Raw genomic sequence first — 115,343 nt, 5'->3', positions numbered from 1 at the left:
GGTGCTGCTCGCGTCGGCGGATCCGCCGGTCGCCGCGGCGTCCTGGACAGGCAGCGCCTCGACGGTCTCACCCAGCGAGGTCCGGTAGCTGAAGAGCAGGACGAGCCCGCTGACGGTGGCGAGGATGCCGAAGAAGATCTTCCTCATGGTGACTCCTGATGGTCGATGCCCGGTCCGGGCTAGACGGTGAATGCTTCTCGATGGATCTGCGACGGCCGAAGCCCGGCGGCGCGGAGATCGTGTCCGACCGCATCCATCCACGGCACGGGCCCGCACAGGAAGACGTCGTACTCCTCCAGATCGGGCGCGACGTAGCGCAGCAGATCGGCGCCGCGCCACGCGGCGTGGGACGCCGGCAGCCAGCTCGACCCGGACGACGAGCGCGGCCCGTCGAGCGTGAGGTGACGGACGCCGCGGCTCGCGACCAGCCGCGCGATCGAGTCGGCGAGGAGGGCGTCGGCTTCGCTGCGGTCGCGCGTGACGAGCGTCGCTCCGCCCGGGGGGTACTGCTCGGACTCGAGCAGCGCCACGAGCGGGGCCACGCCGGCGCCCGCTCCGATCATCAGCAGCTTCGTCGCCTCCCGTGCCTCGCCGGTGAGATGTCCGTACGGTCCCTCGATGAGCACCCGCGTGCCCGGGCGAAGAGTCGTGAGTCGGCTCGAGCCGTCGCCGACGATCCGTGCGGCGATGGTCAGCCCGTCCGCCGTGGGCGCAGCCGCCAGGGAGAAGGGGTGGCCCCTGCTCCAGCCGGCGCCGTCGAGGAACCGCCACACCAGGAACTGCCCCGGCCGGGCGCCGAGCCGATCGAGCCTGCGTCCGCGCATGTGCACCGCGACTCCCCGGCTGCCCTCGGGATGCACGGAGACCACGCGGACGCCGTGGCGTGCCGACCGCCACAGCGGCAACAGCACGCGGAACACGAGAACGGATGCCGCGGCCACCGACCACAGCGACCACCAGTACGCCGTGGCGAGCAGCGAGCCGCTGAAGTCCGCCCCCGTCCAGAGCATGTGCGGGACGGCGAGACCCACACCGACGTAGGCGTACAGGTGCAGCAGATGCCACGACTCGTAGCGAAGCCGGCGTCGCGCTCTGCGAATCGACGTGACCACGACCATCGTCAGCAGCCCGGTCCCGGCTGTGGCGAGCAGCATGCCCGGGTACTCCCACACGAAGCTCCAGAGCTGGACGAACGGGTTGACCGCCGCCGTCGTGGCGTAGCCGAGCACCTGGAGCACGATGTGCGCCAGGAGGAGCCAGAACGACCAGAAGCCGACGAACCGATGCATCCGCGTGATGCTGTCCCGTCCGAACCCGCGCTCGAAGACCGGGACCCTCGCCATGAGCAGCACCTGGTACAGCAGGAGATTGGCCGACACCAGACCGGCGAGCCGGCCCACGGCGTTGAGCGCGTCGGCACCTCCTCCGACGACGGCCGTGACCCCGCCACCGCTCACCCACAGCGCCGTCACGATCAGGCTCGTCGACCAGATCACCGCTGTCGCGCCGAGACGCCATGCCGCGCCGGAGCGCCGCCGGCCACTCGGAACGGGCGTGTCCGCGGGGAGCGGGATCCGCCTGCCGGGAGTCGTCGAAGTGAGGCTTGCCATGGCCACAGAGTCCGCCGCGGGCTTTGAGACTGCGCCAAGAATGGCGCGCTCAAAGGAACTCCACAGCCAGATCATCGGATCGTCTCAGCGCGGATCACGACGACGTGACGATTCTTGGAGCCGCATTGGAGTCGTGTCGGCACACTCGGCGAATGGCAGATCAAGAACCTCTCACCAACGGCGCCGACGAGACTCCCGCGAGCGCCTCGAACCGCGGCGCGCAAGACTCGATCCCCACCTCACCGGTTCCCCCGCCGACCTCGCAGCAGGGCGACTCGTCGACGGCCACCGGAGCGCCCGGACCGAGCCCGGCAGCGGTCACGACGACCAGGGACCGGAGCTTTTTGGAGCGGACGTGGGTGCGCGTGACGGCAGCAGCCGTCGCCGCGATCATCCTGCTCGGCGGGGGCATCGGCATCGGCGCGGCGCTCGCGCAGGACGCCGATGACGCGGAGCACGGGTCCGTGAGCCACGACGAGTCCGACGGGCTGACCGGCGAGCATCCCGACCAGGACGACCAGGACGACCACGGCGACCGGAGAGGCGACTCCGACCGCCGCGGCGGCGATGAGCAAGGCGGGCGCGGCGACCGGGACGACTCGGACTCGACCGACGAGCCCGCACCGGCACCCACGCCCACGCCCTGACACCGCGAGTGCGCTCCCGCGGGTAGGGCGGGGCGCAGCGGACGCGGCGACGCCCCCGGCTCCCGTGCCGGGGGCGTCGCGCACGACGCGGGTCAGCGATCGTCGGTCAGAGCGTCCTTCACGTCGTCGCCGGCCTGCTTGAGGTTCGCCTTGGCCTGGTCGACCTGCCCCTCGGTCTTGAGGGACTCGTTGCCGGTCATGTCGCCGACGCCCTCCTTGACCTTGCCCTTCGCCTCTTCGGCGCCGTGCTTGATGTCGTCTCCCATACCCATGGGGTCTCCTTCCTCTCTGCGGTCCTGTGGTCCTGTGGCCCAGTCAGTACGAGCGGTTGCGGTCCGCACGCGCGGCGGGCCGGTCGTCGACCCCCAGCCGATCGACCCTGCGGTGGTAGCGCATGCCGAGGATCCCTCCGACGATCGCGCCGCCCAGGCTGATCGCCGCGGCGACGATCGCCGTCACGATGCCGGTGGTCGTGGCGGTCATCGGCATCCGCGGCAGGCTCTCGACCCCGGCGAGGATGTCCCACCGGGCGCCGGCGACCATGGCGAGGATCGCGATCACCAGCGCGATCACGATGCCCCAGAGCCACACGGCGAATCCCTGCAGGGCGCCGCTGAACCGCGCCATGCGGCCCGCGACATAGCCGCCGGCGAGGTACGCCACGAACAGCACGACGGCGATCGAGACGGCGCCGACGACGCCCAGGGTGTCGGGATCCTCGGATGCCGCGCCCGCGGCCTCCTCGACGGTCGTGCCGGTCTCGATCCCGACGGCCGCGCCGATCGCGCCGACCGCGGCGGTCAGGAGCACGACCGCGCCGACGGCGCTGAGCCAGCCGAAGAACGCCGAGCCGAACTTCACTCCGCCGAACCGCTGCTTCTCGGCCACGAGCGCATCGCCGTGCGGAATGTCGGCCGGGGCGACAGCCGGGGCGTACGCGGCGTCGGTCGTGCCGCGAACAGGTCGACCCGCGGAGTCGCGGGGGATGTCGTCAGAAGTCATGCGGCGACGCTAGGCGGAGACCTCGCCTCAGCACTCCCCCGTTGCCACGGCGCCGCCCAGCGCCTATGCTTCCCCGCTGCGACTCAGGCGAGCGGGTGGTCGTGGACCGCCGACGTCAGACTCACGCCGTTGATGTCGAGGTACACCTGATGCTCGGTCACCGACAGCGTCATGCTGTTCCGCCGCTCGACCGCCGCGGCAGCGGCATCGACGAAGCCGGGGTCGAAGCTGTGGAGCACGATGTCCTCGGCGCGGTGGATGCGCTTGCCCTCCCACGGCGCCATCACCTTGGCAGGGTCGCGCTGGGTGTAGACCACGGTGCGGTCTGCCAGCTTGCTCGCGTAGTGGAGCCGATCGGCATCCGGGGCGCCGATCTCGATCCACACGGTCAGGCGACCGGTGAGGTCGCGGACGAGCACGGCGGGCTCGTCGGTCGACGAGATCCCCTCGCTGAACCGGATCCCCTCCTCGAACTCGAGGCAGTACGCGAGCACGCGCGTCATCATGTAGACGTCCGTCTCGGAGGGATGCCGCGCCACGCGAAGCATGAGTTCGTCATAGACGCCGCGGTCGACGTCGGCCAACTGCACGTCGAAGGTGTGAATCGTCGCGCCGAGTGCCATAGCGCACGAGCCTACGCCCTGACGGTGGAGTCGCCGTCCCCCTCTGGCGCCTCGTCGGTCGCGCGGCGAGTCCGCGGGGCGGGTGGAGGTGGGACCTCCTTCGCCGCGATGATGTCGGCGACGGCGATCCGCTCGATGCCCCGCTTGCCGTCGACGACCACGGTCGAGGCATCCGCGCTCAGCAGCTCGCCCAGCGCATCGGTGGCCTGACCCGACGGGAGCAGGTAGCGCACGACCACGCGACGGCCGGGCGCCGGAAGGTTCACCATGCGCCGGGAGCGTAGTCCTTGAGGAACACGCCGAACAGATCTTCGCCGGCCTCGCCGCGCACGATCGGGTCGTAGACGCGTGCGGCGCCGTCGACGAGGTCGAGCGGGGCGTGGAACCCCTCCTCGGCGAGGCGCACCTTCGTCGGGTGCGGGCGCTCGTCGGTGATCCAGCCGGTGTCGACGCTGGTCATGAGGATGCGGTCGGTCTCGAACATCTCGCGCGCGCTGGTGCGGGTGAGCATGTTGACGGCCGCCTTGGCCATGTTGGTGTGCGGATGCCCCGGCCCCTTGTATCCGCGGCCGAACACGCCCTCCATGGCACTCACGTTCACGATGTAGGTGCGACGCGCCCCGCTCGCGGCGAGCGACGCGCGAAGCTTCGAGATGAGCAGGAACGGCGCGGTCGTGTTGGCCAGCTGCACCTCGAGCATCTCGAGGGGGTCGACATCCTCGACGCGCTGCGTCCACGAGTTCACATCGTGCAGGTCGGGGATGAGTCCGCCCGCGTCGATCGCCGTGCCGGCGGCGAGGCGCTCGAGCGAGCTGGAGCCCGCCGCCATCGCCTGCTCGGTGAGCTCGTCGGCGCGCGCGGCGGCTGCGGCGAGGATCGGGTGCGCCGTGACGGACCGCTCCAGCGCCTGCGGATGCTGGTCGTTCGTGTGGCCGAACGTGACGAGCTCGGGGAGGGGGCCGTCCGGCAGCGGGGCGAGTTCGGCGTCGACCAGCGGCTGGTACGCGCCCGGCGAGCGCCGCACGGTCTGGGTGGCGTTGTTGATGAGGATGTCGAGGCTTCCGGCCGACGCGACGTCTTCGGCGAGCCCGATGACCTGGGCCGGATCGCGCAGGTCGATCCCGACGACCTTGAGCCGGTCGATCCACTCCGGCGCGTCGGGAAGGCTGCTGAACCGGCGGACGGCGTCGCGGGGGAACCTCGTCGTGATCGTCGTGTGCGCGCCGTCGCGCAGCAGCCGCAGGGCGATGTACATGCCGATCTTCGCCCGTCCGCCGGTGAGCAGGGCGCGCTTGCCGGTGAGGTCGGTGCGGGCGTCGCGCTTCGCATGGCTCATCGCCGCGCACGTCGGGCACAGCTGGTGGTAGAACGCGTCGACGAGCGTGTACGGCTGCTTGCAGATGTAGCAGCCGCGCGCCTTGATCAGGGTTCCTGCGGTCGGCGCGGACGTGAGGGTGCTGATCGGGATGCCGCGCGTCTCGTCGTCGATCCGATCGGCCGCTCCCGTGGCGGTCGCGGCCACGACGGCACGGTCCGCCTGAGCGATCGCGTCGCGGATCTCGCGGCGCCGCACCTTCTTGACCGCCTTGAACATCGCCGCCGTCGCCCGGCGCACGGCGACGAAATCGGGGTGCGTCTCGTCGAGCCCCGCCATCCCGCCCAGGACCCGGAGGGTGACCTCGAGGTCTGCCGGGTCGATGCCGCTCGGCGGCAGGTCGGAAGCAGGAGAAGTCTCGGGAGGCACACGCGATTCTACGTCGACCCACATGGGCATGACCTGTTACCGTGCGACGGTGACCTCCGAGACCGCCGATCAGACCGGCCCCCGGCGGATCCACGTATCGGCGGCCGTCATCCTCGACGAGGACGACCGGTTGCTCCTGGTCCGAAAGCAGGGAACGACGGCGTTCATGCAGCCCGGTGGCAAACCCGAGCCGGGCGAGACGCCCGACGAGACCCTGAGCCGCGAGCTGGCGGAGGAACTCGGCATCCGGATCGCCCCGCGCGATCTGCGCTCTCTCGGGTCGTTCACCGCCGCGGCGGCGAACGAGCCGGGGTTCCTGGTGGTGGCCGATGTGTTCGCCGCCGAGATCGGATCGCAGGAGCCGATGGTCGGCGCCGAGATCGCCGAGCTGCGGTGGGTGACGCGCGCCGACGCCGACCACCTCGAGATCGCCCCGCTCGCCCGGGAGAACTTCCTCCCGTCGTGACCGCGGCCGCGGACGACCCGGCGGCGCGGGCGGTGAGGACGCGGCGGACGAGCGACCGCAGGGGTGTCGCCGATTCCGCGCGATAGCGTTCTCGGATGCAGGTGACCCGGCTCCGCGTCTATCCCGTCAAGTCCTTCGCCGGAGCGGACGTGGACTCGGCGCGAGTGCTCCCCTGGGGTCTCGAGGCCGATCGCCGCTGGGCGGTCGTCGATCCCGAGGGCGAGCCGGTCACCGCTCGCGAAGCGAAGGCCCTGCTCGGGCTCACCGCCGAGGTGCTGCCCGACGGGCTGCTGCTGGGCGACCGCGACGGAGGGGCCGAGCCGCTGCGGGTCGCCGTGCCGGGGGATGCCGCGCCCATCGCGGTAGGACACTCCCGCCAGGGCACCGCACTGCCGGCAGGCCCCGACGCCGACGCGTGGCTGAGCGCCCGGATCGGTCGCGAGGTGCGCCTGGTCTGGCAGCCCGATCCGCGGGTTCGCGCCGTGAATCCGGCGCACGGCGGCGAGCCCGGCGATCACGTGTCGCTGGCCGACGTGGGGCCGCTGCTGCTCGCGAGCGAATCCTCGCTCGCTCAGCTCGACCTGTGGACCGATGACGAGACGCCCGCGCTCGACATCCTCCGCTTCCGTCCGAACGTGATCGTCGACGGCGAGCCGGACGACCCGTTCGCCGAGGACTCCTGGCCCGCCGTGCAGCTGGGCGACGTGCGCTTCCGCGTGAGCGGCGTCTGCGACCGGTGTGTCATGACGACCATCGACCCGGTCTCGCTGGTGCGCGGCAAGGAGCCGATCCGCACCCTCGCGAAGCACCGACGCCGGGACGGGAAGACCTGGTTCGGCGTCTGGCTCGTGCCCGACCTGGCAGCGTCGCCCGACGACGCGGTCATCGCGGTGGGCGACGCCGTCTTTCCGGGCTGACGCGCGTCGGTGCGGTTGCCACCGAGCCATGCGGACGGATAGGAAAGGGGAATGCTCACAGGCACCAAGGTCGCGCTCCGGGCGCGGCACGAGGACGACATCCCGGTCCTTCGCACCGAGCTCTACGACGACGTCGCCGGCTCGTCCCGGGCCGAGGCCCAGCCGTGGCGGCCCATCACGCCCGACTCGAAGGACCCCCGGCTCGTGGTCGACGACAAGGCACAGGGGCTCGTCCAGTTCTCGGTCGTCGAGCTCGTCGGCGGCGCGCTCGTCGGCACGGCGACGCTGTGGGGCATCGACACCCACCACCGGTCCGCGCACATCGGGCTCGGCCTGCTCCCCGCCGCACGCGGCAAGGGCTACGGAACCGACGTGGTCGCCGTGCTCTGCCACTACGGCTTCACCGTGCGCGGGCTGCACCGGCTGCAGATCGAGACGCTGTCCGACAACGCCGCGATGCTCCGCGCCGCCGAGAGCAACGGATTCGTCCGGGAGGGCGTGCTGCGCTCGTCGGCGTGGGTGATGGGCGAGTTCCTGGACGAGGTGCTGCTCGGCCTCCTCGCCCGGGACTGGAAGCCGAAGCCGTAACCCCGCACGCGTCCTGGTGCGATCGCCGGCGCCGACCATGTCCCCGGTGCGTGCGACGATCCGCAGGACGGATGATCGGCGGGAGGCGGAATGCGGGGCGAGGCGACCGTGCTGCACGCCGATCTCGACGCGTTCTACGCCTCGGTCGAGCAGCGCGATGCGCCGGCACTTCGCGGGCGCCCCGTCATCGTCGGCGGGGGCGTGGTGCTGGCCGCGAGCTACGAGGCGAAGGCCCGCGGGGTGCGCACCGCGATGGGTGGCCGACAAGCGCGCGACCTGTGCCCGGATGCCGTGGTGGTCCCGCCTCGCATGGAGGCGTACTCGGCGGCCAGTCGAGACGTGTTCGCGATCTTCCGCGACACGACTCCGCTCGTGGAGGGACTCTCCATCGACGAGGCGTTCCTCGAGGTCGGCGGCCTCCGACGGATCGCGGGCTCACCCGAGCAGGTGGCGGTGCGACTTCGCGAGCGGGTTCGTGCGGAGGTCGGCCTGGCCATCTCCGTGGGGGTCGCGCGGACCAAGTTCCTCGCCAAGGTCGCGAGCGCGGTCAGCAAGCCGGACGGACTGCTCGTGGTCGAACCCGAGCGGGAGCAGGCCTTCCTGCTCCCGCTCCCCGTCGAACGTCTCTGGGGCGTCGGTGCCGTGACCGCCGAGAAACTGCATCGGCTCGGCATCCACACCGTCGGACAATTGGCCGAACTCGAGGCCGCGACCGCCGAGAGACTCCTGGGCAGGGCGACCGGCGCACACCTGCACGCGCTCGCCCGGCTGCGGGATCCGCGGCCCGTCGACACCACGCGACGACGCGGCTCCATCGGCTCCCAGCGCGCACTCGGCAGCCGGCCGCGCACGGCCGAAGAGCTCGACCTCATCCTCACCCAGATCGTCGACCGGCTCGCGCGGCGGCTGCGCGACCGCGATCGGGTGTGCCGCACGGTCGTGCTGCGCCTTCGCTTCGGCGACTTCGCGAAGGCCACCCGATCGCGTACAGTCCGCCTGCCGACCGAACGCACGGCCGTGCTGCTCGCCGTCGCTCGGGCTCTGCTCGCCGCCGCGCTGCCGGAGATCGAGGCGCGGGGCATCACCCTCATCGGGGTCTCGCTGTCACAGCTGGGGCGTGCCGACAGCATCCAGCCGGAACTTCCGATCGATTGGGGCGACGAAGCGCGGCTCGACACGGTGCTCGACGCGGTCCGCGATCGCTTCGGCTCGGCGTCGGTCGCCCGGGCAGCGCAGCTCGGGCGCGACCCGGGCTGGTCGGCGCCGATGCTGCCGGAGCACGAATGACCGGATCTCAACGACGTGACCCCCGCACGGGCGGGCTGCATCGCGCCGTGCGCCCCGAGTACCGTGGAGTCCGCGCGGGTCCCGGTCGTCGACGGGGTCGACGCCGAGTCTGTGCGAAGGAGTGACATGGGCGAGTCCACGAGCGAACCGGAGTGGATCTCCGCGGCCGCATTCCACCGAGCATCGCGCGGGTCCGGCTGGCATGTCACGGGCACGGGCCCGCAGGCTGTCTACACCGCGACCTCGCTCCCGCACGCGGCGGGTCTCATCGCACCGATCCTCGCCGCCTCCGAGCGGTACGGCATCCTCCCCGACATCGACGTGCGGCCCGAGGGGGTCGTCGTGCGCGTCCCCTACCGGCCGGAGGGCATCCCCGCGGCCGCCGGCGACTTTGCGGCGGCCGTGTCACAGGCAGCCGCCGAGCTGCAGCTGACCGCCGATCCATCGCTCGCGCAGTCGGTGGGCATCTACGTCGCCCAGCACTCTCAGGCCGATGTTCGCCCGTTCTTCATCGCAGCACTCGGCTATGAGGCGTTCGGCGACACCGACGCGATCGACCCGCTGCGGTGCGGACCGCAGCTCGCGTTCAACCCGATCACCGGCGACTCGCCGGCGAGGGGCCGGACCCACTTCGACGTCTTCGTGCCCGCCGAAAGGGCACAGGCGCGAGTGGATGCCGCGCTCGCCGCCGGAGGGAGACTCGTCGATGATTCGCACGCTCCGGCCTGGTGGTCGCTCGCGTCGCCCGACAACCACGGTGTCGATATCGCGTCCTGGACCGACACGTACGACTGACTCCCACTCCGCCAGGCGCGTCGGACTCCCCGGACGGGGCGGCAATCACAGGAGATCTGCCGACCGGCGTTCGTCGCGGATGACACGGCAGTCCGGATCGCAACGGAGTCTTGAAACCCGGAAGGATACGATATAGGATCTCGCACTGAGGGACCCCAGCCCTCAGTCGTGCGTCCCCAGCGCACGACACCGTCCGCCTCTCCGGGGGGAGTGGCAGACCGCAGCCCCGCCCGCGGCCTCCAAAGCGCCACCGGGCGGGGCTCCCTCGTTCGCCGGGGTCGCGTCAGCGCCCTCAATGCGACGCGCCGCCGAACGCACCTACGACGCGGACGCCGTGTGTGCCGTCATCTGGCGGATGCCTCGGGCGCATGCAGCGCGGTCGGTTCTGCTCGTCCGGCGCTGATGAGCAGCGGAAACAGCCAGTCGTCGATCTCGTCGAGCGCGGCGCCCTCGAGGCGGTGAAGCATCCGACTGCCGTCTCGCACGCCGTGCACGAGGCCCGCTTCGCGCAGGATGCCGAGATGCCGAGACGCGGCGAATCGGGACAGTTCGGTCTTCGCGGCGAGTTCGGAGATGGTCTGCCCGCCGCCGAGGTGGCCGTTGCGCGGCGTCGGTCGGCTGAGCTCTCGGAGTAGCGAGAGCCGGGAGGCGTTCGCAAGCGCTGCGAAGGCGATCACGAGTCGCTCTACGTCCGACATCTCACACCTCCTGGGTAACTATAGGATATCGGATAAGATCGAGAATGCAGGACCCTCTCCTCGGCGGACTGCCGCGCGGAGCTCGCCCCCCGCGGGCATCCCCCGCGGCACCCACTCCGCTTAGTGTTGCGCCATGACCCAGCCGATCGCCGGAGAGGAGTTCTTCGCCTCCGATGAGAAGGCCGTCTCCATCTACCGCGCGCTCGCCCGGCCGCTCGTGGGGCGCGACGGCGTCGAGGTGGTGGTGTCGAAGAGCCAGGTGGCCTTCCGCGCCGGGCGAGGATTCGCATACGCGTGGGCGCCCGGGCAGTACGTGAACAGTGATGTGCCGGTCGTGGTCTCCATCGCGCTGAGGGAGGAGCTGCACTCCTCTCGATTCAAGGCCGTCGCCCACCCGTCCCCGTCGACGTGGATGCATCACCTCGAGCTTCGCCTCGTACAAGACGTCGACCGCGAGCTGCTCGATTGGATCGATCGCGCGTACGAGGAGGCGCGCCGGCCCGGACCGGGCTGACGTCATCGAAGGCGAGATCGGTCACCGGAAGACCCGTCCGTACCGGCGAGGCGCGGGACCTTTGGCCCTGCGGATGCCCTCCCACCCCCGCACAGTGAACCCGTGGCCATTCTGCCGCGTGTCGATTCGATAGGGGCATCCTGATGAGCGTTCAGCCGCGCATTCGCCGTTCTCTGGCCGTGTTCCTCGCGGCTGTCATCCTGACGTTCGGCACCGGGGCGGCGGCATTCGGCGTCACGCCCGCGCCGTCTCTCGATGCCGCTTCGGCCGCGGACGATCGCGAGGGTCCGCAGTTCTACACCGGTGCTCTCGTCGACGTGACGGGCGTGGTCGACGGCGACGTGTACGCCGCCGGCCAGAGCGTCACGATCAGCGGCGATGTCACGGGTGACGTCATCGCCGCAGCCCAGACCATCACGATCACCGGCACGGTCGACGGCGACGTGCGCCTCAGCGGACAGGACGTCTCGATCACGGGCGAGGTCTCGCGCAGCGGCACCGTCTTCGCGGCGAGCTTGACGGTCGGCGACTCGGGAGTCGTCGGCGACGATCTGGTCGCGGCTGCGGGCAGCGTCAGCATCGGCGGCGAAATCGGACGCGACGTCATCGTCAGCGTGGGACGCCTCACCATCGACGGCTCCGTCGGCGGCAGCCTGACGTACGTGAGCGACGACGACGCACGCATCGCGGAGGGCGCAGTGGACGGCACCGTCGAGCGAATCGAGCCTCCGCAGACGCCCCGGGTCGAAGTCTCACCGTGGGCGGTGCTCATCGGCTGGTTCCTCGGGCTGTTCTACGCGCTCGTCGCTCTCAGCCTCATCACCCTGCTCACCGGACTCCTCTTCCCGCGCTGGCTGCACCGCGTGACCGACCACCTCGTGCCGTCGCCGTGGAAGGCGCTGCTCGTCGGATTCGTCGGAGCCATCGCCGTTCCGGTCGCTCTGCTGTTCCTCGCGGTCACGATCGTCGGCGCCCCTCTCGCGCTCGCGGGTCTGCTCGTGTGGACGCTGATGGTCCTCGCGACGTTCGTGTACTCCGCGTACTACATCGGACGGCTCCTGTTCCGCGGCAACCAGCATCCGGTGGTCAGGTCGCTCGTCGGCGGTGTGATCCTCATCGTCGCGCTGCAGATCCCCTGGCTAAACATCCTGGTCTGGCTCGCGATGGTGTTCTTCGGCCTCGGCGCGCAGCTGCTCGAGATCCACCGCCAGCGGCCCTGGCGGCTCACGCCGGCGCCGACCACCGCATCGCCGCTGTCCGTCAGCGCAACCACACCGCCGCAGCCGTCCGCCGGGGTGGCACCGGCGTCACCGGCACCGGCACCGGCACCGACACCGCCGCAAGGTCCCGCGCTCCCGTAGGGCTCGCGCGGCGAGCAGGTATCGCGCATCGAGCCGGCGCTTGGGCGCCCACGACTGGTCTAGATGAACAGTGTCGTGCCCGACTTGTCGGCTTCGCCGAGGAACGTCGCGACTCCGCCGAGCTCGATTCCGTCGATGAGGTCGGATTCGGCGATGCCGAGCAGATCCATCGTCATGGTGCATCCGATGAGTCGGGCACCGCCCTCGCGCGCCGCCTGCATGAGTTCCGGCACGCTCTGCACGGAGTGCTGCTTCATGACGTGCTTGATCATCGCCGGCCCCATGCCGAGCATGTTCATCTGCGACAGGGGGAGCTTCTCGGGCCCCGAGGGCATCATCATGCCGAACATGCGGTCGAGCGTCCTGCGCTTCTGCTTGGGCGGGTTCTCTCGGCGCAGGGCGTTGAGACCCCAGAAGGTGAAGAACATGGAGACCTTCTGGCCCATCGCGATCGCGCCGTTCGCGATGATGAATGCCGCGAGCAGCTTGTCCATGTCGCCGGAGAACACGACGAACGACACCTGATCGAGCTTCGCGGCAGTGCGGGCGTCGGCGGGCCGAGCACCGCCCTTGCGGATGGTCGCGACGTAACCCGGGCCCTCGGGCTCGAGCGCGAGGAGCTCGTGCCCCTTGCTCCCGGCCCAGGCGGGCGCGTCCTGTGCAAAGCCGGGATCCGACACGTGCACGACGATGTCGTCGCCGGGCTCGAGCTCGTCCATCCTCTGGGCCAGCCTCATGATCGGTCCCGGACAGGCCAGGCCCGTGCAGTCGAGATCGACGACCTCCCCGGTGCCGCGAGCCGCGCCGACCAGGTCGAGCGCTTCCGCGTAGTGGATCTCCGCGGGCCGGGACTCGAACCCGACCGGCTCGAGGTCATGCCAGAAGCGGAATGTCGTCGATCCACCGGAGAGGGTTGCGACGTCCGAGAATCCGAGCTGTACGAGGATGCGGTAGGCGAGGTAGCTGCGGAAGCCGACGGCGCAGTAGAGCCGCACGGGGCGCGACGCGTCCCACGAAGGGCACTGCGCGCGCAGCGTACCGAGCGGCACGTTCTCGGCGCCCGGGATGTGCCAGATGCCGTACTCCTCGGGGGTTCGCACATCGATGATCCGTGCGCCCTCCACGGCCGCGGGGAAGTCCTGGGCGTACCAGAGGACGAGGTCGCCCTTCAGGACGTTCGTCGCGACGAAGCCCGCCATGTTGACCGGATCCTTCGCCGATCCGAACGGCGGGGCATACGCGAGCTCGAGCGACTCGAGGTCGTGCACCGTCGCACCCAGGCGGATGCACGTCGCAAGCACGTCGAGGCGCTTGTCCACCCCGTCGAAGCCGGCGATCTGCGCGCCGAGGATGGCGCCCGTTTCCGGATCGAACAGGACCTTCATGTGCATCGCCGCGGTGCCGGGGTAGTACCCCGCGTGACCGGACGGGTGAAGGTGGACCGCGCGGTATTCGACGCCGAGCTTCTCGAGCTGACGCTCGGTCGCGCCCGTGCCGCCCGCTGCCATCTCGAATGCCTTGACGATCGATGTGCCCTGGGTGGAGAGGTACTCCGTGTCGCGGCCGCAGATGTTCTCCGCGGCGACCCGGGCTTCGCGGTTCGCCGGGCCGGCGAGCGGCGTGAGCCAGCTGCCGGGGAGCACCGTGTGCGGCGTCTCGACGGCGTCGCCGGCCGCCCAGATCGCAGCATCGGATGTGCGCATGTGCGTGTCGACGGCGATCCCGCCACGGGGGCCGAGCTCGAGTCCTGCGTCGCGGGCGAGTGAGACGTTGGGCCGGACGCCCGCCGAGAGCAGGACGAGGTCGGCGTCCAGCGTGGCGCCGTTGTTCAGCTCGACGCGGAGCCCGCCCCCAGGCGCCCTGGCGAACGCGGCCGCCGCCGTGCCCAGATGCAGATCGACGCCCCGACCGCGGATGTGCTGCTCGACCGGCAGCGAGACGTCCTTGTCGAGCGGCGGCAGGATCTGGTCGGCGAGCTCGACGACCGCGACCTCGGCACCACGGTGGCGAAGGTTCTCGGCCATCTCGATGCCGATGTATCCCGCGCCGATGACGACCGCCCGCGTCGGACGGCCGAGGGATCCCGCTGCCACGAGCGCCGCTTCTAGGCTCGCCTTGATCTCGTCCATGTCGTGGATGTTGCGCAGGACATGGATGCCGGGGAGGTCGGCCCCCGGCAGCGGCAGCTGGAGCGGATCGGCGCCCTGGCACAGCGCGAGCGCGTCGTACGTCTCGACGTACTCCCGCCCGGTGTCGACCTCGCGCACCGTGACCGTCTTCGCGGTCGCGTCCAGCGCGACGACTTCTGTGGCGATCCGCACGTCGATGTCGAGCGAGTCGCGCAGGCTCTCGGGCGTCTGCAGCAGGAGCCGGCTGCGATCGGAGATGACGCCGCCGATGTGGTACGGGAGACCGCAATTCGCGAACGAGACGTACCCGCCGCGCTCGAACACGATGATCTCGGCCGACTCATTCAGGCGGCGTGCGCGCGCGGCGACCGACGCGCCTCCTGCCACGCCCCCGACGATGACGATCTTCAACGGACCCACCTCTCCGAGGCCCGGGAAGACCTCCCCGGCGCCACGCGCGCCGGGTTCACGCCCTTGATGCTTCCCTGGTCCGCGGAGCACGTGCGGGCCGAAGGTCCCGAGTGCCGCTCTCAGGCGTCCGCGATGGCGCCACGTCGTGCGGTGTCATACCCGGGAGGGTATCGTGTAGGGTGCGGGAAGCAACGACGAACGAGGGAAGCCCCATGAACAGCATCACTGCGTCCACGGCCGAGGTCGACCGCGCCGCGGATCTCGTCGCACAGCAGCGGAAGATCGTCAATCGGCTGCGCCGCGCGGAGGGTCAACTGGCGGCGGTGATCCGGGCCGTCGAGTCGGGGGCCGAGTGTCGCGACATCGTCATTCAGCTGTCGGCGGTCTCGAAGGCGCTCGATCGGGCGGGTTACGCGATCGTCGCGTCGGCGATGCGCACGTGCATCGCCGACCCGGAGGACACCTCGATCACTCCAGAGGAACTCGAGAAGCTGTTCCTGACTCTGGCCTGACCGCGGCACCCGGCAGGCCAGCTCCGGTCACTGGCCGAACAGCCGGGCGAAGAACCCGCTGGACGGCTCGTGTGCGTGACCTTCGCAGCGCTGAGATCGGGGAACCCCGCGCATGACCTGGTCGACGTGCTGACCGCATCCGGACCAGGTGGTCTTTCCGCACTTCTTGCATGTGACGGCGTAGCACATGGGTGGTCTCCTTCTGGAAGATTGTTCAGGCGAGCATGAGGAAGAGCTTCTCCAGCTCTTCGGTGGACAGGTCCGTGTCGCCGCGCTCGGCGTCGGGGACGGCGAGGCATTCCTGCAGCGCGGCCGAGACGATGGCGAAGCCCGCGCGGTCGAGAGCACCGGAGACGGCGGCGAGCTGGGTGACGATGTCTCGGCACGGGGCGTCAGCTTCGACGGCGGCGATCACCGCGTCGAGTTGTCCTCGCGCTCGGCGCAGCCGATTCGAGACCCGCTTCTGTGCGTCAGGCACGTTGCAGCGCGCCTTCGGCTTCGAGGATGTCGACGCCCCGGGCCCCGAGCACGGCGCGCAGGGTGAGGATGCCGCCGGACAGCGATGCGGAGTCCACGCCGGCCTGGGTCAGGACGCGGTGGGCGATCGCGGATCGGACGCCGGACGCGCACATGACCCGCACCGGGCGGCCGTCCGCGAGGCCGTGCACCTCGTCGATGCGCTCCCTGAGTTCGGTGTGCGGGATGTGCAGCGCGCCGGGCAGGTGCCCGGTGGCCCATTCATCGTCGCGGCGCACGTCCAGCACCAGGGCCGTGCCCATGACGTCGTCGAAGTCGTCGGCGTACCAGAGGTCCAGCGTCCCGTTCAGGACGTTCTCGCCGACCATGCCGGTGAGGTTCACGGCATCCTTCGCCTGCCCGTACGGGGGCGAGTAGGCGAGGTCGAGATCGATGAGGTCCTCGGCGGTCATGCCGGCACGGATGGCAGTGGCCAGCACATCGATGCGCTTGTCGACGCCCTCGGCTCCCACCGCCTGCGCGCCGAGCAGCCGGCCCGACTCCGCGTCCAGGTGCACGACGAGGTGAATCTGGCTGGCGCCGGGGAAGTAGCCGGCGTGCTGGTTCGCGTGCAGGTGCAGCGTGCGGTAGCGGGTGCCGGCAGCATCGAGGACGGTCCGGTTCGCGCCGGTCAGCGCGGCGGTCAGCGATCCGACCCGGACGATGGCGGTGCCGACGGGCTGCGGGATCTCGCGGGCGATCTCGGGGCGGAGGATGTCGTCGGCGACGAGCCGGCCGGCACGGTTGGCGGGACCGGCCAGGGCGACGGGGCGTCGCGCGCCCGTGATCGGGTCGACGCTGAGCGTCGCGTCGCCGACGGCCCAGATGTTCGGGATGCTGGTGCGGCCGTGGCTGTCGACGATCATCGCGCCGCGTTCGCAGGCCACGCCTGCCTCTTCGAAGATCGCCGTGTCGGGCCGCACGCCGACGGACATGACGACGAGGTCGGCTGCGAGCTGCGTGCCGTCGGCGAGCACGACCGTGTCGGCATCCGCGCCGTGCTGGATGGAGATCGCCGCGACCCCGACGTGCAGGTCGATTCCCAGAGCACGCAGCTCTTCGGAGACGAGCCACGCCAGTTCGGGCTCGACCGGCGGCAGCGGCTGCGGCGCCAGTTCCACGACCGAGACCTCGAGCCCCTGGGCGGCAAGGGCTTCAGCGGCTTCGATGCCGATGAACCCCGCACCGAGGACGACGGCGCGGCGAGCACCGGCTGTCACCTTCTCGCGCAGCGCCATCGCGTCCTCGACGGTGCGAAGCGTCCGCACCCGCGGGGAGTCGACCCCTGGGATCGGAGGCACGAAGGCCGAGGCACCCGGTGAGAGCACCAGCGCGTCGAAGCCGATCTCCTCGAGGCCGTCGGCCGAGCGCACCGTCACCGTGCGGGCGGACGCGTCGAGTGCGATCACTTCGTTGCCCGGCCGCACATCCAGCGCCAGCGCCGCGCGCAGCGACTCGGGCGTCTGCACGAGCAGGGCCTGCGGGTCGGCGATCTCACCACCCACGTAGTAGGGCAGACCGCAGTTCGCGAACGAGACATGAGCGCCCCGCTCGAGCACGATGATCTCGGCCGACTCATCGAGCCGGCGGGCGCGAGCCGCACAGCTCATGCCGCCGGCGACTCCCCCGACGATGACGATTCTCATCGCACGACCTCGGCAGCCTCGGTCGCGCGCGCGATCTCGGCGCGCACGGCGTCCATGTCAAGGGCCCGGACAGCATCGATGAGCTCATCCAACTGGGGCGCGGCCAGCGCTCCCGGCTGCGAGAAGACCAGGATGCCCGAACGGAAGACCATCAATGTGGGGATGGAGCGGATCTGGAACGCTGCGGCAAGGCCACGTTCGGTCTCGGTGTCGATCTTCCCGAACACGATGTCCGGGTTCGCCTCGGACGCGCGCTCGAAGACGGGCGCGAACGTGCGGCACGGGCTGCACCAGGCCGCCCAGAAGTCGAGGAACACGATGTCGTTTTCAGCGATCGCGGCCGGGAGTGCGGTCTCGCTCATCTCAGTTGTCGGCATGATTACCGCCTAGGGTATTTTTCGAGGCAGACTTCTGCCGGCGATGTCGAAGGTGATGGTTACGGAACGACCGGCAAGCCGGTGGCTCCTGCGGCTTCGTCGATGCTCCCGGCGTCCTGGACCGAGAGGTCGGCGGCGACCATGGCGGAGGCTGCCTGGGCCGAGCGGTTGCCGGACTGGCAATAGACGACGTAGTCGGCGTCGGAGTCGAGCTCGGACACCTCGCTCGCGAACGACGGCGACTGATAGTCGATGTTGACGGCACCCTCAAGGTGCCCGGCCGCGTACTCGGCCGGAGTGCGGACATCCACGACCACTGCGTCGGCGTCGAGGGCGATCGACGCCGGCGAAGCCGCGCAGCCGCTCGCCCCGAGCGCCAGCGCGATCGACGCGACCCCGAGGGTCAGCGAACGCAGACGATCAGGCCGCGACATCGTCATGCCCCGCGCAGAGCTGATCTTGTGCGACGCCCCGCAGAGCCTCCTCCACGTGCTGACCGCAACCCTCCCAGGTCGCCTTGCCGCAGACGCTGCACGTCACTCGACTGCACATCGGGACACCTCTTTCCTGATCGATATCGACCACGATAACATACCCCCTGGGGTATCGCGAATCGTCCGGCGAACGACGCCGGCTCCCTTCGCGCGCACGGGAGGATGCGGGCACGCCAGGGCCCCGTCGCGCTATGCGTGCTGCGGGATGCCGCGAGTCAACGCAGACAGCCGAGCGACGCCGATCGGCTCTTCCGACAGCAGCGGGACCACCGCGAAACGATCCGCCAACATCCGGACCCGCGCGATCTGTGCGACCTCGTTCCGGGCGCGGGTGCGGAGAAACGCCGACTCGGGGTGCGCCGCGGCGATGGAGTTGTTCACGACCCATGCCCACGGGTGGATGCCGGCCCGTTCGAGGTCGTCCTGCAGAGCGGTCGCTTCCAGCACGGGGGTCGTCTCCGCGAGGGTGACGATGATGATCTTGGTCTGCACCGGATCCTGAAGGCGCATCAACGGTGTCGAGTACGTCATGTTCGCCGACCCCATCTGACGTGCGATCTCCCGGTGATACGAGCCGGCCGCGTCCAGCAGCAGCAAGGTGTGGCCCGTGGGGGCGGTGTCCATGACGACGAATGCGCGACGCGAATCATGGACCGCCCGGGAGAACTGCTGGAAGACCGCGACCTCCGCGGTGCACGGTGACATCAGATCCTCGGCCAGGGCCGCCCGACCCTCCTCATCCAGCTCCTTGCCTTTGGTGGCCATGACGTGCGCCCGGTACTGCTCAAGCGCGCTCTCGGGATCGATCCGCGACACGGTGAGGCCTTCGACCACCCCGCCGAGCGTGTCGGTGAGGTGAGCGGCGGGGTCGGTAGTCGTGAGGAGCACATCGTGGCCGCGATCGGCAAGTGCGAGTGCGACGGCCGAAGCGATCGTCGTCTTGCCGACTCCGCCCTTGCCCATGCACATCACAAGCCCGTGACCGTCGCCCTCGATCTCATCCACAAGCACCGCCAGGGATGCCTCGGCGCCGTCCGGGATCTCGACCGCATCGGCGTCCGCCGCATCAGAGCAGTCTTGTCCGAAGAATCCGCGCAGCGCATCGACGCCGACCACGTTCCCCGTCTTGAGCTCCAAGACATCTCGCGGCAGGTCGGCGATCGCCGCCGGCATGGCCGAGATCGCCGCGGCCTCCCGCGAGCGCAGAGCGACGGCGATCGGCTCATCGCCGGCACGGTCGGGAAGGACGCCGTTGATCACGACGAAGCCGTCCGTCATGCCGATCGCCGTGAGCTCGGAGAACGTCCGCTCGATCTCCTTGAACGCGGAGTGCTGAGGGCGGGCAACCAGGACCAGCCTGGTGCGGGTGGGGTCGGTGAGCGCCGCGACGGCGGCCTCGTACGTCGCGCGGCGCGTGTCGAGACCGGCGAGCGGACCGAGACACGACGCATCGCCGCCGGCGGAGAGGAACGCGGTCCACGACCCCGGCAGCTGCAAGAGGCGGATCGTGTGGCCGGTGGGGGCGGTGTCGAAGATGACATGCTCATACTTCTCATAGACGGAGTCGTCGGTCAGCAGTCGAGTGAACTCGTCGAAGGATGCGATCTCGGTGGTGCAGGATCCCGACAGGCCCTCGGTGATTCCGGCGAGCTCCGTCTCGGGCAGAACCCCTCGCAGCGGCCCGATGATCCGCTCCCGATAGGCGTCGACAGCCTGTTCCGGATCGATCTCCAGCGCGGTCAGGCGGGGCACCGACGGGATGTCCGTGAGGTGATCGCCGATCGTGATGCCGAACACCTGACCGAGGTTGGATGCCGGGTCGGTACTCACAAGCAGCACATGCTGCCCGCGCATCGCGAGGTCGACCGCCGTCGCGCACGCCACCGATGTCTTCCCGACGCCGCCCTTCCCCGTGAAGAAGAGGAATCGGGGCGCATCGTTCAGGTACCGCATGATCATTCGAACTCCTCCAGAGCGGGCATCCCCAGCGCGGCACCGGCCGCCAACCCGCGACGCAGGAGCGGGTTCGTTCGGCAGTCCGTGCCTTGATCATGGCGCCGCGTGGGCGAGCAGCGCAGTCCGAAGGTCCCGCGTGACCGTGTGCACCCAAAGCCCGGACCACGCCGCGCCCATGCCCACGCGTAGAGGAAGGAGACGGTTCCCAGCGAATCGAGCCGGATCGAACCCGTCTGACAAGGGTTCGATCCGGCTCGAAGGGGCGGTGACGGTTGGATCTATACCGTCATCCGGCTACCTTCCCAGGGTGTGCGGTGGCGCTCTGTGTCATTCCCACACCTTGAAGTCGTAGACGCTCCCGCCCTGCCCCTGCGTCGCCGTCAGGGTGATCCTCACATAGCGCGCCGTGACCGGTGAGGCAGGGGTATCCGTCCCGGGTGTCGAGAAGGCTGATGTCCTGTCGACGAAGGTCGTCCACGTGGTGTTGTCGGTGGAGTACTCGATCTTGTACTTCACCCCGAGCCCGGAATGCAGATAGGCCGTGGTCTCGGTTTTGGAGATGGTGTGGTTCGCGCCGAGGTCGACCTTCAACCACGACGGATCGGCCGCACCGGACGCCTGCGCCCATCGCGATGCCGCATCTGCGTCGACGGCCTTGCTCGCATCGAATGCCGCAGAGTAGGTCGACGACGCCGTGGCCGACTTGCCCTGCGACACAGGCGGGACGGGCCATCCGAAGACGTCGAACTCGAAGATGCTTCCGCCTTGAGCCTGGGTGGCCGTAAAGGTGATCCTCATATACCGAGCAACCACCTCACCGGCGGCAGTGTCGCGCCCTGGGACCGAGAATTTGGCCGTCTTGTCGACGTAAGTGGACCAGGTCGCGTTGTCGGTGGAGTACTCGATCTTGTACTTGACTCCCTTGCCGAGGTGGAAGTAGTACGACGTGGCGGTACTCGCGATGACGAACGGTTCGCCGAGGTCCACGGTGAGGGACGAAGGATCTGCCGCACCGGAGGCTTGCGCCCAGCGCGTCGCGGGGTTTCCGTCCACTGCTTTGTCTGCCGAATAGGCGGCCGAGTAGGTGCTGGATGCCACCGCCGCCTTTCCCCGCGAGAGGGGAACCTCCCCGGCGGTGGTGGGCGTGATGTCGACGCCGCCGACGCCTGCCTCGTCGATGACGGCCAAAGCGGGGGCGGGCCATGCGAACGATGCCACGGACGTGTTCGTGCCGAGCGTGTTGGAGCCACCCGTTCCTACTGCGGAGAGGCCGCTCGAGTAGAAGTTGCCTTCGGCGTGGTTGTTCTTCGGGTTCCAGTAGCCGCCGGCGGTCATGTTGACGAAATACCAGCGATCCGTGCCGCTGTCTTCGTTGCTGATGACGTTGTTGGAGTCGAGGAAGCCGGCAGAGCCGTTGTCGCGGTAGAGGAATCCGTAGGGGAAGTGGTCGGCGTATGCGTAGTTGTCGACGACTTTCGACCCGGGCTGGCTGCCGAGCGTATAGATCGCACCTCCGTCGTGGACCGACTTCATGATGTCGTAGATGAGGTTGCCCTGGATGACGTTCTGCTTCGCCACCGACGTGCCGAGCTGGTCGATGTACCCCCACCCCCACCCCATTGAGATGCCCGTATAGGGGACGTCAGAGATCGTGTTGTGCGCGATCCGCGAACCCTGCGTGTATCCGACGAATATCGCGGGATTGTCCTGGTACTCGGCGCCGACTGTTGTCAGCTCGTTGTTGCTGACGGTGTTGTTCTTGACGATCGCCGCGGGGTCGGTGGGATGATGGTCGGCCTTGGTGATACCGCCCAGGTTGATCCCGTTGCCGGAGATGTCGCGGAATTCGTTGCCGTCGATGAGGTTGTATTGGCTCCCCGCGCCGAACGCCAACGCGGCGTTCGACATGTGCTCGAAGATGTTGTCTTGCACGACCACGTCCTGCACATAGCGGAAGTCGACGCCCGCGGGAGTCAAGTAGTTGTTGTCGTCCCATGTGCCGGGTCCGCGGTACACCGCGCCGCCTTGGAAGTCGGGGTATCCCGTCGCACTGCTCGGCTCGACCCAATTGTCGTGCGAGAACGTCAGTCCCTCGAACCGGACATGGTGCAGGGGCGTCGCCGACGTGCCGGCTGCACGAATCAGCTGCTCGGATCTGCCCAGAATGAACGTCGACTCGTCGGGCGCCTCATCGGGGAGAGGAATGTAGAAAAGGGTGTCGGTTCCCCGGTCGAGGTACCACTCGCCAGGGGTGTCGAGCAGCTCGTAGGCGTTCTCGATCCACGTCATCGCGCGCGCGGCGTACTCCGGCTGGGTGGCGCCATCAGCCCAGCCCGGGTTGTCCATGGTCATGACGGTGCCGTCGATCGTGTCGACGCTGTACCGTGCTCGCTTCCAGCTGCGGGCCGCCGCCACCTCGATGTCGGACTGATTCCCCCACTCGTCCATGTCGGCGTAGAACCCGGTAGCCGGAACGGTGTAACCCGTGGTGGTGGCCGCGAACCCCGGGTTTCCTGTGCTTCGGGCCCGCGTCGCGCGGATCCCATCGACGTACAGTTGTCGGCTGTTCAGTCCTTCGCTGACGGATGCCTGATAGATGTCCACGGCCTCGTCGTCGTCCTCAACCTCAGTGAATCCGCTCACCACCTCACCACCCGACAGCACGGGCGTCGCGTTCGGAGCATTCCGATAGATGACGTTGAAACCGTTCGTACCGGAGTCATGCGTCGTGGCGTTCTCCTCGAGGACGAGAGGCTCTTCGAGCTCATATCTGCCGTCGGTCAGGTTGACGACGATGTCACCCGTCATGTCATCGTTGAGATCGCGCACCTTGTCCCGTGCCCCGACCAGCGAGCAGGGGCTCGCCTGCGAACACGTCGATCCGCTCCCTCCTGGCGCGGCCCACAGAGTGGTCTGCACCACGAGAGGTGCGGCGGCGGCGGGAGTCACCGCCACGATGGCGCTGCCGAGGACCACGGCGACGACAGCGCCCGCCGCGGCACCATTCACAAATGGGGATCGCATATTTCCTCCTTGAGTACCCATGAATTCACGGGGTGCGGGACATCGAGATGTGCTTTCGTGCGCCGACTTCGTGCCCGCGCCCGGCGGCTTGCCGGACGATTGACACACGTCAGTAGGCGCGGACCTCGGCGAGGGAGAGGTAGCCGGTGCCGTTGAGTTGGACCATGATGTAGCGGCCCGTTGCGGGTGCGGGCACGATGGTGGGGGTGCCGGCCTGGGTGGTCAGGTGCTGGGACCATACCCCGCTGGTGTTCGCCTGCTGGCTGGGTGTGAGGCCGGTGTTGAACGGGGTGTCGGACACGAACACCCAGTAGTCCGACAGCCGCTCCGGAACGAGCTCGGTGCGGTTGAACACCTCGATCACGGTGAGGGCTCGGGAAGCACCGAGATCGACCTGCCACCACGCGTTGACGTCATTGCCCGTGTGGGTGACTGACCCCGCTCCGTAGTCGCCGTTCGTGAGGCCGTCGACCGCACGTGAAGCTTGCGCCGTGGAATAGGTCGAGGACTGGGATGCCGTCGCGTCGAGCGCGTAGTTGACGCCGCCATCTATCTCGAACTCGTCGATGCCGGCGTTGCCGGACGCGGTGATCGTCAGCCGGAATGCGGTCGCCTGCACCTTTGCGAAGGGGATCTCCTGCACGACCTTGGGGTAGATGCCGGCGGCGAGATGCGTCCACCCCGAGGTGCCGTTCTTGTACTCGAGGGTGTACGTGTTGATGCGTCCGTAGCGGCTGAGCCCGAGGTACTGGCTCTCCTTGAACGTGACCCCGTCCACCCAGGTGGGGCTGGGCAGCGTCACTTCCAGGTAGTCGGCCGTGTCACCTGCGGGGGTCTCCCACCGGGTCTGCGCCCTGCCGTCGATGGCATTGGCTCCCCCCATGCCTGCGGCCGCGTGTTCCGTCGTCGCTGTCGCGCCCAGCGCCGCGTTGGACGACGTCGACTCATCGCTGAGGTACTGGTAGGCAGGTTCGAGTCCGGCCGACGCGATGATCGCCTTCGCCGCAGTCGTGGTGGGATCCGTGGTGTTGCCGCCATCGTCTGTGTTGTAGGCCGATGCGGCGATCCCGCCGCCGTAGTTCAGCAGCATGGGCACGGTGAGATCTTCGAGGACGTTGTTGCTGACCGAGTAGCCGTGGGTGCCGTTGTCCAGATAGAAGCCCTTCTGGTGACCCTGGTAGTTGCCGGTGTGGGCGATGTGGTTCCCGGTGATGGTGGAGTTCGGCTGCGCTCCGAGGCTGTAGACACCGCCGCCGTCCATACCGAGCTTCATGTAGTCATGGATGTAGTTGCTGCTCACGGTGGTGTTCTTCGCGGCGGTGGGCCCGGTCGGGTAGGTGTCCAGCTCCGCGCGGTCCGGGCAATTGGTGCCGTTGCCGAAGATGCCGCCGTCGGAGTCCTGGAATCCCCACCCCCAGCCCACCGAGACGCCGCTGTAGGGGATGTCGGCGATCTCGTTGTGCGAGATGGTGAGCGTATCGACGTACCCGGCGACGATGCCGACGGCGGAGTTGTACACGGTGCCGATGTCGTGCACGTAGTTGTTCGTGATCGTGATGTCATGCATACGGTCAGCGGTGTCGGCCGGGCGCTGGTCAGTGAGGGAGACACCTCCGACATGGATGCCGCTCCCGGCGACGTCGTGGATCTCGTTGCCGACGATCGTGACGTTGTTCGAGCTCCGATCGACCTTCAGCGCGGTCTGTCCGACCCGTGTGATGGTGTTCTTGGCGAAGGTGATGTCACTCACCCTCGAGAACTCCACCGCGGCGGACATCGTGACGAAGTTGGACAGATCGCAGATCTGCGTCTCGCCGGTGATCATGACGTTGGCCTGGATCTGAACGAAGCCGCCCTGCGTGCCTGTCGTCGGGAGAATGATCGGCCGCATCAGATCCACCGACAGGTACTGGCCACCGGTCTTGGTGACCGTGATCGTATGAGTCCCCGGCGCCAGTCCGGCAACCGTCAGACACGGTGTCTGCGCGATGGCGTCAGCGCTCTCACAGGTCCCGGACCCGGTGGGTCCGCCGTCCACGCTGTACGAGAACGAGCCGCGGTTGCTTGCCCGCTGGGAGACGAACGACACACCGGTGCCGGTGAAGGTAGACGTGAACCGGTCGCCGTTGGTCTCGGTGTAGTGCTGGGTACCGGCGTATTGACCGGCCACGCCCGTCTGCGCCGTCCAGTTGCCGGCCCCGCCGTTCGCGGAGCCGTTGTAGCTGATTTCACTTGTCGTGACATCGTCGGCGGCCGGCCCCTCGGTCACCGCACGCATGAGGTCCAGGCTCAGGAAGTCACCGTCGACCTTGGTGATCGTGATGGTGTGCGAACCGGGCGCCAGGCCCACCACGGTCAGGCACGGCTGCAGGTAGACGGTCTTCGTCGACGCGCAGGTGCTTTCCTTGGCGTCCGCGTTGTCGATCTTGTAGGTGAATTTGCCCCGGTGGGAATCCTGTGTGCTGATGAAGGAGACTCCGGTGCCGGTGAACGAGTAGGAGAAGGAGGCACCGTTCGTCTGCGTGTAGTGCTGCGTGCGCCGATACTGCCCATTGACACCGGTGCTTCCGATCCACGCACCGGAATAGGTGATCTGGGTACTGGTGTCGTCGGCGGTGCCGCTCATGCCCTGGTACTCCGGCGTCTTCCAGGTGGTGTCGGCAAAGGTCAGCCCCTCGAAAACCAGGTGCTTCACCCGCTCGACGACACCGGTCTGGTTCGTGCCGGCGACCTGCAGCAAGGCCTGAGTCTGGGGCACCGTCACCGCGGCGGCATCAGTACCGGTCATCGTCTCGCCGTCACGCGGAATGTAGTAGAACCGCTGCTCGGTCGCGTTCACGACCTTGTTCTGGTCGAAGTACCACTCCCCGGGGCGGTCCAGCAGCTCGTACGCGTTCTCCAGCTGGTTCACGACCTGCGAGTGACGGTCGAAGTCGCCGGACCACTCCGAGTAATACCAGCACGGGTCGGCGAACGTGACCACGTCCTTTCCGGCCGCGGTGTCCTTCGTCACCTGACCCACGGTGCAGCGGTTGGTGATGAACGTCGAGTGGAACACCGCCTCGACTGCGGACTTGTCCTTCCACGACGAGATCGAGCTCGCTGTGGTCGGCGTGGTGAACCGACCGATCGTGTTGTCGGTCGAGTCGTACGTGAAGTTGGGCTGGTAGTCGCTGCGCGCCCGCACTGCCGGGGCGCCGTTGACGGTGAGATCCCGAGTCTCGGTCACCGATTCGGGAGCCTTGGCGTACCAGATCTGATGGCCGCCAACGGTGGCGCCCGCCGTCCAGTTCGTCACCGGCGTCGCACCGCTGAGCACGGGTGTCTCCTCGGCGGCCGCCCTCCACAGCACCCGGTGCGTCGCATCCCTCCCGGAGTCCTGCGGGCCGAACGTCACCGGCGCCGACAACGAGTACGTGCCGCCCTTGACGACGACCTCGATGTCGCCGGTCGCCGACGCCGTCAACGTGCGCACTTTCGCCTGCGCTCCCGCCAGCGAACACGGCGCCGCCTCGGAACACGTCGTGCCCGATCCAGAGGGAGCCGCCCACACTGTGTCGGAGACCGACGCATGAGCCGCTGGGGCGACACCGACGAGAGGCGAGACGACGAGGCCGATCGTGACCAGAACGACGGTGAGGACAGCCGCTCCCCGACGCGGCGATCGCACCGGAACGGGACTGCGCGTGAACCCAATGTGCATCCTTGACTCCCTCGTCTGCCTGCACTATCCAAGTGCACTATAGGATATTGGATCGATGAATGTCGAGAGAGAAGTCCGCTGCTCTCCCGGTTCGGTCGGCGAGCTCGAGCGCTACTCTCCGAAGACGTTCACCTCTGCGATGCTGAGGTAGTCCTGCGTGGCGAGTTGCACCATCACATATCGCCCGGTCGAGCCAGCGGGCAGCTGAACCCTGGTGGGCTGCGCGGCCGGACCCGACTGGAAGCTGTGCCAGACGCCTGGCGCATTCGTCTGCTGCACGGGGGTGAGACTCGTGTCGAACGGGGCGTCCGACACGAACACGTAGTAGTTGCTCAGGCGCTCGGGGCAACACGCGGTTCGCGGATACAGATCGACATGCGTGAGGCTGTGGGATGCGCCGAGGTCGACCTTCCACCAATTCGGAGTTGCGCCGGTGTTGAGCGTGTGAGAAACCGAGCCATGTCCGTACTCACCATCGAAATCCCCGTCCACCGCGCGGTCTGCGCCGGCGCCCTGGTAGGTCGACGACTGTTGCGCGGACTTCCCGGTGGAGAGGCTCTGGGTCAATGTGCTCCGCAGGCCGATGCTCCGTGAGCCGAGGAGCTTGATGTCGTCGGTCTGGGCACCGGTGACCTGTTCAAAGGTGAAGGTTCCGTCGTTTACTCGCATTGCGGTCCGCTGAATGACGTAGGACTCCCCGTCTTCCACGTCGATGGCGATCTCCGCGGCATTCGTCGGAGCCACGACCGTCGTGTGCGGGAATTCCCCTTCGACGACCTCGATCTGCTGGCCGGGCCACGGGTTGGCGACCGTGACCTGCTGAGTGCTGTCCGCGTTGATCCCCACCAACGTGGGCACACCACCTCGGGTCTGGACACTCACGTCGTGACCGCCCCGGATCTGCAGCTCGGCATCGACGTCCCAGCTCGCCGGCCACGCGCTTGCGACGTGCACCACGCCGTCGTGGTCCTGGACAAGTGCCTCCTGAACGCCGGTTCGGACGACATGCAGCCACTCGTCGTAGTACGCCTTCGCATAGGTGCCCCCGATCGCGCCGTTGAACGACGCCATGCCGTTGGGGTAGACCTGGAACTTCTCGATACCGTCGAGCAGGGCGAACTTGACGTCGGCCGCGAGACCCAGGCGCGCCGCCCACGCGGCATCGAGCCGCCAGTCGTATCCTTGTCCCGGTCGCGCGGCGAAGGTGTCCCGTCCGAGCTGCAGCTGGCCGGCGCTCGAGGCCTGCCCGATGAGGCCCCACGGGAAGACCGCCTCCAGTTGCGGAGTCTGGATCGGGGTCTTGAAGGCGCCGCTGCCGTCCTTGGTGCGAATGAGGAGCGACGGGGTTCCGCCGGTGGGCAACGGCGGGAGCTGCGCGAACGTGGCGTCGAGCTGCGATGCGAGCACCGTGTCGCCCACGTCGGTAGCGAGCGCCTCGACCAGGGGGAACAGCACTCGCATCGCCGCCACGTCCGGCGCCGGGTCGGTGCCCAGCCAGACGTCCTCGAACGCGTTCGCCTTCGTCAGATGACGAATCCCGTCGGTGCCCGGAGCGTCGAGACGAGAGAGGTAGAAGCGCGTGACGTCTGCGATCCACGGATACAGCGGCTCCAGGTCCTCACCGGTGTACGCCGCTTGGTTGATCATGTTGAAGGCGATCTCCGGACCGGTGGAGAGAATGTGCGTGGTGTAGTTCGCCGCATTCGGCTGCGTGATGTCGCACGCCGGTTGCCCCCACGTGGTGTTCTTGGCGTCGTAACGAGTCATCTCTGGGACACACAGGCCGCGCCATCCCGTCGTGGCGATGCTCGCGACCTGTGCGGCGGACAAGCTCTCGGAGTAGATCCTGACTCGGCTCACCGCGCCATGGAGACGGCTGTTACCGTTCTGGTCGGCCCCGAAGCGGAGTGCCAGAGCGTCGTTCTCCGGAATCGAGACGGCGACGTTCGTCTCCTCCTGCCACTGCTGCTGCCCGTCGATGTAGACGGTGAGCACGCCGGCGTTCGTCAACGTCAGACTGACGTTCGTCCACTGGCTCTGAGGAAGGGCGACGGTCGTCTGCCGGTACAACCCGGCCCCGATGAATCTGATGCGGTTGCTCGGGTCGAGGTCGACGAGGAAACCGGTGGAGCCGTTGCCCCCCGCCGGGATGAAGTCGACCAGCCGACGGTAGCCTGCGACGCTGTCGACCCTCACCTGCATGTCGACGGTCAGAGCCGTCAGCTCGGGGAGGGCGGGGTTAGGCAGCGTGACGTACGTGCTGCCGTCCAGAACCAGCCCGGACTTGCCACGGGCCGTGCCTGCGGCGTCCGGCGAGATGTAGCTGGGAGTCGCGGAGCCGACCACGTTGCCGCTGCGTCCGCGTCCGGACGAGTCGGGAACAGTCGTGCCGTACGTCGGGGTCCAGTCCAGCAAGCGAGTGCCGGGAACCGCGGCGGCCCCCGCCGCCCGAGTCGGCATGTCCCCCGCGACGACCGCCGTCGTCTGGGCGCGAAGACGCTCGTAGCTGTCGGTGTAGAGCGTGAAATACGGCTCGTTGAAGGAGGTCATGTTCGAGGGGTAGTTCGCCATGGTCCCCATCCGCTGGTTGTAGTGCCAGTACGCCGGAGCGTTCCAGGGGTGGGTGTCGCGGAATGCCGAGAACAGGTGGGCGACGCCGCCGTGCGTGGCCGGTTTCGGACCGCGTGCCATGGCGGCCATCGTGTACTTGCTCAGCGCCACCTGGGCCTCGACGTATTCGCCGCTTCCGTCGGACGACGTGATCTTCAGGGGTGAGGCGGTCTCCCAGAAGTCGTTCCACCAGTCGCGGTGCGGCGCCGCCAGGTCAGACGCACTCAGAGCCGATGAAGACGCCTCCGCGACTGCGGCGTCGATCGTGCCGGCCTCCGGGTCGTCGGGAGCGTTTGTGTACTGCGGAGCGCCGACCACCACGCGGAAGCTGCCGTCGGTGCGTGGCTTGAATGAGATCCGGACCGTCTTACTGTCCACCACTGAGGCGTTGAGATCGCGCCCGACGGCGGTCGCAGCGATGAGCGACCCGAACTTCGCGGACGCGGGCGCACCTGAGAACTGCTGAGCATCGGCGATGGACTCGTCGTCAGACCACGTCTCAGCCAGTGCGGCAACGCCATTCGCGGCGTACGTCTTCGGCAGCCGTTCGACGGCTCCGGCTGCGGCGCTCCACAGCTTGAGGTCGACGTTCTGCATGACATCCGGATCCGCCCCGGTGACCTCGACCACCAGCTGGTCGCTCCCGGAGCGCACATACGAGACCACCTGCATGTCACCGGCAGACTGGACGAGCTGCCCGTTGTAGAGATCAAGCCGGCCTCGGTAGGTGTCCTCATCCAGCAGCTCGCCCAGGCCGTCGAACACGACCTCGCCCGCCGACTTGCGATTGGGGAAGAGATCGACGCGGTTGAGCTGGGCCATCATTCCGACTCCGGGCACCGACCAAACTGCGGCACCCAGATTGCCGTTGCCCAGCGGCATGCTCTCGTGGGTCAGGGCCATAGGTCGCTGCAGCACCACGTCTGAACGCGAGACCACGCCTTCTGCGTCGACGTGGAAGGAGCCCTCACTCCAAGCCGTCGTCGAGCCTGCGCCGGCCGCCGACGCAGCACCGAGACCGGCGGGAGCGATCAGCACGGCTCCCGCCAGCAGACTGAGAGTCACCAGCTGAGAGACGAAACGACGGGAGGAGTGGATGCGTGGCATGGAGGCTCCGTGCTTTCAGACGTGCGCGTTCAGCGGCAGAGTTGCTTCGAAGGGCCGGCCGGCTCAGGGTGGGTGCGCACGCGACGCCTCGTGAATCCACATGATCCTCGATGACGCCTCGCGTCCCGCGACTCTGCGGGGCTGGTTCTCGGAAGCGTGACAGAGCAGATCGGGCCGCTCAAGCAAGGAACACGATCGTCGACCGGAGGGTCGTGATCGTGCGGCGGGATTCACTGGAACCCCTACCGACGACCCGCGGACTCTCCGATCACCGCAGCGTTTTCACTCTTGCGTGATAAATGCATTTACTGCAGGATGCTGTCGAAACAGCCGCCCCCGCAGGGCAGCCCCGGGGGCCACGACATCCAATGAGGAGCGAGCGTTCCGGTGAGATAGCCCCCCAAGAAGAGCGCCGTGATCTCGCGGATGCCGTGCCGTCTACCTACGGCAGCCCTCACGGGTGGGTCGTGGATCGCAGCTGCCCGGACCGCTCGGAAGGGTGACCATAGGAAGCCAGATGGTATCCATCAAGATGGTGCAACGGAGATGAGTCAGAGGACCCGCCAACCCACTCGCGATACCGCTTTGCATCACGGCGCCGCAGGGAGTCGCCCAACCGATCGCCAAGTGCTTGCCAACGCGGTGTACGCGACCCTCAAGGAGCACCTTCTCTCCGGCGAGATCGCACCCGGGGCACGGCTGAACCTCGACGAGATCTCGCGCCGACTCCACGTCTCCAACAGCCCGATCCGCCAAGCACTCGCCCACCTCGAGGCTGAGGGTCTGGTCCGGCGGATGGAGTATCGGGGATTCTTCGCTTCACCCTCGCTCGATTCGAGGTCGATTGCGGAGCTGTACGAACTCCGACTGATCCTTGAGCCCGCAATCGCAGCGAAGGCTGCCGCACGAGCCTCCGTAGCCTCGCTCGAGAGGCTGACCTTCACGTGCGACGAGGCCCGGGCGCTGACCTCCGAGAGCGACGCCGCGAATGTGGACGAGCTGGGCAGGCGCGATCGCGACTTCCACCTGGCCGTGGCCGCACTGACCGGCAACCCTCGAATCGTCGATCACGTGGAGCAGCTGATGACGCCGATGGCCCGGTTCACCGTCTACCACCGCGTCCACGCCGCCCGCCAAGCGTGGGAGGAGCACGCGGCGATAGTCGGCGCGCTCGCCTCCGCCGACCCCGCATGCGCGCATGAGGCGATGCGAGAGCACCTTCGAAAGGGACTGAGCAGGGCAGTGCAGCTGTCCGATCAGTCACTCACGTAGCCATGAGCGACGTGCTGCAGCGTCTCCCGGGACCAGTGCGCAGGAGAGACCTCCGCGCCTGGGAGCTGAGGGGTCAGACCAGCTCCCCCGGCTCCCCGCACGAAGGCCCTCCGCACGTTCGGCGATTCCGTTTCGGTAGTCCTAGGACACCGGAACGGCGTGTACCTCCACCTCGGCGAGGGACAGCGTCTCGGCGGCCGCGCCGCCGAGCTGGACCATCACGTACCGTCCGGTGGCCGGAAGACTGATTCGGGTGGGTGCGCCGGCTTGCGTGGTCTGATGATCACAGGTCACGCCCGCGGTGCTTGCCTGCTGCGATGGCGTCAATGAGTGGTTGAACGGCTGCGCCGAGACGCACACCCAGTAGTCCGAGAGCCTTTCACCGTACAGCGAGCGATTGAACACATCGATGTAGCTCACGACGTGCTGTGCCTGAAGGTCTACCTCCCACCACGGGCGGACCGTGCTGGCAGTCGCCGTGACGGATCCGTACTCCCAGACGCCGCTCCAGTCGCCGTCCACCGCGCGGGTCGCGGCGGCGGAGAGCAGGGTGCTGGACTGGGTTGCCGGCTTGTCCTGGGCGACGTTCGGGGGAACGTGCAGCTCCCCGTACACCTCGACCTCGGCGAGCGACAGCGTCTCGGCAGCAGACCCGCCGAGCTGGACCATCACGTACCGCCCGGTCGCCGGCAGATGGAGCCGCGTCGGCGACCCGGCTTGACTGGTCTGGTGGTCGCATGTCACGCCGCTGGCGACAGCTTGCTCGTCCGGCGCCAGGGTGTGATTGAAGGGCTGCGCGGAGACACACACCCAGTAGTCCGACAACCTGCTCCCGTACTCGCTGCGGTTGAACAGATCGATCTGGGCGATGTCGTACTGGCTGCCAAGGTCGACCTGCCACCACGGGTTCGTCGTGCTCGCTGTGGCCGTCACGGAGCCTTCTGTCCACACGCCGCTGGTGATGCCGTCCACGGCGCGATCGGCGACGCCGTCGTATGCCGTCGACGACTGCGTCGCCGGCCGGTCGGCGGCAAGGCTGCTCTGTCGCGTGCCGTACACCTCGACCTCTGCCAAGGAGAGAGTCTCCGCCGAGCTCCCACCGAGTTGGATCATCACGTACCTTCCTGGCGCCGACAGGCGAATCCGGCTGGGTGATCCGGCCTGGGATGTCTCGTGTTGACAGGTCACCCCACTGACGGCGGCTTGCTGCGACGGTGTCAGAGTGTGGTCATACGGTTGCACGGAGACGCACACCCAGAAGTCCGACAGCCTGTCGGAGTATTCAGCCCGGTTGAAGACGTCGATCTCACTCAGGTCGTACTGATCGCCGAGATCGACCTGCCACCACGGCGCGACCGTGCTGTCCGTCGCCGTCACCGAGCCCTCCGTCCAGACGCCGCTGGTGTCGCCGTCCACGGCGCGGGACGCTGCGCCGAGGTATGCCGTGGTCGACTGGGTGGCGGACTTGTTCTGAGCGAGGTTCTTGTCGTAGTACGCCTCGAACTCATCCAGCCACGCACCGGCCGTGCCGGTGAAGCTGAACCTCAGCGCCTTCGCGGTCACGGCCTGGAAGACGTCGGTCTGGACGATTCCCGGGTAGTTGTTCTCTGCCAGCGAGACCCATGTGTCGTCAGCAGGGTTCTGATACTCGATCTCGTATGAGGAGATGGCCCCGTAGCTGTGGACACGGTACTGACCCTCAAGCGTCACAATGCGGTTCACCAGCGTCGGCCGCGGAAGCGTGACGGTAAGAGTGCCCTGAGTAGCGCTCGCGTCTACCTGCCACTTGGTCTGGGTGGAGCCGTCAACCGCGTTCGCGGCCGTCCCCGAGGTCGCCGTGGCGGCGGCTCCCCGCAACAGATTCGGGCTGGCGGCGCGCGGAATCAGGTGCTCGTACGCCGACTGCAGCCCCGCGCTCGCGACCACAGCCTGCTCCGCCGACGTCCATGGCTGCGCCGCGACGTTGCGTCCGTCGACGTTGCCTGAAGACGCGAGGTCGCCGCCTGAGTAGTTGAGCAGCAACGGAGTGGTGACCTGATGGATGACATTGTCGCGCACGGTGTAGCCGTGTGTGCCGTTGTCAAGGTAGACGCCTCGCTGGTGACCATCGAAGTTGCCTGTCCGCGCGATGTAGTTGCGCTCGACTACCGAACCCGGCTGATTGCCGAGCGTGTAGACGGCTCCACCATCCATTCCGATTCGCATGTAGTCGTGAATGTAGTTGTCGGTGATGATGGTGTTCCGCGCCACCGTATCCACGGGCGCAGGAGGGCTGCCCGCCGAATGGGACGCCAGCTCTTCCTCGCTCATGCAGATGGTCGGGTAGGTGGATTGACTGTCGGCGTCGGCGACTCCCCATCCCCAGCCGACCGAGATGCCCGAGTACGGCAGGTCGGCCAACTCATTGTGGGAGATGGTCAGCGTGTCGACGAAGCCCCCGAAAATGGCCACGCTTCCCGTGAACTCCACGGCGACATCGTGGACATAGTTGTTGGTTATCGTGATGTCGTGCATGCGGTCCGCGAAGTCCGCGGGGCGTTGATCCTCGGGTGACACACCGCCGATGTGGATGCCGCTGCTGGAGACGTCGAAGATGTGATTGCCTTCGATCCGGACGTTGTTGGAGCTCTTCTCGACCAGCAGCGCGCTGCCTCCCGCGCGCGTGATCGTGTTCCCGACGAACGTGACATGCTCGGCATACGCAATGCGTACCGCCGCGGGCGTGGTCACCTGATTGGAGACATCGCACATGAACTTCGCACCCGAGATGATCATGTCCCCTTGCTGCGCCAGATAAGCCGGAACCGAGTTGTCCTCTCCGGCCGGCAACGGCGGGTCGATTGCTCGCAGCACATCCAGGCCGAGCATCTTTCCATCGTCTCCGGTCTTCGTGACCCGCAGCGTGTGAACCCCGGGCGCGAGCCCGGTGATCTCGGCACACGGCCGCCACGTGATGAGGAGCGTGGAACTGCACGTCGCATCCACTGGCGCGCCGTTGTCGATCTGATAGGTGAAGGAGCCGCGGTTCGGGTGCTGAACACCGATGAGCCGAATCCCTGTCCCGTCGAACTCGTGCTCGAACCACGCCCCCTCGACGGACGTCACATGTTCTTTGCCCTTGTACGTATAGTCGGAATTCTGCTCGATCCAAGCGCCGGCGGGTCCGCCATAGCTGATCCGGGTGGTCTCCATGTCGTCGACGACTCCCGCGGTGCCCTGGATCTCCGGCAGACTCCACGTGGAACCGGCGACCGTGAGCCCACGGAACTCCACAAACTTGACCTTGGCGCTGGAAGACGTCCCCGCTATGTGAAGGATGCTCTCGACGTGGGGCACCGTGACGATCGCGGCGCCTCCCCCGGTCATGGCCTGACCGGATCGCGGCATGTAGTAGAAGCGCGGCATGCTGTCGCCCTTGACGGTCCCCGCCCGATCGAAGTACCACTCTCCGGGATCGTCGAGCAGCTCGTAGGCGTTCTCGATAAACGTGACGACGCGAGCATGATTTTGAAAGTTGCCGACGTATTCGGCGTAGTCCCAGCACGGATCCTCGATGTCCACGACGTCGAGGGTGCCGCTGGTCGTCACTGACTCGACGACACATCGGTTGGAGTTGAATGTCGCGTGGAAGATCATCTCCACGCCGGTCGGATCCTTCCAGGTCGACATGGACGTGGGAGTCGTGGGTGTGGTGAATCGTCCGCCACGCAGGGGCTGCTCCGCCAAGGTGAGGTTGGGGAGGTAGTCGCTGCGCGCGCGAACTCCACGAATGTCGTCTATGTACAACTGCCGAGTGTCCGTGACGCCGGTGGGCGCGGGCGCGGACCACACCCCCGAGCTCCCTTCCTGCGTCCAGCCTGTGACCGCGGTCTCCCCACTGAGCACGGGGTTGGCGCCCGGCGCGGCCTGCCAGATGACCCGGCGCTGGGCATCCAGTCCGGAGTCCTGCGGGCCGAAGTCCAGCGGCTGCGTCAACGAGTACGTCCCGCCACTCACGTTGACCACGATGTCGCCGGTCTCGACGGGTCTGATCTGGCGCACTTTGGTCTGCGCCGCTGCGACGCTGCACGGCGCCGATTGCGTGCACGCGGTGCCGGATCCGGCAGGTGCAACGTAGAGCGTTGCTGTCACCGCCGCGGAGGCCGTCGATTGCACGCACAGAATCCCGCTGAGCACCAGCGCCGACGCTGCGACTGCGGCGACCACCCGGCGCAAGTGCGGATTCATCGCAGATTCGTATCGAGCGCGCATCTAGAACTCCCACCCTTGGAATCGATCGGCCTCGACCGGCCTGCGAGGAGCATCCGCTCCGCGTGCAGGACGCGTCAACCAGCAGGCGCGATTCGCGACGAACAGCTGCAAATCGTGTGGCCACGGACGACGCGGTGTTCCGGGTGACACAGCCGGGCCTCGGAACCGCTCGAAGGACCGGGTGCGCCGACAGCGGCCACCTCGCGGTCAGCAAGGTAGTAACGCCCCCTGTCAAGACCGCATCGTTCTGGTGTCTGATCAGCGCAGTCGGCCCCTAGGCTCCCGAGTTCGTTGCGTAGTCGCGGGTGCTGCGCAATACGCGGGTCGCGTACTCGTGCCCCGAACTCAATCGGTCCCCGGGACCGAGTCCTCGTATGAAGGCCGCGATCCAGCCTGCCGCGAACGCATCGCCCGCACCTGTCGGCTCGATCACGTCGACATGGTTCGCAGGAACCCGCGTCACACCCGCGCCGTTGAACTCAACTGCTTCCTTGTCGGCATCCTTCACCACCAGCCACCGCGGGTCAGGGAGCAGTCGGCGAATCTGCTCGGCATCCGCGACCGCCCACAGAGTGGCGGCCTCGTCTCGTCCGACGAAGACGACGTCGCTGAGCGCGGCCAGCCGTTGCAGCTGTTCGGCCGTCTGATCAGATGCGAGAGCGGCTCGGAAATTGACGTCGAACGATATCGTGGCATCTCCGAACGGACGTGCCCCGACGAGGTGCCGGAGCGCGCTCAGCCCGGCCTCGGAAGCCTGTGCCGCCACGCCGCTGACATGGACATGCCGGGGCCTGAGGATCTTGGCGATGCGGTCGACGTCGGCGGGGCCGAATGTCGAGGCGGCGGAACCCCGGCGGTAATAGTGCGGACCGCCGCCATCGCGGGGCTTGAAGTAGACGCCCGTTGGCAACCCGTCCACACCGCCGACATACGACGCTCCGATGTCGCGGGCGGTCAGTTCGTGGACCACGCGTTCACCGAACGGATCACTGCCGACCAAGCCTGCCCACTCGACCGGGACACCCGCGGATGCGAGGGCGGTTGCTACGTTGACCTCGGCTCCGGCCAGGCTCGCATCGTACGTTTGTGCGCCGACGAGCCCGGGATCGTCGATGGGGGAGAAGACGATCAGCGCCTCACCTATGCAGAGCACGTCACTCACCGCGCGGCTCCGATCCCGAGATGATCGCGACGGCGGAGCAGGCTTTGGAGGTGACATCCGAGAAGTCGCCGGTTGCGAGGGAAGCAGCGTCGATGAGCCACGAGCCCCCCACCGCGAAGACCTGACTCAGTGCGCAGTAGGCGGTCAGCCTGCTCTCGTCGACGCCACCGCTGGGCATGAACTGCATGTCCGGAAAGGGTGCGCTCAGGGCGGACAGCGCTGCCGACCCGCCGATCTGCTCTGCAGGGAAGACCTTGACGTGGTGAAGCCCCGCGCCCCGCGCCCGCATGAGATCGCTCGCCGTGGCGACACCCGGGATGTAGGGGATGTCCAGCGACCGGATCGCGTTCGCGAGGTCGACGTCAAGACCGGGACTCACGAGAAAGGCGGCGCCCGCATCACGGGCTCGGCGCGCGCCGTCAGCATCGAGGATGGTCCCCGCGCCCACGCGGATGCCAGGAACGCTCGTCATCGCGTCCAGCAGCTGCCACGCCTGTGGGTCGCGGAGGAGGATCTCCAGGTACCGCACTCCTCCCGCGGTGAGAGCTGCTGCGAAGGCCTCGGCATGGACAGGATCGAGCGCGCCGACCGTGGGAATCAGTTCCCGGCGAGGCCCGAAGGGAGGTGCATTCACTACAGCACGCCGAACTTGGCCCACGCAGCCGAGCTCGACATCCCCGAGTCGATCGCCTGTCGAGTGACACTCTCGCCGGCGACCTTCTCGGCGGCCAACTCCAGCACTTCGTCTTCGACGGACCGGGGTACGACGACAACGCCGTCGACATCACCGACGATGAGGTCGCCAGGGTTCACTTCGACGCCGTCGAGCTCGAGACTCACCCGGTAGTCGAGTACCGATGCCCTGACGCCGGCATCCTGCGCGAACGAGCCCCGGCTGAACACCGGCCAATCCTGCTCGAGCACACGCCGCGTGTCGCGATGGAAGCCGTCTACGACCGCGCCGCTCGCGCCGCGTCCGCGCGCGGTGGCCGTAAGAATCTCACCCCACGCCGCGCACTCGGTGCGGCCACTGCGCGCAAGGTAGACCTCGCCCGCGCGCAGGCTGTCCAGCGCTTCGGTGAGGCGCCCGAACGGTTGCTTCTGCGGTCCGAACGTGTCCGCGATGAGTACCGGCATCGCCCGGCCCACCATCACCATGGAAGGGAGGATCGGACGGATCCGCGAGTCGAGGAACTGGTGCCGGCGCCCAAGGACGTCCAGGATGTCGCCGATGACCGGTGTGTACAGGGACTCACGTACGAAGGCGAACCGCTCCACATCGTTAGTGGGAATCATCGACGCCATTCCTTTCTTTCTGCGGACTGTCAGACGCACCGACGATTGTCCCGATCAAAGTGACGATGCCCTCTACTGCTGCCCCGAAGTAACGCTCACCGTCCGTCGCGGTAGCCCTGCGGGGATCGCCGACGCCGCCATGACGGGTGCGCTCCGGGATGCCCTCAGTCGTGGTCACGTACGCCGGCAGCGCATCCTGGTACCCGTCCTCAACGGCGCGGTCCATGTCGACGAGCGCGGGATGGGTCGCGAGCAGGATCGAGGTCTCGATCGCGTCCGCGTGGCCCATGGCCGCAGGACGGGCTGTCCCGGAAGCATCCAATTCATCGAACATCGGACCCCAGTAGTCGACTGCGAAACCGCGAACCCCAGGAGCCGCCGCACGCAGTTTCTCGAGCGCGAGGCGACAGGCCGGCTGGTTGCCACCGTGCCCATTCAGCAGGACGAAGGTCCGGATGCCGGTGCTCTGTGCGAGCGACAGGCACTGGTGGGTCGCATGATCGGCGGCAGTCTGGGTCCCGATTGAGATGGTTCCCGGCATGGCGAGGTGGTGGTCGCTTGCACCGACAGAGAGTGTGGGCAGGAGCACGACCCTTGTGGGCAGCCTTCGCTCGACGGCTGCAGCGATCGCTTCGACGATCAATGTATCGGTGCCGAGCGGAAGATGGAGTGAGTGCTGCTCGACGGCGCCCATCGGGAGCAGAGCTACCATGCCGGGCCCGGAAGCCGCCTGGTCGGACCGCGAGTTGATGAGCTTCATCGAGCCGCCCAGAGCTCGATCTCCACCTTCATGCCGAGCAGGAGCTTCACGCCCACGGTCGTCCGCACGGGTCGCGGCTCGGGAAAGTGGGCTACGTACTCGGCGTTGAATTCGTCCCAGTCGTCGAGGTCGGCGAGGTAGGCGTTCACCTTGAACACGTGCGAGAGGTCCGCCCCCGCCAGTGCGAGGATACGTCGGGCGTTGTCGAGTGTGATGCGCGTCTGTTCCCGGATGTCGGCACCGACCACGGCCCCGCGGTCATCGAGAGGCCCCTGACCGCTGAGGACCACAATGTCGCCCGCCGAGACCGCGAGGGCGGGCGAGTAGGGGCCGGCGCTCGAGTGCTGGGTCGCGTTGCGGATAGGCGTGATTCGCGTCATGAGGTGCTCCAGGTTGAAGGCAGGTAGCCGACGAAGCCGGTGATCAGCCACCGATGTTCACTCTCGTGGGCTCGCAGAAAGTAGTACGTGGTCCACGCGAGGATGGTCGGCCCAACGGGGGTGTCGACCTCACCGTCGAAGATCTTGGTGGCTAGCGCCTGCGTTCCACTCACTTCCAGGCGGGCGATCCGCTGGACGGCGTGAAGCTGCGCTGTCAAAACCGCCGGATCGACGTCGCGAAAAGTCTCGGCCTGAGCGAGCCAATCGGCGCGATAGCCCTCCAGATCGGGGTACGTCAGCCTCATCGAGCCGTCGGCACCGCTGTATGCCGTGAACTGACTTTCGTCGAAGTCGGACCGCACGAGTTCGAAATCGCCCGCGACGAATCCGTCGATGTCCCGCGTGATCAACACATCTCGAATCTGATCGTCGACGGTCACCGCGCCACCACCGCAGTGACCAGCTCGCGCGAGAGCTCGTGGGCTGCAACCGCGTCGAGATCCAGTTCCACTCCGAGCCCGGGCCCCTCCGGGACCGACACCGCTGACCCGGTGATGCTCAGAGGGGTGCGAAGAAGGTCCGTCTCGCGGATGAGGCGCCCGAAGATGTCGCTCGGGAGCGTTGCCCCGGCGGACGCGGCGGCGGCATGAACGGCGCCGGCTTCCATGATTCCGAGATCGATCTCGCTCCCGTGCCAGTACGGGCGCCCCGCTGCGTCGGCGATGTGGGCCATTCGCAGGAAATCGGCGATGCCGGCGCTGAAGTTGAAGACGTCGGCTGCGCGGCTCGCGATGGCGGACGTGACGTCGCTGATCCGCTGGCCGTGCGAAAGGTAGCCGAGCGCCACATGAATCGCGATGGGAATCGACGTCCGCGCCCGCAGCTCGGCATATGCGCCCAGATCCCACCGAGGGAGCGGGTCTTCGAGGCAGACCACATTGCCGATCCTCTCGAGTCCGCGGGCGATCTTGACGGCATGCCTGAGTTCCTCGAATCGCTCGTTCGGATCGAAGATCAGTGAGAATCCGTCTCCACATCTCTCACGCACCGCCGCCGCGATCTCCACCACGTCGTCGTCGAGCTCGCACTTCAGCTTGAGCGTGGTCGCGCCGTTGCGTTGCGCGCGCTCGGCGATCATCGCGGCCTCATCAGGGGTGCGATGGCCACTCCACGCACTGACGGGGACTTCGCTCCGATAGGAGCCGCCCAGCAGGCTTGCGAGCGGCAGGCCCGCCCGTTTTGCCAGCAGATCGAGGACGAGCAGCTCGAAGCCGTCGTACTCCCGGTTCTTGGCCAGCGGCAGGTTCTGCCACGCGAGGGCGGCGACATCCCTCCCGGCCAGGCCGCGGGCCATCGCGCGGAGCGTGGGCATGTCGGGTGCGCGCAGAGACTCGCCGTAGCCGACGGTCCCGTCCTCGGTCGTCGCGACCAGAAGCACCTTGGGGAACTCGTCGAACTGCCGCGTCCAAGCGGCATCCGCCCCGGTGGCCAGTTTGTGCAGGGGCTTGTCGAGGCTGGGCGAGTTGATCGCGCCCGCCCGCGCCGGAACCTGGACCTCGATCAGCTCGATCTGTTCGATTCTCATTCGTCGTCTCCGGTGCGGTCGAATGCCATGCGCGAGCTGCCGCCATCGATCACGATCTCGGTCGCCGTGATGGACTGCCCCGCGTCCGAGAGAAGGAAGGCCGCGACTGCTCCGACCTCATCGGGACGAATCAGTCGAGGAATCATCTGACGCGACCCGATGTAGTCGGCGATCCACTCCTCCGGATCGCCCCAGGCCGCGAAGATCTCACGATTCTGGGGACTGTCCACAAGGCCGGGGTGAATGATCGAGCATCGGATGCCGTCACGCCCGTGATCGGCTGCGATGCCACGGCTGAGGCCGATCAGTCCGGCCTTCGCCGCTGCGTAGGTGGAGTACCCGTAGTGGGGTCCGAGCGCCTGCACGGATCCGATGTTGACGATCCCCCCGCCGCCGTTGCGGATGATGTCGGGAATCGCGGCGCGCGAGCAGAGGAACGCGCCGCGCAGGTCCACCGCATGGAGAAGGTCCCACTCGGGCACCGACACCTCGGCCAGCTTCTTCACCAGGCCGACGCCGGCGTTGTTCACCAGACCGCGCAGGCTTCCCAGTTCGGGAATGGCGCGACTGAATGCGCGAGCCACACTCTCTTCGTCAGAGACGTCGATCTCTACGGCGTGCGCGTCCATGCCATCGCTACGCATGTCCCGCGCGACATCCCGCGCTGCGGAGATGTCACGGTCAGCGATGGCCACCGTCCACCCGACGGCCGCCAAAGCACGGCTGATGCCGCTGCCGATCCCCTGCCCTGCGCCGCCAGTGACCACGATGACCCCGCTCGGCGCGATCGCCGGTGATCCCGCAAGTCCGGCATAGGTTTCCGGCAGTGTCATCGAATCCTCCAGCAGTGGCGTTGCACCCATGCTGTCGTTTCGCCCGGCGGAGCTCGTGCGGTTCCTTGCATAGGATTATTCGCATGTCGCCGACGACATCTCCTCCCTCCGCGAGGCGCGGCTCGGCCGCCGCACCAGTGACGTCGGACGACCCGGATGTTGCCAGCACCTCTGAACGCGCCATCCAGGATCTGAGAGGCGTTGGCCCCTTCCTCAGCGTCGGTCGGCTTCGCTACCTCACTGCGCAGGACAGACTTCCCGAGCAGGTGCATCCCCATGTCCTGGTTCTGGCGTTTCCCCTTCGCGGCGACGTCGAGTTCGTGGTCGAAGACCGGGTGGTCCCGGTGCGCGCGGGTGAAATGATCCACATTTCGCCCGGAACGCCCTACTCCACAAGCGTGGGGGCCCAGCCGCGCGGAGAGATGCTGTGGCTCCTGCTCAGCACGGGCTCCGCCGCGAGCACCGCCGATACTGCGATCGCGAACGCAGTCAGGGCTCTGACGACGCAGCAGCCGCACGCCCGACGCGCATCGGAGCTGGGCGTGCAGCTGCTCACTCGCGTCGTCGACTCGGAAGCATCTTCCGACGCGCTCTGGCGGCCCTGGGCCGAGGCGATGTGCACTGCAGCCGTTCTTGAGCTCGTTCGCGGGAACGAGCGAGTGGCGTCTTCCGGTGATCCGGTGCACCCGGGTGTCGCGCGAGCAGTGGCGTGGGTTCGGAATCACATCGAAGACGAGATCACGGTGGGCGATCTGGTTTCGGAGGCAGGAATGTCGACGACGAACTTCTACCAGCAGTTCACGCGGGCATTCGGAACCAGCCCCAAGGACTATGTGCTGAGGTGCAAGATCGATCGCGCCCAGGAGCTGCTGCGAGAGGAGCGGGAGAGCATCACATCCATCGCCTTCCGGCTGGGATTCTCGTCGAGCCAGCAGTTCGGCGCGGCATTCCGACGCTACGTCGGCGTCACCCCCACGCAGTTCCGCGCCAGTGTGGAGTCACCGCCCGCCGGCGCGTGACAAACGCCAGTGGCCCCGCTCGGTCTCCCGAGCGGGGCCACTCTTGCGTTCCCTGTTGGCAGGTAAAGGGCTAGTGACTCAGCACCCAGAACTGGCTACCCGGGCCCGTGGGAGCGTTCGTGGAACCAACCGCGATGCCGTCGTAACCGCCAGCGCCTCGCGACCACATCGGCTTCGTCCAGGTGCCGCTGGCGCTGCGCCACCACACCTGGCCCGCGGTGGACAGTGCCCAGATCTCGCCCTCGCTGCTGATCGAGATCTGCGTATTCCCGGAACCCGCGAGGGTCAACCAGGTCCCGTTCGATGGCTGCCACTGATAGATTCCGCCACTGGCGCTCACGACAGCGACCACGTTGTTGGCGCCGGCGGCGATCGTGACGCCCGAGCCGGGACGCTGCACCCATGTGATGCCGTCGAACTGCCAGATCTGTCCACTGGTATTGACGGCCCAGATGTCGCCATTGCTGCTGACGGCGACGCTCTTGCCTGTTCGGCCTGCGTCGGACCAGACGCCCGTCGCGCTGCGCACCCAGATCGGGCCACCGACGGTCCCAGGAGCACCGAGCACTGCCGCCGCCGTGCCGTTGGGGGCCACAGCCACGTCGGTCATCGTCTGGATCGGCTGGCCACTCGGTCCCGGCACCAGCACGCCTGCGGACCCGTTCCAGCGGTACAGGTTTCCGGCTGCGTTCAGCATCCACGGGTTGCCGGTCGAGTCGACCGCGATGTCCACAGCAGCACCGTTCCCGCCGAGCTGCATGCTGAGCCGATTGAAGTCGAGGGCACGGTAGACCCCGGACTGAACCTGGGGAGCACTCATCAGGTCCGGCACGATGGCATTGCTCAACGCGTAGCGCGTCTGGAACTCCGCAAAGTCCGTCTCATCCGCAGCGTTCCAGACTTGTGCGGAGAACGGGGCGATGCCGCTGCGCATCGACTCCAGGGCCCTCCCGCCGTTGAATCCCCACGCCGAGAGGAGGCCGCCCACCACGTTGGTGCTCGTAGAGTCGACTTCACCGCCGCCGTCGACCTTGAACTTGTCGAAGGTGTACACCTCCGATTGCGGCTTGTTCTGACCGCCCCACGGCCACCCCACGCGGTAGAGAATGCTCTGCTGCGCGTTGATGACGGTGCGGCCGTCCGCGACGGCCTGCTCGAACGGGTAGTAGGCGTTGTCCCAGCTGACGATCTGGATGTCCGAGTCGAGCATGTCGGTGTACGGCGGTTTGACGCCTTCCCATACCAGCGAGGTCTTGCCGCGACTGCGCACGTAGTCGTTCAGCTCGTTGAGGAAGTCCGGCAGAGCAGCCCCGCTGACTCCGCTCTCATCACCACCGAGGTGGAAGTACGGCGAGTGCGTGAACACGTCGAGCATCTCACCGATGATGGTCTTGACCGCCGCCCGGACCGACGATGAGCTGTGGTTGATGACCTTGCCGTACGGTCCGTCGGTACCTGGTCCGAACACCGCCGGGTAGACGTTGACCATCTGAGTCGCGTGGCCGGGGACTTCGATCTCGGGGATGATCGTCACGCCTCGCGCCCAGGCATACGCGTCGAGAGCCTGCAGGTCGGCCTTGGCGTAGGCGGGGTGACCGCTCTGGTTCTGGGACCCCAGTAGGGGGTATGCGGTCGACGGGAACATCCAGTTCTCGTTCTCGGTCAGGTGGAGTTGCAGGTACTTGACCTTGTACAGGTGAGCCAGCTCGACCATGTTGCGCAGCTCTGCCGGAGTCCAGTAGCCGCGGCCGAGATCGATCATGAGCCCCCGGAAGTCGCTCTCGGGATAGTCGGCGATCGTCGTGCACCCGAGGGTCAGGCTCTGATTCAGCAGCTGCAGCAGGCTCGCCGAGGCATTTGCCAGTCCGTCTTGGTCGACCGCGGTCAGGGTCGCCTTCTGGTCGACGGTGAGTGTGTAGGCGCCGTTGACCGCCGGTGTCCCGGCCGGGGTTCCCAAGGCGAGCACGACATCACCGGCAGCGGGGGATACACCCGAGACCTTCGCGAGGGTCAAGCCCGTCACGGACTTGATCCGTGCCGCCAGCGCCGTGACGAAGCCCGACGCGTCCGCGCCAGACGGGTAGACGATCCGGCTCGTCGGCGACACCACCGCGTTGTTGCACGGCGTTGGAGTCGTGACGCTCTGCGGGGCCGGAATGATCCCCACGTTCGCCGGCGTCGTCGCACTCGCGGCCGGCACCTGACTGACCAGCATCGCGGCAAGCATCATCGACGCCACACCGGCCGCTAGGACTCTTCTTCGAGCACTGACCATGTTGCTACCTCTCCTTACTGACGCGGCACGGGATATCCGTGCCGGGTTCTGGAACGAATTTCGCGGCGCTTAGCTCGTCGCGTCGTGTTCACCCTCGAACTCGATGGCGATCACGTCGATCAGTGCGCCGGTCGGTGCGGGGGGATCGATGATCAGCTCGCCGAGGATGTCGCGGCTGTCGCCGTGCTCGAGGTGGTTGTCGTGAACCTCGACCATCGTCCGGAACCCGAGTTCCTCGCCGGTCTGGAGAACGGTGACCCGCTTCACCCGGAGTGCGCGCACTCCGCGGACGACGACCGATTCGACCGGCAGTGCCACCAGGTGCAGGAACAGTTCGTTGTCGCGTTGGGTAGCCGGCCCGTAGAAGCGGACTTCGGGTGGTGCCGGGCTAGCGCCGATCACGGCACGCTCATGCGAGTCCATCCACGCGCCGATCGCCTCCAGCCGGTCGACCTGCACCTCCTGCAGGCTGCCGTCTCCCTTCGGGGCGATGTTGAGGAGCATGTTCCCACCGAGTGCCACGGTTTCGGCGAGGTAGGCGACAAGGGAGCGTGCCGACTTGTTGTTCGTGTCGGTGGGCCGGTATGCCCAGGTTTCCCCGATGGTCAGGCACATCTCCCACGGCCCGTTCGGCGGCACAGCGGGCAGACCCTGTTCCGGCGTCTCGTAGTCCCCGTGGCCAGGCAGCCGTCCGTTGACGATGGTGTCGGGCTGCAGCCTTGAGATGAGCGCCCGCAGCTCGCCCGCCTGCCACTCGTCCTCCGTGCGCTCCCACTCGCCGTCGAACCAGAGCAGGTCGATCTGCCCGTAGTCCGTCAGCAGCTCCGTGATCTGGCCGCGAAGGTAGGCCAGGTAGCGCATCCATTGCTCGGGCGTTGCACGCGGATAGTCGACGTGCCGGTACGTGTCGCCCTCCTGGAAGGCGGGATAGTCCGGGTGATGCCAATCCGCCAGGGAGTAGTACAACCCGACTCGGATGCCCTCTGCGCGCAACGCCTCCACGAGCTGCCGGGTGATATCGGCGCCGTAGGGCGAGTGTTCGATCGAGAAGTCCGAGTGCTCGGTGTGGAACATCGAGTACCCGCCGGTATGACGCGCCGTGAAGACGACGTACTGCGCCCCTGCGCGCCGAGCCAGCCGGGCGACTGCCCCGGCGTCCCAGAGCTGCGGGTCGAACGTCGCCGCACTGGAGTGGTACTGCGCCGGGGTCATTGTGCGTTCGTCTTCGGTTCCCCCGGGTATTGCCGGAGACCCCACGACGGGCCAGCCGATCTCCACGCCCTGTTGACTGGCGTGGTCCCAGTGGATGAACAGTCCCAGGCCTGCTCCCTCGAACCAAGTCATGTCCGTCATGCGCGTGCGTTCCTTTCGTCACTGCGTCGTGTGCGAAGCGGGGGCGGCGGAGGTCCAGCTCAGCGGCCGCCGAAACCGCCGACAGTGATGGCCTTCGCCACCTGCCGGTTGAAGACCAGATAGATGAGCATGATCGGGATGGAACCGATCGCGAGACCCGCGAAAAGGGGTCCCAGATCAGTGGTGAACTGCCCCTGGAAGGACAGAAGGCCCACCGGCACCGTCTGACTGTCGGGGCTCTGAAGCAGGATCACACCGAGTTGCGCCTCAGCCCAGACGAACACCAGATTGAGCATCGCCACTGCCGCAATCGGACCTCGGGCCAGCGGGAGGACGATGAAGAGATACGTACGCCAGGCACCGGTCCCGTCTAGCGCCGCGGCCTCGATGAGTTCGCGGGGGAAGTCGACGAAGAAGGCGTGGACGACGAGGATCGTCACGGGAAGGCAGAGCGCGCCGTAGACCAGCCCCACTGCAACAGGTTGGCTGACGACGCCGAGCGTGTTGAAGGCTTGATAGAACGGGACGATCATCAGCACGAGCGGGATCACCGTCGCCACGAGGAAGACCATCAGGAAGAGCTTCCGGGCACGCTCGGACAGGTGGATCGCGAAGTACGCCGCGGTGACGCCCACGCCCAGTGCGACGAGGAGCGACGTGAGCGCCACGATGGCGCTGTTGAGGAAGTACGTCGCCATCCCTGCCGTGCCGGCGCCGCCGTTCCATGCGACCTCGTAGTTGCCCGGGCGGAGATCGCCACCGAGTCCGAGGCCGTTCGTGTAGATGTCGGCGTTCGAGCGCAGGCTCAGGAGGATGATCAGGACGAACGGGATGAGAACCAGTGCCGTCCACCCGAGCAAGCCGATGTGGAGGATGCTGCGGCTCAGCAGGTTGCGCCAGCGCCAGCCCGAAGTCGTCGTGGGTGTTGTCGTGCTCATTGGGCTGACCTACTCACTCGAATGCCGACGGCGCCGATCGCGACCAGCAGGATGCCGCTGAGGACAGCCATCGCCGTCGCCGGTCCGTAGTCGGCGAACTTGAACGCCCATTCGTAGATGAGCACGGGAAGCGTCGCGGTCGCATGCCCAGGTCCGCCGCGGGTCATCGTCCACACGATGGCGAACCCGTTGAATGCCCAGATGAAGTTCAGCAACAGAGTGGTGATCAGCACGGGTCGCGAGAGCGGAAGAGTCAGCGACCAGAACTGTCGCACGGCTGAGGCGCCGTCGATCCGCGCCGACTCGTAGAGCGATGGTGGGATCTGCTCCATGGCGCCCAGCAACAGCAGGAAGGCGAAGCCGACGCCAGCCCAGATCGTGACGACGATGACCGGGATGATGGCGGTGTGACGACCTGCGAGCAACGCGGTATCGGATGGGAGTCCCAGACTCGCAAGAATTTCGTTGATCGCTCCGAACCTGGGCTGGAACGCGCTCACCCAGAAGATCGCGACGGCGACACCGGGCGCGATTCCCGGCAGGAACCAGACAACCCGATAGAACCTGGAGCCGCGGACGTTCGCACTCACGGCTGCGGCCAGCAGAGTCGCGATGGCGACAATGCCCACCGTCGAAGCGCCGGCGTACAGGCACGTGAGCAGCAGCGAATCCCAGAATGCGGCGTCGCTCAGGATAGAGCCGTAGTTGTCGAGACCGATGTGCTCGACGGGACCGATCCCGCGCCAATCGCTCAGGCTCAATGAGATCGCCTGCGCGATCGCGCCACCGACGACGACGGTGATCAGCACAAGGGCGGGCGCCACGGCCCACCATGCGGCCCTGCGGGACACCGTCCCGTACCGGCGACGGCCAGGCTCTCGCCGAACGGCCGAGCTTGTGGCGCGTTCCCGGGGAACTACTTCTTTCAGCACCGCCGACCTCCTGGTCCTTGGCACAGGGTGCGGCTCCACGCGGTGGGGCCGCACCCTGTCAATGGTCTGCTCAGTTCTTGTCGCGGAACTCGATGAGGTGCTGCTGCTGCTGCTCAGCGACCTCGTCCGGGGTCAGCTCTCCTTGAAGCATCTGCTGAACCAGAGGGTCGATGAACTGCTGACCGAAGCCTCCCGGCACGACGCTGGTCCAACCCGGGGCGGACCCGTTGGCTTCGATGTCGGCGAGGAGACTCGCCGACCAGGAGTCGACCGCAAGTTCGTCGGAGGGAAGCGATGTGACTGCGGGGAGGAGCTTGCCGATGTTCACGACCGCTTCCTCCTGCATCTCATCGCTCATGACGAATTCGATGAACTTCTTCGCCCATGGCACCGCGTCCGAGTTGACCGGGATGCCGAGCCCATCGCCGAAGTACTGGGCTTGAAGCACCTTCGATTCGTCGCCGACCGGCGGCAGAAGCAGCCAGTCGGGGGTGAAGTCGAGGTCGGCCTTCTCAAACTCGGGCACTGCGAAGTTGCCGTTGAGGACCATCGCGGCATCGCCCGTCAGGAACGGAGCCAGCGCTGTCGCAGCATCCTGACCCAGATATCCGTCCTGGAAGACTCCCCCGTCGCCCAGCGCCTGAAGCGCCTCGAGAGTGTCTACGAACGGGCTGCCGTCGTAGGGAGTCGTGATTTCGACGTTGGGATTGTGGCTGGTTAGGAGATTCGCCATCTCCTCCTCTGTGGCCACCGTGGGCAGGAATGCATCGAGCATCCAGCTCGCTTCGTATCCGGATCCGCCGCCGAGTTGGAGGGGCGCGATTCCGGCGGCGCGGAAGTCGGTCGCCATGTCGATCAAGGCGTCGACCGACTCGATCCGATGGTCCTCGGGGATCTCAACCCCCGCCTGCTCGAACAGGTCGGGGTTGTACCAGAGCACGTCGTAGATGAGCTGCGAGTAGACGACTGCCGTAGGTCCGTCATCCGTCTGCATGGACGCGGCCACGGGAGCGCTGTACCTGGTCTCCAGATCCGCGTCCGCCCAGACGTCCGAGATCGGGACAAGCGCGTCGGCGTTGGTCAGCTGTGTGTAGACCTCGGAATTCAGCGGGATCATCCCGACGTCCGGGGGACTGCTCGAACCGAGCACGGCGAGGTTGGAGCCGACCTTCTGCTCCTGACTGATCGTCTCGAACTTCACCGTGACATTGGGATACTTCTCCTCGAACTTCTCCCCGATGTACGCGAACATCGCCTCGGCGCTCGTCTGCTGCTGCACCGTCAGGGTGACCTCTTCGTCGAGATCGAGTTCGTCGGAGCTCTGACCGCTTCCGCCACTCCCGCCCGCACAGGCGGCGACCAGCTGGGAAGTGACCAGTAGAACGAGCCCGCCTCCGGCGAGTCTGCTCAGCCGTGATCGCATGAATCTTCCTCTCATTTTGGAGAGCCCGTCGCATGACGTCGACGATGGCGTGGGTCCATGTTGATGGTCCGGCTGCCGCTGTTCGTGCGATTCCTTGCACAGGATTATTTGCCTATCACCGACGAGGAGATCGCAGCGTCATGGGCTCGCGGCGCTGAAGCTATAGGATATGGCTCATCACAGAGGCCGAGTGCATCTGGCTCGCGAGAGAGAAGCCGAGTCAAGCGCGGCAGCCGCAGTGACCGGCTCGAACGCGGCGGACCATCCCGCGGACCGGATGGGCAGCAGAGAACGCCCCGCCAGCCACGGCCCCGGTCACGCCAGGGAACTCCCGCGATAGGCAAGCTCGCGACTCGAACCTCGCTTGATCGGCCATGGGAATCACGGTTCTTCCCATTTCTTTCCCACGAGTCGTCCGGGCAAAAAAACCCCCGATAAACGGGGGTTTTCTGGCGGTGACGGTGGGATTTGAACCCATATCCAACCACCTTTCCAAGGTGCGCGGAGCTGGTCCTTCCGCGTCGTTCCGCGGGCTTCGACCTTTCGTGGTTGGTCAGTGAGGCGCTACTTCTTTCCACGATCTTTCCCACGAGCAGAGCACCCGTCTGGACTTCAGAGTCCGGGGCGAGCGACGACCGCTAGTCGGATACGGAGGGATTTGAACCCTCGCTTCGGGTAGGGCTCCCCCGTTTCGCAGCATGCCGCAGTAGGCCCGCACCAGGGGGCGTTTCCACGCATCCGGCCGCAGAAACACGCGGATTTCCCACCGATCCAATCTGGCGTGATCGACCGATGCGGCCGACGCATCCCCAGTCGATGTGGTACCTGGATGTACCTCTATTGACCTGCTTGCGCGCGGCTTGTGAGCAAAATGTGCGCACGCACCGGGCGCCCGCAAGAGGTCCAAACTTCCCGACGATGCGTGGGTGACGGTGGGATTGAACCCTTATCCGACCACCTTTCAGGGGTGCCCAAGTGGGGATTCTCCGTGTCATTCCAGGGATCCCGAGCTTTCGAATGCCGCGAGCAGAGCAGGTGGCTTCGACCTCGGCGCGGACGAGCGCGAAGGACCGTTCGCCGATGCGATTCGCGGTCAGCTTCCCCTCGTCGATCATTTCCGGACCCGCTGAGGGCTGACGCCGAGGAGCTGCGCCGCCTCCGTGACGCCCAGGAGTTCGGGCGCCTCGGGGGCGCCGCCCCGGCGAACCGGCTCCGCCGCCGACATCGCCTCGAGCGACATCGCCCCTTCGATCTCTAGCGCACACCCCAACGTCACGGCCAGCGGAACACCAGCGGCGGCCTGCGCCAGGTTGTCCGCCGGCAATGTGATGCCCGCCGCGCGATACCACCGAGGGTGATTCCTACGCCCCGTTCCTGTCAATCATCACGAGCGCCTGAGCTAACGCCTCGCCGCGAATATCTCCGCGATGCGCGTAGCGAAGCCTGCCGGATCCGGAGCGCCCTCCGTCAGCCATTCGTGCACAGCCGCGATTGCGTCCGCCTGCACCGCGGGAAACGCCGCGGACCGGGGCCGCAGGAACGACGCGTCGATTCCTGCCAGCGTGTCGGCGAAGAAGCCGCCATGGCTCTCGTTGACCTCGTCCGACACCCAGGCGCTGCGATGGCCGGGCTGCCCGTTGCTTCGCACGTACACCCCATGCTGCACCTCTGCAGATGCGACGAATCGCGCGAAGTCGACCGCTGTCTCCTGGTGCGCGGATTCCACTGAAACCCCCAGCCCAGCGCCGCCCAGCACTCCCCCGGCCACTCCGCGAGCGCCAGTCGGTATAGCACCGAAGCGGAGTGAGGAGGGACGGAATCCGGGCGTTGCGTAGTTCACATATCCGAAGGTGAGCGGTGTGTAGAGCACCTCGTCGGTGGTCGTCATCACCTCGAGAGCCTGGATCGGGTTCCACTCCAGCGACTTCGGATGGGCGAGCCGCATCAGATCGGCAAGCTGGGCTAGTGCGTCGGCCGCGACATCCGGGTCGATCCCGCCGTCGGGAAGCGGATCGTCCACTGCGTTGGCCATCAATGTGAGGAACGAGATGTAGGCGTCCACGGGCGCGCCCGGCACGACGACGCGCCCCGGTGCCGCGCGCGCCAAGTCTGCTACGTCGCTCCATGTCGCAGGGGGCCTCTCGATGAGATCCGGCCGCCACGCTGACACATGGCACGCCGCGTCGATGGCGAGGGCCCACTGGTGCCCGCCCCACTGGTAGCTCGCATGGGACGACCCGACGGAGTTTCGCGCCTGGTCTGCGAGGAACTCTCTCTGGAGGACCGTGTCGAGCGGGATCAGCACCCCGGACTCGGCGACCATGCCGATCCACGGGTGGTCGAAGACCAGGAGGTCGTACGAAGCAGCCAGCTCTTCGAAAGGCGCTTCCCCGAAGTCATGCAGGCTTCTCGCCTCCCAGTCGATCTCGATGCCTGGATGGTCCTTAACGTAGGCCTCGGAGCAAGCGAGGAGAGGATCGAGCCCACGTGGGTGATTCCAAGTCATCCCCCTGAGACGCTGGCTCATGAGCGGACCTCCGAAAGGTTCGGGTATCGAAGACGCGCCCCTGCATCCATCGCGTCGGTCGCGGCGATGTGCCACCGACCCAACGAAGACACTGCGAGGCGGGACCGATCTCCTCCGAAGAACGCGAGGTTGGTCGGCGCAGCCAGTGTGACCCGGCGCGGGTCCTCAGCGACCTTCCGAAGTGTCGCCCCGTCCCACCGGTAAATCACGTCGGGTGCGTAGCACGCGATGAGAAGGTCGCCTGCGGCGGTGAACGCGATGCCATCGGGCAGGTGATCAGCGGGGAGTTCGACGATGGACTCCGGCTCACCGATGACGCGACCGCCCTCGATGCGTACCCGGGCGACGCCCGGCAGATTCGACAGCACGACGTAGAGCCAGTCTCCGTCGGGTGCGATGGCGAGCCCGTTCGGGAAGGCAGCCAGGTCAACGTTCACCGGCTCCGTCCTGCCGTCGGGCGCGATCACCCACAATCGTCCGTCGTGCCCGTCGAAAGCGCCTGAGTCGGAGACGAACAGGTGACCGTCCTGGGTGAAGACCGGGTAGTTCGGCACAGCGATATGCGACGAATATGGGATGACCGTGCCGTCGGGGGTGATCTTCACGACCTCCTGCCGTCCCATGTCACATGCGTAGATGTTCGAGGCGGCATCGAGGCAGAGGCCGAGAACGAAGCCTCCGGTGGAGGCGATCAGTTCGTGGCCGGACTCGGTGATCCGATAGATCTGGCCGGCTTCGCCGCCAGCGTAGAGCGTGCCGTCTGGCCCGGTAGCGATCCCCTCAGGGTGGTCGAGGCCGTCTGCGATGACGGAGAACTGATCAAGTCGTAGTTCCGCGATCATGAGGTTCCTTTCTTGAAGTCGGGTGGGGTGTTGGCGCGCGGTCGACCTGAAGTGTCAAGCGCGGCCGTGAGTGCGGAATTGCGATCGCGCCGACCCTGCGACGTGCGCCGCAACCAAACGGCCGCCGAGATCGGGTTGATTCACAGGGCGAGCTTCGTCAGCAAGCCGCCGTCGACCGGAAGTGCCGCCCCAGTGATGAAACGGGTGTGGTCGCCGAGCAGGAAAGCGATCGCCTCGGCGACGTCGCTTCCCTGCGCGACGAAGCCGAGGGGGTGACCGCGGCCCCACGCGGCCACAACCTCGTCGCCTCCGCCGTCGCCACCGAATAGCTCGGCCGCGTCGCGCAACATCGACGTGTCGACACTGCCGGGGCACACCGCGTTGCAGCGGATGCCCTCGCCCGCGTGGTCGAGGGCGATCGCCTTGGTGAGGGCCACCAGCCCTCCCTTTGAGGCAGCGTAGGCAGCGACAGCAGGCTGCGATGCGAATGCCTGAACGGAGGCCACGAATGCAATCGAACCTCCGCCGCTGGCGCGCAGGTGCGGGATGCCGTATTTGGCGAGCAGGTATGCGCCTTTGAGGTTGACGTCGATCTGCAGATCCCAGTCCGCTTCGTCGAGGTCGACCACCTGCCCGTACCGAACTACGCCGGCACTGCCCACGAGATGATCAAGCCGACCCAGCTTCGCGGCTGCGGCGTCGATAGCCTGCTTCATCGCGAAAGAGTCGCGAACGTCGGCCTGCAAAGCGATCGCACCACGACCGATCTCCGCGGCGTGCCGCTGTGCGGCATCCAGATCCACGTCGATCAGCGCCACCTTCGCGCCGCGCTCGGCCAGGTCTGCGGCCGTGGCGGCCCCGATGCCGGACCCTGCTCCCGTAACGACAGCACCTCTGCCCATGAACTCACTCATCACGTCGTCCTATTCTCTGTGCGGCGGCGAGCCGCATAGCGGTCTCGATAAGGCGATCCTCGGCGGAGACTACCCGTTCGAGGGTTGCTGCACGGTCCTTCGCGGCCGTGAACTCCAGGTCGCGGACGCCGAGCGGGTCGACCTGCTCACGGAGGATCCGCAACGTCGCGGCATCCGGGGTCGCGGTCTCGGGCAGTCCCTCGGCCTGGACAGGGAATCCGGTCTCGTCCTGCAGTTCCGCTGCCGTCACGCCGGGATGCAGGCTCACCGCGCGAAGCCTCCCGGTCACGTCATCCCTGTCGAAGACGGCGAGGTTCGTGATCACAAGCGTGCGGCCAGGGCGGTAGCCGGCGGCCACCCGCTCCACGGCGCCGTGGCGCTTCCGAGCTGCGCTCGCCCGCGGGACAGTGTCCACCATCGACAGCGGCGACTGCCTCGTCTGGTAGAGCACGAAATTTGCGTGCATGTCCGCGACATCAGCCATTCCGCCCTGTCCGGGAAGTCGGATGCGGCGCCCCGACGGACTTGTCACCCAGAGGTTGTTCGTGGCGGCAGTTTCATCCAGCTGTGCGACGTTCACCACCTCGTAGTCCACGCGGCCGGTCTGATACATCACGTGGTACGTGTCATCACCGCCTGAGTGCAAGGGCGCGCTGGCGAAGTCAAGCACCTCACCGAGGCCGAGCAGCAGCGGGCGAGGCGCGATGTCGACATATCCACCCGCCGTGGTGAAGATCGTCGTCGGAGGAGTATGTGTGCGCTGGGCGAGCAGGTATGACCCGAGGGCGAGCGGAGAGACCGCTCCGGCCGAGCACACGGCACCCGGTTCGTACGCGTCGGCGAGCCACGACATCATGACTTCGGCGACTGTTGCGCCGTCCATGGGAGCGTCAGCGGAAGCGGGGAGTGCTGCCTCGACGTCGTCGATCGTCAGCCGGGCGGCCGCCTCGAACAGCGCAAAGCGGTCCCGGTCGAATGCCTCCCGCAGCGGCGCCTCGGCGAGCGTGCCGATGGTTCGGTAGTCCGCGGCGTAGTAAGGCAGGCATGAGGTGGGGAACGCCCCGCCGGGGACCTCCGCGATCGCGCTGATCTGGTGACGGCTGATGACCGCGGCGCCGGGTGCACCGAGCTGACCGCGGGGCACCACTCTCTCTACGGTCACGAGCACGTCACGGGCAGCAGGGATCATCGCGAGGTCGAGCCCGCGGGCTCCCTGGATCTCGATGTTGCCGTCAGAGTCTGCTCGCGTGGCGTGCAAGAGAAGAGTGTCGACCGGGAGGGGCGGGACAACCGCGATCTCCTCCCCCGTGAGGAGGTCCGGCATCACGAGCTGAGGGCCGACGGTCGCGCCGTACGGTACCTGCAGCGTCGCGGACGGAAGCCTCTCGCCCGCGGCCCGAAAAGCCTGCAGCATCCCCAGCGCTGTCCATTCGATCACCTCGACATCCCCCGACTCGAGCGCCGCGCGGAACCTAGGGGCGAGTCCGAAGATGTCGAGGCTGGAGAAGCAGAATGAGAGTTTGCGGACCGCCTGCGCCTCCAGGAACATCTCCAGCGGTAAGCCGCCGCCCCACGCGACGTAGTGGAGACCCGTTGGTCGACGCCTCACCACCGCGTGGATGAGGGCAAGTGGAAGCCGGCTGAAAGCCGCCCCACCCACCGCGACCGCGGTGTTCGACCTGACACGCGCAGCCAGCCCATCCACATCGACGAACTCGGTCATGCGGGCACCCCCACCACCTTGTCTGCGAACAGAGCGTCGAGCGCCTCCTGATCTAGGTCGGTGAACTCTGCGAGGATCTCTCGGGCGTGTTCGCTCAGTCGCGGCGGCGCCTTGGTGATCTCGGCACGTGTGTCGCTGTAAGCGACCGGGACGCCGATCAGTCGGAGGTTTCCGGCGGTAGGGTGCTGAACCTCGGCGATCATTTGGTTGTGCAGCACCTGAGGATCCTGGATGACCTGCGCGTAGTCTTGCAGCGGCGCGCACCACACATCTTCGGCGAGCAGTCTCGCGAGCAGCTCATCGGTCCTCCACCGCCGGGTGCCCTCTTCGAGCAGCCGTTTGATGTTGTCTCGGTCGGGAATGACGCTCTTGCCGTCGACGCCCTCGAGTCCGTCCACACCGACGATTCGGGCCACGAGGTTCACGGGGGTCATCGCGATCGCGATATAGCCGTCAGCGGTCTGATAGAGGCCGAATGGAGCTCCAGCCCAAGGCGACCCGATTCCGGCCTCGCTGCGGGGCGGCTGCACTCCGGTCTGAAGGAACGCGTTCAACTCTTGAGCCTGCATCGCCAGCAGTGAGTTCAGCAGGTTGACCTCGACGTGCTGGCCCTTACCGGTCGCGTTGCGGTGAATGATGGCGGCGAGGGTGGAGTAAGCGATGTGAAGTCCGGCTGTGAGGTCCGCGATGCCGAGGGCCACGTTCACGGGCGGATCACCCTCACGGCCGAGGCCGGTCGGCAGGCCCGTGATCGCTTGGATCAACAGATCCTGGCCGGGCCGCGTGACGTACGGTCCGCTCGAGCCGTATCCGGAGCTCGAGGTGTACACGAGGCCCGGGTTGGTCTGAGCCAGCTCCGCGTACCCCAGGCCGAGCCGATCCATGACCCCGGGACGGAAGTTCTCGACGAGGATGTCCGCCTTCGCGCAGATCTCCTTCGCAATCGCCAGCCCTCGCTGGTCGCGGAGGTTGAGCGAGATGCTGCGCTTGTTGCGGTTGAAGGACAGATAGCTGATGCTCTCTCCGCCGGGTTCGCAGTCCTGGAGCGCGAAGCTGCGCATCCAATCGCCCTGAGGCGGCTCGATCTTGATTATCTCTGCGCCAAGGTCGCCGAACATCTGCGTGGCGTACGGGCCTTGTGCGAGCTGGCTGAAGTCGGCGACGACGAGGCCGTTTAGCGGTCCGGGCATGGGAGGGAGTTCCGTTCGTTAAATCGGTTTTCTGGTGCTATACGGTACAGCGAGATCACGTGTCGAATGCCACTCGGGATCATCCGGAATTGGGGCTGTGAACGCGGCGCGGGGCCATCGCTTCTTATGCCGGGATGGTCACAGGCCTGCCGTATGCGTGCGTGCTGTGCAGCCGGTCATCCACGAAGACCTCGTAGCTGGTGCGTCCGAGTCGAACGTCGTACCGATGGTCACGGAACTGGTAGCCGGACAGCTCCGCCTCCCCGACCTCCTCGTTGAACGGTGCGGGGTCGACGACCAGATCACCGGTCATCTGCGGCCGCAGCCCGAAGATGCCGGTCCACACCGCTTCCATCGCTGACGCGCAGGAGAGGGCCACATTGCCACCCGGCGGGATCTCGGCCGCGACCTCGCCCATCGCGGAATGCAGCATGAAGCAAAAATGGTCCGCCATGCGCGCGACACGCTTGAGGATGTCCCAAGCGAGTGCTGGTTTGCCGTCGACATACAACTGGCTGGCGATGCGGCCCGGTGTGCCCATGTAGTAGCCCCCGCCTCCGAAGTCGGCGTCCATGCGGTCCCAGTGGACCTCATCCTTCCGGGAGATGGAGTACATGCCGTACGGCGCAAGGAACTCACCTTCGCGAAGGTGAGCGATCATGGCCTCCTGCTGATGCTCGGTGAGGGCGGACGTGTTGAGCATGTCGTAGAGGTGAACGGAGTAGACCGGCCAGCGGGTACCGTCCTCGTCCATGCAGTCGAACCAGCCGTTTTCCTCGTTCCACAGCCGCTCCTGCATGATCGAACGCAGCGTCGTGCTGCTCGCGTCGAACGTCCCGGCATCCGGATCATTCCGTTCCGCCGCCAGTTCCGCCAGCCATCGAAAGTAGTCGATGGCTAGCCCGTTCAGCGTGGGGATGGCGTGGTCATAGCCGGCCGTTCGCAACTCGATGTACAGGTTCTGCTCGTCGCCGATGTCCAGCAGGCCGTGGCGCCCCTGGCCGAAATCCGCTGTCAGCTTGTCTCCCCACAGCTTGAGCCACTCGTAGACGGTGTGCGGTCCGGCCTGGACGTCGAGGATCGCATGGTCACCGGTCATGATGCGGTAGCGACTGATGATCGTCTGCAACGCGAACGGATCTTGGAGATAGAGGAGGTGCGAGTAGTCGCCGGTGATGTCGGCGTGCGGATCGTCAAGTGGCCGCACTGCATGGACATCGATGTACGAAGTTTCCATCTTGCCGATGTCAAGCACATCCAATATCACGTTGCGAAGCGACTGCGGGTCAACGAGCGACATTGCATCCGCCGCAAAAGAAAAGTCCCAAGCCGTCTGGCAGATGAACACGCCACCAACGATCCACGTCGGCTGACGGCGGAACTCGGGCCCTTCCCACCGCAGCGCAGCCAGACTGCCGAGGCATCGCTTGTAGAGGTCGTCCAGGTTCGCCGATGCGGTCCGAATGGCGGGTAGGCGCGACGCGACCCGAGCGATCTGCTCCCGGCCGTCCCTCTCGCACTGGGCAACCGCGTCCGCGGTCGCTGCGACACCGACAGCCGGGGGCCGATCGTCGGCAGCGTAGTCTCCGATAACGAAGTGATGAGTCTCGGTCGTCCGTGGCGCAAGTGTCCAGACAAAGCCCTGCTCGTCGATCTCGTCCAGATCGGAACTGATGCACACAAACCCGTCAGCCGTCGGCAGCTCAATGACGTTCTCGCCATTCTGAACAGGGAGCAACGTCAATGCGAGCGGCTCGTCCGAGCGGTTGCTGAGCGTAACGGAGACGCATGCCCGCAACGATGGCTTGGCCACAAACGTTGCCGTTCTTATCGAGAACGACGTCAGTCCACCCGCGAGCTTGGAATGAAAGGTCCCCGAACGCAACTCCTTGTGGAGGTACCACAGATCGTCCTGCGGCGCGATACAGAAGGGCTCATTCGGTCGGAAGTTGAGCCCGAGGACATTCGGGGTCTGCTCGGTGAAATCGTCTCGGATACGAGTGCCGCTGGCGCGGTCGAGAAAGTCGAAGTGAAACGCATATCCCGGCATCGTGAACCGCGTCGTCGACCACTGCGCGGGGTACAGTCGCTGCCAGCCATTGAACAGCCACTTCCGCTCATCGGAGTAGTTGATGGTCTGCCGCTCCATCGCAAAATCGTCCGATGTGACCGGCTCGACACGTACCGGATCGCCGGCGGCAGACGAGCGTGGATTGAGCTTGATGTCGAGGTCGAGCATGAGTCTCATTTCATGGCTTTTTGAAGGGGAAATCGTCGAAGCTAGCGCGTGACAGCGTGAGTCCAGCCGGCGCGGCCAGGAGTCGTGATCTTCAACATCAGACGTTTGCGCTGATTCCGGTGATGAAGTAGCGCTTGAACGCCAGGAAGATAGCGATAGTCGGAATGGAGACGAGCAGCGCCGCCGCCAGCAACCCCGGCTGCCCCATAGCCGCTGTCCTGCTTTGCATCCCTGCCAGGCTCGCCATCACGGGCATGTTCTCGGGACTGATCGTGAGGGAAATGCCGAAGAACAGCTCGTTCCAAACGGCGATGGACGCGAGAACGAACGCGGCGAAGAGGGCGGGTCTCATCAATGGGAGATACACGCTGAACAAGATGCGCCACCAGCCGGCTCCGTCGAGCTTCGCGGCCTGCGCGATATCCGAGGTAAAGGTGATCAGAAAGTTTCTCAACAGGAAGAACGAGAATGGGATACACAGTGCCGTGTAGACGATGAACAGCACGGTCTTTGTGTCGTACAAGTTGACGGCCACAGAACCGATGTACAGGGGGAAAGCGAACACCTGCAGAGGCAACAGCGCTCCTCCGTAGATGATCCAGAAGAGCATTTTCGGGCGTCGCAGCGGCATCATGACTTGCGCGAACGCCGCACAGGCCGCGACGAGCACTGCGGCCAAGGATGCTACGACCGAGTACAGCGCGCTGTTCACTGCGCCCTCGAGCAATCCTTCATGGCTCAATGCGCTGGCGAGGTTGTCGAAGAGGCCGAAACCATCTGGCCACCACACCGGCGCGCCGGTGTAAGAAGTCATCGGGGTGATTGCGTTGACGACGATCAAGTAGATCGGAATCGTCCAGATCAGGACGAACAGGCCGACGATGGCGTAGCGAACGATCCCTCTCACAAGCGAGCCGGACATCAGTAGTTCTCCTTTCCGAGCTGCGTTCGCAGATACGACCATGAGCACCCGACAACGATCACGGTCAGGACGATTGCGATGGCCGAGCCCACGGCAGGATCGAGCGAGGTGAAAGTCTGTTGATACATCGACAGGGCGAGGTTTTCGGAGGTGCGATTGGGCCCCCCGTGAGTCAGCACGAAGATGACATCGAACGCGCGCAGCGCATTTGCGATGGTTATTCCGACGACGATGGCTGTTGTGGCCCGCAATTGCGGGAACACGATGTGCCGGAAGCGCGTCCACCCTTCGGCACCATCGATCGCTCCCGCCTCGAGGGTCTCCCGCGGAATTGTCTGAAGGCCGACAGTGAAGAGCATCAGATTCACTCCGGTCGCCTGCCAGGACGCAATCAGGATCGTGGAGATGACGTTGAGAGGCCAGTGCAAGAGCCATCCGATGGGCTGCTCCGCCGATTGCATCCCGAAGAACTGCAGAGCCTGATTCAAAGATCCGTTCGTGGCGAAGAGCATGTGCCCGAACACACCGACAACGGCTCCCGCCAGCGCGTAAGGCAGAATCATCAACGCCCGCGCAGTCTCGCCGAACCTCATGCGCTGCGTCATGACTGCGATGAGCAATGCCACACCAACGGGGATGATGAGCGCACCCAAGGCCCAGAGGAGGGTGTTGAGCATGGAGAGCTGCAGGCTGGGGTCTTGGAAAACGCTGACGTAGTTGCCGAAGCCGACGAAACCCGTTTCTCCGGCGCCGAAGAATGAGCGTATGACGGTGTAGGCGAACGGTATGAGCAGGATCGCCCCCACGAGCGCGAGCGCGGGAGTGAGGAATGGCAGGGACCGGCGGCGGTCTCGCTCCTCGAAGCCCGCGCGGGATGCGCGCCGAGCTCTGTGTCGTCCCCCACGATGTGCCGGGTTAGGCCCGGACGCGACTGCCTTGCTGTCTTCCTGGACTGACGTGACCACGGTTGTCACAACTTTCTGTCGAATGCTTGGCCCAGACGTGCGCGACGTTGACCGTGCTGCTGTGTGCGCCCGGATTGGGCGCACACAGCAGCGATGGCCATATCAGCCGACGCTCGGGCTCTTCTCCCACTGCTCCCATGCCGGGGGGGCCTGGGTTGACATGTCTGAGAGTGTCTTCTCGAGCGAGCCGGGGTCGACCATGAAGCCACCGAGGGAGTTCACCGTGGAGGTGACCAGCTTGGGGGGCAATGCCTCGTAGTAGCGAATGAGCTTGGTCGCCTGCTGCTCCTCGACCTGTTCGACGATGCTCATGATGATCGGATCCGTCGACTTGATCTTGGGGTTGATCGACGTATCGGGGTTGTTCTCGGACCAGATCCTCTGAACGGGTTCCGTGAGCCAGGCGGCGACAGCCTTGAGGGCGGCTTCCTTATTGGGTGCGTTCTTCGGGACGACCCATGCCGATGCCTCGCTGAACACGGCGGGAGAACCGCCCTCCTCCATCGACGGGACCACAAATGCGCCTACGTCGCCTTCGGCGAGTCCGGCGGCCTCGAAGGACGAGTTGTACCACGTCCCGATCGGGAACATTCCTACGTTGCCGGCCTTCATTCCGGCCGGGCAGTCCGAGAATTTCTGATCCGGCGCTGTCATCCAGCCATTGTCGATCCATTCCTTCCAGACCGACATCGCATCCTCGATCTGCGGATCGTCGAACGACACCTCGTTCTCGATCAGCTCGTTGTAGACCTCGGGCGACTTCGCGCCGACGAACATCTCGAAGGGGATGAATGGCGTCCAGCCATCCGCTTGCCCGGTGCAGGTCTTGGCGCCAATCGCCTTCAGCTTGGCCGCTGCATCTTCAAGCTCGGCCCACGTGGTCGGCGGGCCCGAGATCCCGGCCTCTTCGAACAACGTCTTGCTGTAATACATCACCCAGTACGACATCGTGAACGGCACTCCATACACCTTCCCCTCGTGCGAGAAGAAGGGGCGCAGACCATCGTCGAGATCGCCGTTCGCCACCGCGGCATCCCAGATCGGAGTCAGGTCTTCCAGGTCACCTGTGGCTGCAGCGGCTTGCATGTACTTTCCGCTCGTCCACTTCGCCACATCACTCACCTTGTCCGTCGGCAAGGACGCCAGGAATGTCTGAATGAAGTTCGACGTGGTGGGCAGGGTGAGGGGTTCGACCGTCACGCCCGTCTGATCCTTGATCTCCGGACTGACGGCTTCGATCTTGGCGGTCCAGTCTTGTGCGTCGGTGAGCCACTGGACGGTATCGGATTCGGGATCCGCGTCGCCGCTGCCGCTGCTGCATCCAGCAAGCAGGCCCACGGCGAGGGTCGCTGCTGTGGCGATCGTGACGGTACGTCGCCGTGCTGTCGACGTCGATGAGAACTTCATGCTGTGCACTCCTTCGTTTAGGTCCCTCATTGGACCAAGGTGTGGGGAAACCCCCGTGAAACATCCATGTTTCGAGTCACTCCGGCAAGAGCGGTCCTCCTGCGAGACCTGGGTCCTCAGTCTGCGAGACTGGAACTCCTGAGTCGCCATTAAACCGGTTTCATGATGTTATACGATACATCGGGATGAGGTGTCAACTCCAGTCGGCATCCCACCCCAATGAAGAAGAGAGCCCGGCGCCGAGCGCTGGGCGATCCCGGACGAAAGAGTTTGACCATGGTCGGCATTGCCGAAGTCGCCGCAAGAGCGGAGGTGACAAAGTCCGTGGTCTCGCGAGTGCTGAACGGCGACCCCACAGTGGTCGTCCGGGCCGAGACGCGTGAGCGAATCATCCGGGTTGCGAAGGAGCTCGCGTACACGCCGAACTACGCGGCCCGCGCACTAAAGCGTTCTCGGGTGGGGGCCATCGGCCTCGCCGTCCACGGAGTCACCCACCCCCTCTACAGTGAAATCATCTCAGGGGCGCAACGGATCGCCTCCGAGAGGCACATGGTCCTCATCCTGGCGGACAACATCCCCGAGCTGGCGAACGATTCCGGCTCCTTCGACCGAATAGTTCGAAGCGGGCTGATCGACGGGATTCTGATCGTTCCTGCGGGTACCGAAGCAGACACGCGCCTCGCGGACTCGGTCTCCAAGAGCATCCCACTCGTCATCGTCAACGACGCCGGCGGGGCGCACAGCAGCGTCTCGCTGGACAACGCCATCGCCGCAGGCATCGCCACGCGGCACCTCATAGACCTGGGACACACCAGAATCGGGATGTTCGGGATCGGTGAGCGGAATGTTCGCGCCCAGGACCGTGAAGACGGCTTCCGGAGGGCACTCACCGCTGCGAACATCCCGGTTCGTGACGAGTGGATGCTGTCCGGAGGCACTATTGCCGCGACCGGAAAGGCCGCTGCGCAGCGCATGTTCCAACTGGACGAGTTGCCCAGCGGCGTCGTGGTGGGCAACTCCATGGCTGCGACAGGAGTCCTCGCGGCGGCACGCGAAGCCGGCGTGCGGGTGCCCGAAGAACTCTCCGTCATCGGGTTCAATGATCTCCCTTACGCCGACCAGCTCAATCCCCCGCTCACGGTCGTAGCCACGCCGCTTGAGGAGCTCGGAGCGCAGGGGATGTCACTCCTCCTCCGACAGCTCGACACTGGCACTGTGGAGAACCTGATCGTGACAGAACCGGAACCCCGGCTTGTCATTCGAGGATCTACGGCACCTCCGCACCGTAGCCGTCTAGACCCGCGATCACACCACGGAACGTGGTGAAGGCAAAACACTAGCGACGCGCGCACCTGCATCGCACAGCAAGCTCCACTCGTCGGGGAGGATCGCGATGCGTACATGAAATGTCGCGCGACCGACCGCGCCGGCGATGGGGCGGCGAGAAGCTTCCCCACACGGAACCGAGGATCGACGAACCCGCGCGCCTGGCTGGACGTAGCTCCGGTGGCCTAGATGATGGTCGCCGTCGAGCCAGTTATCGTCCTCCTCGGCGCCGGCATGGCGGATGGTTTTAGCCACGAAGTGCCAATAGCAACGCGCCGCTCCGAGTGGTATCGTTACCAGCACCCTCATGCTGAGGAGCATACGGGCAGCCCCTGGGGGCCGCCTGCAACGTCAATGCCGAACCCGGAGCGCGCCACCGATGCAGTCGTACGACCCGACCCCAACCATCGATCTCCCGGCGGGCGAGCGGATTCTCACCGGACCCGTGGCGTGGTCTGCGATCTGCGATCTCACACGCGATCTCCCCAGTCCCCTGATCGTGATCGACGCCTACCCGGGGACCGATCTCGACGTCCTCATCGCGCAGTTGCGGAGCGGATTCCCCGACTTCGACATCCTCAATGGCGAAGATGCGGCGGTAGACGGAGGGGACATCACCGCATGGCTGACAGACAACCTCACGAACGATCGGGTGTTCGGAGTGATGTCCCACGCGACGATCGGCGCCTTCTACGACGAAGGCCGCGTCGAGGCGCTTCGAGGACATCTGGCAGAGAGGACGCGGGGAGTGGTGCTCGTTGGTTGGGGCGCTGCTTTCGTCGCCCCCGACGCCGACATCATCATCCTGGGCGAATTGGCTCGTTGGGAGATCCAACTCCGCTATCGAGCAGGAATGCCGAACTGGCACGCCGACAACTCCGCCGAGGACACATTGCGGAAGGTCAAGCGTGGATATTTCGTCGAGTGGCGTGTAGCCGACCGCCATAAGCGGGCACTGTTCGAGTCGGCGGACTTCGTGCTGGATCTCAATCGGCCAGCCGAGCCCAAGCTGATCACCGGTCAGGCCTTCCGCGAGTCACTGCTCAGTACGGCTCAGCGTCCGTTTCGAGTGGTCCCCTACTTCGATCCAGGGGTGTGGGGGGGGCAGTGGATGAAAGAAGTCTGCGGGCTCACCGCCGACGCACCCAACTACGCCTGGGCGTTCGATGGGGTTCCTGAGGAGAACAGCATCCTCCTTACCGACGGTCTGATGATCTTCGAGATCCCGTCCATCGACGTGGTGTTTGCTCATCCGCGCGAGCTGCTGGGCGAGCGCACCTTCGCGCGGTTCGGCGCCGAGTTCCCCATTCGATTCGACTTCCTCGACACGATGGACGGTGGAAACCTGTCGCTGCAGGTTCATCCGCTCACCGACTACATCCGCGACAAGTTCGGAATGTCGTACACCCAGGACGAGAGTTACTACTTGCTCGACGCCGGAAGCGATGCCGTTGTCTATCTGGGTCTCAAGACGGGAGTCGACAGGGAGCAGCTAAAGGCTGACTTGGAGCTCGCGGCGTCGGGGGCACAGTCCTTCCCCGTGGACGAGTACATCAATTCCTTCCCCGCAAGGAAGCATGACCACTTCTCGATTCCCGCCGGGACAGTCCACTGCTCGGGCGCCAACTCCATGGTGCTGGAGATCTCCGCAACCCCATACATCTTCACGTTCAAGATGTGGGACTGGGATCGCCTAGGTCTCGACGGGGTGCCCCGCCCGATCCACCTCGATCATGCTGTGGCAAACATCCAATGGGACCGAGACACTGAATGGGCGATCGCGAACCTGCTTGACCAGACCGAGCCCGTTGCGGAAGGTGATGGATGGATCGAGGAACGCACCGGTCTCCACGAGTTGGAGTTCATCGAAGTCCGTCGCCACTGGTTCAGCTCTCCCGTGCCGCACGACACCCGCGGGACGGTGAACGTGCTCAACCTCGTCGAGGGCGCGGAAGCAATCGTGGAATCCCCCACCGGAGCGTTCGAGTCATTCATCGTCCACTTTGCGGAGACGTTCATCATCCCCGCCGCCGTCGGTGCGTACACTATCCGACCGTTCGGTCGAGGAGCGGGGCAGCGCCTCGCGACGGTCAAAGCGTACGTGCGAGGAACACAACGGCCGCAACCCGACTGGACGTTGCACGAACGTATCGAGCGGGCTGAGGCGATGGGTGAGCTCGTCCAGCTCGGCGCCGAGGAGGTTGCCCGATGAATTCCAACGGTTCCCAGCGGGTACTGGAGATCGGTGGAACCCATGTGACAGCCGCAACGGTGAGCACCGGTCACTGGTTCGTACAGCGAGAGGTGCGATTGGGCATCGACTCGGCCGGCACGGCGGACGCGCTCGTTGCGCGTTTCGCGGAGGCCGCCACGCAACTACCACCGGGCGGGACGAGGCGCTGGGGGGTCGCCATTCCCGGCCCGTTCGACTACCAACATGGAATCGGCCAGTTCGAGGGGGTCGCGAAATTCGGCGCCCTCTGCGGGGTGGACCTCGGCCGCGCCCTAGCATCGAGGCTGGACGGGATCGCTGACGAGTTCGTCTTCGTCAATGACGCCGATGCGTTCGCGATGGGTGAATGGGCGGGTCGCCGGGACGAATCGCGGCGCGCCGTCTTCCTCACCCTCGGCACAGGAATAGGTTCCAGCTTCCTTCACGAGGGGGTCCCCGTGACCGATCTTCCGGGGCTCCCGCCCTACGGGTGGGTCCACCTCCTTCAGTGGAATGGACGCGGTATCGAAGCGACAGTGTCACGGCGCGCCTTGATCGACACATTCCACGCACGAACAGGACGCGACCTCGACGTCCGCGAGATTGCGGCGCTTGCACGACACGGGGATCAAGACGCCACCGAGGTGTTCGAGACCGCGTTCAGTGCGCTCGGCGCGTGCATCGCCTCCGCCGTCGCCGCGTTCGAAACCGAGGTCCTGGTGATCGGCGGGTCGATTTCACGTTCCTGGGACGTCGTTTATCCTCCGTTCCGACGGGGCCTCATCGAGGCCGTCCCGACACTCGCACGCTTGCGAGTGGAGAAGTCGCAAAGGCCCGATGCCGCCCCGCTTGTCGGTGCAGCTCGAGCCGCCGGAGTACTCTCCCCCGTGCGGTCTTCCTGACCGTGCTCCTTCCGCTGACGCCCCCCCCCCCCCCCCCCCACAAGTACGCCTGGGGGTCGCCCTCGCTTATCGCCGACCTCGAGGGGCGCGCGCCGTCCGGAACACCCGAGGCAGAGGTCTGGTTCGGCGACCACCCCGCCGACCCGGCGCAGACGCCGGACGGGCGGACGCTGGACGTCTGGCTGTCCGAGCACGGCGTGAGAAGCGGCGCTCCCTCGCATCTGCCGTATCTGCTGAAACTGCTCGCTGCGGAATCGCCGCTCTCCATCCAAGCCCATCCGTCCATCGCGCAGGCCGAGGCGGGCTTCGCGCGCGAGGAAGCCGCAGGCATAGCGCGCAACGCCCCGCGTCGCACGTATCGCGACTCCAACCACAAGCCCGAGCTCATCGTCGCAGTCAGCGACGAGTTCCGGGCCGTCGTCGGCCTACGCGACCTCGCAGCCACCCGCCGCCTGGTCACCGAGCTCGGCGACGGCGCGCGCCCCCTCGCCGCGCGTCTCGAGTACGCCGACGCCTCGCTCGCGGCGGTGCTCGATTGGGTCCTGTCCGAAGCGGCAGCAGCAGAGGTGCGGGCGGTCATCGACGCCGCCGCCGGTGCGACGCTGCCGAACTTCTCGGCCGAGCTCGACCTCGTGCGGTCGATGAACGGGCAGTTCCCCGGCGACCCCGGCATCGTCGTCGCGCTGCTCATGAATCTCGTGACCCTCCGGCGCGGTGAAGGACTGTTCGTCCCGGCCGGAGTCCTGCACGCGTACCTCAGCGGACTCGGCGTGGAGCTGATGGCCGCGAGCGACAACGTCCTGCGGGGCGGGCTTACGTCCAAGCACATCGACGTCGACGAGCTGCTCGCGGTCGTCGACGCGCGGCCCGGCCGCCCGAATGTCGTCCGTCCCCGCGCGGTCGCCCCCGGCGTGGAGCGCTACCACGTGCCGGTGGCGGACCTTGCGCTCGACCGGGTAAGCGTCACGGCTGGGCAGGGAGTGGAGATCGTCGTGGACAGCGCCACGATCGCGCTCGCGACGACGGGGACGCTCTCCATCCTCGGCGGGATGACGAACGGCACTGTGACCTTGCGGCCCGGGAGCGCGATCTTCGTCACGCCGGACGAGGGCCGGCTCACCGTGACGGGATACGGCGAGGCGTTCCTGGCCGCGCCGGGACTTCGCCTTGGGTGACCTGCACCGCTGACGCGACCCCGAACGTCGCAGCCTGCAGGATCGGCTTTCCGCGTCATTCCGTGGCTCTCGACCTTTCGAGGTTGTGCATCGTTGCACTAGTTCTCTCGGCGGCTTTCCCCAAAGGTATGCAGGCTCCCGCTGCGTCGACTGCTGGAGTGTGGAATCACCTCGCGGGCGCAACTGAGGTGTCATGAAGGCTCGGCTAGATCACCCGACGCCCCTCAGCACGCAGTTCGTAGTGGGCGCGGGCGTGAGTTCGCCGGTGACGCTCCACTCGCTCGACTCCCCCGCCGCCACCGAGAGTTCGGTGTCGCCCGCGCCGATCACCGTGCCGCCCTCGGTCGTGAAGAAGACCGTGATGGTGTAATCCTTGGTGCTCGTCCCCGAGTTCGATGCCGTGCCGGAGGCCCGCCAGCCGCCCTCGGCCTCCTCGCAGGTCGTCAGCTCGACGTCCCCCCGCACATCGGGGTCGTTCGGAACGTCGGTGGGCACGTCCGTCGCCTGCTGCACGCCCTCGGGAAGCCCGGTGATGTCCGAGGCCGTCGGTGAAGACGTCGCCGTCTCAGCCGTCTCGGCCGGAAAGCAGCCGGTCAGCCCGGTCATGAGCAGCAGCGCCACGCCAAGCGCGGCCGCTCCACTGGATCGCCGATGGGTGTTCGTGAGCATGAGTCGTCCTTGGTCGTGCGCGCTAGGGAACGATCGACACCGGGGTGCCCAGCGGGAGCCTGTTCACCGCGTCGATCGCCTCCGCGCTCAGTCGGATGCAGCCGTGCGAGACGGCGCCGTCGTTGTCAGGGTTGAAGTGGATCCCGATCAGTCCTCCGTCCGTTCCACCGTACGGCTCGTCGTGCGCGGTCGCGTGCAGCGACGTCAGCTGGATCGGATGCTCCGCCGCGCCCTGGCTGGGATCGAGATACCGCTGCTGCAGGTATCCGGTGACGCCGGTGGGAGTGGGGGTGTCGGGCGTGCCGACGCCGACGTCGAAGACGGCGGGTTCGGCTGACGGGTCCTCGATCGTCAGCGTGGCGTCGGCGACGCTGATCACCACGCGCGCCGGCAGATCCCCGACACGGCGGAGGTCTGAGGTGCGCATCCAGGCGGCGCTCTGCGCCGGCGCAGAGCCGTCGGATTCAGACGGGAGCGTCACCCGGGCAGGGGTCATTACGAGCGACCAGTCGCCGTCCTGCTCGACGACGACGACCGTCGACGGAACGGCGAGGAAGTCGATCGCCGCGAAACGGGCCACGGCGGTGCGGCGGTCCTCGCCGTAGAGAGCGGCGTTGTGCAGCAGCTCGTACCGCCCGTCCACCTGTGCCTCGGCCTCGGCGAGCGGGATCAGCCCGCCGATCACGGCGTCGAAGCGCACCTCGGGGAGCGCTTCGAGCTCCGCCGCGGCGGGAGGCGCGAACTCCCCCGCCACAGGCTCCGAAGCGGATGCCGTCGGGGCACCATCCTCACGGGGCGCCGTCGCCGGGCGACCGGTCAGCGCGCCGGCCGTCACGAGCCACACCGTCGCGGCGATCACGAGGACTCCCGCCACGACTGCCGCGATCGTGAGGCCGCGGTGTCCGACTCGGCGCTCAGAACCCATGGGACTACCCCGAGACAACGGGCAGAGGCTCGACGGTGATCGTCAGCACGATGGTGCGTCCGAAGCTGTCTGTCGCCGTGATTTCGGTGGTGCCGACCGGGAAGTCGCTCGTCGGCAACCAGGACCAGGTCCCGTCTGCGTCGACCACGACGGTCCCGAGGACCACGCCGTCGCCGTCACGGAGGACGATCGTGTCTCCGGGAACACCGGTCCCGGTGATGAGCGGACGCGGGTCGCTCGTGAGGATCGTCATGCGCTGGTTCGCGCCCCAGACTCCCGTCAGCGGCGGGAGATCGACAACCACGACGACGGACGATCCCGAGGTCACGAACGGCGGCGGGTTCGGGCTCGACGGCGTCGCCGGAGGCGTCCCCGCGGCCGTCGCCCGGTCGGCGAGAGCACCGGCCTGCAGGTCGGCCAGCGTCGCGGTGTACGTCGCCGTGAACGTCGCGACCTGCCCGGCCACGAGGGTCACCGTCGTCCCGGAGCACGGACCGGCAGGGCTCGCGAGCGTCTGGCAGGTCACCTCGGTGAGGTTGTCCGGGTCGGACGGCGCGGTGACGGTGTCGTCGACAGCGACGCCCGACATCGTCACGTTCCCGTCGTTGGCGACCGTGAAGGTGTACTCGATCTCCTGGCCAAGCCGTGTGACGGCGGTGGCGGTCGTCGCCTTGACGACGGTCAGATGCGGCGTCTGCTGCACCGGAACGGCAAGGGTCGACGGCACCTGGGTCGTGACGGGCGGCGGAGTCGGGTTCTCGTCGGTCGCGGGCGGTGTGCCGGTCGCCGTCGCGGAGTCGCTCACGCTGCCTCCGGCATCCAGGTCAGCCGCCGTCGTCGTGTAGGACGCGGTGAACGTCGCCACCTGCCCGGCGGCGAGAGTCACCGTCGTGCCCGAGCACGGTCCGGCCGGGCTCGCCAGCGACGCACACGTCGGCGCGGACAGGTTGGCCGGGTCGGACGGTGCGGCGACGGTGTCGGTGACCGAGACGCCCGACATCGTGACGTTGCCCTCGTTTGTGACGGTGAACGTGTACGGGATGACCTGGCCGACCGCGGTGACCGACGTCGACGTCGTGGCCTTGACGATGCTCAGCTCCGGCTGCTGCTGAACTTCCAGGCCGACCACCGAGGGGTCGGGTGTCGTATACGGCGGAGGAGTCGGATCGTCTTCGGTCGCCGGCGGCGTGCCGGTCGCGGTCGCGGAGTCGCTGACGTCGCCGCCGGTATCGAGATCGGCCTGCGTCGTCGTGTACGTCGCACCGAACGTCGCGACCTGGCCCACGGCGAGGTCGACGCTCGTGCCCGAGCAGTTGCCGGCGGGGTTTTCCAGCGACCGGCAGGTCACCGCCGAGAGGCTCGCCGGGTCGGATGGCGCAGCCACCGCGTCGGCCACCGACACGTCCGCCATCGTGACGTTGCCGTCGTTGGTGACCGTGAATGTGTACGGGACCTCCTGACCGACGGTCGTGACGGCGGTCGTCGTGGTCTCCTTGAGCACCGTGAGGTGAGGGGTCTGCTCGACCGGCAGGTCCACCGCCGACGGGTCGGGGGTGGTGAACAACGGTGGCGTCGGGGTCTCGGGTGTCGCGGGTGGACGTCCCGACGCGCTGGCGCTGTCGCTCACCGCGCCGTGGTCGATGTCGGCCTGCGTCGTCGTGTACGTCGCCACGAACGTCGCCACCTGCCCGACCTGCAGCGTCACCGTCGGACCGGAGCACGTGTCTGCGGGGTTCGACAGCGACTGGCAGGTCTCTGCCGACAGGTTCGCCGGGTCGGACGGAGCCGCGACGGTGTCGGTCACCGAGATCTCGGACATCGTGACGTTGCCGTCGTTGGTGACCGTGAAGGTGTACGGGATCTCCTGACCCGGGGTGGTGACCGAGCCGGTCGTCGTCTCCTTGGCCACGATAAGGTGCGGGTTCTGATCAACGTCGACGTCGAGACCCGAGGGTTCGGGCGTCGTGTACAGCGGCGGAGTCGGGTTGCCGAGCGTTTCCGGCTGCCTGCCCGACGCTGTGGCGGAGTCGCTCACCGTGCCGTGGTCGATGTCTGCCTGAGTGGTCGTATAGGCCGCCGTGAACGTGGCCGACTGACCGACCTGCAGCGTGACGGCCGCTCCCGAGCAAGCGGCCGCCGGGTTCGACAGCGCCTGGCACGTCACCGCGGACAGATTCGCCGGGTCCGAGGGCGCGGTCACGGAGTCGTTCACCGAGACCTCCGACATCGTCACGTTGCCGTCATTCGTCACCGTGAACGTGTATAGGATCGCATCCCCCGCCGTCGCCACCGAAGTCGTCACCGAGTCCTTCACAATCGACAGACTCGGCTCGGCGAGCACCGCGATGGACGCAGCGGACGCAGGACTCACGAACGCCGGCGGATCGGGGATCTCCTCGGTCGCCGGCGGAGTGCCCGCCGTCGTCGCACTGTCGTTGAGCGACCCGCTGTCTACATCGATCTGCGTCGTCGTGTACGTGGCCGTGAAGATCGCGACCTGTCCGACCTGCAGCGTCACCGAAGCACCCGAACAGGTATCGGCGGGGTTCGACAGCGACTCACACGTCACAGCCGAGAGGTTCGCCTGATTCGACGGTGCCGTCACCGTGTCGGTGACTGACACGTCCGACATCGTCACGTTGCCGTCGTTGGTCACCCGGAAGATGTACGGAATCACCTGCCCCGCCTCGGTGACACCGTCCGTCGTGGAGGTCTTCACCACGGTGAGGTGCGGCACCTGGTCCGAGGGAATCGCGAGCGGCGCCGCTTCACTGGTCACGGAGGCCGGGTCGGGGTCATCCTCCGTCGCCGGCGGGGTGCCCGTCGCGGTCGCGGCATCCCTCACCCGTCCGTTGTCCACATCGTCCTGCGTCGTCGTGTACGTGGCCGCGAACGTCGCCACCTGGCCGGGGAGGAGACTCGTCGTCGTACCCGAGCACGCCGCCACCGGGTTGGCCAGCGACGCACACGTCACCGCCGACAGGTTCGCCTGGTCGGACGGCGCCGCGACGACGTCATCGACCGAGACGCCCTGCAGCGTCACGTTGCCGGTATTCGTGACGGTGAAGGTGTACGGGATCTGCTGACCGGCCAGGGTGAGGTCGGTGGTGGTGGATGACTTGACCACGGTCAGCGCGGGAGAGTGGACCGTCGGAATCTCGAGCGGATCGAGCGAGGAGTTCACCCGCGCGCCGGACGGCGACGTGCCGTGGGCGGCCGCGGCGTCCCCGATGGAGTCGCCGTTGAGGTCTGCCGCGGTGGCCGTGTAAATGGCCGTGCAGTCCACGGAGTCGCCGGGCTCCAGCGCCCCGGCGGGGCAGACCACGTCGGACAGGTTGGACTGGAGCGACGGGGCATCCACGGTGTCCGACACGGCGATGTCGGTCAACGTCTGATTGCCGGTGTTGGTGACCTGGAAGGTGTACGGGATCGCCTGCCCAACCTGGGTCACCTCCGCCGTCGTCGAGGTCTTGGAGATCGACACCTCCGGGTCGATCGGCTCGACCAGGATCGACAGCGCCGACGGGGCCGACGTGAGGCGCGTCCCGCCCGAGTTGGTGCCCGCCGCGGTCGCGGTGTCGTCGACGCGACCGTGGTCGATGTCGGGCTGAGTGACGGTGTAGTTCGCCGCGAAGCGCGCGGACTGCCCTGGAGCCAGCGTCGCCGTGGTCCCCGAGCAGGTCGCAGCGGGGTTGCTGCGCGACTGGCAGATGACGCTGGACAGGTTCGACTGCACTGCCGGAGCGATCTGCGTATCCGTGACGGAGACGTTCGTGAGGGTCTCGGTGCCGGTGTTGGTGACGGTGAACCCGTAGTCCACGACTTCGTTCAGCGTCGAGATGATCGACAGGTTCGACGACTTCACGATGGTCAGCGCGGGCGGCGTCGCCGGCGCCGGGATGCTGAGGGTGTCCGCTCCCGACGCGATCGTGCTGCCGTCAGGGGCGATGCCCGAGGCCACCGCGGAGTCCGCCACCGACCCGTTGGCGAGGTCTGCCGCGGTGACGGTGTACGACGCCGTGCAGATCTGGGACTGTCCCGCCTCGAGCTTGGTCATCGGGCAGGACATCGGGGTGAGGTTGCCCGGCGAGGCCGGAGGAGTCTGGGTGTCGACGACGGTCACGACCGTCAGCGTCGTGTTGCCGGAGTTGTTCACCAGGAATTGATAGGTCACGCGCTGACCGACAGCGGTGATCACGGAGGTGTTGGACGTCTTGGAGACCGTGAGCGCGGGCGCCTGGACCGCGGGGATACTCAAGGTCGCCGGCACCGACGGCGGCAGCGCGACACCGGAGGGATCCGTGGCCGACGCCACGGCGACGTCGTCCACCGACCCGTGGTCGAGGTCGGCCGCGGTCGCCGTGTACGTCCCGTGGCACTCGGTCGACTCGTCGGGGCCGAGCGTGGTCTCGTCGCACACGATCGGTGACATCGCGGTCTGCGATGCCGGGGCGATCTGCGTGTCGGTGACCCGCACGTTCGACACCGTCTGCGGCGCGATGTTGGTCACCGTGAACGTGTACGGCACCTGCTGGCCGATGGTGTCGATGGATGCCGTGCTCGACGTCTTCTGAATCTCCAGCGCCGGATTGGCGGTGATCGTCAACTCGGTGCGCGGCGAGGTCACGGTGTCGCCGCCCGGAGCGAGCGCGGTGGCGACGGCGGTGTCTTTCAGTCGACCGTTGTCGAGGTCGGCTTCGGACACCGTGTACGTGCCGGTGCACTTGACGGTCGCCCCGGCCGCCAGCGGCCCGGTCGGGCAGACCACCGGCGACATGGCCGCTTGCGATGCCGGCGCCACCTGGGTGTCGGCGACGGACACGCCCGTCACCGTGACGTTGCCGGCGTTGGTCACTTCGAAGCCGTACGGCACCTCCTCGCCCACCGCGGTGATCTGCGACGTCGTGGAGGTCTTGCGCAGCGTGATCCGCGGCTGCGGCTGCGCCAGCAGGATGGCGCTGGACGGCGCCGTGGAAACGGTGGTCCCGCCGACGTCGACAGCCGTCGCCGTCGCACGGTCGCTCAGCACGCCGTTGTCGATGTCTGCGGCGGTCACCGCGTACGTCGCGGAGCAGGTAGTCGACTCGCCGGCGTCGAGCGTCGTCTCGACGCACGAGATCGTCGAGAGGTTCCCCTGCGACGCGGGAGGCGACTGCGTGTCCTGGATCGCGAGGTTCGAATAGGTCGTCGACGAGTTGTTCCTCACCGTGAAGGTGTAGTGCACCAGCTCGCCGATCTCGGCGTAGAAGTCCTCCTGGACGGTCTTCACCATCGTGAGCGGGACCGTCGTGGCGTTCACCGTCGCGGAGGACTGCGGCGAGGTCACCCGGACGCCGCCGGGGTTGGTTCCGGCTGCCGTGGCGAAGTCGTTCACCGACCCGTTCGCGAGGTCCGCGGCGGTCACCGTGTAGGTGCCCGAGAACGTCGCCACCTGCCCCGCCACGAGCGTCGCGGAGGTGCCCGCGCATGCCGCGGCCGGCGTCGCCAGCGACTGGCACGTCACGGTCGACATGTTCGCCTGTGATGCGGGGGCGACCTGCGTGTCGGTCACCGCGACGTTGGTCAGGGTTTGGTTGCCCGTATTGGCCACTGTGAACGTGTAGGGAACCTGCTGTCCCACCGCGGAGACCGTGGTGGTCGCGGTCGACTTCACGATCGTCAGCGACGAGGTCGGCGCGTTCAGAACCACACGCGACGGCGACGAGGCGACCGGCACCCCGCCGGGCCCGGTGCCGTTCGAGACGGCGCTGTCGGCCACCCGACCCTGGTTCACGTCGGCCTGCGTCACCGTGTACGTGCCCGTGAACCTGGCGGCCTGGCCGGGCGCCAGAGGCGTCGTCATGCCGGAGCACGCACCGGCGGGGTTGGTCAGCGTCTGGCACGTGATGGCGGAGAGGTTGCCCGGCAGCGACGGAGCTTCGACGGTGTCGGCGACGCTCACGTTCGTCAGATTCGACGTGGAGTTGTTCGTGACGGTGAATGTGTACGGGATCACCTGGCCGACCGCCGTGACGGCGGCGGTGGTCGTCGACTTGACGATGCCGAGGCTGCCCAGGGGCTGCGAGGCGATGGTGAGCTCGGACGGCTCCGAGGTCACCGTCGGTCCGCCGTTGGGCGTGCCCGACGCCGTCGCGGTGTCGTTGATCGTCCTGTTCTGCAGGTCGGCGAGCGTCGCCGTGTACGTCGCGGTGCAGACCTCCCACGCCCCCGGCGACAGCGAGGTCTGCGGGCACACGATGTCGGACAGGTTGGCCTGGACCGCTGGGGCGATCTGCGTGTCGGTCACCGTCACGTTCAGCAGCGTCTGGTTGCCGGTGTTCGTGACGCGGAAGGTGTACGGGATCTGCTGCCCGACCGCGTTCACCAGCGTGGTGGTCGACGACTTCACGACCTCGATGCCCGGCTGCGGACCGGCGAGCGTCAGCGTCGACTCCGGAGTGACGACCGTCTGGCCGCCCGGATTCGTCGCGCTCGCGGTCGCACGGTCGGTGAGCCTTCCCGCGTCGAGGTCCGTCTGCGTCACCGTGTAGGCGCCGACGCACGTGGTGGAAGCATCCGGAGCCAGTGTCGTGGTCTCGCACTGGATGGGCGACATGTTCGCTTGCGTCGCCGGCGCCACCTGGGTGTCGTTCACCTGCAGGTTCGACAGGGCGGTCGGGCCGTCGTTCGTGATCAGGAACCGGTAGGTGACGACCTGGCCGACCCTCGTGATGGCCTCCGTAGTCGTCGACTTGACCAGGTTGAGGGATGCCGGCGCGGTGACGGTGAGCGTGGTCTCCGCCGGCGGGTTGAGACCGTCCAGCCCTGCGACGCCGGCAGGGAAGTTGTCCGGTCCGTTGATGTACGACCCCGGCGTCGATGCGGTCACCTGCACCGTCACCGTGCAGGCGTTCTGGCCCAGATTCAGGGACGCGCCCGTGAGCACGGCGCTCGTCGAACCCGCCGCCGCCGCGACCTGACCGTTGGTGCAGGTGGTGGCGTTCACGCCGGTAGCGGTGACACCGGCGGGCAGCTCATCCCGGAACCCGATGCCCGCCTTCCCGCCGAGCTCGTTGGTATTCGTGATCGTAAAGGTAAGGGTCGAGGTCTGTCCCGATGCGATCGACGCAGGACTGAAGGCCTTGTCGAGCTGCGGCGTCACGTCCATGATCTGCGGCAGGTCGAACACCACGTCGTTGCCGGCGCCAGTGCCCTGCCCGTTGAAGAGCTGCATCCCCACCGTCGGCGTGCCGCCGGGCGTCGCGGCGTTCACCTTCGTCGCGGGGGTCGTCAACGCCGCGACGCGCGTCGGGAGTGTCGTCTGGATCGGAGGGTAGTCGACGAAGCCGGGCGCCGTGCAAGGTGTGAGGTTGGATGCCAGCGCGCGCAGCGCACCGTTGACGATCAGCGACAGTCGCTCCTGGGGGTTGCCGGTCCCGCAGTTCGCCTGGCCGAACACCGCAGTGACACGGTAGAAATGCCCGTCGATCGCAGGGATCGGAGCGTTCGTCTGGAACTGGATGCCGGGTCCGGGGGGCGGCGGCTCCCAGGTGTACGACACGAGCGCCTGGTTCTGTGGACGCGCCGCGGCCGTCATCCCCTGGAATTGACCGATGTAGCTGGCGAGCTGCTTCATCGCGTTCATTCCCACGGCGATGCTCCCGCACGGATCCCCGGCGAGCAGCGGCGTCGACCCGTTGATGATGAACCCATTGCACAGACGAGCCGACATGCGCCAGTTCGGGTCGGCGAAGTACGTCTCGCCGCTGGCGCCGCTACTTCCCGGTACGTACGCCGTACCGGGGGACCCCTGATACCCCACGATGTCGATCGCGCCGCCCGTGGCGCTTTGCGACGAGAAGTCCTCCGTGAACAGAGCCGTCGGAGGCTGCGGCGTGCCCGGCGTCCCCGGAACCGTCGCGGCCGCCGGAGGGGCGCTCACCGCAAGAGGCGCGATGAGGATAGAGGCCACGAGCGCCGCGACCACCACACCACTCAACGTTGGAGTCCACCTGGGGCGGTGCGTTACGCGCATTTCAGTCCTCAAATGTGTCCTGCGAGTCTGCGGGGAGAGCAGGGGTGCGCTCTGGGCGCCGAACGGGCACGGTCAAGCACGTATCGTCGACGAACACGTCCCACAGGACAACGTCGGTCACGCTAGCAGTGGTCGCCCTCGCGGGGAAGCGTCCGGCATCTGTGTCTTGTGCGGTTGTCATCCAACGCCAGCCTTCGCTCCGACTCTTGGCGAACACGCTCGCGGCAGGAACGGCGATGTCTGCGATGTCGTACGCGGTGGTACTTGCGCGTGCGCCGGTCCCACTCGCCGGCCGAGAGTTCGACAAGTTCGACAAGTTTCGTCTGGCGGTTCGCGAGTCGGCGCGACGCGCCAACCACGTCGACCGGAGGCGGCCCCGCCGGCATTGGTGATTGCCGACGGGGCCCTTCGTCATGCACATGCCCCCTGCAAGACATGACGCTGTTCCTCGCTTGACGCGGGGAACGGTCGCACCCCTGGGGTGGGCGCGACATCTCTCTCGAGCGAGAATCGCCAGACCAGTCGAGGATCGACCGCGTGGTGGCCTTGGTCGATTCCGTGGTGTCACCGGGGCAAGCCGTGGAGCTCCCCTAAGGAAGGATCCGCGACCATTGACGTGCCGTAGCGTGCCGTTGACGATGAGCGAGAGTCGCTCCTGGGCGTTGCCGACTGTGCAGTGCGCCTGGCCGAATACAGCGGTCACACGAGTAAAGTCCGAGGCGCTCTGCGCCGCGACCATCAGTGGATCGGACAGTCCACATCCTCCAGCGACTGCCCGTTGCGCGAATGTCCGGCCCCATACGCGTCCGGCGAGCACCCTCGGATGAGACGTAGCCAATGTTGCGCCACGCAGCTCATCCACAATCCTGGCTGACGATCCGCCCGCCATCAGCACCACGTCCTCACCCTGGCCGGAACCAACGGCGCCTCGAACGCAATCCTTGGCGCTAGCACGCCGCGCTCGACGTCGTGCTGTCGCGCCGAGAGCAGCCCCGCCATCGTCCATCGTGGTAACGATATCAGGTTAAACGACTGAACGCGAGCGGCGAGGAGTCACAGCAGTAAGCTCGGGTTGCCTCACCACCGCACTGATCGATTGCCGCCTGACGGCGGGCGTGCACCGTGGTCCATGAGGACCCGGAGATCAACTCCCGGTTACGCTTCGATAGTGATCACGGGATGGACGACTCTGTCGGCAGGGGATCGCAACTGTATCCATGTGGCCGAACCTGCGAAGATCCGCTCACCCCGGGGCAGGTGAACAGTGGGAAGTTGTCATACGACGACATTCGATGGCTTCATTAGGGGACGGGCCGTTTGGTAACGATTCCACGCACCACGGGCCTGAGACGGGGACCGCCGTCACGCCGGCGTGCGTCGCAGGCTGAGCCGCGCGAGCGCGATGCTGGTAAGCGTGGTGGTCAGGGCAATGGTCACCTTGGTCATGGGCGGATCCCAGGGGATCGGCCGTGGCGTCGCGCTGACCCTCACGCGCCGCGGAGCGTCGGTCGTGGTGCATTAGCCGGCGGGATCGGCGAGGCCGTCTCCTTTCTCGCCAGCGACGCCGCGAGCTTCGTGACCGGCGCTGAGCTGCGCGTCGACGGCGGACTGCTCGCGCGCATCGCAACTGCGCTCCCCGCCAAACGATGACCGATTCCAGAGAACGAGAGACCGGGCCCGATGATTCAGCTGAGTGAATTCCTTCCGCCGCGACCCGAGGAGTCGTGGAAACTCATTCGCCAGGTCGGGGTCGACAACGTCGTCGGAGTGCTCAACGGCGCCGAGCAGGACCAGCGGATGTTCGCCTCGGTGGGCGCTGGCGGCTGGACGGCCGACGACCGCGACGAGGTGCCATGGAGCGAAGCGGCCATCGCGCACAATCTCGCGACCTACGCCGACCACGGATTCACCCTCGTCGCGCTCGAGGACACCGCTCCCATCGACAAGGCGCGGCTCGGCCTCGACGGCCGCGACGAGCAAATCGACAACGTGATCGCCCAGGTGCGGGCGATGGGACGCCTCGGCATCCCCACCCTCGCCTACAACTGGATGGGACTGTCGAGCTGGGGACGCACCGACATCGCAATCGCCGACCGCGGCGGCGCACTGGTCACCGGTTACGACCGCGCGACCGCGCAGGCCGGCGAGCCCCTCGTGGAGCCCGGCAGGGTCACTCGCGAGCAGATGTGGGCGGGCCTGGAGTACTTTCTTGCCGCGATCGTGCCGGTGGCTGAGGAAGTCGGTGTGCGGCTCGCCATGCATCCCGATGACCCGCCGCAGCCGGTGGACCGCAACCTGCCGCGGATCATGAGCTCGGTCGAGTCCTTCCGCCGGCTACTGTCGCTGCAGCCGTCCGAGAGCAACGGGATTACCTTCTGCCAGGGCAACTTCGCGCTGATGCCCGAGGTGATCGATGGGGCGACCTCGATCCCGGACCTCATCCGCGAGTTCGGCACCGAGGGCATCCCGTTCGTGCACTTCCGCGATGTGAAGGGTAATGTCGACCGCTTCCAGGAGACCTTCCACGACGCCGGCCAGACCGACATGCCGGCGTGCATGGACGCCTACTACGAGATCGGGTTCGAAGGCGCGATGCGTCCCGACCACGTGCCGACGCTCGCCGGTGAAGGCAACGCGCGACCCGGGTATGAGACACTCGGCCGCCTGTTCGCGATCGGCTACATCCGCGGTCTGGAGCACGCGGCCTACGGGCACCCCATGACGCGATCGTGAGCTAGCGGCGCCCGGAGACCGCGGGTCCTCGGATACGACGGGAGTCGTATCCGCTGGCGTACCTCCCCGCCGGTCCGCCGAGCACCTCGCCGAGTTCGATCACTCCACGCTGTTCGAGTCGCTGCGGAATCCTAGAGAATGAGGCGGGTCGGAAGTTCGACCAGTCGGGGCGGTGCCGCGGAGCGACTATTCAGCCGGTCCTCGATCATGGAGCCGGCTATCCTGCCTAACTCGGTAGGGTCGTGGTCGATGATGGAGAGTCTGAAGGGCACCATCTGAGCGAGATCGAAGTTGTCGAATCCCACCACACGTATGTCTGTCTGCTCGCCCGCATCCGCCAGCGCCTGGAGTACGCCGACGGTGTTCCTGTTGTTCGCGCTGAAGACCGCCGTGGGGCGCTCGGCGAGATCAAGCAACGCCGCCATCGCAACCCGCGCATGTGCGGCGTCGTTCTGGCCCGCGCAGATCAGCCGCTCATCGACGGGGACGCCGGCATCGCGATGCGCCGCCCGGAATCCCTCTAGCCTGCGGCCGCTGGTGAAGACGGATGGAAGGTTCCCCAGGTATGCGATCCGCGAATGGCCTTCGGCGATGAGTTGTTCGACACCGAGGCGGGCACCGGCGATGTCATCGACGAGAACCACATCTGCATCGAGGCCAGCCAGTCGTCTTGATGCGAGTACCACTGGTATCCCTGACGATTGAGCCTCCAGCAGGTGGCTGGTCTCCCCGCCGGCAGGCACGACGATGAGACCGTCAATCTGTCGACCGATAAAGTCGGAGACGAGAGCCTGCTCTCGCTCGATGCTCTCCCCGCTCGTCCCAACGAGGAGCCGACTTCCGCCCTTGGAAACGACCTGCTCCACTCCAAGCTGCAGTGCGCCGTAGTACGGGTTAGCGACGTTGGTGATCACGACACCGATCAGACCCGTCCGCTGGCCAGGACGGATGCTTCGGGCATTCTCGTTCCGTCGATAGCCGAGGGCAGCGACGGCCTCGTGCACCAGCGCCACTTTCTCAGGGCGCACGTTGAGTCCGCCGTGAAGCACCCTTGACACGGTCATGGGCGAGACGCCCGCTGTTGCGGCCACGTCTTGTATGGTCGGCACCGAGCGGAGTCCGCTTCTGCTCGTGTGTCGGGGGGGTTGGGGCATAGTCATGATGCTAGCCAGCGGTACCGCGCGATGTGACCGGGCAGGCCCTTGGCGCAGTCCGCATGCGCGGAAGGGGCTCTCTGGTGAACTGGGCGCCTTTCTGCTAGCGTGCGGTTGATAACGATACCAGACCTCCGTATGGAGGCCGGCCCGTGCGCCGTGGTCAGTTCGCTACAGAGAGGTAGCCAGATGCATCGTCAGGAACAGAAAAGTCGGCGTTTCGGGAGACTGCGGCGGAGTGTTGCACTCGCGGCGGCTCTGATCATCGTGGGCTCAACCGCGGGCGCGATCGTGAGCCAGGATCCCCTCGGTGCCGTTCCCGCACAGGCGGCAACCGGGACCGGGGAGCCGGGCACCATGGCCGAGTGGTGGGATGGCGACGCCCAATGGACATTCGTCCGGAAGAACGTCGCCGGCGAGAACAGCCTTCAGCTGTACGGGAGCATGGTCGAGGTGATGCCGGACGGCACGTGGTATTTGTTCAACCGGCAGATGGTTTACAACACCCCGGGATGCTCGCTTGCCTTGGACGTCCAGGTGCGCAAGTCCACCGATAAGGGCGCAAGCTGGAGCGCACCGGTGACGATCATCACCCACACTCCGGGCACCGAGTGGTCTTGCATGGCCTCGGATGGCGACGCCTACTACAACCAGACCGAGGACCGCTGGCACTACATCTTCCAGTGCTTGGGAGCGAGCGGCGCATGGCGCACCTGTGAGCTCGGGCGCGATGGCGCTGATCCGATGGGGGAGTTCACCATCGCGCCACCCGGAGGGAACCCGCTCTTCGCTCGAGGCGATCTGTGGCGGGCCATCTGCACGAGCGCCACGGCTAACTGCTCGGTGTTGGCAGGAGGACCGGGAAATGCCACCGAAGAAGGCACCTTCGAGATCATCGAATACGACGAGGAGGGCTACTACTGGGTGTCGTTCCACGGCTACGACAAGTACGGCAGCACCGACGGTTGGCCGACTCACTTCTATCGCGGTGTAGCGAAGACCCAGGATTTCGACACGTGGATCGCTGGTGACCCGTCGAAGGGAACCCCGGCTGATGCCATCCACAGCCCGTACGACATCGCCGGCTGGCGGGAGACCTGGATCGGCGGGACCCAGGGGCCCGGCGCCGGCAGCATGATCAAAGAAGATGGCATGTACTACAACTTCGTCGAAGCCGCCGACAACGGGATGAACTGCGACACCGACAAGCACTGGGATTGGGGCGCTTTCCGCAGCACCACTTTGAACAATAACGACTGGGATCAGTTCCCGGACGGAAATCCGATCATGTACTCGAGCACCGCCGGCGACGGCGCCGGCGGCACGCAGACGCCATGCAACCTCACGTACCTGAACGTCTTCAAGGACCCCACGGACGGCTTCTACTATCTCGCCGCCAACCGGGGATCCCACATCCCGGCTAACTTGAATGTCGGAAACGACGGGATGTACTGGTACAGGCTCGAGAAGTCGACCAACGTGCTGTCGAACGCCGATCTGTGGAAGGCCGACACGTCGGGGTGGACGCCGTGGAACTCCGCTGTGACGATCTCCGCACAGAGGGATCCCTACGGCTCTCCGAATGGCGGGCAATACATGAAGGTGTCCTGCGGAGCATCCTGCGCGACTGGGAACAGCGTGTATCAGGACGCCGACGTCACCGGGGGCGGATCGCTCACGTTCGGCGGGAAGGCGAAGAATGTCGAGTCCGGCGCGGGCAGCGTCACCTACGCGGTCTTCCAGTTCAACAGCAGCGGCACGAAGACCCAGACCGACCCGCTGGTCGTGCCGACGACCACGAACTGGGGATCCAGCAGCAAGAAGATCGCGCTGCGCTCTGACACCGTGAAGATCCGTTACCAGGTGTACTTGGCAGATTCGAAGACGTACCGCCTCACCGACCTGGTGGCTCAGACGTCCGCCACGACGGACACGACAGATCCGTCCGGGGTACTGGATCTGCGGGCGACAGCCAACGGTTCGGGCACAACGACCCTCAACTGGACGTCGGCCGGCGACGACGGCCATGTCGGAACGGCGGCTTCCTACGAGGTCCGCTACTCCACCTCGCCGATCACCGCGTCGAACTGGTCGACCGCGTCCCTCGCCACAGGAGCTCCCACCCCCGTGTCGGGCGGCAGCCCGCAGAGTATGCAGATCACCGGCCTCACCTCGACCGCGAACTACTACTACGCGATCAAGGCGACGGATCCGGCAGGCAACGCAGCATCGATCTCGAACGTGGCGACAACCGTGGGAGCGACGCTCTATACGGACAACTTCGGCACGCTCGGCGGCGCCTGGGCGACGAAGGGTGGCGCCTGGAGCGTCAACGGAAACGTCGTGAGCCAGACCGAGACGATGACGGGCGATCCGAAGAAGCTCGTTCTCAGCAACAGCGGGATCACCTACCCGGACAACGTCACGGTGAGCGCGAAAGTCCGCGTTGACTCCTGGAGCACCGATCCGTGGGCGCGCGCAGGAATCGGCCTGCTGACGGACCCGGCGACCGGAAACGGCTATAGCCTCGCCCTCATTGGAAACAAGGACAAGATCGCGTTCGTCGATGACGGGGTCACGGCCGGCCCTCAATACACCTTCGCCTGGACCGAAGACACGTGGTACCGGTTCAAGCTGAGAATGGACTCGGGCGCCCTCTATGCCAAGGTCTGGCAGGACGGGACGACGGAGCCCGAGAAGTGGCAATTCTTCTGGGACCGTCGAGGGCGCGCAGGCGTTCCTGCGCTGGTGGGAGGCTCCGCGACCCCCACCGGCACCAGCAACACCACTTCCTTCTCGGACTTCAGGGTCTCCTACAACGCGGTGACCGACTACCGCCCGGACTTGGCAGTCGGTCGCCAGTCGGTGACCAGTAGCGGGGTCTGGCAGAACTCGAGCCTCTTCCAGCCTGTGAACGTCACCGACAGCAGCGAGTCCTCACGGTGGGCATCGAACACGACCGGCGCGACCTGGATCCAGGTCGATCTCGGTTCTAGCCAGAGTGTTCGCCAGGTCAACGCACGATGGGAGACGGGCGGCAGCTACACCGTCCAGGTGTCCACCGACGGGACGAACTACACGACAGTCCGAAACTCGACCATCCCTACCGGGCTGACGTCGACGGACACGTTCAATCCCACGACCGCTCGGTACGTCCGGATAAGCGCGCCGGGCTATCGGTCGATCTACTCGGTCAACATCTTCTGATGCGACACTCCGAGATCAGGGGGGTTCCAGCGACCTAATCGTCGCGCTCCACGAACGAGAACCTCCGAGTCCGAAACGGTCAGCTTGTCCTGCCGCCGAAGACTCGGAGGTTCTCGTTCGTCCAGATGGTGATCCGGCGGGGGTACCAGTGGGCATGCCGAGATCAAAGCGGCTCAGGTGCGTGATCGCGGATCCCTGAAGTCGGCACAACCCTTCGGTCGTGTCCGTCGGGGACCCGCTGGACAACGCCCGCATCGCGACGTGCGTGGGTTGTTCAATGTCGAACTGATCCGCTGCCAAAGAGTAGTTGCGCGCGATCAAGTAAGTCGAGCTCGTGACCGTGGGATGGATGCGGTGGTGGCACTACCAGCGCCACAACACCGCGCTCGGCTGTCCGGTCGGCGGCCGTTGCTGACGTACTTGGCGCCGGGCTTGGGCCAGGGATGCTCGATGATCCTGGTGCCGCGGAGGTCGAAGACCATGACGTCTTCCTGGCGTCCGTCACGCAAACTCTCTGCTGGGCGAAGGCGCGGCCGATGCCGAATCGGATGCCGCGCAACTCGACGACGCCCGTGTTGCCGACCAGCTTCGCCCGGGGACCCTCCGAGGGCCCCGGGAGCGGTGCGCGCGGGCGACAGGGTCGGGGCGGTTCGGTCCTCGATGTGGCCTCCCGGGCGGCCCGCGGAGAGACCCGGCCCGGACGTGTTCGGTGGGGTCGCTCGGTGTTGTAGATGAGGTCGAAGTGGTCGACCTGGGTTTGCAGCTGGTCCAACGTCGCGGCGAGGGGCTGCATGTCGAGGTGGTGGAACAAACTCTTCGTTCTTGCCCTCTGGTCGGTTTCGTGGGGCTTTCCCGTGATGGCTCCGACGCCGAGCGAGCGCAGGTAGGCAACCAGCTGTCCGAGCACTCCGCGTCGGGACGGGTTCAGTGCGGCGCCGTTGTCGGAGAGCAGCGGTTGCGGGCCGCCGTGCGTGGCGATGCCCTTCCTTCTCCACGACGATCGCGACTTAGGACGTCTCCCCCACGCGAGGTGAGACGCGATGGCGAGGGGGAGTGGTCGTCGATGAGTTGGAAGATCACGCACTTGCGGCCGCCGGTGAGGACACACTCCCTCGCATCGAGCTGCCAGCACGCATTCGGTGCGGGATAGACGAATCGCCTGTAGGAGGAGTGTGGTTTCTTCCGCGGCTCAGTCTTCGCGACGCCGGCGTCACGGAAGATCCGAGACAGCGACGCGGTCGACGGCACCGGCTCCATCCCGAGCGCCCGCATCCTCTCGTGAACACTGATCGGGCCATGATCGAGCCCGGACAGTTCCAGAGCGGCACCGACGGCGACCGCCTGAGGGGCGATGTCGTCGGCAAGCTTGCCCGGGCTGTGATTCGGGCGTCTCGACCGTAGCTGCAACGCCCCGATGGCCCCTCCGATGCGGCGCGTCTTCAGATCGCGTAGAACGTCTCATGAGAGATGCCGCGCTCTCGACATAACGTTGTCACCGCTCCACGCGGAGCGTCCGCTGGCCACTGCGTGATCGCGAGGCGGACGCGGGGATCGATGGCTCAACCCACTCATCCCTCGCACGTCGAGGCAGAAGTGACAGGACCAAACCGATCCGAAGCGTCAGAGATCCATGGATGCGCGAACGTCAGGGATGTCCTGACAGATCACAGGCGAGACCCTTGGCGCGGCTGACCTGCGGGGTGACGGTGAGCTTCGCCTCCTGGATTGCTGGAGGACTGCTGGACGAACAGGTGACGGTGCTGTGACTCAATGAGCGCAGGGCCAGAGTCACCACCGGCCCGTATCGGCACATCGACCGGAAGCGGATCCCTCACCGAGGACCGTTCATTACCCGTCAGATTAATGGGTGATAGAGGGATGGACGACACCCGAACTCGCGCGGCGCACCAGATCCGCTCGCGTCTGAGGTCGTTTCCATCGTCGGGCGGCGGGTGAGTCTGACGGTGACGGGAGAAGACAGAGGTGCCCCGTCGGCGTAGGGGACCGCCGACGGGGCCTTGTGGTGTTCGTCCCCCCGGGTCGAACACCACGTCGTCCCCCCGCGCAGACGCTGGGGAGACGGTCACGCCCCTGGGGAAGGCGTGACATCTTGGGGTCGAAGCGCTCCGACGGGTCAGGCATCGACTGGCCGCCCTGGAGAAACTGGTTCGACCGCGTGATCGCGAGGACTTCGAAGCGCGCGGGCGGCGCTGGCGTGTCCGGCTGCGAGCCGATCCGCCTGCCCGTGGCCCGCCAGGTGCGCCGTGATCCATCCGGCAGCGAACGCGTCGCCGGCGCCCGTGGGTTCGATCACGTCGACTTTCGTCGCTGGAACTCGGATCACCTGCTCGCGGTGAAACTCGATCGCCTCACGATCCGCGTCCTTGACAACGAGTCTGTCCGGTTCGGGAAGAAGCTCTCGTGCCTGTTCGGCCGTACGGACACCCCACAGGGATGCGGCTTCGTCACGTCCGACGAACACGACATCGCTGCATGCTGCCAGATGACGAAGTTCCCGATCGGCGCCTTCGGCAGCGATCGCAGGACGGAAGTTGACGTCGAAGGACATCAGGGCCGAGAAGAACGGACGGTCTTCGAGGAGGTGGCGAGCCGACAGTCGTCCGGGCTCGGAAGCCTGAGCGGCGATTCCACTCGTGTGCACGACTCTCGCGGCAACAGTGCGCGCTAAGCGGTCGACGTCGGCTGGACCGAATCCTGCGGCAGCGGACTCCCGCCGGTAGTAACGAGCACGCCCACCGTCTCGAGGCTTCATGTAGATGCCGGTTTGCCGGTCTTGGATTACACGTACGTGGCGTGTCCCCACACCGTGAGCGGACAGGTGGGCCACGACCCGCTCCCCGAACGGGTCTGCCCCAACGAGGCCCGCCCACTCGACGTTCAGGCCCGCCTGGGCAAGCGCGATCGCGACGTTCACCTCCGCGCCGCCCACACTGGCGTCGAACTCGTTCGCGGCAGAGAGTGTCGGGGCGTCGATGGGCGAGAATGCGATCAGCGCCTCGCCGATGCAGAGACAGTCGATCACGATCGCTGCCTCCCCTGCAGGATGGAGAGTGCGCGTTGCGCGCGCGTCGTGACGGCATCGAGGGCCGGAGTCCCCGCATCGGTGAGCCAGGAACCCCCGACGGCGAACACCTGCTCGAGAAGCGCGTAATCGCCGAGCCGATCCGCGTTCACTCCCCCCGTGGGCATGAACCGGGTGGAGGGAAATGCCGCGGCGAGGGCTGCGAGTGCGCGCGGGCCACCCAGCTGCTCGGCCGGGAAGAACTTCACTTCCCGGTATCCGGCTTTACTCGCGAGCATGAGGTCGCTTGCTGTGGCGACACCTGGTACGTAAGGGATGCCGAGCTGACTGATCTCCCTCGCGAGCTCGGCGTCGAACCCTGGACTCACCAGGAACGCGGCTCCGGCATCGCGCGCTCGACGCGCGGTCTGCCCGTCCAGCACGGTGCCCGCACCGACACTGATGCCCGGGATCTGTCCGACCGCCTCCAGCACGCGCCACGCGTCCGGGTGACGGAGGAGCACTTCGATGTATCGGATGCCCCCGGCCGCTAGAGCCTCAGCGGTCTGCCGGGCTACATGGAGCTCGATTGCGCCGAACGTCGGCACGATCTCCCGGTCTTCCCCGAAGGCATGCGGTGCCATTAGAGCACTCCGTACCGTGCGAGCGCGTCCGAGCTCGACATACCGCCATCGATGGCCCGGCGGGTGATGCTCTCGCCGGCGACCTTCTCGGCTGCGAGTTCCAGCACCTCGTCCTCGATCGCTCGCGGAACGACGACGACTCCGTCGATGTCTCCCACGATGAGGTCGCCGGGGTGCACTTCCACACCGTCGATCTCGAGGCTGACCCGATAGTCGACCACGGTGGCGCGGACCCCGGCGTCCTGGGCGAACGAGCCACGGCTGAAGACGGGCCAGTCCTGCTCAAGCACCCGCCGCGTGTCTCGATGGAAGCCGTCGATGACGGCTCCGGCCGCCCCTCGCCCCCTGGCGGTCGCGGTAAGGATCTCGCCCCACGCGGAGCACTCGAGCCGCGCGCTTCTTGCGAGATAGATCTCCCCCGGCTGGAGCGCATCCAATGCCTCTGTGAGGCGACCGAACGGCTGCTCCTGGACACCGAACACGTCGGCAATCAAAACGGGCATCGCCCGCCCGACGAGCAACATGGCAGGTTCGATGGGGCGAATTCCCGCACTGAGGAACTGGTGCTGACGGCCCAGCACATCCAGAATGTCGCCGATGACCGGGGTGTAAAGCTCGTCGCGTACGAACCGGAATCGGTCGACGTCGTTCGTGGGGATCATGAAAACTCCTTCTCCCTATATGCTTATACTATAAGCTGCGGAGTAGCAAGATTTGCCTATGCTGGAAGCCATCGACAACAGAAATGAGCACCGTGGCGAGTCCGTTGCAGCGCACATCGTTGGCCAGCATGGCGGCGGACGAGTTGATCCGCCTGATCGAAGAGCGCGGATACCGCGAGAACGACGCCCTTCCCTCCACGGCTGAACTCGAGTCGACGCTCCAGGTAAGTCGAACGGTCGTTCGGGAAGCCATCGCTGAATTGGCGGGCCAAGGGCTGCTACGCCGTCAGCAGGGCCGAGAGACCGTGGTCAGCCTCCCCGACGCCAGCCAGCTCGAGCGGCTCCTCCGCCTCCGCTTCGCCGTCCAGGGCGCCGACTTTCCGGCGTTGCAGGACTTCCGTCAGATCATCGAGGTCGGCGCAGCACGCATCGCCGCCGAGCGCGCGACCGACGAGGACATCGCCGCACTGCAGGACAAGCTCGAGAAGCTGCGTTCAGCCAACGGCGATGAAGCTCTCCACACGGCCGACCAGGCCTTTCATCGAGAGGTCGCGCGGATCTCCGGCAATGACCTCACCCTCCTCACGATCGACGGGATCACGCCGCTCCTGCATCAACTCAGACTCCGCGCCTGGGCGGGCTGGACCGAGGCCGGCCAGACCGTTGACCCGATCATTGAAGCTCATGCGGCGATCTTGGCGAAGATCCGCGAGCGGGACCCCGAGGGCGCCGCCGAAGCGATGCGATCGCATCTGCACCAGGCCTACGAGGGGCTGCGGCACTCCGCCACCGCGCAGGATTAGCGAAAGAACGAACCGGGGAACGCGAAGATCGATCGGGCAGCCGTCGCTCTTCCATGCGGGCCAGCAGCAACTGCCACTCCGACACACCGATCGGCGCCCCCCAGCCCGCGCCGAAGGCAGGCACCAGCGACGAGTCGCATTGCAGGATCGGGATGGCCTGGGGCCTGCTGCCTCGATCTCGCAGACGACGTCTCCCACCCAAGCGGGATCGCGACACACGATCGCGTGGTAGGTGATCAGGCCCGAGCGTCGTCGTCGGGATGTCCCGCACCGCACGCACCCCGACGACGATGTCGTGCATGAAACGCTCGATGGTGACGCATCGATAGTCGTCCCAGCATTCAGGCTCGACCTCCGCGCGGGATGCTCGAAACCCAGGCATCTGTTTGGGGGCACCAAGCGCGAGCGATCACGTTTCCGAGCGGCCGCGACGATGCATCGTGAGGTCCGGATGTGGTCGCGCATGAGAGCGGCGAACAGGTCGTCCTCTCCGGCTGATCGCATCGACGAGAACCCATCTCGGCACTCATGTGAGTGCCGAGATGGAACGGGCTCCCTCTCCATGCAGCTGCGAGGACCCAGGGTCTAGTGACGCTGTCATGGCTGAGGTTTGTCGGACCGACCGGGGTGACGGATGCGACCGCTGGCGTAGCCAACGGGTTTACGCGATCTGGCGTGTCCTCGCCCGCACCACCCCTGCCGACTAGATCTCGCCGATCTCCTGCCCGAGACGCAGGTACAGTTCCGTCACGCGGATGTCGTTGACGCGGTACACCGGCCACTCACCCCGCTTGCGGGTCGCCCTTGGCGGGTCGGCGAGCAGAAGCCCGGCTTCCTCCAGTTCACCGAGGTACTGCGGCACGGTGCTGCTTGTTTCCAGGTTGAGCGCTTTTGCGATCGCCTTTCGGCCCGCGTTGGGATCCTGTCGGAGGTAGCGGATGATGGCAGCCTTGGTGCGATTGCCGAAGACGGCGATGGCCCGCTCCGCACCGTCGCTGTCGGCTGGTCGGGCGTAGTTAGGCACGGGTCCATTCTCCCGCGGGGCCCGAGTGGCCGTCTATAGAGGTAAACGCTTTAGTCGTTCACAAATCGAGTGTACGGGTGTACCGTACACTTATGCGAGCGCGGACGACTGATCGAGGGGCGAGGTTCAGCCTCCCCACCGTCGCCGTTGTCCCCCAAAATCTCTACAGACAACCCCGGCAATTGGCGAGTATTGTTCGCGGGATAGGCGATGGCGCTCCCCCCGTGGCCACCGCTGATTCGTCGCGCGAGCCGTTCTTTTCTCCAAAAGAATACCTTTTCGATTGCGACGCGGCGTGCATAGGATGCCGCAACGGAGTCCTTGGCGCGGAAGGCTTGCCTCGCACATCGACGCCGTCCTGGTCAGTCAGGAAGGTCAATGATGATGGCGACTGAGCGTCTCGCCGGACGCGGCTTGCTGTGGGCGATCGTCGGAGGGCTTGTTCTCCTAGTGGGAGTCGTCGCGATCGTCATCGCGGTGATCACGAGCCAGCAGGCATCGCCTAACCCGACGACCGGCGGCCTGCCGGGCACGCCCTCTCCCAGTGTTTCTGAATCCCCGCCGGTCGACGATCCCGTGGTCGATGCGACCGTCGAGGAGAACGGATGGGTCGCGGAGCCCGTCACCACGGACCCGGATGCGTACATCCGTGCGGCTCTCGCCGCGGCGAGCTCCTTCGACACCACGCAAGCGACGCGTGACGAGTGGCTCACTTACCTCGACTCATGGTTTACCCCAGACACCCGCTACGCCTCGGAGGCCGATCAGCGGGCCGAGTTGGCCGCCGCTCAGCTCGAGTTGCGGCAGGGAGTGGTGCTTCCGGAGGCGGAGTGGGATTCGCTCGCCAGTGAGGACGGCCGCGTGCTCGCCGACGTCGCCGGCAATGTCGAGCTCGTCCCGGTACCGGATGACGAGTCCAGTGATATGGCGATTGGCACGGCGGATGTGGTGCTGAGGTTTACGCGTGAGGACGATGCGGGGGCGGAGTCGTCCTACGACGAGACGGTGCGGGTGAGCGTGCAGGTGCTCTGCGGGGCCAGGTCGGTCCCGACACCGGACTCGGGGCAGCAGGCTGGGGACTGCAAGGTGGTCCGGTACTTCACGGAGCCGATGGAGCCCTGACATGGGAGCCCCGGTCGCCGCCGTCACCGCCCTCGCCCAGTCGAGGACGCTGCGGAAGGTTCTGATCGGAATGGTGATCCTGATGCTGACGGTATCAGCGTTCCTCCTCACCCCGCTGTTTGCGATCCCCTTCGCGACGCTCGGATCGGCCGTTGCCGCCGCGGCGCCGGAGCGGGGCACGATGCCCGCCGTCAGCGGCGAATGGGGCTACCCACTGGCGGGCGACTACTTGAAGGGACGCGGGTTCGGCTATAACCCGGTGGTCGGCTGCAGCTACTGCTCGACCGACCATCAGGGGTACGACATGGCGCAGGGATGCGGCAGCACCGTCTTCGCCGCCGGTCCCGGACGGGTCATCACGGCCGGCGCGTACCAGGGTTACGGAAACGCGGTCCGTATCGATCACGGCGATGGGCTGGTCACCCTCTACGGGCACATGCAGTGGGATTCGCTGCGCGCCGCGGTTGGGGACTCGGTGACCGCGGGCACGCCGCTGGGGGCGGAGGGCAACACCGGCAAGTCGTTCGGCTGCCACCTGCACTTCGAAGTCATCTCCAACGGCATCTCGGTCGACCCGCAGCCGTTCATGGCGTCCCGCGGCCTCCCCCTCATCTGACCCCAGCAAAGGAGCACCATGTCCCCCCTGACCGCAGTCCTCACCGATGTCGACATCCCCGAGGTCGAACCCGACTTCTCCGCCCCGTTCTTCCAAGGCTTCCAAGTCGTCGTGTCCTACATCCTGGCCGGAGCAATGCTCGTCGTGCTGGTGATGCTGATCATCGCCGGCGCCGCGCTCGCCTTCCGAGGCCTGGCACCGGACCGGGTCCGTAGCTGGGCGGGCGACAACATCCTGTGGATCTTCATCGCCGCCGCGATCCTCGGCGCCGTCAGCGGCATCTTCGCCTGGTTCGTCAACTTCGACTTCGGCTTCTGATGAACCCCTTGCGCACCCTCTTGATCGGCCTCGCGCTCGGCGCCGGGCTCGCCCTCGGTGCGCTCACTCCCGCCGCCGCCACTACGCCCGGCGCCGCCGCTCCCGCCGGTGCCAATATCGAGGCCGCCGTCACCGGGGAACCGTGGTCAGCCCCCGCATACCCGGTCGACTGCCGCGAAGCCGCCGGCCAAGTGACATGCACCCCCACCAACGCGGCAGACGTCAAGGCACAAACCTGCTATCTCGGCGTCCTGTTCGCGGGGGCCCGAACGACCGTCTGTACGACATTCGAGCAGCACCGGAGTGCAATCCAGTCGGCTGGAGGCAAGCCGGCGCTGGTGGAGTACGGGTGCAGCGTCGGGGATGTCGTCTGCGTAACGTTCGAGAACGCCGGGCGCGGGATGGCGGTATCGGCGACGGCGATGATGTTCGCGGTCGCCTCCAACATGCGGTTCGACACCGGATCGCTGCTGTGGGCCGCTGCCGCGACGGAGTGGTCGTTCTGGCAGTGGGCGGTGCTGATCATCACGTTGGGGGCGATGATCTGGGCGATCGCTGCCGCCGTGGTCTCTGGCGACCGGTCCGAGGTTTTCGGCGCGGTGCTGCGATCGTTCATCGCGATCCCCGCGGTGCCCATCACACTGTGGCTGACCGGGCACCTGCTGAACGCGGTGGACGAGATGACCTGGTACATCATGAACCGCGACGGCCCCGATGCACTGTTCGCCACCTTGCAGGGCGTGATGTGGGCCGGTGGGCAGGCGAACTACTTCTTCGCGTTCGTCATCCACGGCCTTTTGATGCTCGGGCTGCTGCTGCTGATGCTGGTGTTCACGTTCCGCAATATCGTCCTCGCCGCCCTGATCGCGGTCGGCCCTGTCGCTTGGATGCTGTTCCCGATCCGCGCGGTCGGCCCGCAATGGGTGGTCCGCTACGTTTCCGCCGTGGTGGTGCTGCTGTTGACCGGGCCGCTCACGATCGGGTTCGTCACCCTGATCATCAACGGGCTTGCTACGGTGTCGACGATCTGGGATCCGCAAGCCTGGCCGCTACTGGCGGGGCTGGTGCTGGTGGCGTTCGCGCCGTTCGCGATCTTCGGGCTGTTCAGCTTCGTCGGCGCGGTCGCCGCCGACAGCGTCGGCTCCCGACTGGGCAGCCACGCCGGCGCGATGGGTGCCAGCGCCGCCCGCAAGACCGTCGGAATCCCCAGCCGGCTCGGCAGCACCCCCGCCGGCATCAGTGCAGGCTCCCGCAAACCCGGCACAGGCGCCACGGTCTCCGGCAGCTCGGCCGGTGCTCGCCCGTCAACCGCGAGGGGCGCGTCAGGCCCCGCAACCCGCGGCACCTCGACCGCGACAGCCACCTCAACCACGACCCGTTCGGCGACCGCACACAGCCCGACCGGTTCACCTGGTGCATCGGCGGCACCGCCGCCGCCGACCTCCACGCCTGCCGCGCCTCGAGGAGAAAGGACGACGTCATGACCTCGACTTCGGATCTGTCCCGGCCGGTCAGGTTGCCGCGCCGCTCCCGGCAAGGAGTGGTGATGGGGATGGACGGCTGGCAGCTCACGTTCGTCGCCGCCGCCGGCACCGTGGTGCTGATCTGCATCAACCGGTTCGGTCCCCCCGGGCTCCTCTACGGCGCCCCCCTCTACCTGCTCCTCGGCGGGACGGCACTGACCAGCATCCACGGGGTATCCTCGCCGCGGATGGCGGGACTGTGGCTCATGAAGCAGACCCGCCACGCCCTGGGTGCCACCACGCAGACATACCGGCCGGAGCGGCGTGAGCTGGCGGGGACGTTGAACATGCCGGGCACTCGGGCGTCGATCCAGTTCTGGGATGTGGACGGGGTGGCGTGTGTGTACAACCCGCACGACCGGACCGTGTCGGTGACCGCGGAGCTCGAGGTGCAGGGGTTTCTGATGCACGACACCCCCGACCGGTACGACCTCGCCCAGCAGTGGGCGCAGGTCCTCGCCTCCTTTACCCAACGGCCCGGCATCAAACGCGTCACCCTGCAAGAGCGCACCCTGCCCACGACCATTCGTGCCGCCCGGGACCACTACGACACCGTCCGCCGCCGTCGCGACCTCGAGGCCACCTCGCCCGCCGCGACCAACTATGAGGAGGTGATGAACGGGTCGGAGCGGTTCGCGGTCTCGCACCGCAATTACCTCACCTTCACCCTCGACCTGCTCGCCCTCGGCGCGCAGTTGAAGTCGCTCGGTGGCGGCAAGGACGCCATCCAGTCCCTTGCCTACATCGAGGCGGGGAATCTGTCGGACGCGCTGCGCGCAGCCAAGGTCAAAGTCCGCAAATGGCTCTCCCCACGAGATGTCGCCGCGCTGGCCCGGGTGGCGTTCGACCCGGAGTTCGCGTCCACCGTGCAGAACCGTGACGACACCCACGCCGGGGTGGATCCGATTGCGCTCGGCCCGATGTACCTCGAGGAACCCAAGGGTCACAACGGGATCGTGCACACCGACTCGGGAGTGCACACCACGATGTGGGTGCATGAGTGGCCGCGGTCGGATGCGCCGGTCGGGTTCGTGTCGCCGATCGTGTTCGCCCGCCACCCCCACACCGGGGAGGCGGTCACCCACATCTTCTCCCTGGTGCTCACCCCGGTGCCGGTGTCGAAGGCGCTGAAGCGGATCCGGGATGAGAAGAAGGTGTGGCGGGGCAACGAGAAGCTGCGTGCCAAGCGGGGCACCGACGGGTCGGCCGCCGATCTGGCGGACTGGGACGCGTTGGAGAAGCAGGAGCAGGAGATCGTCGCCGGGCACGGTGAGTTCCGGTACGGCGCCTACCTCACCATCACCGCCCCCGACGAGGAACGCCTGGACCAGGCCGTCGCGGGGATGCGCAACGCGCTGTCCCGGGCAGGGATGGAGGCGCAGGTGCTGTACTGCCAGCAAGCCGAAGCGCTCATGGTGAATGCGCTGCCGGTCGGTTTGGGGATGAAGTGATGGCCCGCCGCGCCTACGTCTTCCACCCCGGCGACCGCTCCCGCAAAGAGCGCCGCGACCTCACGCGCACCGCCGCGCGCAGCATCCGCGACGACCAGCCCGCCGCCTCCACCCGCAAGGAGCGGGGACTGCCGGAACCGGCGGTGTCCGGTCCGTTCGGGCCGGGCGTGACCGACGGCGGGTACTGGAATCTTGCCGGGGCGTGGATCCCGGCGCATCAGGCGACGTCGCAGCACATCGCCGGGATCTACCCGTTCGTCGCCGACGCCGGCCTCGGCCACCGTGGCCCGATCGTCGGAGTCGACCTCAACGCGGACGCACTTTGGCACTTCTCCCCGTGGGAGAGCTACGTCGACAACACCGAACGCGGCACGTTCTCCACCAACATCCTGGTGCTCGGCGCCTACCGTGCCGGCAAGTCCGCCGCCGTGAAGACCCTCGTCACCCGCTCCCTCGCCTTCGGCCACCAAGCCGTCGTCCCATCTGACGCGAAGGGCGAATGGGTGGTCGTCGCTGACGCCATCCCCGGCGGCACCGTCATCACCCTCGGCGGCGGCACCCCCGCCCGCCTCAACCCCCTCGACCGCGGCCCCCGCCGCACCGACGCCACCGACGAGCAACACGAGCAAATGGTCCAGCAACGCCGCATCGCCACCCTCATCGCCCTCGTCGAGCTCGCCCTCGGCGGAGTGCGGCTGACCGCGGTCGAGCACGCCTGCATCCACGACGCCCTCGAACGGTGCATCGCCGACACCCACGACCACCCCACCCTCCGCGGCGTCTACGACCAACTCGGGCTGATGGTCGCCGACCCCTCCGGCGACTTCCGCGTCTCCGAAGGCGCCGTACAACCCCGGTTCGTGCTCCGCCGATTCGTCGACGGCGACCTCTCCGGCCTGTTCGAAGATGAATCCACTGTGACCTTCGACGCAGCTGCCCCGATCGTGGTCGTCGACACCAGCGAGTTGTTCGCCCGCGGTGACCTGGTCGCCCAGCTCACCCAGGTGTGCACCACCGCCTGGATCCAGGCCGTCGTGTCGGACCGGTCCGCGCACCGCACCCGTTACGTCATCCGCGAAGAAGGCTGGCGGGACATGACCTCGCTGGCGGCGCTGCAGATGTACCAGCAATGGCTGAAACTGTCCCGCCACTACGGGATCAGCAACATCGTCATCCTGCACAAGATGGGCGACCTCGACGCCGTCGGCGACGCCGACTCCCAGGAACGCAACCTCGCCTACTCGATCGTCGGCGACATCGAGAACAAGTTCATCTTCCGCACCAACCACCAAGAACAACACAGCCTCCAGCAACGCCTCAACATGCCCGCCCCGCACGTGGACATGGCGAGACAGCTGCGCAAGGGCGAGTTCCTCGCCTACGTCGGCCAGTACTCCTACCTGGTGGACTGCTTCGCCACCTCCACCGAGTGGGAATACGACCTGTTCAAGACCGACGACGCCGTCCGTGCACCCGACCACGACGACACCCACCCCGCCCTGCTGTCCCCGACCGACCTCGACGACCTCTGGCCAGGCACCGACCGGGACGATCTGGACGGCTGGTTGACCCCCGCGAAGGAGCTTCAATGAGCACCGCCACCCACCCCCGCGCCTATGCGACCGTCACCGGCCCCACCGCCACCTTCATCACCCCCGACGGACACACCGAACCCCTCACCGCGACCGGGAACGACGACATCCGCCTCACCATCGTCCGCCGCGCCGCCGAAGAAGCACGCCGCACCGGCACCCCCGTCGAGCTCGTCACCGCCGGCGACCGCGGCGAACACCACCTCCTCGTCACCACCACCGGAGAAATCACCCCCGTCCCCGACACCGCACCGTCGCTCGAACCGGACCAGCCCGATCCCGAGTCGGCTGAGGCTGATGCCTCGCTCACCTTGCATCTTGGAGAGGAGGTGAGGGAACCGGCGCAGGAGCAGCAGTCCGCCGCGCAGGCCCCTGCTCCTGAGCCGCCCACCCGCGCTTCCTTCATCACTCACACCACCGACTCCGCCCGCCCCGTCACCGGGTGGCGGGGTGCGCTCAGCAGTCTCGGCATCACGGTGAAGCCGTCTCCGGCGGAGCTGGCTCGCCGGGATCGGGAGGCGGTGGTGTCACGGCATTGGGCGGGATGCCGCACCATCGCCGTCGTCAACGGCAAAGGCGGCGTCGGAAAGACCATGACCACCGCCATGCTCGCCGCCGTCTACGCCCGATACGGCGGCGGCAACGTCCTCGCCTGGGACAACAACGACACCCGCGGCACCCTCGGCTGGCGTACCGAACAAGGCCTCTACGACACCACAGTCCGCGATCTTCTCCCCGCCGCCCCCACCCTGCTGGACCCGGCCGCGTCGGTGTCGGACATCACCCGGTACGTGCACCACCAGTGCGTCGACCGGTACGACGTGCTGCGCTCCAACCCGGAACTGCTCGCCACCGATCAGCGCATAGCTGAGGCCGAGTTCGACCTGCTGATGCAGGTCGCCGCCCGCTACTACCGGCTGGTGATCTTCGACTCCGGCAACGACGAATCCGCGCAGCGGTGGCTGCGGATGATCGACTCGTCCTATCAGCTCGTCATCCCCACCCTCGCCGCCCCCGAACCAGCCGAATCCGCCGCCCTGCTGTTGGACGCTCTGCGGCAGCGTGACGAACGCTCCGCCGCCCTCGCCGCCCACGCGGTCGTGGTCGTCACACAATCCGAACCCGCCCGCCGTGCCGACCTGGACCGGGTCGTCGACGGCTTCGCCCCGCACGTCCGGGCGGTCGCCACCATCCCGTTCGACCCTGCCCTGAAGTCCGGGCCACTGCGCTTCGAGGCGTTGCGCCCGGCCACGCGGGACGCTTGGGTGGCCGTGGCCGCCCACGCCGCCGAGAAGTTGTGAGCTGTGGAGGTGTGTGATGGGTGACCGACTGCTCAGCCGCGTCCTCGCTGGCGCGATCGCGATCCTCATCGTGCTCGGCTTCGCCTCCGCCGTCATCGCCGAAGCCATCACCCAACTGATCTGCGGCACCCGCCCCGAACCCACCGGGGTGCTCTCCGGGCTGAGCCTCGCACTCACCGGCAATCCCGCCACGTACACCGCCCCCGCGGGATGCGCGCTGCCGGTGTGGCAGATCCGCGTCGCCGACCTCCTCCTTCTGCTTGCGGTCGCCGCCATCGCGATTGGCGTGGTGGTGGCGTATCAGCGGCACCGGCAGTCCGACCGGTCCTTCATCACCGACCTCCGCCTCCGCCCCGGCTTCGCCCCCACAGCAGAGGTCAAAGCCCACCTCTCCGCCAAAGCCGTACTGCGCCGCGCCGGCCAGCTGCGCCCCGACCTGGCCCGCCCGACGGCGACCGATGTCGGGTGGCGGGTGGGCCGGTCGCGGGGCATGGACGTGTTCGTCTCCATCGAAGACTCCGTCGCCCTCGAAGGACCACCGCGCTCCGGCAAGGGATACCGGGTGCTGATCTCCGCCATCCTGGACTGGTCCGGGCCGCTGATCACCACCTCCACCACCAACGACAACCTCACCGCCACCCTGCGGATGCGGCAGAACCGCGGCACCGTGCACGTGTTCGACCCGCAAGGCCTCTCCGGAATCCGCAACCCGATCCGCATCAGCCCCCTCGCCGGCTGCACCGACCCGCTCGTGGCGATGCAACGCGGCACCGCCATCATCACCGGCACCGCCCTCGGATCCTCCACCACCAACGGCGAATGGGCCCAAGCCTCCGGCGTCGTCCTCGGCCGGCTCCTGCACGCCGCCGCCGTCGGCGGCCGCACCATCGAGGACATTTACGACTGGGGCTCCAGCCCCGCCCTCGCCCGCACCGCCGTCGACGTACTCCGCAGCGACGGTGCCCCCGGTTGGGGCGACAACCTCGAAGCGACCATCAGCGGAGACGAGAAACTGGTCTCCTCCATCTGGTTCGGCGTGCAAGGAGCCGTCGCCCCGCTCGCGGTGCCACAGATCCGCGACACGTTGATGCCGCGCCCCGGCGATCCGGTGTTCGACCCTCGCGAGTTCCTCGACGCCGCCAACACCTTGTACCTGCTCGGGTCCTCGTCGGGGGCGTCGGCGATGGGCGGGTTCCTCGGCGCACTCCTGGACGACATCGTCGAAGTCGCCCGCACCACCGCCCTCGCCTCCCCCGGCGCCCGGCTCAGCCACCCGCTCGGGCTCATCCTCGATGAGATCGCCAACATGTTCCGGTGGGCAGCGCTCCCGCGCACCATGGCCGACGGTGGCGGCCGCGGCATCTGCACCTTCGTCGTCCTCCAAGCCCTCTCCCAAGCAGAGACGTCCTGGTCCAAAGCTGAGGCCGACACCATCTGGGCCGCCGCCACCGCCAAAGTCCTCCTGGGCGGCGCCTCCCACGTCGACCACCTCCGCGACGTCGAAGCACTCCTCGGCACCCGCGACACCCACCGCACCCAACGCTCCTGGTCCACCCAGAACGAAGGCCACACCACCAGCGAACAGTTCGAACGCCGCCCGCTGATGTCCGTCGACGAGATCCGCCGCATGCCCCCCACCGTCGGGCTGCTCGCCTACCGCAACCGCCGCGGCGTCCTGCTGGACCTCGCCGGATGGGACGAACGCCGCGACGCCGCCGCTATCCGCACCGGCAAACGTCACACCGAAGCCGAACAGCACGCCGTCTTCACCACCACCCGACGCACACCAGCCGAGCAGGAGCCAGAGCCCGTACCCGTCGACTCGGCCGCAGAGGAAGGGGAGGAGTCATGAGCAACCGGCGCAAGACCGGGCTGAAGTCGCTGTACCGGCGGGAGTTCCTCCGCTCCCCGGCCTGGTTCGCCCGCCGGGACCGGTGGTTCACCGAACAGACCCGCCGCGGTATTCCGCTGGCCTGCGCCGGCTGCGACCGGCCCGCGAGCAAGGCTGAGCTCGAGTTGCACCACCTCGACTACCGCGGCGTCACCCTCACTGCGGGCCTCTGGCGGGCTGCCGAACCGCACGGCGATCTCATCCCGCTGCACGCCTACTGCCACGAGCTGCTGCACAGGCTCATCGACCGCGACCCGGTGCTTGCCCGGCACCGCACCCGCCGCGACGCATCCCAGCACGCGCTCGAGCACCTCCGCACCCGCCTGGCCAGCCGGGAGGAGTCGGCATGAGCGACGATCCGGAAGAGTTCGACGGGCTCCTGGCCGCTGAGCTCGCCGCCTACGACCCTGGGGACAGGCACGGGTCCTCCGAGCCGATCGGCGCGAAGACGTTCAATTGGCGCACGTTGACTCGAGAGGAGGCCGCCGAGAAGTGGGAGGCGCTGCGGGCGTGGGTGGAGTGGTTCACGGTCCGCTACAACATCCCGGTCAGCGTCATCCCCGCCTGCTGGTGGAAGCACGGCACCCTCGTCGAAGAACTCTCCGCCCTCCACATCGCCCACGACGTGGCATTCGACACCAGCGACACCGGCTTTGGACCCGTCAGCTGGCACGAACGCCTCGCCATCGCCCTGCCGCGCCTGTCCCGCGCGTACGGCGGCGGCTGCAACACCGGACATAAACCCACCAAGCCCCGCTCCTGGTCCGATGTGACCGACGAAGCGGAATGGGACGCGTGGACCACCCAGGCCCACGCCCACCGAGATACCGAGGGTGTCTCCCAACGGAAGGAAGAAGGATGACCACCAGAATTCCCGTCACCATCGAGGGCAACCTCACCGGCGACCCCGAACACGGCGCCGGTGAATCCGGCAACGAATACGCCCGGTTCAGTGTCGCCGTCAACGACCGCCGGCTCAACGAGACCACCGGCCGGTGGGAAGACGCCGGCACCGTGTTTCACCGGGTCGTGGTCTTCAACCAGCAGGCGCGGAACGTCGCCGAGTCGCTCCGCAAGGGCGACGCGGTCCTCGTCGCCGGCGACCTCCGGTTCGGTACCTACACCGACAAGGACTCCGGGCAGACCCGCGAGACCCGCGACATCGTCGCGGACAACGTGGCGGCCTCCCTGAAGTTCACCGGCGTCGCGCTGGATCGATCCCCAAAAGCTAACGGCCCCGCAGCAGACGCTACGGGGCCGGTAGCAGCACCGGCCTCGTACGCCGGTACTGGGGTTGTCCGCTAACCCAACGCAATCAGGAGCGGGCGGGAGTCATCGTACTCCCGCCCGCTTCCTCAATTCCAGCAGCTTTCAGTTCTCGCTCTCTGGCTCGATCGCTCCCGACCACACCCAGCACCGATGCTCCGTCCCCGCCACCCGGAACCGGATCGCGACCGCCCGCGCCGTCCACATGCACGCCTCCGCCTCCACCCGCACCGGCACCCGCCCGAACCGCACCCACACCAACACCACCCTGGGTTTCGGATCCGTCGTCACCGGCAGAACATCCAGCTGCAGCTCCGTGCTCGTCAGGGTCTGCAAGGGTCCACTCGCGGCCGCACGCTGCAGGATCCGATCGCTCATCCGCTGATCGACCTGCTCCGCGTACCGCTTGTTCGTCCCCACCCCAGCCGCCCCCTCCCGGCCGAGCACAGACTACCAATATTCGAAGCTATGTTCTATTGTCGTGGACATGGCGACGACGAACATCGAGCACGAAGCGACCCTATGGATGATCAACGACATCCCCACTCGCATGTTCTACGCCGGCCACCGCTGGCGCGTCACTGACACCCCCACACGGCTCCGCGAATCCATCTGGACGGCCTCACCCGAGCGGCCATCCAGTCTCTGCGGGTGGAGATTCCAAGCCACCAACGGGATCGGCGAAGCGCTCGTCTTCGACGTCTTCCGTCGCGAGAACGACTGGCACGTCCACAACGCCTACGACTGACCCCGGGCGGCGTTGTGCTCTGTGATGCTCCGTCGCCCGTGCTCGGCGTCGCCCGTGCTCGGACATGGCCAGCCAGAGGAGCTACGACCCCTTTCGTTCGCCGTCGATGCCGTTGCAACTTGTCAGCCATGGCGAACAACGATGAAGACCGGTACGTCGTCCCCAACAAAGAGCGCGGAGGGTGGGACGTCGTCAAGGAAGGCCACGAACGCGCATCCGCGCACTTCGACACCCAAGCCGAGGCAATCGCCCGCGCACGCGAAATCGTCGAGAACTCAGGCGACGGCCGCGGCGAAGTACGCATCCAAGGCGCCAACGGCCAGTTCCGCGACTCCGACTCCGGCTCGAAGAACGAAACCCGGGCCAAAGACACCCGGTAACTCCGACGTTCAGTTGCGGGCGCTCAGGGATGACACATGCCCGCGCACGCGAGCCGATCCTTGACCGCCTCAGTGACAAAGGCTTCGCACGCAGATGCGCACGCCCAACCGGATCAGTGGGCGCGCTGCCACTTCCGGGCGGCGCGCCCTCGTTGCCGGTGGCAGCGGGCGAGTTCGTCCTCGAACGCCCGGAGCCAGATCACAGCACGTTCCTGGCGGACTGCATCCCGCGCGCTGAGGACCATGGCTGGCGCCAGAGCCGCCAGGACGATGAGGGCCAACACGACGCTAGTCGAGAGCACGATGATCCACTCGGGGACGGTATGGATCATCCCCTCGTTACGGATGGGAGAGCTGGGCACAACCAATGCGACCAGAAACGCCGCAGCGATACCTCCGAAGCCCAGCGACATCGTGTTGCGGACGTCGGCCTCCGCTGCCCGTAGGGCCGCGATGGTCGTCACCTGCTCCTCACGGGGTGCCAGCGCGAAGAGCCGCAACCGCGCCACCGTGACATCCGTGTCCATGTAGAGGTGGGCGACTGCCTTCTTCCGCTTGCTTCGGGTGCGGCGGCTCCCGCCACGGCGCGTCATCTTCAGCGGACCTTTGTGGGAAGGCGTCTGGCATCGCCGCGGGCGAAACGCCCGAGTCCGCAGTTGGGGCAACTGGGGTGGTGTCGTTGTGCGTACTCGACGATCTCGTCAGTGAGCGGGTGAATGGTGATCCAGCGGTGGGGCTCCACGAGATCGGAGGTCAGGCCGGTGATGCTCATCATCCAGTCGTTGACCGCGTGCGCGGCGGCCAGTGCGTTGAGGGTGATGACGCTGGGTGCAGGCACATCGTCATCGTCGAGGTAGCGCTGTCGGCGGCGTTCGCCATGACTCTTGGCTTCCTCCTGAAGGAGGACCGGGTTGATCAGCTGCGCGCAGCGCAGACACCCATCTCCCGGGACGCTGGCGCGGACGGCGGAGAAAATATCGGCGATATCGCCCGTGTCCTTCACGAGAGACACCTTCGCGCCGACCTGCGTGTTGGGGATGAAGTACTGATGGGTGAGGGCGTCGACCAGCCGGCGCGCCGAGTGAGAATCCGCGGCGAGGAAGATGTGATCGCAGTCCAGGAGCAACTCTGCGACATCGGGCTCGAGCACGTCGTCGAACACGGCGGTGACGGTGACGGTCCGGGACGCCTCCCGCGCCACACGCGCCGCGATCTTCACTTTGGGAGCAGAGAGCCGCCGGCCGATCCGTCGCAACCACTCCGGCCGATTTTCGGTGGTAAGCAGGCTCCAGGCATCCCCTCGGCGCGCTCCCACGACGCGGGACAGGTTGGACATCTCGATCCGGTCTGGGTCGATCACAAGAATCTCTCCCACGCCAAGACGGGCAAGGTATTCGTTGATTAGAGAGCCGGCACCGCCGAGACCGATGATGGCGACGCGTTGGGTAGCGAGGATGTGCTGGCCGCGGTCCCCGAAAATGCGGGACTGGCGGTCGAACGCTTCACCAGCGTGAGCGGGGCGGCGTGGCTCGGGATGCAGCCGGGTCTGGGGCCGGCCGAGGACCTGCAGGTGATCAATGGGGACGCGAGTGCCGTCGGCGAGCCAGATGTCGCCAGCGACGGCGTTGCGGGCGAACACTAACGCTCCGACGGCAGGGCGGTCGGTGATGTCCAGCAGTGCCGGATAGCCGCGTTCATGCGATGCCATGTCAATCTCGGAGAACTCCACCCGTTCCGTGCCGCCGTGACAGTGCACGGCAACATAGACGAGCTCGTCGTCCGCGCAGGACTCCGCTGCCTCGAGGACGAACTCTGGGGTGAGCTTGCGGTAGCCGCGGTCGCCGGGGACGTAGTCGGTACCGTCGACGGCGTACAGGACGTCGTGTACAAGCAGCCGGTTCCCTCGGGGCGTGCGGGCAAGTCCGCAGCGGAGGATCGCAGCGTGTTCGTCGCGGTCGCCGGGGAACAGGTGCGCCGCCAGGGCGTGCCAATCGTTCTGGGTGATGCGAACCGACCAGGGGGCGTTCATCCGCGCAGCCAATTCAGGATCCGATGCAGCTTGGATGCCGCGGTGTCGTTCATGGGGTCCCACTGCCGGCTGCTGCGGGAGAGCTGGGTGACCGGTTCGATAGCGCCCTCAAGCCCCCAGGTAGTCTGCTGGAATCCATCGTGAGCCTGCAGCGGCGTGCCATCCAGCAGCGTGAGCCCGGGCGCGCAGAAGTGCGGGTACACCTGAGCTTCGGGATAGCTGTAGACCAGATGAAACCCCACCCAGGAGGAGCGGAGGTTGAAGCGGTCCCCGAGGGGAAGGGGGTCGACCTTGACGAAGGCTCCCCCGGTGCCGTCCTCACGATGTGTGACGAGGGCGTCGGGAAAGGATTCGGTGAGTTGCTCGAGGGCTTCCGCAACTTCCAGGGAGAGTGCCATGGTCAGGAGTTGTCCTCGCCGGTCACCGCACGGAACTCGTCGCCGGTCTTGACGGTGACGGTGTCGGTGTCGGCGATGGGGCGGAACTTCTGGCCCTTCTTCTCCGACAGCTGGAAGTCCAGCTGGATCGCCACGCCCTGCGCGATGGCGGCTTCCTTGATGGCGAGCCCGGTGACGTGCTTCTCCGGCAGGTCGACCGGCTTGCGGTTGACGGTGATAGTGATGACCTGGTTCTTGGTCTTGTCTGCGGCGGTGGTGGACATTGCTGCTCCTTGCTCTAGTCTGGAACCCTCACGATTGCAAGAGTCAAATGCTATTCTACACCATGATTGCGAAAGTCGAATTGAAAGGGACACTCATGGCCAAGGGCACCTTCGACGCCGCCGCCTTCTACGCAGCCCTCAACCAAACACGAGAAGCACGACGCCTGACGTGGAAGCAAGTCGCCGAGCAAGCCGGCGTCAGCGCCTCCACCCTCACCCGGATGGCCCAGGGCAAACGTCCGGACGTCGACGGGCTAGCAGCACTCGCTGCGTGGAGCGGTCTGAACGCTGACACCTTTGTGAAGAGAGGCGAGGCCGATGGAGAGCCGGAAACGATGGCGATGATCTCCACCTACCTTCGCGCGGACAAGAACCTCTCCGCGGATGCAGCGAACGCGCTAGAGAGCATCATCGCCACCTCTTACAACCAGTTCCGGAAGAAATAGCCGCGCACATCATTGGAGGGCTCAGATGCCACCGCCTGCCGGGTTCGTCAAGAAGCACGTCACCGACCTCGCCTACGAGACCCGCGAGGAGCTGGGCTTGAGCCCGTTTGACCGGCTCGAGCCACTGGCTCTGGCTGAGTACCTCGCGATTCCGGTCCGCAAGCTTTCCGAGCTGCGCGAAGAGAACCCTGCAGCGGCTGACTACTTCCTCACCCGTGATCCCGCCGCGTTCTCAGGAGTGACCGTCTTCCACGGGTCCGGTCGCGTCATCCTGCATAACGACGCTCACTCCCCCGCCCGTCAGGCGAGCAACATCTGCCACGAGCTCGGCCACGGCCTTCTCCTGCACGACCCCACGCCGGCGGTAGACGGTTCGGGCTGCCGCGAGTGGGATCAAGTGATGGAAGACCAGGCGCAGTGGATGGCAGGAGCACTGCTGATCCACGAATTGGGCCTCGTCACCGCGCTTCGGCGCGGAAGCGAGCCCAGCGAGATCGCCAGAAGATACGGAGTCAGCGAAGACATGGTCACCTGGCGAATCAACATGACCGGGGCTTATCGGCGCGCGCATCCCGCGCACCGATAACGCCAACGTAGAAACCCGAGCAAGCGACGCCCGGGGTTGCGTTCTGCCGACGGGGCGACGCGAAGAGGAGCTTTGCGGGCGGGCGTTAGACCGGCGCGGTCATTCGCTTGGTCAACGCCCCGCGTTGGTCAAATCCCGATACCGGCCGAAAGGGTTGATGGCGCCGTGAGCGGTGCGGCCTGGTTGGTGTGCGCTGCGCGCCGGTGTTCGGCGCGAGCTGCCTCGACCGAGTCGACCAGAGTAAGTTCCCGGCTTCCACGCAGCATGCAACCGGCGAGTTGCTCGCGGCTGGCCGCGTCCGTGCCAGCAACTGCGAGGACGAGGTTGTGGTGACGCCCGCGGGTGAGACCGACGTAGAGGCCGGAGGCGTCGACGTCTGGTCCCACGATGGAGGCATCACTGGTCTCTCCTTGGATGCCGTGGACGGTGGAGGCGTAGGCGAGGTGGATGTGTTCGGCGGCGTAGGTGAGCGGTACGCGGCGGATGTCGCTGCTGTCCGTGGGTGACATCAGGTCGATCGTGTCGTGGTGGATGGCGCGGATGGTCCAGGTGGCGCGGTTTTCGACGCCGGCGGCTCGGTCGTTGCGCCGGGTTTGGACGGTGTCGCCGACGAGGAGTTGTTGACCGTCGTGGCCGGTTGCGGCGGTGCGTGGGTCAAGACGGCCTTCTTCGATGCGGCGGAGCTGTATCGCTTCGTTGATCGCGTCGGCTTCGGCGTTGCTGCCGGTGACGAGGCACACCCGAGAGCCGCGCGATGACCAGTGGAAGTACTCCTGGATCATCGCGTCGCGGGCGGCGTCAGCGTTGTCGACGCGGCGCACGTGACCGGTCGCGTCGAGGTCGGCCGCGACCTGAAGGGCGGTAGCTTGGTCGCCGGGGTTGCGTAGTCGCAGGGTGAGTGCGGCGTAGTCGGGGTTGTCGAATCGGTGGACGCTGGTGAGTTCGATGGTGGCGGTGGCTCGACGGGTCGCGGCGGCCATCGCGCCGGCGTGGCCGACTGGGAGCGCCTGGAAGGGATCGCCAACGAGTGCGATGCTGGCGCCGGTTTCCAGTGCGAGTTCGGTAAGCGCGGTCGCCGTGTGCAGGTCGACCATCCCGGCTTCATCGACGACGATCCGATCCGCTGGTGTTAGCGCGTAGCGGGTAGGCCCGCTGTAGGGTGCGCCGGTAGTCGGGTCCACCTCGCCCGCGGTCAGCCGGAGCCACTTTTGTGCGCCGGAGGCGTCGCGGTGCCAGCGGTAGCCGTGATCGTGGAGCAGTGCGTGCACGCTGGACGTGGCCGTGGCGATCTCGCGCGCAGCGACCGTGGCGGCTTTCTTCGTGGGGGCGACGACGATCATGCGGCCGCCTTGCTGTTGGATGAGCCGGTTCGCGACCCGCAGCATGGTGGTTTTGCCGGTGCCGGCAGGTCCGGTGACGGTGACCAGCCGATCCGTTCCGGCGATCGCGCCGATCGCCGCGGCCTGTGCTGAGTCAAGCTTTGGGGTGCCGAGCAAATGGGCGACCTTGTGGACCGTGGCGGCGGGCACGGGGGTGCCGGGCGCTGCGAGCCGATCGAGGTGGTTGGCCAGCCGCACCTTCAGCCGCACAGTCGTCGGTGCGATCAACGCCTTCACATGATCAGGAACCTCATCTTCGGCAGGCAGCAACGAAACTACAGTCCGGATCGCCCGTCCCGTCACATCAGCGATGACGTCGTCAAGCAACTCGCGGTGCGCGACCACTCCCGATTGCGAGATCGCTCTGATGGCGCCGGCGCGCAGGTCGAAACGGCTGAACCGTCCGCTGCTCGAGGTCGACCGGTCGTCGGCGTCGACGACCGCCATCGCCGCCAGTAGGTCCCGGTCGAGGGATCCGACCGGCACCGATCGGACCACTCGCGTAGCCCGGCGATCGGTAACGCGGGAATCAACCAAAGCCAGCTCGCGCAGAACCATCTGCTGCCACGTCTCCTCATCGATCGCGTCCGGCTTGTTGGGACGGCCGGTGGCCCAGGCGCGACGATCGATCTGGTGCAGAACGCCGTAGCCCGGCTGCTCGCCGTCATGATCTGCCCGCCATTGCGCGAGCAGCGCGGCACGGTTGGCTTCGATCTGGTTCGACCGCCGCGACACCGGCCGAACCAAGTGTGCGAGCTCCGCAATTTCCCCGGACTTGTTCAGGGTGTAGCCGTGGCGCGCGAGGGCGGCAAGCCATCCCGGGTCGGTGCGAGCAGCCAGGTCGCCCTCCGCGTTGATCACCGTGTGCAACCTCATCGCCACCCGAGAATCCACGTTCGACCACTGACCGTCATCCCCCAGCACCCGCACGTTCAACCACAAGTGCCGATGGATGTGCGGGTCCAGTGCGCGGGACCGGCGGTGCTGCAACTCCACCACCTCAACCCGCTGGATGCTCTCCCGGACCCTGCCGCCGGCGCCACGGCGCGCGTTCAATTCCCGCTGCCACGTCGTGATGATCTGGTCACGAAGCCGGTCCTGCAGAGCCTCGAACTCCGCCGACAGATCCTCGTCGAGGAGCGCGGCGATGCTGTACGACTTCGGTGCGTTGATCGTGCCGTCCAGCACCAGATCAGCATCCGGCGACATCAGCTCCCTTCCGCGTCGCTCCCCCGTCGTCGGGTCACTCCCGTCCACCCAAACCCGTAGCTGCGCTGCATCCAAGCTGTCTGACGAGATCACGCCGGAGTCCACGACAAACCGCGTGCCTGTCGGCTCCGCACTGTACCCGGTGAGCGCATCCACGCCGGCTGACGCTGGTCGGTGGGAGTCGCACGTGGCCTTGAATGCGTAGGCCATCGCCTGACTCACGCCCTGGGAGTCAGAACCTCGCTTCCACCTCTCGAGGCCACCTCGCATGCGCCCAGGGTACGCCCGTTTTGCCTATCTCGGAACGGGATTCACAGAAAGTGCCTGCGTGCATTGCTGTGGTGCTTGCATTGCTGTCGTGCTTGCTGTCGTGGCTGGCGCGCTCGCCAACGTTCGAGCTATCCAGCGACAATCTCGATCGGGATGCGAATCTGGGTTGCGATCGGGGTGTAGAGGTCGACGCTCACTTCGTCGGTCTGCAGCGACACCAGGAGCGAGTACCGGATCGGGCGCGAGACTCGGTCGGTGCGGCCGTTGTTCTTCCACCATCCCCCGACCGGGTACACGGCCAACGAACCTGTCGCTGCCAGTTCCGACCCAAACCCGGACCACTCATCTTGATGGAGCGATCCGAGGTGCCGCTGGTTCGGCCCAACGAGCCACCGATTCGACGCTCCGGAGCCTCGACTGCCGGTTCCTTGCTCGTCGTCCTGTGCATCGCGATTGACTCGGGCAACGAATTCACGCTCCGTCTCCAGCGAGCCCTGAAGATCGAATCGCAGTCCGTGCGACGCATACGAGTATCGCCTCCGCCAACCGCGGCGGGAGGCCGACGGCTCGACGAAGTAGGAAAGCGTTACGCGGAGCCGGACCGTGACATCGCCCAGTTGCTCAAGGGTTTCACGCGGCCACGGCAAGGAATGAAGTCGGAAGTGCCGCATGCGGTACTCCGGGCCGTCGAAGGGGACAAACTGGTCTTGGGTTACGAGCGTGACGGCGTGGTTCGACGAGTTCAGCACAGCGGCTTCTGTTGGGATACCCCATCCGTATCTGCGCAGAAGCGACAGACGATCCGACTTGTTGCCCGCGCGGTCAATCTCCTGCCACATGGGGTCGGACCATTCGGCCGAGTGTGTGAGCAGTCCTCGAACGGTCTCCGGCCAGTAGGACGGGTAGCGCGCCATCGCGAGAGCGGCGAGCCTGGCTGCTTGCGCGGTCGCAGCGCTCGTGGCGTTCGCTGTGCTCAGGGCGAGATCGGACGCGGTGCCCGCGCTGCGCAGCGAGACCGTGGGATGGCGGTCCTCGAATCCGGAGGTGCCATCTGTGAGTACATTCCCGCCTTCCATGCAGATGTCTGGCTTGATCGGCCACTTGCGACCACCGAACATCACCGATGTTCGACTGTGAGGCGACAACTCGCCCGGCTTTGCCAGCGCTTCCCAACCGTCGTACGCGGGATCCGTCGGGGCATCAGCGAGGTTCGTGAAGGCAGACACGGTGAGTGCGTTCCACGCCTGCGCTGGGTCCTCGATGGCGGAGGTGTCGGATTCGGCGCGGTGATCCAGCTGGTAGGAGTCGACATTTCCTGTGGCTACGAGGATCAATCTTGCGGCGTCTGGATCGGGCGCCGCGAGCAGTTGAAGCTCAGTGCCATCACGCACGACACCAGTGCCCATCGCGAGCGCGTCCACCGTCGACGACCATAGCGTGGGCTCGCCCGGGTGATCCGGCCTTGCGCTCACCGGCAGGCAAAAGACGCGGGGACGAACAGCGGCAATCTCCGGGAGCGCGATTGCGTTAGCGGTGGCGGTCCCAAAGTCGAGTGGGTCATGAGCGGGCTCACCCACCCCGGGAATGATCCTCACCGACTCGAGCCTGTGAGAGAGCGAAATCGACGCGCCGGACATCAGCGCCTCATCGAGGTCACCGAACAGCGCCAACCCAGCCATTGACGTCCCATGGCCGTTTACATCTGCCCCCGAGGCTCCTACGACCGTGTAGACGTCCTCTACGGCCAGCGAGTTGCGAATCAAGACATGCGCCTGAAAGACACCCGAATCGAGGTGAGTCACGTATGGACCGGTCTCAGAAGCAGGGACGATTCGCGCAGCCAAGTCGGCAACGAAGTCGTCCTGATCCTCCGGCGGGAGATCCGACACTGTGTCAACGAACTCCGGCTTGCGCACTTCAGCAATGGGAACGCTGGTGAATGGCAGCACCTGAAGGGCGTCCCACGTCGCTTCAATCCACATCACCACACGGTCCCGCATGCGCAAAGATCGAGGGACCAGCCGCAACCTGTTGACTTCGGCAAAAGCGGTCAACACCTCTACGCTTGGCTGCGAACTGTCGAGCCAAAGCTCCCACCAATGGACGCCCTGGGTTGGGGGCTCACCCGTTGAGGTCCATAGATCTCGCAGAACTGCCTGTCGAATCCTGGCGATGTTCGCGATCAGTGCCTGGTTCGCGGGGCTTCCGGTCTGGGCGGTGTTCTTCGCCAGATACTCCTCGAACAGCTGAAGGAACTTCGTCCGGTACTCGTCAGCGACCCACACCGCGGCACGCTCGGGTTTTTCCAGCGTGGCCGGATGAACCGAGAGCAGCAGCCACATTGGGCTCTTCGGCCTCACGCGGTGCGCGGTAAGTCTGTTCAACGACTCAAGTTTGAGAGGGTACGTCGCATCCGCACCCTCGAGTACGATGGCCGTTCCCAGTGCCGCGAGTTCCTCTTCGCTGACGCTGGCAGCCGCCCGAGCGCCCGCTGCCGCAGCAAACACGTCAGCCAGTTCACCTCGCATCGCGAGGCCGTGTGCCCGACGTTCTACGGGTCGGATCTTTGGGTTACCCTGCCCGCCACGCGTGAAGTCTTCGTTGGCTGCACGTTCGACGATGTAGAGATGGTCGAGGTGCCTTAGATCGTCAACCAATACTCGCCCGCCGACGCTTGGTGAGCGCATACTCGAGGTCGACGCGCGATACGACGCTATCGCCCCTCATGAGCGCAACCTTAGCCGCCGCTTCAGCAGCGCGAACCAGGTCGGCATGACTGAGCCCCTCGGTGAGCGAACCAAGCTTCGCGAGACTCGTCGATCGCGCTAGAGAGCCAAGTCTTGTGCGCAGAATGGCGATGGTCTGACGAGCATCGGGTAGCTCGTAGGTCAGCACCGTGTCGAACCGGCGAAAGAGCGCTGGATCGAGGATCGTTCGGTGGTTCGTAGCCGCTATCACGATCGACTCCGGGCTTGATGTCTCCAGGAAGACGAGGAAAGAGTTGAGGATGCGGCGAGCTTCCCCAACATCATTTCCAGCGCGATCGGCACCGAGAGCATCGAACTCGTCGAACAAGTAAACGCCCCGGCGCTCCGCGACAAGGTCGAAGACTGACCGTAGTTTGCTTGCTGTCTCCCCCATGTACTTGCTGAGGAGACCGTCGAGTCTCACGGTGAACATCGGAATCTCGAGCTCCGACGAAAGCACTGACGCTGTCATCGTCTTGCCCGTGCCAGGAGGCCCTTCAAGCAGGAGGCGATGCGCGGGCGCGAATCCATGCCGCAAGAGCACCTCGCGCTGTCGCTGCTCCGCAATCACATGCTGAAGTTGCTCAAGCAGGTCAGGGCGAACTACGAGATCGCGGAGGGCGAGGCGCGGATGTGTTTCTTCGACGACATCGTCAACCTCCGCTCGCTGCTTGGGTAGACGAGTGAGATTCGGTCGCGGACTAGTCTTCCTCGACGCATCGACAGCCTTCTTGATGTCCTCAGCGACGACGTGATGTCCGCTTCTCGCCTCGCGCGCAGCAACCTGAAGGGCGACCGAGTAGAAGGCAGCATCGTCACCCGAGGCGTGGCTGCGCACCATCGCCTTGACGTGCTCCCCGAGCCCAGCCATGCCACCGCCGCCTTCCGCCACGAGCCGCTACAGACTTCATATCGTACGGGTACGACGTCCAGGGCTCACCGTCGGACGTGTCGTCACGATCTTTCGAATCATCGGCAGACCACTTACCGCCTAGTTGGCGCGGGTTCAGGGTGTCCCGGCCTCGCGCTCCCGGTACTCTCGCGGCGAGAGGCCGTGGAACCTAGTGAAGGCGGCGCTGAAGGTCGGGAGGTGGGCATAGCCGACGCGGCGGGCAACGGCGCTGGGCTTTGCACCCCCGGCGATCAGATCGCGGGCGATCTGCATGCGGGCGGCGTAGCACCAGCGCGCGAAGGTCATTCCGGTCTGTTCGCGAAAGGCCCGGCGGATATCGGCCGGCGCGTCGACCCATAGCCCCCCGGAGGTACCGACGCTGCGCAAGTAGTCCATGGCCACACCCCGCGCCCGGGGGTCGGTGGGCATGGGCACCGAGAGCGCTCGCTGAAGGGCGACCTGTTCCGCGAACAGGTCGAGGATGTGACTGGGCATGTACTCGTCCGGACGGATCGGGGTGCGGGCGCTGACCGAGCAGAACAGCAGGTAGTCGTCCCAGGTGGGAGAGAACTGAGCCTGCAAAGGCTCGCTCAACCGCAGGTCACCTGTGGCGGCGTTCCCGAGGGGCAGAGAGAGGGAGTTCTCGCGAGCACCCGTGATGTGCTCCAAACCGGCGGGGATCCAGGTCGCGACGCCTCGTTCCTGTTCGTATCGGCGATCGCCGATGTCGAGGTATCCGCTCCCGCGGTATGTCCAGATGAGCACGTGGACGCTGTTGGTGTGCGCAGGTGTGCGGGCGGCGGGCAATTTGTCAGGGACTGCGGGAGCGTCCGTCGCGCGCATCATGCGCACCAGCTGATCCGCCTGGCGCGCCGCGGTCGCCCGTAACGCCAACCCGCTCGCGCCCCGCCGCGCGGAGAGTTCGCGACTGAACTCGTGAGGGGTGAGTCCGAACTGCTGCCTGAACGCGCGCGTGAAGCCGTTGTGAGTGGCGAATCCCACTCGCGCCGCCACTGCGGCGACACCGTAGCCGGCTGCAAGGTATTCGACACCGGAGTGCAGGCGGCAGCTCAGCCGCCACTGCTCAAACGTGAGGCCGGTGTCTGCGCGGAAGTCGCGCAACAAGGTGCGCGGACTGGACAGCACTCGCGTCGCCCATTGAGGGATGGTCAGGTCGAGAGCAGGATTCCGCAGCAACTCTTCGGCAACGTCCCGGGCCCCGTTGGCTCTGGGCATGATCGGCCGATCGGTCGTCCGCAGCTCGGTGTCGGCGGCCCCAGCTTGATCCGGTGGGCGCGACCCGTGGCGACCGAGGAGCTGGGCGAGTGCATCGTGGGAGTGCCCGTGGCTCGCCAGCGGGGTGATCATGAGGTTGAAGTTCTGGATCAGCCAGTCCTGCCAGCCGTCCGGAATTGCGAATGCGCGAGGCTCCGACAAGTATTCGGCCGCAACCCGCGGAGATGTCAACAGCGGGAAGGCAACCGTGCCCGGCTCCGTGG

91 protein-coding genes and 1 tRNA gene (2 of these 92 only partly in view) are annotated in these 115,343 nt (G+C 66.7%); 34 read left to right on the top strand and 58 right to left on the bottom strand.

What is annotated here, in order from left to right:
- Together EER34_RS08050 and EER34_RS08045 are read right to left on the bottom strand one after the other, a co-directional pair.
- Positions 1-147: the 5' portion of an FMN-binding protein gene (locus tag EER34_RS08050; RefSeq protein WP_127473969.1), read on the bottom strand. Its footprint begins 321 nt before the window's first position; only the first 147 of its 468 coding nucleotides appear in the window; its start codon is at positions 145-147; its stop codon lies off the left edge, out of view.
- Between the two features lie 32 nt (positions 148-179).
- Positions 180-1,610 (bottom strand): ferredoxin reductase family protein, encoded by a 1,431-nt coding sequence (locus tag EER34_RS08045; RefSeq protein WP_127473968.1) that lies wholly within the window; start codon positions 1,608-1,610, stop codon positions 180-182.
- A 152-nt stretch (positions 1,611-1,762) separates the two neighbouring features.
- Between EER34_RS08045 and EER34_RS08040 the strand changes: the two genes are divergently transcribed.
- Positions 1,763-2,257 (top strand): hypothetical protein, encoded by a 495-nt coding sequence (locus tag EER34_RS08040; protein WP_127473967.1) that lies wholly within the window; start codon positions 1,763-1,765, stop codon positions 2,255-2,257.
- Between the two features lie 92 nt (positions 2,258-2,349).
- On the opposite strand, the gene EER34_RS08035 is transcribed toward EER34_RS08040, so the two are convergent.
- The 5 genes from EER34_RS08035 to EER34_RS08015 all read right to left on the bottom strand — a co-directional run bounded on the left by EER34_RS08035 (position 2,350) and on the right by EER34_RS08015 (position 5,650).
- Entirely contained in the window at positions 2,350-2,529 is a 180-nt protein-coding gene (locus EER34_RS08035; RefSeq protein ID WP_127473966.1) for a CsbD family protein, read from the bottom strand.
- Between the two features lie 43 nt (positions 2,530-2,572).
- Positions 2,573-3,259 carry a hypothetical protein gene (locus EER34_RS17465; RefSeq protein WP_164743504.1) on the bottom strand — a complete coding sequence of 229 codons (687 nt, stop codon included), beginning with the start codon at positions 3,257-3,259 and terminating at the stop codon, positions 2,573-2,575.
- 83 nt (positions 3,260-3,342) lie between these two features.
- Positions 3,343-3,882 (bottom strand): YaeQ family protein, encoded by a 540-nt coding sequence (locus EER34_RS08025; RefSeq protein ID WP_127473965.1) that lies wholly within the window; start codon positions 3,880-3,882, stop codon positions 3,343-3,345.
- 11 nt (positions 3,883-3,893) lie between these two features.
- Complete coding sequence (locus EER34_RS08020) at positions 3,894-4,151, bottom strand: putative acetyltransferase (RefSeq protein ID WP_127473964.1); 258 nt, start codon at positions 4,149-4,151, stop codon at positions 3,894-3,896.
- A complete protein-coding gene (locus tag EER34_RS08015) occupies positions 4,145-5,650 on the bottom strand; it encodes an SDR family NAD(P)-dependent oxidoreductase (protein WP_127474341.1) in 1,506 nt (501 codons plus the stop codon). The genes EER34_RS08020 and EER34_RS08015 overlap by 7 nt, the downstream gene beginning before the upstream one ends.
- Positions 5,651-5,675: 25 nt before the next feature.
- Here EER34_RS08015 and EER34_RS08010 point away from each other — a divergent pair, with 25 nt between their 5' ends.
- The 5 genes from EER34_RS08010 (at position 5,676) to EER34_RS07990 (ending at position 9,679) form a co-directional block, all read left to right on the top strand.
- Complete coding sequence (locus tag EER34_RS08010) at positions 5,676-6,092, top strand: NUDIX hydrolase (protein WP_240642184.1); 417 nt, start codon at positions 5,676-5,678, stop codon at positions 6,090-6,092.
- A gap of 95 nt (positions 6,093-6,187) precedes the next feature.
- Positions 6,188-7,009: an MOSC domain-containing protein gene (locus EER34_RS08005; RefSeq protein WP_127473962.1), complete on the top strand. Its 822-nt coding sequence runs from the start codon at positions 6,188-6,190 to the stop codon at positions 7,007-7,009.
- Between the two features lie 51 nt (positions 7,010-7,060).
- Complete coding sequence (locus EER34_RS08000; RefSeq protein WP_127473961.1) at positions 7,061-7,597, top strand: GNAT family N-acetyltransferase; 537 nt, start codon at positions 7,061-7,063, stop codon at positions 7,595-7,597.
- A gap of 90 nt (positions 7,598-7,687) precedes the next feature.
- Positions 7,688-8,884 carry a DNA polymerase IV gene (gene dinB, locus EER34_RS07995; protein ID WP_127473960.1) on the top strand — a complete coding sequence of 399 codons (1,197 nt, stop codon included), beginning with the start codon at positions 7,688-7,690 and terminating at the stop codon, positions 8,882-8,884.
- Positions 8,885-9,010: 126 nt separating this feature from the next.
- Positions 9,011-9,679 carry a VOC family protein gene (locus EER34_RS07990; RefSeq protein ID WP_127473959.1) on the top strand — a complete coding sequence of 223 codons (669 nt, stop codon included), beginning with the start codon at positions 9,011-9,013 and terminating at the stop codon, positions 9,677-9,679.
- A gap of 344 nt (positions 9,680-10,023) precedes the next feature.
- Here EER34_RS07990 and EER34_RS07985 read toward each other — a convergent pair whose 3' ends face one another.
- Positions 10,024-10,377: an ArsR/SmtB family transcription factor gene (locus tag EER34_RS07985; protein ID WP_127473958.1), complete on the bottom strand. Its 354-nt coding sequence runs from the start codon at positions 10,375-10,377 to the stop codon at positions 10,024-10,026.
- Positions 10,378-10,510: 133 nt separating this feature from the next.
- On the opposite strand from EER34_RS07985, the gene EER34_RS07980 reads away from it, so the two are divergent.
- Together EER34_RS07980 and EER34_RS07975 are read left to right on the top strand one after the other, a co-directional pair.
- A complete protein-coding gene (locus EER34_RS07980) occupies positions 10,511-10,891 on the top strand; it encodes a DUF5655 domain-containing protein (RefSeq protein ID WP_240642182.1) in 381 nt (126 codons plus the stop codon).
- A gap of 143 nt (positions 10,892-11,034) precedes the next feature.
- The gene (locus tag EER34_RS07975) at positions 11,035-12,252 is read left to right on the top strand and encodes a DUF8173 domain-containing protein (protein ID WP_127473957.1); all 1,218 of its coding nucleotides are present in this window, start codon (positions 11,035-11,037) and stop codon (positions 12,250-12,252) included.
- Between the two features lie 59 nt (positions 12,253-12,311).
- On the opposite strand, the gene EER34_RS07970 is transcribed toward EER34_RS07975, so the two are convergent.
- A complete protein-coding gene (locus tag EER34_RS07970; RefSeq protein WP_240642179.1) occupies positions 12,312-14,801 on the bottom strand; it encodes an FAD-dependent oxidoreductase in 2,490 nt (829 codons plus the stop codon).
- Positions 14,802-15,004: 203 nt separating this feature from the next.
- Here EER34_RS07970 and EER34_RS07965 point away from each other — a divergent pair, with 203 nt between their 5' ends.
- A complete protein-coding gene (locus EER34_RS07965; RefSeq protein ID WP_127473955.1) occupies positions 15,005-15,304 on the top strand; it encodes a metal-sensitive transcriptional regulator in 300 nt (99 codons plus the stop codon).
- Between the two features lie 214 nt (positions 15,305-15,518).
- Here EER34_RS07965 and EER34_RS07955 read toward each other — a convergent pair whose 3' ends face one another.
- The 8 genes from EER34_RS07955 to EER34_RS07920 form a co-directional block, all read right to left on the bottom strand.
- A complete protein-coding gene (locus EER34_RS07955) occupies positions 15,519-15,782 on the bottom strand; it encodes a metal-sensitive transcriptional regulator (RefSeq protein ID WP_127473953.1) in 264 nt (87 codons plus the stop codon).
- Entirely contained in the window at positions 15,775-17,466 is a 1,692-nt protein-coding gene (locus tag EER34_RS07950; RefSeq protein ID WP_127473952.1) for an FAD-dependent oxidoreductase, read from the bottom strand. The genes EER34_RS07955 and EER34_RS07950 overlap by 8 nt, the downstream gene beginning before the upstream one ends.
- Positions 17,463-17,843, bottom strand: a complete 381-nt coding sequence (locus EER34_RS07945) for a thioredoxin family protein (protein ID WP_127473951.1) — start codon at positions 17,841-17,843, stop codon at positions 17,463-17,465. The genes EER34_RS07950 and EER34_RS07945 overlap by 4 nt, the downstream gene beginning before the upstream one ends.
- A 59-nt stretch (positions 17,844-17,902) precedes the next feature.
- Positions 17,903-18,277 carry a rhodanese-like domain-containing protein gene (locus tag EER34_RS07940; RefSeq protein WP_205791418.1) on the bottom strand — a complete coding sequence of 125 codons (375 nt, stop codon included), beginning with the start codon at positions 18,275-18,277 and terminating at the stop codon, positions 17,903-17,905.
- Positions 18,278-18,526: 249 nt separating this feature from the next.
- A complete protein-coding gene (gene arsA, locus EER34_RS07935) occupies positions 18,527-20,290 on the bottom strand; it encodes an arsenical pump-driving ATPase (protein WP_127473949.1) in 1,764 nt (587 codons plus the stop codon).
- Positions 20,291-20,620: 330 nt separating this feature from the next.
- The gene (locus tag EER34_RS07930) at positions 20,621-23,317 is read right to left on the bottom strand and encodes a discoidin domain-containing protein (RefSeq protein WP_164743503.1); all 2,697 of its coding nucleotides are present in this window, start codon (positions 23,315-23,317) and stop codon (positions 20,621-20,623) included.
- A 109-nt stretch (positions 23,318-23,426) separates the two neighbouring features.
- Positions 23,427-26,792 (bottom strand): galactose-binding domain-containing protein, encoded by a 3,366-nt coding sequence (locus EER34_RS07925; protein ID WP_164743502.1) that lies wholly within the window; start codon positions 26,790-26,792, stop codon positions 23,427-23,429.
- A 339-nt stretch (positions 26,793-27,131) separates the two neighbouring features.
- The gene (locus EER34_RS07920) at positions 27,132-30,737 is read right to left on the bottom strand and encodes a LamG-like jellyroll fold domain-containing protein (RefSeq protein WP_127473946.1); all 3,606 of its coding nucleotides are present in this window, start codon (positions 30,735-30,737) and stop codon (positions 27,132-27,134) included.
- A 627-nt stretch (positions 30,738-31,364) separates the two neighbouring features.
- On the opposite strand from EER34_RS07920, the gene EER34_RS07915 reads away from it, so the two are divergent.
- The gene (locus tag EER34_RS07915; RefSeq protein WP_164743501.1) at positions 31,365-32,009 is read left to right on the top strand and encodes a GntR family transcriptional regulator; all 645 of its coding nucleotides are present in this window, start codon (positions 31,365-31,367) and stop codon (positions 32,007-32,009) included.
- A gap of 141 nt (positions 32,010-32,150) precedes the next feature.
- Here EER34_RS07915 and EER34_RS07910 read toward each other — a convergent pair whose 3' ends face one another.
- From EER34_RS07910 to EER34_RS07870, 9 genes are all read right to left on the bottom strand, one after another.
- Positions 32,151-36,236, bottom strand: coding sequence for a galactose-binding domain-containing protein (locus tag EER34_RS07910; RefSeq protein ID WP_164743500.1), 4,086 nt, complete (start codon positions 36,234-36,236; stop codon positions 32,151-32,153).
- A 298-nt stretch (positions 36,237-36,534) separates the two neighbouring features.
- Positions 36,535-37,422, bottom strand: a complete 888-nt coding sequence (locus EER34_RS07905; RefSeq protein ID WP_164743499.1) for a sugar kinase — start codon at positions 37,420-37,422, stop codon at positions 36,535-36,537.
- Entirely contained in the window at positions 37,415-38,056 is a 642-nt protein-coding gene (locus tag EER34_RS07900) for a bifunctional 4-hydroxy-2-oxoglutarate aldolase/2-dehydro-3-deoxy-phosphogluconate aldolase (protein ID WP_164743498.1), read from the bottom strand. The genes EER34_RS07905 and EER34_RS07900 overlap by 8 nt, the downstream gene beginning before the upstream one ends.
- Positions 38,056-38,757 carry an RraA family protein gene (locus EER34_RS07895; RefSeq protein ID WP_205791416.1) on the bottom strand — a complete coding sequence of 234 codons (702 nt, stop codon included), beginning with the start codon at positions 38,755-38,757 and terminating at the stop codon, positions 38,056-38,058. The genes EER34_RS07900 and EER34_RS07895 overlap by 1 nt, the downstream gene beginning before the upstream one ends.
- Positions 38,705-39,478 (bottom strand): creatininase family protein, encoded by a 774-nt coding sequence (locus EER34_RS07890; protein ID WP_127473940.1) that lies wholly within the window; start codon positions 39,476-39,478, stop codon positions 38,705-38,707. The genes EER34_RS07895 and EER34_RS07890 overlap by 53 nt, the downstream gene beginning before the upstream one ends.
- Positions 39,475-39,858 carry a RidA family protein gene (locus EER34_RS07885; protein ID WP_127473939.1) on the bottom strand — a complete coding sequence of 128 codons (384 nt, stop codon included), beginning with the start codon at positions 39,856-39,858 and terminating at the stop codon, positions 39,475-39,477. Before EER34_RS07885 ends, EER34_RS07890 begins: the two co-directional genes overlap by 4 nt.
- The gene (locus EER34_RS07880) at positions 39,855-40,298 is read right to left on the bottom strand and encodes a hypothetical protein (protein WP_127473938.1); all 444 of its coding nucleotides are present in this window, start codon (positions 40,296-40,298) and stop codon (positions 39,855-39,857) included. Before EER34_RS07880 ends, EER34_RS07885 begins: the two co-directional genes overlap by 4 nt.
- On the bottom strand, positions 40,295-41,443 hold the full coding sequence (locus EER34_RS07875) for a mandelate racemase/muconate lactonizing enzyme family protein (RefSeq protein ID WP_127473937.1): 1,149 nt from the start codon (positions 41,441-41,443) through the stop codon (positions 40,295-40,297). Before EER34_RS07875 ends, EER34_RS07880 begins: the two co-directional genes overlap by 4 nt.
- Entirely contained in the window at positions 41,440-42,306 is an 867-nt protein-coding gene (locus EER34_RS07870; RefSeq protein WP_127473936.1) for an SDR family NAD(P)-dependent oxidoreductase, read from the bottom strand. The genes EER34_RS07875 and EER34_RS07870 overlap by 4 nt, the downstream gene beginning before the upstream one ends.
- A 53-nt stretch (positions 42,307-42,359) precedes the next feature.
- On the opposite strand from EER34_RS07870, the gene EER34_RS07865 reads away from it, so the two are divergent.
- Positions 42,360-43,295, top strand: coding sequence for an AraC family transcriptional regulator (locus EER34_RS07865; RefSeq protein WP_164743497.1), 936 nt, complete (start codon positions 42,360-42,362; stop codon positions 43,293-43,295).
- A gap of 70 nt (positions 43,296-43,365) precedes the next feature.
- Here the strand turns inward: EER34_RS07865 and EER34_RS07860 are convergent, their stop codons facing one another.
- From EER34_RS07860 to EER34_RS07795, 15 genes are all read right to left on the bottom strand, one after another.
- A complete protein-coding gene (locus EER34_RS07860) occupies positions 43,366-45,510 on the bottom strand; it encodes a family 20 glycosylhydrolase (protein WP_164743496.1) in 2,145 nt (714 codons plus the stop codon).
- A 129-nt stretch (positions 45,511-45,639) separates the two neighbouring features.
- Entirely contained in the window at positions 45,640-46,923 is a 1,284-nt protein-coding gene (locus tag EER34_RS07855; RefSeq protein WP_127473933.1) for an alpha-L-fucosidase, read from the bottom strand.
- Positions 46,924-46,982: 59 nt separating this feature from the next.
- Positions 46,983-47,861: a carbohydrate ABC transporter permease gene (locus EER34_RS07850; protein ID WP_127473932.1), complete on the bottom strand. Its 879-nt coding sequence runs from the start codon at positions 47,859-47,861 to the stop codon at positions 46,983-46,985.
- Positions 47,858-48,685, bottom strand: coding sequence for a carbohydrate ABC transporter permease (locus EER34_RS07845; RefSeq protein ID WP_205791414.1), 828 nt, complete (start codon positions 48,683-48,685; stop codon positions 47,858-47,860). Before EER34_RS07845 ends, EER34_RS07850 begins: the two co-directional genes overlap by 4 nt.
- A 178-nt stretch (positions 48,686-48,863) precedes the next feature.
- A complete protein-coding gene (locus EER34_RS07840; protein WP_164743495.1) occupies positions 48,864-50,216 on the bottom strand; it encodes an extracellular solute-binding protein in 1,353 nt (450 codons plus the stop codon).
- 643 nt (positions 50,217-50,859) lie between these two features.
- Positions 50,860-50,956 (bottom strand) — tRNA-OTHER (locus EER34_RS17460).
- Positions 50,957-51,615: 659 nt separating this feature from the next.
- Positions 51,616-52,743, bottom strand: coding sequence for an extracellular solute-binding protein (locus tag EER34_RS07835; protein ID WP_127473929.1), 1,128 nt, complete (start codon positions 52,741-52,743; stop codon positions 51,616-51,618).
- Positions 52,740-53,585 carry an SMP-30/gluconolactonase/LRE family protein gene (locus EER34_RS07830; RefSeq protein ID WP_127473928.1) on the bottom strand — a complete coding sequence of 282 codons (846 nt, stop codon included), beginning with the start codon at positions 53,583-53,585 and terminating at the stop codon, positions 52,740-52,742. Before EER34_RS07830 ends, EER34_RS07835 begins: the two co-directional genes overlap by 4 nt.
- 140 nt (positions 53,586-53,725) lie before the next feature.
- Positions 53,726-54,499, bottom strand: a complete 774-nt coding sequence (locus EER34_RS07825) for an SDR family NAD(P)-dependent oxidoreductase (RefSeq protein ID WP_127473927.1) — start codon at positions 54,497-54,499, stop codon at positions 53,726-53,728.
- Complete coding sequence (locus EER34_RS07820) at positions 54,492-56,222, bottom strand: CoA-transferase (protein WP_127473926.1); 1,731 nt, start codon at positions 56,220-56,222, stop codon at positions 54,492-54,494. The genes EER34_RS07825 and EER34_RS07820 overlap by 8 nt, the downstream gene beginning before the upstream one ends.
- Positions 56,219-57,412, bottom strand: a complete 1,194-nt coding sequence (locus EER34_RS07815; RefSeq protein WP_127473925.1) for a CaiB/BaiF CoA transferase family protein — start codon at positions 57,410-57,412, stop codon at positions 56,219-56,221. The genes EER34_RS07820 and EER34_RS07815 overlap by 4 nt, the downstream gene beginning before the upstream one ends.
- A 124-nt stretch (positions 57,413-57,536) precedes the next feature.
- Positions 57,537-59,651: an MGH1-like glycoside hydrolase domain-containing protein gene (locus tag EER34_RS07810; protein ID WP_127473924.1), complete on the bottom strand. Its 2,115-nt coding sequence runs from the start codon at positions 59,649-59,651 to the stop codon at positions 57,537-57,539.
- Between the two features lie 97 nt (positions 59,652-59,748).
- The gene (locus tag EER34_RS07805; protein ID WP_164743494.1) at positions 59,749-60,573 is read right to left on the bottom strand and encodes a carbohydrate ABC transporter permease; all 825 of its coding nucleotides are present in this window, start codon (positions 60,571-60,573) and stop codon (positions 59,749-59,751) included.
- Positions 60,573-61,379, bottom strand: coding sequence for a carbohydrate ABC transporter permease (locus EER34_RS07800; protein WP_205791413.1), 807 nt, complete (start codon positions 61,377-61,379; stop codon positions 60,573-60,575). Before EER34_RS07800 ends, EER34_RS07805 begins: the two co-directional genes overlap by 1 nt.
- 261 nt (positions 61,380-61,640) lie before the next feature.
- On the bottom strand, positions 61,641-62,945 hold the full coding sequence (locus EER34_RS07795) for an ABC transporter substrate-binding protein (protein WP_164743493.1): 1,305 nt from the start codon (positions 62,943-62,945) through the stop codon (positions 61,641-61,643).
- Between the two features lie 276 nt (positions 62,946-63,221).
- On the opposite strand from EER34_RS07795, the gene EER34_RS07790 reads away from it, so the two are divergent.
- The 4 genes from EER34_RS07790 (at position 63,222) to manA (ending at position 68,560) form a co-directional block, all read left to right on the top strand.
- Positions 63,222-64,271, top strand: coding sequence for a LacI family DNA-binding transcriptional regulator (locus EER34_RS07790; protein ID WP_164743492.1), 1,050 nt, complete (start codon positions 63,222-63,224; stop codon positions 64,269-64,271).
- Between the two features lie 379 nt (positions 64,272-64,650).
- Positions 64,651-66,483 carry a class I mannose-6-phosphate isomerase gene (locus EER34_RS07785; RefSeq protein WP_205791411.1) on the top strand — a complete coding sequence of 611 codons (1,833 nt, stop codon included), beginning with the start codon at positions 64,651-64,653 and terminating at the stop codon, positions 66,481-66,483.
- Positions 66,480-67,385 (top strand): ROK family protein, encoded by a 906-nt coding sequence (locus EER34_RS07780; protein ID WP_127473920.1) that lies wholly within the window; start codon positions 66,480-66,482, stop codon positions 67,383-67,385. Before EER34_RS07785 ends, EER34_RS07780 begins: the two co-directional genes overlap by 4 nt.
- 2 nt (positions 67,386-67,387) lie before the next feature.
- Positions 67,388-68,560: a mannose-6-phosphate isomerase, class I gene (manA, locus tag EER34_RS07775; RefSeq protein ID WP_420845968.1), complete on the top strand. Its 1,173-nt coding sequence runs from the start codon at positions 67,388-67,390 to the stop codon at positions 68,558-68,560.
- 210 nt (positions 68,561-68,770) lie between these two features.
- Here the strand turns inward: manA and EER34_RS07770 are convergent, their stop codons facing one another.
- From EER34_RS07770 to EER34_RS07760, 3 genes are read right to left on the bottom strand one after another with little or no spacing between them, the layout of a single operon-like run.
- The gene (locus EER34_RS07770; RefSeq protein WP_127473919.1) at positions 68,771-69,229 is read right to left on the bottom strand and encodes a hypothetical protein; all 459 of its coding nucleotides are present in this window, start codon (positions 69,227-69,229) and stop codon (positions 68,771-68,773) included.
- Between the two features lie 22 nt (positions 69,230-69,251).
- Positions 69,252-70,154, bottom strand: coding sequence for a L,D-transpeptidase (locus EER34_RS07765; RefSeq protein ID WP_127473918.1), 903 nt, complete (start codon positions 70,152-70,154; stop codon positions 69,252-69,254).
- 4 nt (positions 70,155-70,158) lie between these two features.
- The gene (locus EER34_RS07760) at positions 70,159-78,075 is read right to left on the bottom strand and encodes a DUF7507 domain-containing protein (protein ID WP_164743491.1); all 7,917 of its coding nucleotides are present in this window, start codon (positions 78,073-78,075) and stop codon (positions 70,159-70,161) included.
- A 1,410-nt stretch (positions 78,076-79,485) separates the two neighbouring features.
- On the opposite strand from EER34_RS07760, the gene EER34_RS17625 reads away from it, so the two are divergent.
- Both EER34_RS17625 and EER34_RS07745 read left to right on the top strand, forming a co-directional pair.
- On the top strand, positions 79,486-79,818 hold the full coding sequence (locus EER34_RS17625) for an SDR family oxidoreductase (RefSeq protein ID WP_205791409.1): 333 nt from the start codon (positions 79,486-79,488) through the stop codon (positions 79,816-79,818).
- Positions 79,819-79,848: 30 nt separating this feature from the next.
- Positions 79,849-80,901: a mannonate dehydratase gene (locus EER34_RS07745; protein WP_127473916.1), complete on the top strand. Its 1,053-nt coding sequence runs from the start codon at positions 79,849-79,851 to the stop codon at positions 80,899-80,901.
- A 131-nt stretch (positions 80,902-81,032) separates the two neighbouring features.
- Here the strand turns inward: EER34_RS07745 and EER34_RS07740 are convergent, their stop codons facing one another.
- The gene (locus EER34_RS07740) at positions 81,033-81,992 is read right to left on the bottom strand and encodes a LacI family DNA-binding transcriptional regulator (protein WP_240642176.1); all 960 of its coding nucleotides are present in this window, start codon (positions 81,990-81,992) and stop codon (positions 81,033-81,035) included.
- A gap of 420 nt (positions 81,993-82,412) precedes the next feature.
- On the opposite strand from EER34_RS07740, the gene EER34_RS07735 reads away from it, so the two are divergent.
- Positions 82,413-85,262 carry a discoidin domain-containing protein gene (locus tag EER34_RS07735; protein WP_164743490.1) on the top strand — a complete coding sequence of 950 codons (2,850 nt, stop codon included), beginning with the start codon at positions 82,413-82,415 and terminating at the stop codon, positions 85,260-85,262.
- Between the two features lie 2,134 nt (positions 85,263-87,396).
- On the opposite strand, the gene EER34_RS07725 is transcribed toward EER34_RS07735, so the two are convergent.
- The 3 genes from EER34_RS07725 to EER34_RS07715 are packed head-to-tail and all read right to left on the bottom strand — an operon-like array spanning position 87,397 to position 89,590.
- Positions 87,397-88,305, bottom strand: coding sequence for a sugar kinase (locus tag EER34_RS07725; protein ID WP_164743489.1), 909 nt, complete (start codon positions 88,303-88,305; stop codon positions 87,397-87,399).
- A complete protein-coding gene (locus EER34_RS07720; RefSeq protein ID WP_127473912.1) occupies positions 88,302-88,928 on the bottom strand; it encodes a bifunctional 4-hydroxy-2-oxoglutarate aldolase/2-dehydro-3-deoxy-phosphogluconate aldolase in 627 nt (208 codons plus the stop codon). The genes EER34_RS07725 and EER34_RS07720 overlap by 4 nt, the downstream gene beginning before the upstream one ends.
- Positions 88,928-89,590, bottom strand: coding sequence for an RraA family protein (locus tag EER34_RS07715; protein ID WP_127473911.1), 663 nt, complete (start codon positions 89,588-89,590; stop codon positions 88,928-88,930). The genes EER34_RS07720 and EER34_RS07715 overlap by 1 nt, the downstream gene beginning before the upstream one ends.
- 83 nt (positions 89,591-89,673) lie before the next feature.
- Here EER34_RS07715 and EER34_RS07710 point away from each other — a divergent pair, with 83 nt between their 5' ends.
- The gene (locus tag EER34_RS07710) at positions 89,674-90,393 is read left to right on the top strand and encodes a FadR/GntR family transcriptional regulator (RefSeq protein ID WP_127473910.1); all 720 of its coding nucleotides are present in this window, start codon (positions 89,674-89,676) and stop codon (positions 90,391-90,393) included.
- A gap of 703 nt (positions 90,394-91,096) precedes the next feature.
- Here EER34_RS07710 and EER34_RS07705 read toward each other — a convergent pair.
- Positions 91,097-91,417, bottom strand: coding sequence for a helix-turn-helix domain-containing protein (locus EER34_RS07705; protein ID WP_127473909.1), 321 nt, complete (start codon positions 91,415-91,417; stop codon positions 91,097-91,099).
- Between the two features lie 414 nt (positions 91,418-91,831).
- Between EER34_RS07705 and EER34_RS07700 the strand changes: the two genes are divergently transcribed.
- From EER34_RS07700 to EER34_RS07650, 11 genes are all read left to right on the top strand, one after another.
- Positions 91,832-92,539 carry a hypothetical protein gene (locus EER34_RS07700; RefSeq protein ID WP_127473908.1) on the top strand — a complete coding sequence of 236 codons (708 nt, stop codon included), beginning with the start codon at positions 91,832-91,834 and terminating at the stop codon, positions 92,537-92,539.
- A gap of 70 nt (positions 92,540-92,609) precedes the next feature.
- Positions 92,610-93,155 (top strand): M23 family metallopeptidase, encoded by a 546-nt coding sequence (locus EER34_RS07695; RefSeq protein WP_164743488.1) that lies wholly within the window; start codon positions 92,610-92,612, stop codon positions 93,153-93,155.
- An 18-nt stretch (positions 93,156-93,173) separates the two neighbouring features.
- Positions 93,174-93,473 carry a hypothetical protein gene (locus tag EER34_RS07690; RefSeq protein WP_127473906.1) on the top strand — a complete coding sequence of 100 codons (300 nt, stop codon included), beginning with the start codon at positions 93,174-93,176 and terminating at the stop codon, positions 93,471-93,473.
- Positions 93,473-94,957, top strand: a complete 1,485-nt coding sequence (locus EER34_RS07685) for a hypothetical protein (protein WP_127473905.1) — start codon at positions 93,473-93,475, stop codon at positions 94,955-94,957. Before EER34_RS07690 ends, EER34_RS07685 begins: the two co-directional genes overlap by 1 nt.
- Positions 94,954-96,447: an SCO6880 family protein gene (locus tag EER34_RS07680; protein WP_338067936.1), complete on the top strand. Its 1,494-nt coding sequence runs from the start codon at positions 94,954-94,956 to the stop codon at positions 96,445-96,447. Before EER34_RS07685 ends, EER34_RS07680 begins: the two co-directional genes overlap by 4 nt.
- Positions 96,447-98,039, top strand: a complete 1,593-nt coding sequence (locus tag EER34_RS07675) for a hypothetical protein (RefSeq protein ID WP_127473903.1) — start codon at positions 96,447-96,449, stop codon at positions 98,037-98,039. The genes EER34_RS07680 and EER34_RS07675 overlap by 1 nt, the downstream gene beginning before the upstream one ends.
- Positions 98,036-99,340 (top strand): ParA family protein, encoded by a 1,305-nt coding sequence (locus EER34_RS07670; protein ID WP_127473902.1) that lies wholly within the window; start codon positions 98,036-98,038, stop codon positions 99,338-99,340. Before EER34_RS07675 ends, EER34_RS07670 begins: the two co-directional genes overlap by 4 nt.
- A gap of 16 nt (positions 99,341-99,356) precedes the next feature.
- The gene (locus EER34_RS07665) at positions 99,357-101,192 is read left to right on the top strand and encodes a type IV secretory system conjugative DNA transfer family protein (RefSeq protein WP_127473901.1); all 1,836 of its coding nucleotides are present in this window, start codon (positions 99,357-99,359) and stop codon (positions 101,190-101,192) included.
- Positions 101,189-101,581 carry a hypothetical protein gene (locus EER34_RS07660; RefSeq protein ID WP_127473900.1) on the top strand — a complete coding sequence of 131 codons (393 nt, stop codon included), beginning with the start codon at positions 101,189-101,191 and terminating at the stop codon, positions 101,579-101,581. The genes EER34_RS07665 and EER34_RS07660 overlap by 4 nt, the downstream gene beginning before the upstream one ends.
- The gene (locus EER34_RS07655; protein ID WP_127473899.1) at positions 101,578-102,093 is read left to right on the top strand and encodes a hypothetical protein; all 516 of its coding nucleotides are present in this window, start codon (positions 101,578-101,580) and stop codon (positions 102,091-102,093) included. The genes EER34_RS07660 and EER34_RS07655 overlap by 4 nt, the downstream gene beginning before the upstream one ends.
- The gene (locus tag EER34_RS07650) at positions 102,090-102,536 is read left to right on the top strand and encodes a single-stranded DNA-binding protein (protein WP_164743487.1); all 447 of its coding nucleotides are present in this window, start codon (positions 102,090-102,092) and stop codon (positions 102,534-102,536) included. Before EER34_RS07655 ends, EER34_RS07650 begins: the two co-directional genes overlap by 4 nt.
- 66 nt (positions 102,537-102,602) lie before the next feature.
- Here the strand turns inward: EER34_RS07650 and EER34_RS07645 are convergent, their stop codons facing one another.
- The gene (locus EER34_RS07645) at positions 102,603-102,917 is read right to left on the bottom strand and encodes a hypothetical protein (RefSeq protein WP_127473897.1); all 315 of its coding nucleotides are present in this window, start codon (positions 102,915-102,917) and stop codon (positions 102,603-102,605) included.
- A gap of 67 nt (positions 102,918-102,984) precedes the next feature.
- Here EER34_RS07645 and EER34_RS07640 point away from each other — a divergent pair, with 67 nt between their 5' ends.
- Positions 102,985-103,245, top strand: coding sequence for a hypothetical protein (locus tag EER34_RS07640; protein ID WP_127473896.1), 261 nt, complete (start codon positions 102,985-102,987; stop codon positions 103,243-103,245).
- Between the two features lie 128 nt (positions 103,246-103,373).
- Entirely contained in the window at positions 103,374-103,625 is a 252-nt protein-coding gene (locus tag EER34_RS07635) for a DUF2188 domain-containing protein (protein ID WP_127473895.1), read from the top strand.
- 113 nt (positions 103,626-103,738) lie between these two features.
- Here the strand turns inward: EER34_RS07635 and EER34_RS07630 are convergent, their stop codons facing one another.
- The 4 genes from EER34_RS07630 to EER34_RS07615 all read right to left on the bottom strand — a co-directional run bounded on the left by EER34_RS07630 (position 103,739) and on the right by EER34_RS07615 (position 106,315).
- Positions 103,739-104,152, bottom strand: coding sequence for a hypothetical protein (locus EER34_RS07630; protein ID WP_127473894.1), 414 nt, complete (start codon positions 104,150-104,152; stop codon positions 103,739-103,741).
- Between the two features lie 68 nt (positions 104,153-104,220).
- A complete protein-coding gene (locus EER34_RS07625) occupies positions 104,221-105,654 on the bottom strand; it encodes a ThiF family adenylyltransferase (RefSeq protein WP_127473893.1) in 1,434 nt (477 codons plus the stop codon).
- Positions 105,651-106,052, bottom strand: a complete 402-nt coding sequence (locus EER34_RS07620; RefSeq protein ID WP_127473892.1) for a hypothetical protein — start codon at positions 106,050-106,052, stop codon at positions 105,651-105,653. The genes EER34_RS07625 and EER34_RS07620 overlap by 4 nt, the downstream gene beginning before the upstream one ends.
- A gap of 2 nt (positions 106,053-106,054) precedes the next feature.
- The gene (locus EER34_RS07615) at positions 106,055-106,315 is read right to left on the bottom strand and encodes a multiubiquitin domain-containing protein (RefSeq protein WP_127473891.1); all 261 of its coding nucleotides are present in this window, start codon (positions 106,313-106,315) and stop codon (positions 106,055-106,057) included.
- A 95-nt stretch (positions 106,316-106,410) separates the two neighbouring features.
- Here EER34_RS07615 and EER34_RS07610 point away from each other — a divergent pair, with 95 nt between their 5' ends.
- On the top strand, positions 106,411-106,761 hold the full coding sequence (locus EER34_RS07610; RefSeq protein ID WP_127473890.1) for a helix-turn-helix domain-containing protein: 351 nt from the start codon (positions 106,411-106,413) through the stop codon (positions 106,759-106,761).
- Positions 106,762-106,786: 25 nt separating this feature from the next.
- Positions 106,787-107,347, top strand: a complete 561-nt coding sequence (locus EER34_RS07605; protein WP_127473889.1) for an ImmA/IrrE family metallo-endopeptidase — start codon at positions 106,787-106,789, stop codon at positions 107,345-107,347.
- 128 nt (positions 107,348-107,475) lie between these two features.
- Here the strand turns inward: EER34_RS07605 and EER34_RS07600 are convergent, their stop codons facing one another.
- The 4 genes from EER34_RS07600 to EER34_RS07585 all read right to left on the bottom strand — a co-directional run.
- Entirely contained in the window at positions 107,476-110,091 is a 2,616-nt protein-coding gene (locus tag EER34_RS07600) for an AAA family ATPase (RefSeq protein ID WP_338067934.1), read from the bottom strand.
- A 242-nt stretch (positions 110,092-110,333) separates the two neighbouring features.
- A complete protein-coding gene (locus tag EER34_RS07595; RefSeq protein ID WP_127473887.1) occupies positions 110,334-112,892 on the bottom strand; it encodes a S8 family peptidase in 2,559 nt (852 codons plus the stop codon).
- Positions 112,855-113,823, bottom strand: coding sequence for an AAA family ATPase (locus tag EER34_RS07590; protein ID WP_127473886.1), 969 nt, complete (start codon positions 113,821-113,823; stop codon positions 112,855-112,857). Before EER34_RS07590 ends, EER34_RS07595 begins: the two co-directional genes overlap by 38 nt.
- A gap of 135 nt (positions 113,824-113,958) precedes the next feature.
- A protein-coding gene (locus EER34_RS07585) for a helix-turn-helix domain-containing protein (RefSeq protein WP_205791407.1) crosses the window boundary here: on the bottom strand, positions 113,959-115,343 show its 3' portion. It continues 205 nt past the right edge of the window; the window shows 1,385 of its 1,590 coding nt (coding positions 206-1,590); its start codon lies beyond the right edge, outside the window; the stop codon is at positions 113,959-113,961.

The organism is Microbacterium sulfonylureivorans (assembly GCF_003999995.1).
Classification (GTDB): Bacteria; Actinomycetota; Actinomycetes; order Actinomycetales; family Microbacteriaceae; genus Microbacterium; species Microbacterium sulfonylureivorans.
Note: the sequence above shows the minus strand (reverse complement) of the source record. Positions and strands in the feature narration are given on the sequence as shown.

Coding starts and splice junctions, on each gene's coding strand:
- EER34_RS08045 (WP_127473968.1), bottom strand. CDS start 1,610: ATGGCAAGCCTCACTTCGACGACTCCCGGCAGGCGGATCCCGCTCCCC.
- EER34_RS08040 (WP_127473967.1), top strand. CDS start 1,763: ATGGCAGATCAAGAACCTCTCACCAACGGCGCCGACGAGACTCCCGCG.
- EER34_RS08035 (WP_127473966.1), bottom strand. CDS start 2,529: ATGGGTATGGGAGACGACATCAAGCACGGCGCCGAAGAGGCGAAGGGC.
- EER34_RS17465 (WP_164743504.1), bottom strand. CDS start 3,259: ATGACTTCTGACGACATCCCCCGCGACTCCGCGGGTCGACCTGTTCGC.
- EER34_RS08025 (WP_127473965.1), bottom strand. CDS start 3,882: ATGGCACTCGGCGCGACGATTCACACCTTCGACGTGCAGTTGGCCGAC.
- EER34_RS08020 (WP_127473964.1), bottom strand. CDS start 4,151: ATGGTGAACCTTCCGGCGCCCGGCCGTCGCGTGGTCGTGCGCTACCTG.
- EER34_RS08015 (WP_127474341.1), bottom strand. CDS start 5,650: ATGTGGGTCGACGTAGAATCGCGTGTGCCTCCCGAGACTTCTCCTGCT.
- EER34_RS08005 (WP_127473962.1), top strand. CDS start 6,188: ATGCAGGTGACCCGGCTCCGCGTCTATCCCGTCAAGTCCTTCGCCGGA.
- EER34_RS08000 (WP_127473961.1), top strand. CDS start 7,061: ATGCTCACAGGCACCAAGGTCGCGCTCCGGGCGCGGCACGAGGACGAC.
- dinB (WP_127473960.1), top strand. CDS start 7,688: ATGCGGGGCGAGGCGACCGTGCTGCACGCCGATCTCGACGCGTTCTAC.
- EER34_RS07990 (WP_127473959.1), top strand. CDS start 9,011: ATGGGCGAGTCCACGAGCGAACCGGAGTGGATCTCCGCGGCCGCATTC.
- EER34_RS07985 (WP_127473958.1), bottom strand. CDS start 10,377: ATGTCGGACGTAGAGCGACTCGTGATCGCCTTCGCAGCGCTTGCGAAC.
- EER34_RS07980 (WP_240642182.1), top strand. CDS start 10,511: ATGACCCAGCCGATCGCCGGAGAGGAGTTCTTCGCCTCCGATGAGAAG.
- EER34_RS07975 (WP_127473957.1), top strand. CDS start 11,035: ATGAGCGTTCAGCCGCGCATTCGCCGTTCTCTGGCCGTGTTCCTCGCG.
- EER34_RS07965 (WP_127473955.1), top strand. CDS start 15,005: ATGAACAGCATCACTGCGTCCACGGCCGAGGTCGACCGCGCCGCGGAT.
- EER34_RS07950 (WP_127473952.1), bottom strand. CDS start 17,466: ATGAGAATCGTCATCGTCGGGGGAGTCGCCGGCGGCATGAGCTGTGCG.
- EER34_RS07945 (WP_127473951.1), bottom strand. CDS start 17,843: ATGCCGACAACTGAGATGAGCGAGACCGCACTCCCGGCCGCGATCGCT.
- EER34_RS07940 (WP_205791418.1), bottom strand. CDS start 18,277: ATGTCGCGGCCTGATCGTCTGCGTTCGCTGACCCTCGGGGTCGCGTCG.
- arsA (WP_127473949.1), bottom strand. CDS start 20,290: ATGCGGTACCTGAACGATGCGCCCCGATTCCTCTTCTTCACGGGGAAG.
- EER34_RS07930 (WP_164743503.1), bottom strand. CDS start 23,317: ATGCGATCCCCATTTGTGAATGGTGCCGCGGCGGGCGCTGTCGTCGCC.
- EER34_RS07920 (WP_127473946.1), bottom strand. CDS start 30,737: ATGCCACGCATCCACTCCTCCCGTCGTTTCGTCTCTCAGCTGGTGACT.
- EER34_RS07910 (WP_164743500.1), bottom strand. CDS start 36,236: ATGAATCCGCACTTGCGCCGGGTGGTCGCCGCAGTCGCAGCGTCGGCG.
- EER34_RS07890 (WP_127473940.1), bottom strand. CDS start 39,478: ATGAAGCTCATCAACTCGCGGTCCGACCAGGCGGCTTCCGGGCCCGGC.
- EER34_RS07885 (WP_127473939.1), bottom strand. CDS start 39,858: ATGACGCGAATCACGCCTATCCGCAACGCGACCCAGCACTCGAGCGCC.
- EER34_RS07875 (WP_127473937.1), bottom strand. CDS start 41,443: ATGAGAATCGAACAGATCGAGCTGATCGAGGTCCAGGTTCCGGCGCGG.
- EER34_RS07870 (WP_127473936.1), bottom strand. CDS start 42,306: ATGGGTGCAACGCCACTGCTGGAGGATTCGATGACACTGCCGGAAACC.
- EER34_RS07865 (WP_164743497.1), top strand. CDS start 42,360: ATGTCGCCGACGACATCTCCTCCCTCCGCGAGGCGCGGCTCGGCCGCC.
- EER34_RS07860 (WP_164743496.1), bottom strand. CDS start 45,510: ATGCTGGTCAGTCAGGTGCCGGCCGCGAGTGCGACGACGCCGGCGAAC.
- EER34_RS07855 (WP_127473933.1), bottom strand. CDS start 46,923: ATGACGGACATGACTTGGTTCGAGGGAGCAGGCCTGGGACTGTTCATC.
- EER34_RS07850 (WP_127473932.1), bottom strand. CDS start 47,861: ATGAGCACGACAACACCCACGACGACTTCGGGCTGGCGCTGGCGCAAC.
- EER34_RS07840 (WP_164743495.1), bottom strand. CDS start 50,216: ATGCGATCACGGCTGAGCAGACTCGCCGGAGGCGGGCTCGTTCTACTG.
- EER34_RS07835 (WP_127473929.1), bottom strand. CDS start 52,743: ATGAGCCAGCGTCTCAGGGGGATGACTTGGAATCACCCACGTGGGCTC.
- EER34_RS07830 (WP_127473928.1), bottom strand. CDS start 53,585: ATGATCGCGGAACTACGACTTGATCAGTTCTCCGTCATCGCAGACGGC.
- EER34_RS07825 (WP_127473927.1), bottom strand. CDS start 54,499: ATGAGTGAGTTCATGGGCAGAGGTGCTGTCGTTACGGGAGCAGGGTCC.
- EER34_RS07820 (WP_127473926.1), bottom strand. CDS start 56,222: ATGACCGAGTTCGTCGATGTGGATGGGCTGGCTGCGCGTGTCAGGTCG.
- EER34_RS07815 (WP_127473925.1), bottom strand. CDS start 57,412: ATGCCCGGACCGCTAAACGGCCTCGTCGTCGCCGACTTCAGCCAGCTC.
- EER34_RS07810 (WP_127473924.1), bottom strand. CDS start 59,651: ATGCTCGACCTCGACATCAAGCTCAATCCACGCTCGTCTGCCGCCGGC.
- EER34_RS07805 (WP_164743494.1), bottom strand. CDS start 60,573: ATGTCCGGCTCGCTTGTGAGAGGGATCGTTCGCTACGCCATCGTCGGC.
- EER34_RS07795 (WP_164743493.1), bottom strand. CDS start 62,945: ATGAAGTTCTCATCGACGTCGACAGCACGGCGACGTACCGTCACGATC.
- EER34_RS07790 (WP_164743492.1), top strand. CDS start 63,222: ATGGTCGGCATTGCCGAAGTCGCCGCAAGAGCGGAGGTGACAAAGTCC.
- EER34_RS07785 (WP_205791411.1), top strand. CDS start 64,651: ATGCAGTCGTACGACCCGACCCCAACCATCGATCTCCCGGCGGGCGAG.
- EER34_RS07780 (WP_127473920.1), top strand. CDS start 66,480: ATGAATTCCAACGGTTCCCAGCGGGTACTGGAGATCGGTGGAACCCAT.
- EER34_RS07770 (WP_127473919.1), bottom strand. CDS start 69,229: ATGCTCACGAACACCCATCGGCGATCCAGTGGAGCGGCCGCGCTTGGC.
- EER34_RS07765 (WP_127473918.1), bottom strand. CDS start 70,154: ATGGGTTCTGAGCGCCGAGTCGGACACCGCGGCCTCACGATCGCGGCA.
- EER34_RS07745 (WP_127473916.1), top strand. CDS start 79,849: ATGATTCAGCTGAGTGAATTCCTTCCGCCGCGACCCGAGGAGTCGTGG.
- EER34_RS07735 (WP_164743490.1), top strand. CDS start 82,413: ATGGCCGAGTGGTGGGATGGCGACGCCCAATGGACATTCGTCCGGAAG.
- EER34_RS07720 (WP_127473912.1), bottom strand. CDS start 88,928: ATGGCACCGCATGCCTTCGGGGAAGACCGGGAGATCGTGCCGACGTTC.
- EER34_RS07715 (WP_127473911.1), bottom strand. CDS start 89,590: ATGATCCCCACGAACGACGTCGACCGATTCCGGTTCGTACGCGACGAG.
- EER34_RS07710 (WP_127473910.1), top strand. CDS start 89,674: ATGAGCACCGTGGCGAGTCCGTTGCAGCGCACATCGTTGGCCAGCATG.
- EER34_RS07695 (WP_164743488.1), top strand. CDS start 92,610: ATGGTGATCCTGATGCTGACGGTATCAGCGTTCCTCCTCACCCCGCTG.
- EER34_RS07690 (WP_127473906.1), top strand. CDS start 93,174: ATGTCCCCCCTGACCGCAGTCCTCACCGATGTCGACATCCCCGAGGTC.
- EER34_RS07685 (WP_127473905.1), top strand. CDS start 93,473: ATGAACCCCTTGCGCACCCTCTTGATCGGCCTCGCGCTCGGCGCCGGG.
- EER34_RS07680 (WP_338067936.1), top strand. CDS start 94,954: ATGACCTCGACTTCGGATCTGTCCCGGCCGGTCAGGTTGCCGCGCCGC.
- EER34_RS07675 (WP_127473903.1), top strand. CDS start 96,447: ATGGCCCGCCGCGCCTACGTCTTCCACCCCGGCGACCGCTCCCGCAAA.
- EER34_RS07670 (WP_127473902.1), top strand. CDS start 98,036: ATGAGCACCGCCACCCACCCCCGCGCCTATGCGACCGTCACCGGCCCC.
- EER34_RS07665 (WP_127473901.1), top strand. CDS start 99,357: ATGGGTGACCGACTGCTCAGCCGCGTCCTCGCTGGCGCGATCGCGATC.
- EER34_RS07660 (WP_127473900.1), top strand. CDS start 101,189: ATGAGCAACCGGCGCAAGACCGGGCTGAAGTCGCTGTACCGGCGGGAG.
- EER34_RS07655 (WP_127473899.1), top strand. CDS start 101,578: ATGAGCGACGATCCGGAAGAGTTCGACGGGCTCCTGGCCGCTGAGCTC.
- EER34_RS07650 (WP_164743487.1), top strand. CDS start 102,090: ATGACCACCAGAATTCCCGTCACCATCGAGGGCAACCTCACCGGCGAC.
- EER34_RS07640 (WP_127473896.1), top strand. CDS start 102,985: ATGGCGACGACGAACATCGAGCACGAAGCGACCCTATGGATGATCAAC.
- EER34_RS07635 (WP_127473895.1), top strand. CDS start 103,374: ATGGCGAACAACGATGAAGACCGGTACGTCGTCCCCAACAAAGAGCGC.
- EER34_RS07630 (WP_127473894.1), bottom strand. CDS start 104,152: ATGGACACGGATGTCACGGTGGCGCGGTTGCGGCTCTTCGCGCTGGCA.
- EER34_RS07625 (WP_127473893.1), bottom strand. CDS start 105,654: ATGAACGCCCCCTGGTCGGTTCGCATCACCCAGAACGATTGGCACGCC.
- EER34_RS07620 (WP_127473892.1), bottom strand. CDS start 106,052: ATGGCACTCTCCCTGGAAGTTGCGGAAGCCCTCGAGCAACTCACCGAA.
- EER34_RS07615 (WP_127473891.1), bottom strand. CDS start 106,315: ATGTCCACCACCGCCGCAGACAAGACCAAGAACCAGGTCATCACTATC.
- EER34_RS07610 (WP_127473890.1), top strand. CDS start 106,411: ATGGCCAAGGGCACCTTCGACGCCGCCGCCTTCTACGCAGCCCTCAAC.
- EER34_RS07605 (WP_127473889.1), top strand. CDS start 106,787: ATGCCACCGCCTGCCGGGTTCGTCAAGAAGCACGTCACCGACCTCGCC.
- EER34_RS07595 (WP_127473887.1), bottom strand. CDS start 112,892: ATGCGCTCACCAAGCGTCGGCGGGCGAGTATTGGTTGACGATCTAAGG.
- EER34_RS07590 (WP_127473886.1), bottom strand. CDS start 113,823: ATGGCTGGGCTCGGGGAGCACGTCAAGGCGATGGTGCGCAGCCACGCC.